112 protein-coding genes, 1 pseudogene and 1 other annotated feature (2 of these 114 cut by a window edge) are annotated in these 115,343 nt (G+C 49.6%); of the genes and pseudogenes, 29 read left to right on the top strand and 84 right to left on the bottom strand.

Going from position 1 to position 115,343, the window contains the following annotated elements; genetic code table 11:
* From OIN60_RS03675 to OIN60_RS03665, 3 genes are all read left to right on the top strand, one after another.
* Positions 1-836, top strand: the 3' portion of a protein-coding gene (locus OIN60_RS03675) for an extracellular solute-binding protein (RefSeq protein ID WP_305753522.1). Its footprint begins 499 nt before the window's first position; the window shows 836 of its 1,335 coding nt (coding positions 500-1,335); its start codon lies beyond the left edge, outside the window; the stop codon is at positions 834-836.
* A 129-nt stretch (positions 837-965) separates the two neighbouring features.
* Positions 966-1,850, top strand: a complete 885-nt coding sequence (locus OIN60_RS03670; RefSeq protein ID WP_305753521.1) for a carbohydrate ABC transporter permease — start codon at positions 966-968, stop codon at positions 1,848-1,850.
* 4 nt (positions 1,851-1,854) lie between these two features.
* Positions 1,855-2,736 carry a carbohydrate ABC transporter permease gene (locus OIN60_RS03665; protein WP_305753520.1) on the top strand — a complete coding sequence of 294 codons (882 nt, stop codon included), beginning with the start codon at positions 1,855-1,857 and terminating at the stop codon, positions 2,734-2,736.
* 287 nt (positions 2,737-3,023) lie between these two features.
* Here the strand turns inward: OIN60_RS03665 and OIN60_RS03660 are convergent, their stop codons facing one another.
* Entirely contained in the window at positions 3,024-4,022 is a 999-nt protein-coding gene (locus tag OIN60_RS03660; RefSeq protein WP_305753519.1) for a Gfo/Idh/MocA family protein, read from the bottom strand.
* Positions 4,023-4,193: 171 nt separating this feature from the next.
* Positions 4,194-4,868, bottom strand: coding sequence for a sulfite oxidase-like oxidoreductase (locus tag OIN60_RS03655; protein ID WP_305753518.1), 675 nt, complete (start codon positions 4,866-4,868; stop codon positions 4,194-4,196).
* Positions 4,869-5,216: 348 nt separating this feature from the next.
* Between OIN60_RS03655 and OIN60_RS03650 the strand changes: the two are divergent.
* Both OIN60_RS03650 and OIN60_RS03645 read left to right on the top strand, forming a co-directional pair.
* Positions 5,217-6,371 (top strand): annotated as a pseudogene (locus OIN60_RS03650) (family 8 glycosyl hydrolase); the annotation flags it as partial.
* Complete coding sequence (locus OIN60_RS03645; protein ID WP_305753545.1) at positions 6,348-6,809, top strand: discoidin domain-containing protein; 462 nt, start codon at positions 6,348-6,350, stop codon at positions 6,807-6,809. The pseudogene OIN60_RS03650 and the gene OIN60_RS03645, both read left to right, overlap by 24 nt.
* A gap of 134 nt (positions 6,810-6,943) precedes the next feature.
* On the opposite strand, the gene OIN60_RS03640 is transcribed toward OIN60_RS03645, so the two are convergent.
* From OIN60_RS03640 to OIN60_RS03605, 8 genes are all read right to left on the bottom strand, one after another.
* Positions 6,944-8,956 carry an iron ABC transporter permease gene (locus OIN60_RS03640; RefSeq protein WP_305753517.1) on the bottom strand — a complete coding sequence of 671 codons (2,013 nt, stop codon included), beginning with the start codon at positions 8,954-8,956 and terminating at the stop codon, positions 6,944-6,946.
* Positions 8,953-9,975 (bottom strand): ABC transporter substrate-binding protein, encoded by a 1,023-nt coding sequence (locus OIN60_RS03635; RefSeq protein ID WP_305753516.1) that lies wholly within the window; start codon positions 9,973-9,975, stop codon positions 8,953-8,955. The genes OIN60_RS03640 and OIN60_RS03635 overlap by 4 nt, the downstream gene beginning before the upstream one ends.
* 98 nt (positions 9,976-10,073) lie before the next feature.
* A complete protein-coding gene (locus OIN60_RS03630) occupies positions 10,074-11,906 on the bottom strand; it encodes a helix-turn-helix domain-containing protein (protein WP_305753515.1) in 1,833 nt (610 codons plus the stop codon).
* A gap of 147 nt (positions 11,907-12,053) precedes the next feature.
* On the bottom strand, positions 12,054-13,358 hold the full coding sequence (locus OIN60_RS03625; protein WP_305753514.1) for an MFS transporter: 1,305 nt from the start codon (positions 13,356-13,358) through the stop codon (positions 12,054-12,056).
* 115 nt (positions 13,359-13,473) lie between these two features.
* Positions 13,474-14,136, bottom strand: coding sequence for a TetR/AcrR family transcriptional regulator (locus OIN60_RS03620; RefSeq protein WP_305753513.1), 663 nt, complete (start codon positions 14,134-14,136; stop codon positions 13,474-13,476).
* 186 nt (positions 14,137-14,322) lie between these two features.
* Entirely contained in the window at positions 14,323-15,300 is a 978-nt protein-coding gene (locus OIN60_RS03615) for an aldo/keto reductase (protein WP_305753512.1), read from the bottom strand.
* Positions 15,301-15,407: 107 nt separating this feature from the next.
* Entirely contained in the window at positions 15,408-16,328 is a 921-nt protein-coding gene (gene cysK, locus OIN60_RS03610) for a cysteine synthase A (RefSeq protein WP_305753511.1), read from the bottom strand.
* The gene (locus OIN60_RS03605; protein WP_305753510.1) at positions 16,318-17,094 is read right to left on the bottom strand and encodes a GTP pyrophosphokinase; all 777 of its coding nucleotides are present in this window, start codon (positions 17,092-17,094) and stop codon (positions 16,318-16,320) included. The genes cysK and OIN60_RS03605 overlap by 11 nt, the downstream gene beginning before the upstream one ends.
* A 218-nt stretch (positions 17,095-17,312) precedes the next feature.
* On the opposite strand from OIN60_RS03605, the gene OIN60_RS03600 reads away from it, so the two are divergent.
* The 3 genes from OIN60_RS03600 (at position 17,313) to OIN60_RS03590 (ending at position 20,329) form a co-directional block, all read left to right on the top strand.
* Positions 17,313-18,533 carry an MFS transporter gene (locus tag OIN60_RS03600; protein WP_305753509.1) on the top strand — a complete coding sequence of 407 codons (1,221 nt, stop codon included), beginning with the start codon at positions 17,313-17,315 and terminating at the stop codon, positions 18,531-18,533.
* Positions 18,534-18,643: 110 nt separating this feature from the next.
* Positions 18,644-19,510, top strand: coding sequence for a DUF421 domain-containing protein (locus tag OIN60_RS03595; RefSeq protein WP_305753508.1), 867 nt, complete (start codon positions 18,644-18,646; stop codon positions 19,508-19,510).
* Between the two features lie 102 nt (positions 19,511-19,612).
* Positions 19,613-20,329 (top strand): protein-glutamine gamma-glutamyltransferase, encoded by a 717-nt coding sequence (locus OIN60_RS03590; RefSeq protein WP_305753507.1) that lies wholly within the window; start codon positions 19,613-19,615, stop codon positions 20,327-20,329.
* A 71-nt stretch (positions 20,330-20,400) separates the two neighbouring features.
* On the opposite strand, the gene OIN60_RS03585 is transcribed toward OIN60_RS03590, so the two are convergent.
* The 13 genes from OIN60_RS03585 to OIN60_RS03525 all read right to left on the bottom strand — a co-directional run bounded on the left by OIN60_RS03585 (position 20,401) and on the right by OIN60_RS03525 (position 34,916).
* Positions 20,401-21,144 carry a nucleoside phosphorylase gene (locus tag OIN60_RS03585; protein ID WP_305753506.1) on the bottom strand — a complete coding sequence of 248 codons (744 nt, stop codon included), beginning with the start codon at positions 21,142-21,144 and terminating at the stop codon, positions 20,401-20,403.
* A gap of 1 nt (position 21,145) precedes the next feature.
* Positions 21,146-21,820: a sulfite oxidase-like oxidoreductase gene (locus tag OIN60_RS03580; RefSeq protein WP_305753505.1), complete on the bottom strand. Its 675-nt coding sequence runs from the start codon at positions 21,818-21,820 to the stop codon at positions 21,146-21,148.
* A gap of 18 nt (positions 21,821-21,838) precedes the next feature.
* Positions 21,839-22,762 (bottom strand): ABC transporter permease, encoded by a 924-nt coding sequence (locus OIN60_RS03575; protein WP_305753504.1) that lies wholly within the window; start codon positions 22,760-22,762, stop codon positions 21,839-21,841.
* Positions 22,746-23,813, bottom strand: coding sequence for an ABC transporter permease (locus OIN60_RS03570; protein ID WP_305753503.1), 1,068 nt, complete (start codon positions 23,811-23,813; stop codon positions 22,746-22,748). Before OIN60_RS03570 ends, OIN60_RS03575 begins: the two co-directional genes overlap by 17 nt.
* Positions 23,810-25,312 (bottom strand): ABC transporter ATP-binding protein, encoded by a 1,503-nt coding sequence (locus tag OIN60_RS03565; protein WP_305753502.1) that lies wholly within the window; start codon positions 25,310-25,312, stop codon positions 23,810-23,812. The genes OIN60_RS03570 and OIN60_RS03565 overlap by 4 nt, the downstream gene beginning before the upstream one ends.
* A gap of 123 nt (positions 25,313-25,435) precedes the next feature.
* Complete coding sequence (locus OIN60_RS03560) at positions 25,436-26,470, bottom strand: BMP family lipoprotein (RefSeq protein ID WP_305753501.1); 1,035 nt, start codon at positions 26,468-26,470, stop codon at positions 25,436-25,438.
* A gap of 400 nt (positions 26,471-26,870) precedes the next feature.
* Positions 26,871-27,644, bottom strand: a complete 774-nt coding sequence (gene aroD, locus OIN60_RS03555; RefSeq protein WP_305753500.1) for a type I 3-dehydroquinate dehydratase — start codon at positions 27,642-27,644, stop codon at positions 26,871-26,873.
* 113 nt (positions 27,645-27,757) lie between these two features.
* Complete coding sequence (locus OIN60_RS03550) at positions 27,758-28,741, bottom strand: Gfo/Idh/MocA family protein (protein WP_305753544.1); 984 nt, start codon at positions 28,739-28,741, stop codon at positions 27,758-27,760.
* A 231-nt stretch (positions 28,742-28,972) separates the two neighbouring features.
* Complete coding sequence (garR, locus tag OIN60_RS03545) at positions 28,973-29,854, bottom strand: 2-hydroxy-3-oxopropionate reductase (RefSeq protein ID WP_305753499.1); 882 nt, start codon at positions 29,852-29,854, stop codon at positions 28,973-28,975.
* Positions 29,855-29,887: 33 nt separating this feature from the next.
* Positions 29,888-30,778, bottom strand: a complete 891-nt coding sequence (dapA, locus tag OIN60_RS03540) for a 4-hydroxy-tetrahydrodipicolinate synthase (RefSeq protein ID WP_305753498.1) — start codon at positions 30,776-30,778, stop codon at positions 29,888-29,890.
* A gap of 89 nt (positions 30,779-30,867) precedes the next feature.
* The gene (gene garD, locus OIN60_RS03535) at positions 30,868-32,403 is read right to left on the bottom strand and encodes a galactarate dehydratase (RefSeq protein WP_305753497.1); all 1,536 of its coding nucleotides are present in this window, start codon (positions 32,401-32,403) and stop codon (positions 30,868-30,870) included.
* A complete protein-coding gene (locus OIN60_RS03530) occupies positions 32,400-33,767 on the bottom strand; it encodes an MFS transporter (protein WP_305753496.1) in 1,368 nt (455 codons plus the stop codon). The genes garD and OIN60_RS03530 overlap by 4 nt, the downstream gene beginning before the upstream one ends.
* 6 nt (positions 33,768-33,773) lie before the next feature.
* Positions 33,774-34,916, bottom strand: coding sequence for a glycerate kinase (locus tag OIN60_RS03525; RefSeq protein ID WP_305753495.1), 1,143 nt, complete (start codon positions 34,914-34,916; stop codon positions 33,774-33,776).
* Between the two features lie 162 nt (positions 34,917-35,078).
* Between OIN60_RS03525 and OIN60_RS03520 the strand changes: the two genes are divergently transcribed.
* The 4 genes from OIN60_RS03520 (at position 35,079) to OIN60_RS03505 (ending at position 37,348) form a co-directional block, all read left to right on the top strand.
* Positions 35,079-35,990, top strand: coding sequence for a LysR family transcriptional regulator (locus OIN60_RS03520; protein WP_305753494.1), 912 nt, complete (start codon positions 35,079-35,081; stop codon positions 35,988-35,990).
* 287 nt (positions 35,991-36,277) lie between these two features.
* A complete protein-coding gene (locus tag OIN60_RS03515; RefSeq protein ID WP_305753493.1) occupies positions 36,278-36,391 on the top strand; it encodes a putative holin-like toxin in 114 nt (37 codons plus the stop codon).
* A gap of 292 nt (positions 36,392-36,683) precedes the next feature.
* Positions 36,684-37,034 (top strand): DMT family transporter, encoded by a 351-nt coding sequence (locus OIN60_RS03510; protein WP_305753492.1) that lies wholly within the window; start codon positions 36,684-36,686, stop codon positions 37,032-37,034.
* Entirely contained in the window at positions 37,034-37,348 is a 315-nt protein-coding gene (locus OIN60_RS03505; RefSeq protein ID WP_305753491.1) for a DMT family transporter, read from the top strand. The genes OIN60_RS03510 and OIN60_RS03505 overlap by 1 nt, the downstream gene beginning before the upstream one ends.
* On the opposite strand, the gene OIN60_RS03500 is transcribed toward OIN60_RS03505, so the two are convergent.
* A complete protein-coding gene (locus OIN60_RS03500) occupies positions 37,345-37,932 on the bottom strand; it encodes an NAD(P)H-dependent oxidoreductase (RefSeq protein WP_305753490.1) in 588 nt (195 codons plus the stop codon). The two genes, OIN60_RS03505 and OIN60_RS03500, sit on opposite strands and share 4 nt — an antisense overlap.
* A gap of 118 nt (positions 37,933-38,050) precedes the next feature.
* Between OIN60_RS03500 and OIN60_RS03495 the strand changes: the two genes are divergently transcribed.
* Positions 38,051-38,479: a MarR family winged helix-turn-helix transcriptional regulator gene (locus tag OIN60_RS03495; RefSeq protein ID WP_305753489.1), complete on the top strand. Its 429-nt coding sequence runs from the start codon at positions 38,051-38,053 to the stop codon at positions 38,477-38,479.
* Between the two features lie 266 nt (positions 38,480-38,745).
* On the opposite strand, the gene OIN60_RS03490 is transcribed toward OIN60_RS03495, so the two are convergent.
* From OIN60_RS03490 to OIN60_RS03415, 16 genes are all read right to left on the bottom strand, one after another.
* A complete protein-coding gene (locus tag OIN60_RS03490; RefSeq protein WP_305753543.1) occupies positions 38,746-39,345 on the bottom strand; it encodes a response regulator transcription factor in 600 nt (199 codons plus the stop codon).
* Positions 39,345-40,478: a sensor histidine kinase gene (locus OIN60_RS03485; protein WP_305753488.1), complete on the bottom strand. Its 1,134-nt coding sequence runs from the start codon at positions 40,476-40,478 to the stop codon at positions 39,345-39,347. Before OIN60_RS03485 ends, OIN60_RS03490 begins: the two co-directional genes overlap by 1 nt.
* Before the next feature lie 56 nt (positions 40,479-40,534).
* Complete coding sequence (gene desA, locus OIN60_RS03480; protein ID WP_305753487.1) at positions 40,535-41,590, bottom strand: Delta(5) desaturase DesA; 1,056 nt, start codon at positions 41,588-41,590, stop codon at positions 40,535-40,537.
* A gap of 205 nt (positions 41,591-41,795) precedes the next feature.
* Complete coding sequence (locus tag OIN60_RS03475; RefSeq protein WP_305753486.1) at positions 41,796-42,980, bottom strand: ABC transporter permease; 1,185 nt, start codon at positions 42,978-42,980, stop codon at positions 41,796-41,798.
* On the bottom strand, positions 42,964-44,313 hold the full coding sequence (locus tag OIN60_RS03470) for an HlyD family secretion protein (RefSeq protein ID WP_305753485.1): 1,350 nt from the start codon (positions 44,311-44,313) through the stop codon (positions 42,964-42,966). Before OIN60_RS03470 ends, OIN60_RS03475 begins: the two co-directional genes overlap by 17 nt.
* Positions 44,314-44,387: 74 nt before the next feature.
* Entirely contained in the window at positions 44,388-44,891 is a 504-nt protein-coding gene (locus tag OIN60_RS03465) for a MarR family winged helix-turn-helix transcriptional regulator (protein ID WP_305753484.1), read from the bottom strand.
* Between the two features lie 147 nt (positions 44,892-45,038).
* The gene (locus OIN60_RS03460; RefSeq protein WP_370872367.1) at positions 45,039-46,268 is read right to left on the bottom strand and encodes a serine hydrolase domain-containing protein; all 1,230 of its coding nucleotides are present in this window, start codon (positions 46,266-46,268) and stop codon (positions 45,039-45,041) included.
* 74 nt (positions 46,269-46,342) lie between these two features.
* The gene (locus OIN60_RS03455) at positions 46,343-47,092 is read right to left on the bottom strand and encodes an ABC transporter permease (RefSeq protein ID WP_305753482.1); all 750 of its coding nucleotides are present in this window, start codon (positions 47,090-47,092) and stop codon (positions 46,343-46,345) included.
* Positions 47,093-47,854, bottom strand: coding sequence for an ABC transporter ATP-binding protein (locus tag OIN60_RS03450; RefSeq protein WP_305753481.1), 762 nt, complete (start codon positions 47,852-47,854; stop codon positions 47,093-47,095).
* A 236-nt stretch (positions 47,855-48,090) separates the two neighbouring features.
* Entirely contained in the window at positions 48,091-48,432 is a 342-nt protein-coding gene (locus OIN60_RS03445; RefSeq protein ID WP_028402823.1) for a DUF1048 domain-containing protein, read from the bottom strand.
* Positions 48,433-48,503: 71 nt separating this feature from the next.
* Complete coding sequence (locus OIN60_RS03440; RefSeq protein ID WP_305753480.1) at positions 48,504-48,824, bottom strand: PadR family transcriptional regulator; 321 nt, start codon at positions 48,822-48,824, stop codon at positions 48,504-48,506.
* A gap of 260 nt (positions 48,825-49,084) precedes the next feature.
* Positions 49,085-49,972: a carbohydrate ABC transporter permease gene (locus tag OIN60_RS03435; RefSeq protein WP_370872362.1), complete on the bottom strand. Its 888-nt coding sequence runs from the start codon at positions 49,970-49,972 to the stop codon at positions 49,085-49,087.
* A 31-nt stretch (positions 49,973-50,003) separates the two neighbouring features.
* Positions 50,004-50,885: a carbohydrate ABC transporter permease gene (locus OIN60_RS03430; RefSeq protein ID WP_305753479.1), complete on the bottom strand. Its 882-nt coding sequence runs from the start codon at positions 50,883-50,885 to the stop codon at positions 50,004-50,006.
* Positions 50,886-50,916: 31 nt separating this feature from the next.
* Positions 50,917-52,245, bottom strand: coding sequence for an extracellular solute-binding protein (locus OIN60_RS03425; protein ID WP_305753478.1), 1,329 nt, complete (start codon positions 52,243-52,245; stop codon positions 50,917-50,919).
* Positions 52,246-52,359: 114 nt separating this feature from the next.
* Positions 52,360-53,160: a response regulator transcription factor gene (locus OIN60_RS03420; RefSeq protein WP_305753477.1), complete on the bottom strand. Its 801-nt coding sequence runs from the start codon at positions 53,158-53,160 to the stop codon at positions 52,360-52,362.
* Position 53,161: 1 nt separating this feature from the next.
* Positions 53,162-54,919: a sensor histidine kinase gene (locus tag OIN60_RS03415; protein ID WP_305753476.1), complete on the bottom strand. Its 1,758-nt coding sequence runs from the start codon at positions 54,917-54,919 to the stop codon at positions 53,162-53,164.
* 213 nt (positions 54,920-55,132) lie between these two features.
* On the opposite strand from OIN60_RS03415, the gene OIN60_RS03410 reads away from it, so the two are divergent.
* A complete protein-coding gene (locus OIN60_RS03410; protein ID WP_305753475.1) occupies positions 55,133-55,462 on the top strand; it encodes a hypothetical protein in 330 nt (109 codons plus the stop codon).
* A 48-nt stretch (positions 55,463-55,510) separates the two neighbouring features.
* On the opposite strand, the gene OIN60_RS03405 is transcribed toward OIN60_RS03410, so the two are convergent.
* The 7 genes from OIN60_RS03405 to OIN60_RS03375 form a co-directional block, all read right to left on the bottom strand.
* Complete coding sequence (locus tag OIN60_RS03405; RefSeq protein WP_305753474.1) at positions 55,511-55,897, bottom strand: VOC family protein; 387 nt, start codon at positions 55,895-55,897, stop codon at positions 55,511-55,513.
* Positions 55,898-56,056: 159 nt separating this feature from the next.
* A complete protein-coding gene (locus OIN60_RS03400) occupies positions 56,057-56,560 on the bottom strand; it encodes a WapI family immunity protein (protein WP_305753473.1) in 504 nt (167 codons plus the stop codon).
* Positions 56,561-56,773: 213 nt separating this feature from the next.
* Positions 56,774-57,349, bottom strand: a complete 576-nt coding sequence (locus tag OIN60_RS03395) for a TetR/AcrR family transcriptional regulator (RefSeq protein WP_305753472.1) — start codon at positions 57,347-57,349, stop codon at positions 56,774-56,776.
* Positions 57,350-57,381: 32 nt separating this feature from the next.
* Positions 57,382-58,083: a deoxynucleoside kinase gene (locus OIN60_RS03390; RefSeq protein ID WP_305753471.1), complete on the bottom strand. Its 702-nt coding sequence runs from the start codon at positions 58,081-58,083 to the stop codon at positions 57,382-57,384.
* On the bottom strand, positions 58,080-58,703 hold the full coding sequence (locus tag OIN60_RS03385; protein WP_305753470.1) for a deoxynucleoside kinase: 624 nt from the start codon (positions 58,701-58,703) through the stop codon (positions 58,080-58,082). The genes OIN60_RS03390 and OIN60_RS03385 overlap by 4 nt, the downstream gene beginning before the upstream one ends.
* A gap of 491 nt (positions 58,704-59,194) precedes the next feature.
* Entirely contained in the window at positions 59,195-59,566 is a 372-nt protein-coding gene (locus OIN60_RS03380; RefSeq protein WP_305753469.1) for a hypothetical protein, read from the bottom strand.
* Between the two features lie 337 nt (positions 59,567-59,903).
* Positions 59,904-60,167: an AbrB/MazE/SpoVT family DNA-binding domain-containing protein gene (locus tag OIN60_RS03375; RefSeq protein WP_305753468.1), complete on the bottom strand. Its 264-nt coding sequence runs from the start codon at positions 60,165-60,167 to the stop codon at positions 59,904-59,906.
* Positions 60,168-60,335: 168 nt separating this feature from the next.
* Between OIN60_RS03375 and OIN60_RS03370 the strand changes: the two genes are divergently transcribed.
* Both OIN60_RS03370 and OIN60_RS03365 read left to right on the top strand, forming a co-directional pair.
* Positions 60,336-61,154: a MerR family transcriptional regulator gene (locus tag OIN60_RS03370; protein ID WP_305753467.1), complete on the top strand. Its 819-nt coding sequence runs from the start codon at positions 60,336-60,338 to the stop codon at positions 61,152-61,154.
* 3 nt (positions 61,155-61,157) lie between these two features.
* Positions 61,158-62,384 (top strand): MFS transporter, encoded by a 1,227-nt coding sequence (locus OIN60_RS03365; protein ID WP_305753466.1) that lies wholly within the window; start codon positions 61,158-61,160, stop codon positions 62,382-62,384.
* Positions 62,385-62,750: 366 nt separating this feature from the next.
* Here OIN60_RS03365 and OIN60_RS03360 read toward each other — a convergent pair whose 3' ends face one another.
* From OIN60_RS03360 to cls, 9 genes are all read right to left on the bottom strand, one after another.
* Positions 62,751-63,425 carry an RHS repeat-associated core domain-containing protein gene (locus OIN60_RS03360; protein ID WP_305753465.1) on the bottom strand — a complete coding sequence of 225 codons (675 nt, stop codon included), beginning with the start codon at positions 63,423-63,425 and terminating at the stop codon, positions 62,751-62,753.
* 354 nt (positions 63,426-63,779) lie between these two features.
* Positions 63,780-64,106: a hypothetical protein gene (locus OIN60_RS03355; RefSeq protein WP_305753464.1), complete on the bottom strand. Its 327-nt coding sequence runs from the start codon at positions 64,104-64,106 to the stop codon at positions 63,780-63,782.
* Positions 64,107-64,469: 363 nt separating this feature from the next.
* Positions 64,470-64,937 (bottom strand): hypothetical protein, encoded by a 468-nt coding sequence (locus OIN60_RS03350; protein WP_305753463.1) that lies wholly within the window; start codon positions 64,935-64,937, stop codon positions 64,470-64,472.
* Between the two features lie 52 nt (positions 64,938-64,989).
* Positions 64,990-66,159, bottom strand: coding sequence for an RHS repeat-associated core domain-containing protein (locus OIN60_RS03345; RefSeq protein ID WP_305753462.1), 1,170 nt, complete (start codon positions 66,157-66,159; stop codon positions 64,990-64,992).
* A 299-nt stretch (positions 66,160-66,458) separates the two neighbouring features.
* Positions 66,459-66,839 carry an Imm50 family immunity protein gene (locus OIN60_RS03340; RefSeq protein WP_305753461.1) on the bottom strand — a complete coding sequence of 127 codons (381 nt, stop codon included), beginning with the start codon at positions 66,837-66,839 and terminating at the stop codon, positions 66,459-66,461.
* 13 nt (positions 66,840-66,852) lie between these two features.
* Positions 66,853-74,619, bottom strand: coding sequence for an HNH/endonuclease VII fold putative polymorphic toxin (locus OIN60_RS03335; RefSeq protein ID WP_305753460.1), 7,767 nt, complete (start codon positions 74,617-74,619; stop codon positions 66,853-66,855).
* Positions 74,579-75,508 (bottom strand): hypothetical protein, encoded by a 930-nt coding sequence (locus OIN60_RS03330; RefSeq protein ID WP_305753459.1) that lies wholly within the window; start codon positions 75,506-75,508, stop codon positions 74,579-74,581. Before OIN60_RS03330 ends, OIN60_RS03335 begins: the two co-directional genes overlap by 41 nt.
* A gap of 15 nt (positions 75,509-75,523) precedes the next feature.
* Positions 75,524-76,300, bottom strand: a complete 777-nt coding sequence (locus OIN60_RS03325; protein ID WP_442417845.1) for an RHS repeat domain-containing protein — start codon at positions 76,298-76,300, stop codon at positions 75,524-75,526.
* A gap of 275 nt (positions 76,301-76,575) precedes the next feature.
* Positions 76,576-78,024, bottom strand: coding sequence for a cardiolipin synthase (gene cls, locus OIN60_RS03320; protein ID WP_305753458.1), 1,449 nt, complete (start codon positions 78,022-78,024; stop codon positions 76,576-76,578).
* A 227-nt stretch (positions 78,025-78,251) separates the two neighbouring features.
* Positions 78,252-78,527: a binding site (T-box leader), on the top strand.
* Between the two features lie 81 nt (positions 78,528-78,608).
* Here cls and asd point away from each other — a divergent pair.
* The gene (gene asd, locus OIN60_RS03315; RefSeq protein WP_305753457.1) at positions 78,609-79,694 is read left to right on the top strand and encodes an aspartate-semialdehyde dehydrogenase; all 1,086 of its coding nucleotides are present in this window, start codon (positions 78,609-78,611) and stop codon (positions 79,692-79,694) included.
* Positions 79,695-80,009: 315 nt separating this feature from the next.
* Here asd and OIN60_RS03310 read toward each other — a convergent pair whose 3' ends face one another.
* The 4 genes from OIN60_RS03310 to OIN60_RS03295 form a co-directional block, all read right to left on the bottom strand.
* Positions 80,010-80,699 carry an ABC transporter permease gene (locus tag OIN60_RS03310; RefSeq protein WP_305753456.1) on the bottom strand — a complete coding sequence of 230 codons (690 nt, stop codon included), beginning with the start codon at positions 80,697-80,699 and terminating at the stop codon, positions 80,010-80,012.
* The gene (locus OIN60_RS03305) at positions 80,683-81,606 is read right to left on the bottom strand and encodes an ATP-binding cassette domain-containing protein (RefSeq protein WP_305753455.1); all 924 of its coding nucleotides are present in this window, start codon (positions 81,604-81,606) and stop codon (positions 80,683-80,685) included. Before OIN60_RS03305 ends, OIN60_RS03310 begins: the two co-directional genes overlap by 17 nt.
* An 89-nt stretch (positions 81,607-81,695) precedes the next feature.
* Complete coding sequence (locus OIN60_RS03300) at positions 81,696-82,637, bottom strand: sensor histidine kinase (protein ID WP_305753454.1); 942 nt, start codon at positions 82,635-82,637, stop codon at positions 81,696-81,698.
* A gap of 1 nt (position 82,638) precedes the next feature.
* Positions 82,639-83,346, bottom strand: a complete 708-nt coding sequence (locus tag OIN60_RS03295) for a response regulator transcription factor (RefSeq protein ID WP_305753453.1) — start codon at positions 83,344-83,346, stop codon at positions 82,639-82,641.
* A 191-nt stretch (positions 83,347-83,537) separates the two neighbouring features.
* Between OIN60_RS03295 and OIN60_RS03290 the strand changes: the two genes are divergently transcribed.
* Both OIN60_RS03290 and OIN60_RS03285 read left to right on the top strand, forming a co-directional pair.
* Positions 83,538-83,813, top strand: coding sequence for a type II toxin-antitoxin system Phd/YefM family antitoxin (locus OIN60_RS03290; RefSeq protein WP_305753452.1), 276 nt, complete (start codon positions 83,538-83,540; stop codon positions 83,811-83,813).
* Positions 83,794-84,114, top strand: a complete 321-nt coding sequence (locus tag OIN60_RS03285; protein ID WP_305753451.1) for a type II toxin-antitoxin system RelE/ParE family toxin — start codon at positions 83,794-83,796, stop codon at positions 84,112-84,114. The genes OIN60_RS03290 and OIN60_RS03285 overlap by 20 nt, the downstream gene beginning before the upstream one ends.
* Positions 84,115-84,351: 237 nt before the next feature.
* On the opposite strand, the gene htpG is transcribed toward OIN60_RS03285, so the two are convergent.
* The 7 genes from htpG to OIN60_RS03250 form a co-directional block, all read right to left on the bottom strand.
* Positions 84,352-86,232, bottom strand: a complete 1,881-nt coding sequence (gene htpG, locus OIN60_RS03280) for a molecular chaperone HtpG (protein WP_305753450.1) — start codon at positions 86,230-86,232, stop codon at positions 84,352-84,354.
* Between the two features lie 142 nt (positions 86,233-86,374).
* A complete protein-coding gene (locus OIN60_RS03275) occupies positions 86,375-86,686 on the bottom strand; it encodes a DMT family transporter (RefSeq protein WP_305753449.1) in 312 nt (103 codons plus the stop codon).
* Positions 86,687-86,692: 6 nt separating this feature from the next.
* The gene (locus OIN60_RS03270) at positions 86,693-87,487 is read right to left on the bottom strand and encodes an HAD family hydrolase (protein ID WP_305753448.1); all 795 of its coding nucleotides are present in this window, start codon (positions 87,485-87,487) and stop codon (positions 86,693-86,695) included.
* Positions 87,488-87,512: 25 nt separating this feature from the next.
* The gene (locus OIN60_RS03265; protein WP_305753447.1) at positions 87,513-89,027 is read right to left on the bottom strand and encodes a CehA/McbA family metallohydrolase; all 1,515 of its coding nucleotides are present in this window, start codon (positions 89,025-89,027) and stop codon (positions 87,513-87,515) included.
* 6 nt (positions 89,028-89,033) lie between these two features.
* Positions 89,034-90,359 (bottom strand): ABC transporter substrate-binding protein, encoded by a 1,326-nt coding sequence (locus OIN60_RS03260; RefSeq protein WP_305753446.1) that lies wholly within the window; start codon positions 90,357-90,359, stop codon positions 89,034-89,036.
* An 83-nt stretch (positions 90,360-90,442) separates the two neighbouring features.
* The gene (locus OIN60_RS03255; RefSeq protein WP_305753445.1) at positions 90,443-91,285 is read right to left on the bottom strand and encodes a carbohydrate ABC transporter permease; all 843 of its coding nucleotides are present in this window, start codon (positions 91,283-91,285) and stop codon (positions 90,443-90,445) included.
* A 12-nt stretch (positions 91,286-91,297) separates the two neighbouring features.
* On the bottom strand, positions 91,298-92,125 hold the full coding sequence (locus OIN60_RS03250) for a carbohydrate ABC transporter permease (RefSeq protein ID WP_370872366.1): 828 nt from the start codon (positions 92,123-92,125) through the stop codon (positions 91,298-91,300).
* A 340-nt stretch (positions 92,126-92,465) separates the two neighbouring features.
* On the opposite strand from OIN60_RS03250, the gene OIN60_RS03245 reads away from it, so the two are divergent.
* The gene (locus tag OIN60_RS03245) at positions 92,466-93,056 is read left to right on the top strand and encodes a GbsR/MarR family transcriptional regulator (RefSeq protein ID WP_305753443.1); all 591 of its coding nucleotides are present in this window, start codon (positions 92,466-92,468) and stop codon (positions 93,054-93,056) included.
* 30 nt (positions 93,057-93,086) lie between these two features.
* Here the strand turns inward: OIN60_RS03245 and OIN60_RS03240 are convergent, their stop codons facing one another.
* Positions 93,087-93,965, bottom strand: coding sequence for a putative RNA methyltransferase (locus OIN60_RS03240; protein ID WP_305753442.1), 879 nt, complete (start codon positions 93,963-93,965; stop codon positions 93,087-93,089).
* 295 nt (positions 93,966-94,260) lie between these two features.
* A complete protein-coding gene (locus OIN60_RS03235; protein ID WP_305753441.1) occupies positions 94,261-95,001 on the bottom strand; it encodes a spermidine synthase in 741 nt (246 codons plus the stop codon).
* A gap of 132 nt (positions 95,002-95,133) precedes the next feature.
* Here OIN60_RS03235 and OIN60_RS03230 point away from each other — a divergent pair, with 132 nt between their 5' ends.
* The 3 genes from OIN60_RS03230 (at position 95,134) to OIN60_RS03220 (ending at position 97,736) form a co-directional block, all read left to right on the top strand.
* Positions 95,134-96,024, top strand: a complete 891-nt coding sequence (locus tag OIN60_RS03230; protein ID WP_305753440.1) for a LysR family transcriptional regulator — start codon at positions 95,134-95,136, stop codon at positions 96,022-96,024.
* Between the two features lie 110 nt (positions 96,025-96,134).
* On the top strand, positions 96,135-96,797 hold the full coding sequence (locus tag OIN60_RS03225) for a type 1 glutamine amidotransferase domain-containing protein (protein WP_305753439.1): 663 nt from the start codon (positions 96,135-96,137) through the stop codon (positions 96,795-96,797).
* A gap of 237 nt (positions 96,798-97,034) precedes the next feature.
* Complete coding sequence (locus OIN60_RS03220; RefSeq protein WP_305753438.1) at positions 97,035-97,736, top strand: hypothetical protein; 702 nt, start codon at positions 97,035-97,037, stop codon at positions 97,734-97,736.
* Positions 97,737-97,887: 151 nt separating this feature from the next.
* On the opposite strand, the gene OIN60_RS03215 is transcribed toward OIN60_RS03220, so the two are convergent.
* From OIN60_RS03215 to OIN60_RS03195, 5 genes are all read right to left on the bottom strand, one after another.
* Positions 97,888-98,595 carry a stalk domain-containing protein gene (locus tag OIN60_RS03215; protein WP_305753437.1) on the bottom strand — a complete coding sequence of 236 codons (708 nt, stop codon included), beginning with the start codon at positions 98,593-98,595 and terminating at the stop codon, positions 97,888-97,890.
* A 38-nt stretch (positions 98,596-98,633) separates the two neighbouring features.
* Positions 98,634-99,851, bottom strand: a complete 1,218-nt coding sequence (locus OIN60_RS03210; protein WP_305753436.1) for a WD40 repeat domain-containing protein — start codon at positions 99,849-99,851, stop codon at positions 98,634-98,636.
* Positions 99,852-100,039: 188 nt separating this feature from the next.
* Positions 100,040-101,578, bottom strand: a complete 1,539-nt coding sequence (locus tag OIN60_RS03205) for a sensor histidine kinase (RefSeq protein WP_305753435.1) — start codon at positions 101,576-101,578, stop codon at positions 100,040-100,042.
* On the bottom strand, positions 101,575-102,258 hold the full coding sequence (locus OIN60_RS03200) for a response regulator transcription factor (protein WP_305753434.1): 684 nt from the start codon (positions 102,256-102,258) through the stop codon (positions 101,575-101,577). Before OIN60_RS03200 ends, OIN60_RS03205 begins: the two co-directional genes overlap by 4 nt.
* Before the next feature lie 213 nt (positions 102,259-102,471).
* The gene (locus OIN60_RS03195; protein ID WP_305753433.1) at positions 102,472-102,840 is read right to left on the bottom strand and encodes a DUF1304 domain-containing protein; all 369 of its coding nucleotides are present in this window, start codon (positions 102,838-102,840) and stop codon (positions 102,472-102,474) included.
* 199 nt (positions 102,841-103,039) lie between these two features.
* On the opposite strand from OIN60_RS03195, the gene OIN60_RS03190 reads away from it, so the two are divergent.
* From OIN60_RS03190 to OIN60_RS03175, 4 genes are all read left to right on the top strand, one after another.
* Complete coding sequence (locus OIN60_RS03190) at positions 103,040-103,534, top strand: RNA polymerase sigma factor (protein WP_305753432.1); 495 nt, start codon at positions 103,040-103,042, stop codon at positions 103,532-103,534.
* Complete coding sequence (locus OIN60_RS03185; RefSeq protein ID WP_305753431.1) at positions 103,531-104,517, top strand: hypothetical protein; 987 nt, start codon at positions 103,531-103,533, stop codon at positions 104,515-104,517. Before OIN60_RS03190 ends, OIN60_RS03185 begins: the two co-directional genes overlap by 4 nt.
* 261 nt (positions 104,518-104,778) lie before the next feature.
* Positions 104,779-105,012 (top strand): helix-turn-helix transcriptional regulator, encoded by a 234-nt coding sequence (locus tag OIN60_RS03180; RefSeq protein ID WP_305753430.1) that lies wholly within the window; start codon positions 104,779-104,781, stop codon positions 105,010-105,012.
* Complete coding sequence (locus OIN60_RS03175; RefSeq protein WP_305753429.1) at positions 105,009-105,305, top strand: DUF2178 domain-containing protein; 297 nt, start codon at positions 105,009-105,011, stop codon at positions 105,303-105,305. The genes OIN60_RS03180 and OIN60_RS03175 overlap by 4 nt, the downstream gene beginning before the upstream one ends.
* Before the next feature lie 471 nt (positions 105,306-105,776).
* Here OIN60_RS03175 and OIN60_RS03170 read toward each other — a convergent pair whose 3' ends face one another.
* The 6 genes from OIN60_RS03170 to OIN60_RS03145 form a co-directional block, all read right to left on the bottom strand.
* Complete coding sequence (locus OIN60_RS03170) at positions 105,777-106,064, bottom strand: Fic family protein (RefSeq protein WP_305753428.1); 288 nt, start codon at positions 106,062-106,064, stop codon at positions 105,777-105,779.
* 228 nt (positions 106,065-106,292) lie between these two features.
* Entirely contained in the window at positions 106,293-107,105 is an 813-nt protein-coding gene (locus OIN60_RS03165; RefSeq protein ID WP_305753427.1) for a YfjC family protein, read from the bottom strand.
* A gap of 24 nt (positions 107,106-107,129) precedes the next feature.
* Complete coding sequence (locus tag OIN60_RS03160) at positions 107,130-107,603, bottom strand: DUF5381 family protein (protein WP_305753426.1); 474 nt, start codon at positions 107,601-107,603, stop codon at positions 107,130-107,132.
* 334 nt (positions 107,604-107,937) lie between these two features.
* Positions 107,938-108,660, bottom strand: a complete 723-nt coding sequence (locus tag OIN60_RS03155; protein WP_305753425.1) for a WXG100 family type VII secretion target — start codon at positions 108,658-108,660, stop codon at positions 107,938-107,940.
* A gap of 311 nt (positions 108,661-108,971) precedes the next feature.
* Positions 108,972-109,274 (bottom strand): hypothetical protein, encoded by a 303-nt coding sequence (locus OIN60_RS03150; protein ID WP_305753424.1) that lies wholly within the window; start codon positions 109,272-109,274, stop codon positions 108,972-108,974.
* Positions 109,252-109,476: a hypothetical protein gene (locus tag OIN60_RS03145; RefSeq protein ID WP_305753423.1), complete on the bottom strand. Its 225-nt coding sequence runs from the start codon at positions 109,474-109,476 to the stop codon at positions 109,252-109,254. Before OIN60_RS03145 ends, OIN60_RS03150 begins: the two co-directional genes overlap by 23 nt.
* 151 nt (positions 109,477-109,627) lie before the next feature.
* Here OIN60_RS03145 and OIN60_RS03140 point away from each other — a divergent pair, with 151 nt between their 5' ends.
* Positions 109,628-109,870, top strand: a complete 243-nt coding sequence (locus OIN60_RS03140; protein ID WP_305753422.1) for a helix-turn-helix domain-containing protein — start codon at positions 109,628-109,630, stop codon at positions 109,868-109,870.
* 394 nt (positions 109,871-110,264) lie between these two features.
* Positions 110,265-110,444, top strand: coding sequence for a hypothetical protein (locus tag OIN60_RS03135; protein WP_305753421.1), 180 nt, complete (start codon positions 110,265-110,267; stop codon positions 110,442-110,444).
* A gap of 253 nt (positions 110,445-110,697) precedes the next feature.
* On the opposite strand, the gene OIN60_RS03130 is transcribed toward OIN60_RS03135, so the two are convergent.
* The 4 genes in view from OIN60_RS03130 to OIN60_RS03115 are tightly spaced (at most 18 nt apart) and all read right to left on the bottom strand, a layout consistent with a single transcriptional unit that may run on beyond the window.
* Positions 110,698-111,000 carry a hypothetical protein gene (locus OIN60_RS03130; RefSeq protein WP_305753420.1) on the bottom strand — a complete coding sequence of 101 codons (303 nt, stop codon included), beginning with the start codon at positions 110,998-111,000 and terminating at the stop codon, positions 110,698-110,700.
* Entirely contained in the window at positions 110,993-111,973 is a 981-nt protein-coding gene (locus OIN60_RS03125; protein ID WP_305753419.1) for a PD-(D/E)XK motif protein, read from the bottom strand. The genes OIN60_RS03130 and OIN60_RS03125 overlap by 8 nt, the downstream gene beginning before the upstream one ends.
* 18 nt (positions 111,974-111,991) lie before the next feature.
* Positions 111,992-114,154: a Z1 domain-containing protein gene (locus OIN60_RS03120; protein ID WP_305753418.1), complete on the bottom strand. Its 2,163-nt coding sequence runs from the start codon at positions 114,152-114,154 to the stop codon at positions 111,992-111,994.
* 15 nt (positions 114,155-114,169) lie between these two features.
* Positions 114,170-115,343 carry the 3' portion of an ATP-binding protein gene (locus tag OIN60_RS03115; RefSeq protein ID WP_305753417.1) on the bottom strand. Its footprint extends 422 nt past the window's final position, so the window shows 1,174 of its 1,596 coding nt (coding positions 423-1,596); its start codon lies beyond the right edge, outside the window — the gene reads right to left on this strand; the stop codon is at positions 114,170-114,172.

The following is a 115,343-nucleotide window of genomic DNA, read 5'->3' as shown; positions in this document are numbered from 1 at the left end:
TCTATAATAAAGAACTCTTTGAACAAAACGGCGTAAAGGTCCCTACCACCTGGGAAGAACTGCTGGCCGCCATTGAAAAATTCAAAGCCGCCGGCATTACGCCAATCGCCCTCGGCAACCAGGCACCATGGGTAGCTCAATCGACCCTGTTCGGCGTCATGGCAGACCGTGTAACCGGCAGTGACTGGTTCATGAACGCCAAGGACGGCAATGGAGCTTCTTTTGCAGATCCGCAGTTCCTGCAATCTTTAACTTACTTCAAACAGCTTGTTGACGTAGGAGCATTCCCAGAAGGCGCCAACAGCTTGGATAATACGCAGGCCGAGCAGCAGTTCATTCAAGGCAATGCCGCCATGATCATGAACGGAGCATGGTCTATCAGCAACTGGGCCGCTGCCGCATCCGAAGAACAGATTAACAAGGTGGGCATTACAGTATTCCCAACCATGCCGAACGGCCTTGGAGAAGCCAACACCATTACCGGTGGTCCAGGCGGCGGCTTCGTGCTTAACGCCAATCTCGAAGGAGAGAAGCTTGAGCTGGCAAAGCAGCTCTTCTACAAACTGAGCAGCGCAGAGGCGCAGAAGGCCATCGCAGAAAGCAACTCCATGGTCATGTATAACGTCGAAATCGATGAATCGAAGGTAACCCCTTTGTTCTACGAAGCGTTCAATCTGGTCAAAACACTGCAATTCAGTCCCGTGTATGACCTGTACCTGTCCGCCGCTGGCGGCGAGGCCGTCAATAACGGACTGCAGGAAATGATGCTGGGCGGAGATCCCGCCGCTGTCGCAGAGAAGCTGCAAACGACCCAAGCGGCCGCCACTGGCAAGTAATTTTATTAAAGAGCTATGCCGCTTCGCAGCACCACCGATAAATGAAATTCGGACCGCACCCTCGGGTGCGGCTTCCGTATAACAGGCCAAGTGCTGGAACTTTAGTGAAGAAAAAAGGAGGGGGAGGTTATGAGCACTGCTGCACGGTTAAGAGGTTTTCTTTTCCTTTGTCTGGTGCCTTCTATCGTTCTTTATGGTTTTTTTGTCATCGTGCCTATCATATGGTCGGCCTATTACGGTTTTTTTGACTGGAGCGGAATCGGTACGGCCAAATTTACCGGCTGGGATAACTACATTTCAGTCATCCAGGACCCTCTGTTCTGGCGCTCGTTCAAGAACAACATTATCATTGTCTGCGCATCGGTGTTCGGTCAGGTCCCGATCGCCCTTGTGCTGTCGCTGCTGCTGACCCGCAACCGCTGGTTCTACCGTGTCATCCGCTCTGCCGTATTTATGCCAATGGTTCTCTCTACCGTCGTCATCGGACTGATCTGGAAGTACATCTATCATCCGCAGATCGGCATATTAAATTTGCTGCTGAATGCGGTAGGACTAGAATCCTGGGCCCAGCCCTGGCTGTCTGATCCGGATATCAATATGTATGCGCTCTCGATACCGATCATCTGGAGTAATATCGGTCCTTATCTGATTATTTTCATTGCAGCCATACAGAATTTGCCCTCCGAGGTGGAGGAAGCCGCGATGCTCGAAGGGGCCGTTGGGCCGAAGAAGCTCTTCTACATTACGCTGCCGATGATCTGGAACACGATCAAGGTAACCGTCATGATGTGTATCGCGGGCAGCCTTAAAGCGTTCGACCAGGTATTCGTCATGACACACGGCGGCCCGGCGCATACGACCGAGCTGCTTGCAACCTACATGTACAACAGCACGTTCGCCGTTTACCGGTATGGCTACGGTTCAGCGATTTCAACATGGATCGTAGTGATCAGCGCTCTTCTGATCCTGCTCAGCCAGATGCTTATGAATCGCAAAAAGCTGGAAGGGAGCTGAGCTGATGAAACAACCCGATCTCACCTCCGGTCTGCCGCTTGCCCGGCAGGGAGGCAACAAGAAGCGACTGCCGATATCACGTTGGATACGGAATGCCCTGCTCACATTCTATGCACTGTTGACCTTATACCCTTTATATTGGCTTTTTATCAGTGCCTTCAAGACCAATGAAGAATTTTTCAGCAGCCCGTTCTCGCTGCCGCAGGCACCGTCCTTCGACAACATGATCCGGGCGTGGAAGCTCGCGGGCATGGGGCAAGCCATGATCAATTCCGCCGTCGTTACCGTATTAGCCATGCTCCTGACGCTGTTACTCGGCGCGATGAGCGCGTTCGTCCTGTCACGGTTCCAATTCCGTTGGCGTGGTGCCATTATGGCCTTTTTCCTGCTAGGGATGCTCATTCCGATCCACAGCACGCTTGTCCCGCTATTTATCATGCTTAAAAACATCAACATGCTGGATACGTATTGGGCCTTAATTCTGCCTTACACGGCGTTCGAGCTGTCGCTTGCTATTTTCCTGATTGCGGCTTACATGACGTCCATTCCGAAAGAGGTTGAAGAAGCCGCGCTAATTGACGGCATGGGCTACTGGGGGCTGTTCATCCGCATCATTCTTCCATTGTCGGTGCCCGGCATGGCGACGGTGGCCATTCTGGCTTTCCTCCGCTACTGGAATGATTTTGCCTTTGCGCTCGTGTTCATCAACTCGCAGGCGCTCAAGACACTCCCGCTGAGCCTGTCCATCTTCTCCGACGGATTCGGGACCGATTACGGGCTGACCATGGCCGCCATGGCGATTGCAGTGGTCCCTACCATCGTGATTTATCTGATCTTTCAGGAGCAGATTATGAAAGGGATGGTTGCGGGGGCTGTGAAAGGGTGACGGGAGCGCAACGAGACGCTCTGAGACGCTCCGAGAACGAAGCATTCCTACAATCGCTGTTGCCCCTTTGGGGCAAAGGCGAACGCTTCGCTTTTCCGGGATTGCTTCGTTCTCTCCGCTGCTGCGTGCGTCTCCCCTCTGCTTAATAATATTAAAAAGATAAAGATCAAGAACAGGTGACAACAGCCCCTGCTCTTGATCTTTTGTATTCTGAGCTGACTCTCTACTACGGACAAAGGTAATAAGAGAAGCTGGATATCAGCAAGGCGATCCCCTGGATCACCGGTTCAGTTCTCTCCCGGATAACGTAATCCCCATTGGTTGCGGCATGCATCCAGCAGTCTCATAATACCGAGGGATTCGTCCAGCGTAATAGACGGACTCTCGATAAGGCCTTCGCTCAGGCAGCGGCCTACTTCTTCCGCCTCAAAGACATATCCGGCCGAAGCCCGGTCATCAGTGAAGGTCTCTGCCTCTTTGCCCCCGATATGTAATACCGCCGTCTTGGAATTCAGAAAGGATGGAATATGAATATAACCCTCGGTTCCATGGATATAGGCGTCATTGGTCAGGCCAAGACGCACTGCTCCGTTCAGCATCGCCGTCCGGCCTCCGCTGTAAGACAGCATAATCGAGAATTCTTCATCGACACCGGTTTCGCCGATATGCGCCTTGCTGTAAATATCCTCCGGCTCGTAGCCGAAGATCCAAGATGCGAAGGATACTGGGTAAATCCCTGCATCCAGCAGTGCTCCGCCCCCCAGCTCAAGGTTCAGCAGCCGGCCCTCCGGCTTCCAATCCGAACGAAAGCCGAACTCGGCCTTCACCAAGCGCACTTCCCCGATCTTCCCGGCGTCTATCCATTCCCGCACCTTGCGGATTGTCGGCAGGAAACGGGTCCACATCGCCTCCATCAGGAACAGGTTTTTCTCTCTGGCGAGGGTAATCATTTCCTCCAGCTCACCGCTGTTCAGGGTAAAAGGCTTCTCACACAGCACTGCCTTGCCTGCACGCAGCGCGTCCAGCACATTTTCCTTGTGGAAAGGATGCGGCGTACCGATATACACGGCATCCACCTCAGGATCGCTTAACAGCTCCTCATAACTTCCATAGGCGTGAGGAATTTGATATTTATCCGCAAACTCACTGGCGCTTTCGAGGGTCCGGGAACCGACCGCGTACAGCTCTCCGTTCTCCACATGGACAAAATCAGCCGTAAATTTCCCGGCAATCCAGCCGGTGCTGATAATGCCCCATTTCACTTTTTTCCCATCGTTCTGTCCCATTCAATCCGCCTCCTCAAAGTGTTGATGCACACCTGCCGCAAGCTGCCGTAAAAGATATGTAATCGATTTCTTTTCTATTTTAGCAAATCCGCGCATGCAAAAAAAGGCGATGCCTTAACGTATAAAGCATCCCCTTTCTTGCACCTGCTTGCTCCACCTATAGCGCGGGGGTTAATCCGCCTCCATATACTTCCATTCATCTTCAGGCATGTAATATTCATCTGACGAGAAACGCTGCTCCTTGAACGGGTCGGCTGTATTATGAAACCCGTTGCTCTCCCAGTACCCCGGCCGGTCTTGCTTCATGAACTCAATGCCTCGAATCCACTTGGCGCTTTTCCAGAAGTAGAATTCGGGCACAACCAGACGCAGCGGCCAGCCATGCTTGGCGGTCAGCGGCTTGCCGTCATAGCTCCAGGCCAGCAGCACGTCATCCTTCAGCAAATCCGCAAGCTTCAGGTTGGTCTCGTAATCCGGATCGGCATGGATCATGACGTATTCGGCACCAGGCTTTACCCCGATCTCCTTCATCAGGTCAGAGAAACGCACACCCTCCCAGGGCGTGTCGAACTTGGACCAGCGGGTCACACAATGGATGTCGCTGACCGTCCGGGTTACAGGCAGCTCTTGCAGCTCTGTAAACGTAAACGTCCGCTCCTCCTCCACTTCGCCGAAAATACGCAAATCCCAGGTGGCCAGATCGTATTCGGGAACCCTCCCTTCATGCAGGATGGGAAAGCTCTCAGTGAGCGTCTGTCCGGGCGGCAGGCGGCGCTGCCGCTCCGCATCCAGCTCGGGACGTTCCGGCACCCGCGCCGCCTTGAGGCGGTCGGCTTTGTTTTGCATATGTTTCTCCTCCACAACAGGGAATTTCAGGAGCACAATTCGCCCCAGTTATATATATTATCCGCTGCACATCAGCATTTGAACCTCCGACTTGCTTTACCATTGTACAATAATTCACTTAACAAAGAAATAATGAGCCTAAACTCCCATAGACGAATGTGATCAATTCTGTTAAAAATAGGTAAATGGGTGCCCAGAAATTCCATACCATTCTGAAAGGCAGGAATAGAAATGTCCAAACTCAGCCTCCGTTCATTTACAAGTGCCCGCCGCATGTGGTGTACGCCGCTCCTTTGCCTGACGCTTATCCTATCTGCATTCGGCTTGACGGGACCCGCTCCAACGGCCAGCGCAGCCGGCGAACAAAAGCCTTTTCCGCAGCAGGTTAGTTACCCCGGAGTGATCAAGCCCAATCATGTCAGCCAGGCTGCCATGAACCAGTCCGTCGCCTCTTATTATAATTATTGGAAATCCGCTTACCTCCGCAATGATCTGTCCTCCCTTCCCGGAGGATACTATGTAAAAGGCGATATTACCGGTGACGCGGAAGGCTTTGAGCCGCTTGGCACCTCCGAAGGCCAGGGGTACGGCATGGTCATAACAGCACTTATGGCCGGTCATGATGCGAATGCCCAGACGATTTATAACGGCTTGTTCAAAACTGCGCGTGCCTACAAAAGCTCCGGCAATCCTGGTCTGATGGGATGGGTTGTGGCGGATGATCCTGCCGCTCAGGGGCATTTCGGCTCGGCGACAGACGGAGACCTGGACATTGCCTATTCACTCGTTCTTGCTCATGATCAGTGGGGCTCCAGCGGCTCGGTAAACTATTTGCAGGAAGCCACCCATATGATCAATGCCATTAAAACCAGCTACGTCACCACCAACAACGGACTGAATTTGGGAGACTGGGACTCCAAAACCACCTATGACACACGTCCTTCCGACTGGATGCTCAGCCATCTGCGGGCTTTCTATGCTGTCACGAACGACCAGACCTGGCTGAACGTTATCAATAACCTGTACAGCAAATATGCGCAGCTCAGCAGCACCCACTCACCGGTTACCGGACTGATTTCCGATTTTGTCGTCGGCAATCCCGCCCAGCCTGCCGGGCCTTGGTTCCTTGATGAATCCCAATACACAGGCGCCTATTACTACAATGCAGCCCGCGTTCCCCTACGCATCGTTATGGATTACGCGTTGTACGGAGACCAGAGAGGCAAAACGATCTCCACCAAAATCGCAGGCTGGATCAAAGGCAAAACCGGCGGCAATCCGGCTAATGTCCGGGATGGCTACCAGTTGAACGGAACGGCCTTCGGCGGATATGCTACTGCTGTATTTGTGGCCCCGTTCGTTGCGGCCGGTGTATCCGACAGCAGTCACCAGGCATGGGTCAATTCAGGCTGGGACTGGATGATCAACCAACGGGAAAACTATTTTAGCGACTCCTATAACCTGCTCAGCATGCTGTTCATTTCAGGCAACTGGTGGAAGCCAGGCTCCTCCGGCGGAACTACTCCTCCTCCTACAGGCACGAACCTGGCCGCAGGTAAAAGCGCCCAAGCCAGCTCGACAGAGGCAGCTGGTTTCGAACCTTCACGCGCCTTCGACGGAAATACCACAACCCGCTGGGCCAGCGCGGAAGGCATTGATCCGCAATGGCTGTACGTGGATCTCGGGAGCACACGAAGCATCAACAAAGTCATCCTGAACTGGGAATCCGCTTATGCAACCAGCTACCAGATCCAGATATCGACGGACAGCGGATCTCCGGTCAATTGGACCCAGGTATATTCCAAGACCAACGGACAAGGCGGCACAGAGACGATTAACTTCCAGACGACCAATGCCCGCTATGTCCGGATGCTGGGAACAGGCAGAGGCACGCCGTACGGATATTCCCTCTATGAATTCGGCGTGTATGGGCCGAGCTGATACAGTATCCAAGCTATAGAACTTGGCATAAAACAGCCCTCCAGTGCAAAAAACACTGAAGGGCTGCTGTTCGTCAATCCTAGGATCATTTCAACGTTCCTGCTGCTTCGTAACCTATCCGGTCACTTTTCCGGTCACTTTCGCCCCATGCTCCTGTACATCAGGAACAGAAAATATGGCGAGCCGATCAGAGAGATCATCAGCCCTGAAGGGATTTCCTTTGGTGCCAGCAGGATGCGGCCGATCGTGTCGGCCAGCACAAGCAGCACCGCCCCAAGCAGGCCGGAAAGGATAAGCAGGTGCCGCGTGCGATGACCGATTAGGAGCCGGGCGGCATGCGGTGCCATCAAGCCGACAAAACCAATCGTGCCGACGCTTGACACGGCTCCGGCCGCAAGCAGCACACCGGCGGCCATAGCCAGCAGTCGGGTGCGCCGCACCTGCAAGCCGAGGCCGGTCGAGCTCTCATCGCTGAAGGCCAGCACATCGAACTTGCGGCCAAGCGTCCAGGACACGGGCAACAATACCGCGATAAAACAGACGATGACGAGCAAATCCTGCCAGCCACGCGCATAGGTGCTGCCATTAATCCAGATCAGCGCCTTGTTCCCGGAAAAGCTTCCCCTCACCAGCAACGCCTGGATGCCAGCCGAAGCGGCGGCGGATACGGCAATGCCAAGCAAAATCAGAACAGACGGCTGCAGCGATTTACGCCAGGCCAGCAGGAGAACAATCGAAGCAGCCGTCACGGCTCCGGCTATGGCCGCAACCGGAAGAAAGCCAAACGGAACCTGCGGCCAGACGACGATCAGCAGCAGTGCTCCCAGCCCTGCGCCGGGTGCTGCGCCAATAATCCAGGAGTCAGCCAGCGGGTTGCGGATGGCACTTTGAATCAGCACACCGCTGACCGCAAGCGCAAAACCGGCCACGGCAGCTACGAGTATACGCGGCATGCGCAAGTTCAGCAGGATCGAATAAGACGAGGTGCTGTCCGCTCCGATAAGACTGCCCCACAGCTCGTTCAGTGGGATGCGGGTGCTTCCCAGCGTAAAGCTCACGAGAATGAACGTAAGCAGCAGTACCAGCAGCACCAGAGCAAGCGGAACGAACCGCATACGAGCGGCTGAACCACCGACCATGACGGACGGCTGCGCCGACCCGGTGGTGATCCCCTTCAGCTTGCGCAGCACCAGCCCAATCAGCCACGGCGCACCCACCGCCGCCATGACCGCGCCGACCGGCAATTCTCCTACCTCGCTGCGAAGCATACGTGCGATGATATCCGCGGCAATAAGCAGCACCGCTCCCCATAATGCACTGGCCGGAATCACCAGACGATGGGCGCGAAGCCCCGCCATGCGCACCAGATGGGGTGCCAGCAGGCCGATAAAACCGATCGGTCCGGCCACGCTGACAACAATAGCCGCAAGCAGCACGGACAGCCCAACTCCGGCAAAACGAATCCAGCCTCCCCGCTGTCCCAGCGACTGCGCCGTCGATTCGTCCAACTCGAGCACATCGAATTGTCTTCCCAGCAAAAAGGCCACCAGCAGTCCCGTGATGACCCAAGGCCAGGCGTATTCCGCACCGCTCCAGTTGATCTGCTCCAGCGATCCCGCTCCCCATAGAAACAGTGAACGCGTCTGCAGCGGGTTCAAAATGTGTAGCGCCGCCGTAAACGATCCGAGAACCATCGATACGATGATGCCGGAGAGAGCCAGCCGGACCGGCGCCGCGGCGCGGCCGCCGCCCAGCAAATAAGCGGCGAGGGCCGCCAGCGCCCCGCCCGCTGCAGCAAATACAAAAGGAGAATGGTGGAGCTGCAGCGGAAACGCAACCGTGCCCAGCACCACCATAAAATAAGCGCCGGCGTTAATGCCCAGCGTATCGGCCGCGGCCAACGGATTGCGCGTAATCGTCTGCAGCAGCACACCTGCGACCGCAAATGCCGCGCCTGCCAGCAGGCCGATGACGGCGCGTGGCATACGGATATCCCAGATCGAATGATGGTAGGGGTCGTCCTGCGGCATCAGCAGCGCTTCGAAGATGTCCGAGGGAGGAATAGGCGCGTCACCCACATACAAGCTGAGCAGGAATAAGGCAAGAAGAGCGACAACCCCTCCCCCGAATATGCCGGCCAGCCTCATGGCTGCAACGATTTAACAACTTCGTCGACAAGCACCTTGGCCGATATCGGTCCGCCGAATAACCAGGTGCTTCCATCCAGCGCATAGTGCCGATTTTCTTTAACAAAAGCAAGGTCGTTCCATACCGAATTGGTCGTCAATTGCTGGTTGAACACATCATCCGTCTGCTGCGCCACAGACAGCAAAGTGGCATCCTGCACAGGAATGAGCTGCTCGACGCCCGTATCGGTGTATCCGTATTGCTCGAATTTGCCGGGTTTCCAGACGTTCTGCAGGCCGATACGATCCAGCGTTTGGATGGCCATCGACGTTTCTGTCATAGTCCACAAGGCGGCGGCATTCTGATCGCTGCGGCCCTGAATCAGAAGATAAGGCAAGTCCGCCTGATCGGCGGCGGCAAGCTTGGCTTTGGCCTCCTCGTAATGCTGGTTCAACCCGGCCACATACTGCTCCGCTTCCTCCGTCTTGCCCACTGCGGCCGCTATCTCGTTGAAAATGTCCATCATTCTCGTATATTGATCACCGTCTGCCGGATATTGAGTGAACATAATCGTTGGAGCAATAGCGTTAAGCTGATCATAAATCGCTTCCTGATAGGCGGTACCCGCGATAATCAGGTCCGGCTTCAGCGCAACGATCGCCTCCAGATCCGGCTCATCCTTTATGCCGAGCTCCATGACATCATCCGCTACTGCGGCCTCGGAAGGCATCCAATTTTTATACTCTTCGTTCTCCGCGTTGCCCACCGGCTGCATACCAAGCGCAACCAACGACTCGGTGAACAGCCAATCAAGCGATACGACACGGACAGCCGGCTTGTCCAGCTTCAGCTCGCCCTTGTCGTGTTTTATCGTTATCGGTCCTGTACCAGCGCCCTCAGTTCCTGCATCCGCCTGCTGCCTCTCTCCCGCTGTACCACCGTCAGAGCTCGCGTTGTTTGTCCCCGCACTTCCACAGGCCGTCAGAAAAATGATCAGCAGCGTTAATACCAGACCCGAAATTCCTTTGCGTTGTTTCATTCTTACGACTTCCTCTCGGCAATATTGATAATCATTATCATTGAGAATGTTAGCAACGTTCCTTTCACCCGTCAATGGACAAAGATGATACATAATTATTACATTTGTGATGACAATAGCTCGACTGCCTTATCGAGCTGCAGATCCATGGACAGCGGGTCATAGCCGTAAAAAACATTGTAATCCGGTGTATAAATACGCTTGCGGCAAGCCTGCTCCAATTGACGCCATTGGTCGGTCTCCAGCACAGACGACATCTCCGCATACCAATTCGAGTGATAGTGAAACAAAAAAATATGATCGGCGGCATAATTCGTAAGGGCCTCCGGCGCTACCGGTATATTGAGCAGCCCTTTGTCGATAATGTCCCGCTTGACCGCTGCCGGCGGCTTTAGCTGCAGCGCGTCGTAAATGACATTGCCGCCCATACTTGTCAAATTTCCATAGACATACAATTTTCCCGAGACGATTTTGACAATAAGCACGGTATCCCCCCGGCTTAGGAGCGGAGCCAGCCTGTCCCTTGACGCAGACGCTTTCCGGTCGAACATGGCCAGCCAATTGGCCGCCTGCTGCTCCCGGGCGACTGCAGCGGCCAGACAGAGTAATTCGCTGCGCCATGACGTGCATTCGCTCGGTAGCAGCAGCGCTGGAACACAATCACTCAATCGCTCCGCCCCTTCTTCATCGGAATACGCGATCGCCAGGTCAATGCCGAGCTCATCAAGTTTCTGTATAACGCTCTCGTTGTACCACTGCGTCTCCCGGAACGAAGACAAATCGCCCTGCCTCTTGTAATACGCGAGCATCCATGGTTTCATCCATTCACCAACGACGCCGAGCTTTGGCACGATGCCGAACGCTAGCAGGCATGAAGTTGCATGCGGATTAAGTGCCGCATAATTTTTTGGCCTCTTTCTGTATTCCGTCGGATACACGCCGGTCAACTGCTTAAATTTGCGGCTGAAATAATACCCGCTCCCAAAGCCTGTCGCTACTCCTATATCATGGACGCTTTGCCGTGTAAGCTGCAGCAGCTCGCGTCCTTTCCGAATACGCGCTCTGTTCAAATAGTCGATGAAGCTGCGGCCTGTTTCTTTCATGAATATTCTGGAAAAATGCTCAGGACTGATGCCAACCATCGCCGCCAATTGATCGCGTGTAACATGATCCTGATAATGCTCTCTGATATATCGAACAGAACGTTCGATCCATCGCTCCGGCCCGCCAGCTTCCCTTGAAAAGGAGGAACGAAAAACGCTGTCGAGCAACTGTGTAAATATCGATTGTACTTTCAACGAATCACGTTCCCTGTCAGGCTGCGCCGCAGCATGCAGCTCCTTGCACAGATGCAGCACCCGCTTAGGATAAGAAAGACGAATTTCTCCCGCCGGCAACGGGCTGGCTGCGGCCTGTTCGTATGCACCGCCGCCCGGGAAGCTCTCCGCAAAAACAAGGGTATCGAAAACAATGCGGTCGACCAGCAATTTCCGGGGCTCGTCGTTGATGATATACAGCCCCGTACCGGCTGGGCAAAATACGGCAATGCCTGGGGCGAGCATAATTTTTTTGCCAGCCATGTGCAATTCACCCATTCCTTCGCGTACAAACAAAAGCATATCGTACTCCGTCAAATTCCACTCTTTATCAGTAGGTTCATGGTAAGCCAGCAGTTGAATCGCTCTCGGGATAAAAGCCGTCGCATCCAACCGGTTTCCGGGCGGCCCGGCCGCAGACATATCCGGCTTAGGCCGATGCCTTCCGGAGCGCAGCTCTTGCCTGAGCTGCTCCGCTTCTTCTTCCGTCAATGAGCCTACATGCTTCACCAGGCGGTGCTTTCTCCGACCGGCGTCGTCTTTGTAGGCGGCCACGATCCGGTAATAACAATAAGTTTTGCCGTTTCGCGTTACGGTATGTTTTTTCAGGAACATGTTCGACAGCTCCCTTCTTGTCTATGTATCCGAAGCAATTGGGGACTATTTTGGGGACGACTTTGATTCTTTCAAAATTGTAACCTCCCGGATTGAAAGATGGAAGGGTCTGCACCGAAATGTTCGGTGCAGACCCTTCCGCGAATGTTATTTCTGGATGGCCGAAGCTGCCGTTTCTTCGCGAATCCCGCTGAAAGCGCGCTTGGAGAATACGGCAATGAGGCAGGCCACTGTCGCGCCCCCAAGCCATATCGCCCACGAGAATTCGGCGAAGCGCTCGAACAGCAAGCCGTATATGGCCTGCCCGATCGGTTGGGCGCTCAGGGTCAAACCCATCAGACAAGAAATGACTTTGCCCAGCAGTTCAGGTGGCGTCTGCACTTGCACAAACGCGAACATCTGCACCGTGAATATCGTGGCGGCAATCATGAGCAGAAAGCTCATGGCAGTGATGACGATATAGCAGGTAAATGCAGGCAAGCCGAGCAAAATGACGAGCCCCATGGGAATGCTTCCTGCGGCACATAGCAAAAGCAACAGATAGGCATGCCGCAAAGTCAATTTTTTGCCCAGTACGCCGGCCAGAATACCACCGGTCAATCCGCCTGCGGCAAGCGCAGCTTCCGCAACTCCATAATGAAGGATGCTCAACCCCAACGTTTGGGTAATCAGCACGGGCAGCCCAATGATGAGCATGGCGCTCATAAACAGATTGAACAAGAATACGATGCCGATCACTTTAGCCATAATCGGGTTTTCTTTCATAATATAGCGCATGCTCCGCTTCATATCGTCTTTCGCGATGGCCAGCATACTGCCTGAAGCCTGCTGTTTCTTATGCGCGATACGGATGAACAGTCCCAGGACAGCAGCGATCAGGAAGCTCACACCGCCTCCCGCCAGAATAGGCGTAAGCCCATAAGCGCTGTACAACATCCCGCCGATAATTGGCCCGAGAAGCGACGAAAGCGAATTGACTAAATTGATGACAGCACTAGCCGATACCATCTGCTCCTGCTTCGCCAGCAAAGGCAGACTCGCCTGCACCGCCGGCGTGTAGGCACCATGGATTCCATACAGCAACACCAAAACAACGATAACCAGGGGGATCAGCGAGACCTGGCCGTTGACCAGCATAAATCCGAGAACCAGCGCGGCTGACAAGAAATCAAGCGTTACCATCATTCGCTGCTTGTTGACCCGGTCCGCGATCATACCGCCGATCGGCGACAGGATAATCATCGGCAGGAACGCACTGGCCGAGACGAGTCCGAAGAGGGCGGCATTGCCGCTCTGCTCCAGAATGTACAGCGGCAGCGCGAAGCGCAGCATGGCATTGCCGAACAACGTAATGATTTGGCAGATCACGAGGAACGTGAAATCCTTGGTGAACAGACTTGTTTTGCTTGATGTAACGGTCGTATTTTCATTGGTTTCGCTTGCGGTTTGCATCGTTATTTCCCTCCATATGTGATTACTTAATTGAAAAACGTTATTTACATACCAACTAGCGGTATGTAAAATCGTAAAAATAATCTGCCTTTCCGGCAGTTATTTAGTAATACAGCTATTTCTTCTCTCTCTTCTCGTTGTACATCCGATAAAACTCCTCATACTGATGAAGCATTTGCTCATCGAACAGGTCCAGTCCGATACCTTTGAATAGCTCATGAAAAAGCCGGCATCTGCGAATCATATTCTCAGGCGCTTCCGCGATGACCATCGGATTCAACCACAGATTGCCAAGCATCATCAACACCTCGCTCAATTCTTTGGCATATTCCGTCCGGATCGACCCGTCTGTTATGCCTTGCTCGATGATGGGCTGGATATAAACGGGCACCGCTTCTTCGATAATGTTCTGAATTTGGGCGGCCAGCATCTTCGGATTGTTCAACAGATTCGGAGCCGTCGCGGCCATCTCAAGCTGTGCAGGGTTGGATAGAGCAACACGAAAAATTTTACGAAGCTTCTCCAGACCATTCAGCGCCGGGTCATCCCGCACAGCGGTCAGCGTTTCGTCTACGCCCTTGAACAATTGGTCGATCACGGCCAGCATAATGTCTTCCTTCGACTTGAAATGGTGATAAATCGCACCCTTCGTCAGTCCGCCAAGCTCGTTAATGATGTCTTGAATGGACGTTTGCTCATAGCCTTTCTGCATAAACAACGTTAGCGATACGCTTAAAATCTGATTTATCGTCTCTTCAGGGTATTTATTCCTTGCCACACCCTCACCTCTTTCATACATTCGGTTGGTATGTAAATAATATATTCGATCCTCACCCTGCTGTCAATAGGTCGTTGCCCTGATTTTTTTTCATACATGTAGGTTTCCTGTGCACGATAAAGGGGCTGCCCTAAGCCACTTGCATGACTTTGGGGACACCCCCTCCATACCACGCAATCCCGCCGTTTAAGGCAAGGCATTACCTCTTGCACTGACGTACAACGTGTACCATTCTTCCCGGGTCATCCGTTCCGCCTGACGCTCTGCATCCTGACAGGCTGTGATGCGCTCAGGGTTCGCCGTGCCAATGACTGGCTGAATCTTGGCCGGATGTTTCATCAGCCAGGCAAGCACAATCGATTCCCGTGTCGTTTCTTTTTCCTCCGCCAGACGTTTGACCAACTCGGCCGTGCGCACGATATGCTCAGGCTCATCCTTAAGCGCCTTGCCGGAGAAACGTCCCTGCGCGAGCGGCCCCCAGGCCTGAAGCTGAATATCCTTCATTTGACAAAATTCCATCAGACCTTCCGCAAATCGTACGGCCGTACCTGCCTGTTGGTTGACATGCACCGTTTCATCAAGGAAGTGCAGATGCGCCAGACTCATCTCCAACTGATTCACCACAAGCGGCTCGGACAGGCTGCGCTCCAAAAACTGGATCTGTCCCACGCTCATATTGGAAACCCCGAAATGGCGGACTTTGCCGAACTGCTTCAGCTTGGTGAAGGCCACCGCCACCTCCTCGGGCTCTACCAGCGGATCAGGCCGATGGAGGAGCAGCACGTCCAAATAGTCGGTACCCAATCGTTTCAGGGAGGCGTCTACCGATTCAAGAATATGCGAATAAGAGAAATCGAACATGCCCGGCAGATCGCCCTCTGCGAGACGGATTCCGCACTTGGATTGAATAACAATCTGCTCTCGCAGTCCAGGCTGTGCTTTCAGGACCTGACCGAACGTTTCCTCAGCTTTGCCTTTGGTGTAAATGTTGGCATGATCGAACATCGTAATACCGATGGAGCGTGCGGCTTCCACCGCTTTTTCAGCTTCCGTTATATGCTCCCGGGTGACAGGCTCATAGTCCCAGCCTCCGCCGAATGGCATACATCCCAGCACCAGGCGGCTGTCCGAAATCCCCCGCTTCTCAATGGGCATAATTCTCATAGTGCATCTGTTCCTCCTCCGGTAAATGGATTCACAATCTACTCTATCTTACTCCAACCAATGATAACTGTCATGGACAAAAAAAGCGTTTACATCGAATGCATCTTTTAGAAAATACCCATAGTTAAATATCGCTCACCTGTATCCGGGGCTATACAGAGGACACGCTTGCCTCGGCCCAAACGCCTCGCTTCCTGCAGCGCAGTCCATACGGTCGCTCCACTGGAGGGGCCGAGCAGCAGAGCTTCCCTGGCGGCCAGCGCGCGGGTTGTGGTCAGAGCATCCTCATCTGACACTTGCACAATATCGTCATACACTGCCGTATTGAGCGTTGCCGGAATAAACCCCGGCGAGGTCCCCACCACTTTGTGCGGGCCGGGTTGCCCACCTGAAAGTACCGGAGATCCCTTGGGTTCTACCACAAGAATACGCAAATCCGGCAGATGCACACGCAGCACCTCACCGGTCCCGGTAATGGTCCCCCCGGTTCCTGATGATGCCACGAACGAATCCAGCCTGCCTTCCATCTGTTCCAATATTTCGAGGGCAGTGGTAGTACGGTGGATATCGGGGTTGGCCGGATTTTCAAATTGCTGCGGAATGAAGCTGCCCTCAATCTCCCTTCCCAGTTCAATCGCTTTACGGATCGCCCCTGGCATTCTCTCCTCTGCAGGCGTCAAAACAACTTCTGCACCGTAAGCCTTCAAAATATGAATACGCTCCTTCGTCATGTTCGAAGGCATCACAAAAATGGCTTTATAACCTTTGGCAGCCGCGTTCATCGCGAGCCCGATGCCTGTATTACCGCTGGTTGGCTCGATAATGGTGCCGCCAGGACGCAGTCGGCCGTCCAACTCAGCCTGGAGAATCAGATTATATGCGGCACGGTCCTTCACACTGCCGCTCGGATTGAAACATTCCAGCTTGACGTACACTTCGGCATCTTCCGGACCCGTAAGCCTGTTGAGCCGTACACAGGGGGTGTTCCCTATTAATTCAGTAATATGATGAACTACTTTAATTGTCATTTGATCTCCCGCCCCCGAAAGTATTCTCCCCCTCACCGATCAGGTCCAGAAAGGCTGACGGCAGCCTGAACTGCCGGTCGCTGACGAGAATGCTGCTAAGCTCGTCCCCCATGTCCAACACCTGGCTTTCCTTGATCTCCTTGATGTCGGTGTGCAGACGCTCCATTTTGTGGTCCAGTTCATCCGCAGCGTCAGCGGCGTCTTTCAGCTCCTGCAGCAACTGCTCTGGAACGGACTGATTATATTTATAAAATATTTTGTGCTCAAGACTCGCCCAGAAATCCATCGCAATGGTACGAATTTGGATTTCAACGCAAACCCGCTCCTGACGGTCTGACATAAATACCGGAACCTCGACCAGCATATGCAGACTTTTATAGCCATTCGGTTTGGGGCTTCGGATATAATCCTTGATCTCCAGAATCGTGAGGTCGTCCTGATTTTCAAGCATGCTTTGGACCTTGTAAATGTCCGAGATGAAAGAACAAGTAATTCTAAGACCGGCGATGTCTTTGATGTTCTCTTTAATATCAGGAAGTGATATATTGATATTTTTCCGGTACAGCTTTTTCATGATGCTTTCCGGGGACTTCAATCTGGATTTGGTATGCTCAATCGGACTGTAATCATGGAGCGCCTGAAACTCTTCTTTGAGAATCTCCACTTTGGTTTCAATTTCATCCAGTGCAAATTTATACATCATCAGAAAACGGGTAATTTCGGTTTTTAATTTTTTCAACTGCTCCAGCTGTGCTTGTGTACCCATGCGTAGTCTCCTTTATTTATACAGTACGTGGCCATGCCGGATATCTCTATATTAAAGTCCTATCCGTGCTGATTAGGCGGCGAACGATTATACAAATATCATATCATTGATCCGCTTATCTTTCGAATTTTACAATTCCATCATCCGCGTCAGGGCTCCTGATGCTATACTGAACACTGAATATATACAAATTATAGGGATAGGAGAATGAACGCTTCATGAATACAAGCCATCAAGCTACCAGGGGAAAAGACCGTTTTCCCTTGTCTTTGCTATGCCTGACGCTGGGGGCCTTCGCCATCGGGATGACTGAATTCGTCATTATGGGCCTGCTTCCTAATGTGGCTCACGATCTGGGGGTTACGATTCCCCAAGCCGGGCAACTGATCACCAGCTATGCCATCGGTGTTGCTGTCGGAGCGCCCGTGCTGACGATCCTCACTCACAAGGTTCCACAGAAAAAACTGTTATGTCTGCTAATGATCATTTTTATACTTGGCAATGCCTTGTCCGTGATCGCACCCAATTACGGTTTCCTGATCGCCGCTCGTATAGGGGCCGCCTTTGCCCACGGCACCTTCCTCGGGGTCGGCTCCCTGATGGCCGCTCGCCTCGTCCGCCCGGAGAAACGGGCCGGGGCTGTGTCCCTCGTTCTGTCCGGTCTGACCGTAGCCAACATTGTCGGGGTGCCGTTTGGCACATTTATCGGGCAGCAGCTGGGCTGGCGCGCATCCTTCGCCGCCATCGTCATCATGGGCCTGATCTCCCTGATCGGTATTGCACGCTTCATTCCAGTCATGCGCCAGGAACATGCCACAAGCATCGCCCAGGAGATCCGCAGCCTTGTGAATCCCCAAGTGCTGCTCATGCTGCTTACAGGAGCGTTTGCCTGTGCCAGCCTGTTCTCAGTGTTCACGTACATTACACCACTGCTGATGGACATTAGCGGTTTTGCCGAGGCAAGCATCACGTGGATTCTCGTCCTGTTCGGGGTCGGCGTCACGATCGGCAATATCGTTGGAGGACGGCTGGCCGACTGGAAGCTGATGCCGTCCATGATTGTCAATTTCGGTGTACTGGCCATCATTTTAGCCGTGCTGACCTTTGCTCTCCAGAATAAAGTGTTGGCCATCATCACCGTCTTTATTTGGGGAATCGCCGCATTTGGCATGATGCCGGGTCTGCAGGTGCGCATCATGAACCTGGCATCCGAAGCTCCTTTGCTTGCCTCGACCAGCAGTCATTCCGTACTCAATCTTGGCAACGCCAGCGGCGCATTTCTCGGCGGTGCGGTCATTACGTACATGGGGTTGTCCCATCTGCCATGGATATCCGCAGTCATCGCACTGGCCGGAATGGCGGGAGCCATTGCCAGCCTGATGCTTGAGCGCCGGCTGAATTCTGCGGGCAAGCAGACCGTGAAGCTTGGCAGCTTGTAGGACTCGCATTTGTGGGAATGTTTGTAATCGATACAACGGACGTTTAGACCCCTCCCTCCATGGAAATCCTTAAAGTTGACATCGGTATATCAAAGGAGGGCGTTATGTATATGCCGCAATGGTTTTTAGTTATCCTACATACGCTTGTTGCTATCTTGGTACTGTTCGTAATCACTAAGCTGCTCGGAAAGAGGCAGGTGTCACAGCTCTCGTTGTTTGAATACATCACGGGAATTACGATCGGCAGCCTTGCGGCATATATACCGCTTGAAAGCCGGGAAACATGGTACCTAGGTGTCATTTCTCTGGTTGTATGGACCGTCGTGTCCCTCGTGATTGAATACTTCCAAATCAAAAGCAAAAAAATTAGAGATCTCGTGGACGGTACGGGAAGGGTACTCATTAAAAACGGAAAAGTGCTGGAAGACAATCTGCGAAAAGAACGTGTTTCCATGGATGAGCTGATGAGTCAACTACGCAGCAAAGGAGCATTCAAAGTAGCGGATGTGGAATTTGCGGTGATGGAGAACAGCGGTGAAATCAATTTTCTGCTTACGAAGGAAAATCAGCCCCTTACCCCTAAAATGCTTGGATTGGACGTTTCGCCCGAAAAGGAGCCGCAGAGCGTAGTGGTGGATGGTCAGATTCAGGAGAAGGAGCTGGCCGAAGCCCATAGAGATCAGCGCTGGCTGCACTCCGAGCTGGGCAAGCACGGTGTGGAGCTAAGCAACGTATTCCTGGCCCAGGTAGAGTCGAACGGCCGCATGCACCTTGATCTGTATGAAGATCAGCTTCAGGCGGACCAGCCTACAGACCTGAACCCGCTGCTGGCCGCGCTGGAAACGTGTCAGGAGGAGTTCAAGAAGCAGGCTGCGAATGCCCAGGGTAAGCGCAGTAAGCAGCTCTATGAAACAGGCTACGCCCAATTGACAAAACTTGTACTGGATACACAAAAGCAGCTCAAATCAAAAAAATGAATGCTCCATCCCTGTCCAAAAGCATCCTTCGCTCACATCCCGGCATACGCCTACATAAGATGTACAGAAGGATATTTATGGGATCGGGGGCAGGTCAAACGGATGACAAGATTATCATTTGAAACGTCCTTGCGCAGTGCAATCGTTGCGGCGGCGCAAGCGTTGAACCACGGCGATACCTCTTTCTCCACCTTTGAGCGCGCTTACTGCAACGAACGATTCTGGATACGCACTCCCCAAGGCGGATTTCAGATCAGACCGGACGTTACCCCTGCTGAAGGGATAAGCAACATATTTATAGAAGGCAGAAAATACGGGTTCGAGTGCGCCACCGCCATGGTCATTGTCCTCTATAAAGCCGTACTGGATTCCATCGATGAGAACGAGTTTAACCGCTTGTTTGCCAATATACTGCTGTATGACTGGCATTATGACAGCGACTTACGGCTTATTGAAGCCCAGGGCAGCAAGCAGTCGGTGCCGGGTGACATCATGTATTTCAAAAATCCGGAGGTGTCGCCCCTAACGCCTGAATGGAAAGGCGAAAACGTCGTCAAGCTTGATGAGGACTTCTATTTCGGTCACGGGGTGGGCATCGGCTCTTCAGAATATGTCATTCGCACGCTGAACAGCCGCCGCTGGCCAGGCAGCATCGTCTCGGCTTATTTGACGGATCAGGTCATACACCCGGATTTCAATTACCTGTCCCGTTTCGCTTATGGGTACAACCTGAATGCGGATACAGTGCCACAGCAGATAGAGACGCACGAGAGAGCGGTGATGGCTGCAGTCGGCAGACGCCAATATATCCGGTACTGAGCGCGGAATAATACGCAAAAAAGAGCATTCCGTTGGATTTTCATCTGGAATGCTCTTCATCTTGTTTGGGCTCATGGTGCGACGGATTCATCCTTGGCCGCTAAGTTCACCATGGCCTCCAGTGCGGCGGCAATCTCTCTTTCCACCGCCGCCCCGACAGCATCGGTATGCGGATCGTACACCTCCGCAAGGTCCGCATCCGCATAACCGTCAATGGCGACAATCGCCCCGGCACGCACGCCGCGCAGGGTGCTGACCACATACAGCGCCGCGATTTCCATTTCCACGGCAAGGGCACCGGCCTGCTTGTATTTCTTGTGCGGAATCTCCTCCACACCCGTAAAGAAAGCGTCGAGAGTCACCGTAATGCCTTTCGCCGTCACCCCGTCCATAACGCTTGCCGCGTCATACAGCGCCGTGATCACTTCACTGTCTCCGACTGCAGGAAAGCCCTCCGGCACCAACTGGCGTGTCAACCCATCCGCCCGCACGGCGGCCGTGCTGACGACGAGGCTTCCTGCCGGATGCTCAGCCGAGTAGGAGCCGGCCGTTCCCACACGGATCAGTGTCTTGACGCCAGCACGAACCAGCTCCTCGAAGCAGACCGCCGCGCCGGGCGAACCGACGCCGTGGCTGACCACCGCCAGCTTCAGACCTTTGTAGGTACCGGTAAAGGTCCGGTACTCCCGGCTGAATGCCAGCTCGCGGGCATCTTCCAGCCGTTCCGCGATGTGGCCCGCCCGCTTCGGATCTCCGCAAACGATGGCATAGGGAGGCATATCCTCCGAGTGAATCTGCAGAATAGGCAGAAGCATGTTAATCAAACTCCTTCCGCGTCCACTCATCCTCGGGGATCGGCAGAGCTTCACCCGAGAAGCGCTGCTCCCGGAACGGGTCGGCATAGTTATGAAAGCCGTTGCGCTCCCAGAAGCCCGGACGATCTTCGGACATAAATTCAATACCGCGAATCCATTTGGCGCTCTTCCAGAAATACAAATGCGGCACCACGAGCCGCAGCGGCCAGCCATGCTTGGGAGTGAGTGGCTTGCCGTCATACAAGAAAGCGAGCAATACATCATCCCGCAGCACATCATCCAGGGGCAGATTCGTTTCGTAGTCCTGATCGGCATGAATCATCACATATTTGGCCTCAGGCTTCACTTTGATCTGCTGCAGCAGATCGCTGAATTTCACGCCTTCCCACGCTGTATCAAATTTGGACCAGCGCGTTACACAGTGAATATCGCTGACCGTGTTCGTCTGCGGCATGGATTTCAACTCGTCCAAAGTAAAGGTACGCTCCTCTTCCACCTCACCGAATACGCGCAGATCCCAAAGAGCAGGGTCATACGCTGGCACCCCTCCTTCGTGCAGAATCGGAAACTTCTCTGTCACCGTCTGCCCCGGCGGCAGGCGGTGCAGCAGCTCAGGGGCAATACCCACCTGCTGCGGTGCTTTCGCCGCCTTCAGGCGGTCTGCTTTACCATGCATCGTTCATCCTCCTGTTCATCAGCGCGAGCTTCCGCCCGCTTTATGCGCATCCTGTAAATAACTCCGGTCTTTGAAAAAGAACATCGCTGCAAGCGTTACGATATAAGGCAGCATCTGTGTAAAATGGGACGGCAGGTTAAAGCCCTGCAACCGAATCCCCATCGCATCCATAAAGCCGAACAGCAGACTGGACGCCATCACCCCTACCGGGTTGGATTGTCCAAGCATGGTTGCGACGAGTGCGATAAATCCGCGTCCGGCGGTCATGCCCTCCGTGAACATCGTCACCTGACCGAGGGACAGCTGCGCTCCCGCTAGCCCGCACAGCACGCCGCAGGCCAGCACAGCTCCGTACTGATGTCTGCGCACCTTGATGCCAAGACTCTGCGCCGCCACCGGATTTTCCCCAACCGAACGGAGACGGAACCCGATGACCGTGCGGAACAGGAAAAATTGCAGCACAGCGATCAGCACAAACGCGGCATAGACAAGCGGACTTTGACCTGAAATGACGGCCCCCAGCCAGGGAATATCCTTAATCACAGGAATGTCCCATTTCGGCAGTCCGACCATGTTCTGATCATAATACGCACCTTTAACGTTGAAAATAGCCCGCAGGAGAAAGGTTGTGAGGCCTGTCGCCAGGAAGTTCAGCGAGATCCCGACGATGATGACATTGGCGCGCAGATGGATGCTGATATAACCGAAGATCATGGAAAACAGCAGTACACACAGCACCGCGAACAAAACGGCCAGCCAGACATTGCCCAGCATATAGTTGCCGACAATCGCCGAAAACGCGCCGACCAGCACAAACCCTTCCAACGCCACGTTGAACAGGCCGACCCTCGCGCATAACGCTCCGCCAAGGGCGGCAAGCAGGATCGGAGTGACGACGCGCAGCGTCGAGCTGAGCAGGGCCGCATCAAGCAGTTGTTCCATTGTTTTTCTTCTCCTTTCTGCGCTTCCAGATCGCATAACCGATTCTTGCGGATACGAAGAGCGTCAACACCGCCTGAATGACACTCGCCACCTCCAGCGGAACCTCGGTGTTACGTTCTACGCCCATGGCTCCCGTCTGCAGGGCGGACAGCAGAATCGCCGCCACCGCCGTGCCCAGCGGATGTGAGTTGGCGAGAAGTGTCGCCATAATCCCGCTCCAAGCGTAGCCTGCCGAGGAGAGAGAGCCGTCCAGAAAGCGGTATTGTGTACCCAGCACTTCTCCTGCTCCCGCGAGACCGGCCAGCGCACCGCTTGCCAGCATGGCGGCAATCATCATGCGGCCGCGTTTAACGCCGCCGTAGGAGGCAAAGAACGGATTGCTGCCGAGCATCCTGATTTCATAACCGGCGACCGTTTTTTTCATAAATCCATACAACAGCAGCGCTGCCGCCACCGCCAGCACGAAGCCCGCATGCAGTCCCATGCCTTGAAAAAGCTTAGGCAGCCATATGTTCTGGTCGATCATGGCCGTCTGCGCCATCGCAGCCGAACCAGTCGTATCCTTGAACGGATAAGACACCATATATCCCGCAAACAGGGAAGCGATATAGTTCAGCAGCAAGGTGGTAATCAGCAGGTTCATGCCGAACCGTGCGTCCAGCCAGCCTGCCAGCACCGACCAAATTCCGCCGGCTGCGATTCCCGCCAGCAGGGAGATGATCAACACAAGCCAGCCCGGCCCCGGAAGGTAAAGAGCCGTCAGGGCGGCGGATAACCCGCCCAAAATCATCTGCCCCTCGGCACCCATATTGAAGAATCCGGCCCGGAAGGCCAGTGCCACGCCTAACCCAGCCAGAATGATCGGCGTAGCCCGCGCCAACGTATTCGTGACGAAATAAAAGCTGCCGAACGCCCCGTTCCACATTTCCGTGTACGTCTCTATGACAGAGCCTCCCACGATCAGGATGGCAGCGGCCCCCGCAAGCAAGCCGATCAGCACCGCCAGCAGCGGCTGAATGAGCGCTTTTACATTTTGTTTAACAACGTTCATGCCTGTAAGCTCCCCCCTGCCATCAGCAGACTGATTTTTTCTTCCGTTGCGTCGGCCGCGGCCAGTTCTCCGGCAATCGCACCCTCATACATCACAACGATGCGATCGGACAACTGCAAAATCTCGGTCAGCTCTGAGGACACAAGCAAAATCGCCGTTCCTGCATCCCGCTTGCGGATCAGCTCCGTATGAATCGTCTCCATCGCTCCAATGTCCACCCCTCGCGTTGGCTCAGCGACGATCAGGAAAGGCGCGTCCTGCGCGAATTCCCGCGCGGCAATCAGCTTCTGAAGATTACCGCCTGATAAATTCTGAACCTGATTATCCAGGGAGCCTGCTTTGATGCCGAATCGGGTAATCCATTCCGATACCATAACCCTTGCGCTTTTGCTATTCACCATTCCGCCGCGCTTCAGCTTGTGCTGGTAGCCCATAATTCCGTTATCCAATACCGTAGCATCCTTGGCCGCACCCCACAGATATCGGTCCTCCGGAATATGGGCCAGTCCGCGCTCCCTGATTCTGCGTACCGGCATACCGGCAATATCAGTACCGGCAAGCCGCACGGTTCCTTCATCCGCCTTGCGCAGGCCAGCAACAGCCTGAATCAGCTCGGATTGCCCGTTGCCGGATATTCCGGCCACACCTACAATCTCCCCTGCGCGCACCTGCAGATCAATCCGGTTCAGCAGCAGCTTGTCTCGTGTTCCTCTGACCACAAGCTTCTCCACCTGCAAAATGGGCTCACCCGGTATCGAGGGCTGCTTGCGTAGCTGCACGAGCTCCCGGCCAACCATCATTCTCGAAAGCTGCTCCACATCGGTATCGGCAACAGCCACCGTTCCGGTCACCTGACCATCGCGCAGCACCGTGACCCGGTCTGCAGCTTCCATCACCTCATGCAGCTTATGTGTAATCAGAATAAAGCTCTTCCCCTGGCCCGCCAGCGCCTGGATGTTCGTCAGCAGCTCTTTGACCTCCAAGGGTGTCAATGCGCCTGTCGGCTCATCCAGAATGATCATGTCCGCCCCCTGGTATAGCACTTTCAATATTTCGACACGCTGCTGCATGCCCATAGGACAATCGGACACTCTGGCCGAGGGATCAACAGGCATGCCATAACGACGGCCAAGCTCTTCTACGCTCGCAGCCGCCGCCTTCCTGTTGAAGCGTCCGCCCGCAGACGACGGCTCACGGCCAATCACGATATTTTCGGCGACCGTAAACGAAGGAAACAGCATAAAATGCTGATGCACCATCCCAATTCCACTTGCAATCGCACGTGAAGGGTCAGTGAAGGAGACCTCTTGTCCGCGTACACGAATCGTTCCGGACGTAGGCTGCTCCATACCGTACAGCATTCTCATAAGCGTGGTCTTACCGGCACCGTTCTCACCAACCAGCGCATGCACCTCACCGGCTCTAAGGTCAAAATTCACATCCCTGTTCGCGGTCACTTCACCGTAACGCTTGGTGATATGTTCCATTTGCAGCAGCATAACTTTCTTGCTCCTTTCATTCTCCCATCCTGTGAACACGGGTCTACAGCATTGAATAGAAGTGAGGCCGACTGCTCTACCGGCAGCCGGCCTATATAGGTATTGGATCTTTGGTTTAAAGGATTACTGCTGCAGCGGGTCTTTGATCTGAATCGTTCCCGCCACCACATCGTCACGAATCTTCTTCAGCTTGTCAACCACTTCCTGACCGACGAACGGGCTAAGTGGGGAGGCACTGTCACGTGTGACAAACGTCAGGCCGACACCGTCCTCCTTCAATCCGTAGTTCACCGCTCCGTATTCAAAGCTTCCTTCGGTAAACGCCTTAACCGTTTCATACGTTACTGTATCGGTGGATTTCAACTGGGACAATACGATATGCTCAGGATCAAGCTCCGTGCGGTCCACGTCCTGTCCGGAGGTGTACATGCCTTTCTCCTTGGCAGCCTCAAATACGCCCAGGTCGCCTGTTGCCGAAGCTCCGGCCACAAAATCAGCTCCCTGATCGTACTGCACCAGGGCCATTTCCTTGGCTTTCGCCGGATCATTGAAGCTTCCCACATAGCTTACAAGATACTCTGCATCCGGGTTGGTCGATTCCAGACCCTGACGGAAGCCTTCCGTATACTTCTTGATCAGCGGGATGTCCATCGCGGCAATCATACCCACTTTGTCAGTCTTGGTCATCAATCCGGCAGCGGCCCCGAGCAGGTACGCTCCTTCGTGCTCGCGGAAGCCGACGCTTCGTACGTTAGGCATATCAACAACAGTGTCAATAATAGCAAAAGGTTTGTCGGGATTTTCAGCCGCAACCTTCTTCAATGCATCCTCCGCCTGGAAGGTAGCCGTAATAATCAAATCATAGTTCTCAGCGACCGTGGCGCGCAGATTTTGTTCAAAAGCAGCCGGGTCTGTGGACTCGATCGTTTTCACTTCCACGCCGAACTCCTCGCCGGCCTTCTTAAAGCCTTCGTCCATTTGAACGAAGAACGGGTTCACACCAATTTTCTCAGGCAGAACAAGCGCTACTCTCTTCTTCGCTTCAGCTCCACTGCTGGCACCAGCAGATTGTTCGTCTTTTCCAGTTCCTGAACCGCATGCAGCGAGCAAAATCGCCAGCATCACGATCGATAAGACGAACGAAAGACTTCTTTTCATGTTGTAAGCTTCCCCTTTTCGTTTGTGTTTAACTGAATCCTAATAGAAAGCCTGGACCCTTGTCAATAAAAAGTGTGTCCCACAAGGTCTATTGACCGGAGGCACTCTTTTCGTGCGTTTGTGAGACGCTCCGAGAACGAAGCATTCCTACAATCGCTGTTGACCCTTCGGGCCAAAGGCGAGCGCTCCGCTTTTCCGGAATGGCTTCGTTCTCTCCGCTGCTTTTGTGCATCCCCCAACTTAACAAGAACAACCGGAAATCGCAATCTTCTGGTTTAACAAAATTGAAAACGGGGCTGCCCTAAGCCATTTCATGACTTTTGGAACAGCCCTTATGTCAATCTTCTATATTAATGGGGATTTATTGGGTCGTCCCGGAGAGTCTGCTGCTCAGTGGTCGTTATCCCTTGGTTAGCTCACTATGGAGCAGCGACAATATGCCCCGCAGCTCGCCGACCGGAACTTGCCCCGGAGCGGACGAACGGCCGGCCGAGCCGAAGGTGAGGGCTGAACCGAACAGCTCGCCGGCCAGGCGGCTGACCACCCCTCTGCCGGTCATGGACATCGTGATGAGCGGACGATCGGCATACTGCTCCTTCATACGGTTTGTTGCCTCCAGCAGTATCAGGACATCAGCCATGCTGTTAGGCATCACCGCGATTTTCACAATATCTCCGCCCAGCTCCTGGGCTCTGCACAGTCTCGATACAATCTCCTCTGCCGGAGGGGTTTTATCAAAATCATGATTGGACAAAATCACGCGTACCCCCGCGGCTTGAGCCGCTTCAGCCAGCTCACGCACATGCTGCTCCTTGTTGAACCACTCCACATCAATCAGATCAACCTGTCCCGTAGCTGCGACCGCTTGATTCAGAGCCACATAGTCAGCAGGCATTATCTCCCGCTGGCCACCCTCCTCGGAGGTCCGAAAGGTGAAGAGCAACGGCATATCCCCCAGCGCCGCGCGCAGCTCGCCCAGCGTTTTCTTCACCATCTCTATATCATCCGCATGCTCGTAAAAATCCACACGCCACTCCACCAGATCAAGGTCGAGCGTGCGCACCTGCTCAGCCTCCGCGATCAATCGGGGCAGGGTTTCTCCCGTGATCGGCACACAGATCTTCGGTGCACCTTCCCCGATGATGATATCTTTCACCTGGACTGTTTTGTACATTGCTTTCCGCTCCTTTGGGGTACGTCTTCATCTGTTCTTAATCTACAACGACCACACAGCAAGAAAGCAGGCCTCTGCGGCCTGCTTGTTCTACATTTCCCCTCATTATATCCTTAAGCCTCATCTGCCGCAAAGCGGAGCCCGATCTGCTGTCTGGCTTCCTCCATGACCTCGGCCACCGCTAGCGAGCTAGCATGAGAGTTTACCTTGCTATCCCGTTCTCCATGCTTGATCATTTCTATAAACTCAAGGGCTTCGTAATACATTGGCTCGTGAATTTGCGGTTTCGTCAGGTCTTCGACATTGCCGTCCCGGTAATGGATTTTCACATCGTATGGCTGGTTGATCTTGTCAATGACCATCGTGCCAAGCTCCCCCTGGATCTCCGCCGGAAGATAGGAGTTGGAAATTTTGGAATGCACCACAACGCCCTCCATTTCCGGGTAGCGCATAACCAGGCTTCCTTCCCCGTCTACACCGGACGGCAGCATGACACCCACCGCCTTCACCAGGTCAGGCTTTCCGAACAATGTAACCATCGGATAAAGACAATAAATCCCCAGGTCCATCAACGAACCGTTGGAAAATTGCGGATTAAACGTATTCGGCATTTTCCCTTCCTTATACGCATCATAACGAGAGGAATACTGACAATAGCAGGCAAAATAACGGCGGATCGGACCTAGCTTGAAAAGATTGTCCTGTATGACTTTAAAATTCGGCATAAGCGTAGATTTGAGGGCTTCCATTAGCACCACGTTGTTCTTCTCCGCTGCGGCGACCATCTCCCGCATCTCGCGCGCATTTGAAGCCATCGGCTTCTCGCACAGCACATGCTTGCCATGATTCATACACAGAATCGCCTGCTCCGCATGGAGCGAGTTCGGACTCGCAATATAAACAGCATCGATACTGCCCTTCTCCAGCATTTCCTGCAAATCCGTGAACACCTCTGCTTGATGGTATTGCGCAGCAAAGGATCTGCCTTTCTCTTCAGTACGGGAGTACACTGCCGTCAAAGCAAACTGCTCGGTTTCAATCGCCCCTTGAATGAAGCGCTCCGTTATCCAGTTAGTTCCGATGATGCCGAATCGTATCAAAACATCTCATTCCTTTCACGAATAGTTATCATGATGGTATTTTCTCACTTGAACATGTGCCTGTCTATATAAATCCTGTATATGGCATTATCTTGGCACATCAGACGACCGCATGCTCTGGGCATACGGCCTCGACTTTGACCAGCAGGGCTCTCAAAAGCATAGAGACCCGGAGCGCACCAGTATATAGTACATACTGATTGCGAGCCGGGTCTTCCTGGTAGACATCTACTTTCTTACTTCAACCTTGGCCAGCTTTTCATAATATTGCACCAAGCTGCCGTGGTCGCGGTCTCCTAATCCTTCCACCTTCAATGCCTGCATCATTTCCATTACACTGGCTGTCAGCGGTAAGGGCACACCTACCTCATGAGAGGTTTCCAGAACATTACTTAAATCCTTGATATGCAGATCAATCCGAAAACCGGGATCAAATTTGCGTTCCAGCACAAGTGGCGCTTTGGCATCCAGTACCGTGCTGCCTGCAAGCCCCTCGCGAATGGCCTGATAGACCAGCTCCGGTTGAACACCGGCTTTACTGGCCAGCACAAGAGCCTCCGACATCGCCGCAATATTAATCGCCACGATGATCTGATTCGCAAGCTTGGTCACGTTACCCGCACCGATCTCACCTGTACGAACGACCGAAGCGGCCATGGCCTTCATCACATCAACACATCGATCAAAGATTTCCTGTTTGCCTCCGACCATGACGGAAAGCGTACCTTCAATCGCCTTTGGCTCTCCTCCGCTAACTGGAGCATCCAGCATTTCAATGCCTTTTTCCGCCAGCGCTGCCGCAATTTCTTGACTGGTCAAAGGAGCAATGGAGCTCATATCGATCACCACCGTGCCTGGCCTGGCTCCTTCGATGATGCCGTCCGGGCCAAGCACGACTTCTTTCACCTGCGGTGAATTCGGCAGCATGGTAATCACGATATCCGTCAGCTCCGCTATGCGCTTGGGTGTAGCTGCGGCCGTGGCACCTGCCGCCACCAGCTCTGCCGCCGCTTTATTGGTCTCGAGCACGACCAGCTCATAACCTGCTTTGATTACATTTTCGCTCATCGGTTTACCCATAATGCCCAGTCCAATAAAACCAATTTTCATCCTCTATCCCTCCAAAGTTTTACAATATGACGATTAGAGTGCACCCATGTCCTGCAGAATGTTCTTCAGTTTATTTCGATTGGCCTCAGAAGCCGCCGTGTTGGGAAGGATCGAGGCACCTACAGGCACACCGATCAGATTCATGGCCTCTTTGGTAACCACAGGGAAGCTGGCCAGATTGAATGCCATCCTGAGCGGTGCCAGCTTGAACTGTGCTTCAAGAGCTCCTTGCACATCTCCATTGAGATACTTTTCATAGATTTCCACTACGAGAGCCGGCACAATGTTAGCGGTGGATGCCACACAGCCCACAGCTCCATAAACCAGAGAAGCTAAAATCATGACATCTCTGCCAGCCATCACTTTAAAATCTTTGCTTCGGGTCCTGCGTATATATTCTGCCGTTAAGGTCATATCGCCGCTGCTGTCTTTCATTCCAACGATGTTCGGAATATCGACCAGCCTTTCAAGAAGGTTCGCGGAAATATTATTTCCTACCCGATCCGGATTGTTATACAGAAGAACAGGGAGAGATGCTGCTTCTGCTATTTTGCGAAAATGCTGGTACAATTCTTCCTCCGTCGGGGTGAGAAACATAGGCGGCAGGATCGTCAACGCCTGGGCCCCGAGGGCTTCCCCCATTCTTGCAAGCGTCACACATTCTTTCGTCGTAATTGCACCAATGCCCATGTATACAGGAACTCTCCCATCGACCTGATCAATGGTGGCACGAACGGCGATTTCCTGCTGCTCACGATCCAGTCCATAGAACTCTCCATTACTGCCAAGTGATAAAATCCCATGTACTCCTCCGCCGAGAACGTGCTCCACCACAGCTCGCAGTCCTTGCTCATCTACCAGTTCATTTTCATCCACCGGGGTAACCATAGGCGGGATGACCCCCCGAATCCAGGTTGTGTCCATCTGCGCTCTCCCTCTCCATTTTTATTTGCTAACGTTTTCAAATCATAAAGGCTCCGTCTTCATTTCACAGGCTCTGTCAGTCCGTTTTCTCAGGTTACAGGAGCAGGATTAAATAGTGCCAAATCGTTGTGGATTCCCCAATGATCCGCCCATGTCTTCTTGCGTCCACTGGCGACATCCAGGATGAAGTGGAATAATTCCCAGCCTACGTCTTCTATCGTTGCTTCTCCTGTCGCAATTCTGCCCGCATTGAGGTCGATGAGATCATGCCATTGTTCCGCCAAAGAATTTCTCGTGGAGACCTTAATCACAGGAGCTACGGCCAAGCCGTAAGGTGTGCCTCTGCCTGTAGTGAATACCTGTAAATTCATACCAGAGGCTAATTGCAAGGTTCCGCATACAAAATCACTGGCAGGTGTGGCTGCAAAAATCAAACCCTTGTCGGTAGCCCTTTCGCCAGGAGATAAAACGGCAACAATGGGGCTGGTGCCTGACTTCACAATAGACCCCAGCGATTTTTCCACCACGTTGGCAAGCCCGCCCTTTTTATTCCCGGGTGAGGGATTGGCGCTTCGGTCCGCCTGCCCCCGCTGTAAATAATCGTCATACCATTGCATCTCCCGAATCAAGGCCTGGCCGACTTCCTCATTTACTGCACGGGGAGTTAATAAATGAACAGCATCCCTAACTTCCGTAACCTCTGAAAACATGACGGCAGCCCCAACGCGTACTAATAAATCAGCGGCAAAACCTACGGCCGGATTCGCCGTAACTCCGGAAAAGGCATCACTACCGCCGCACTGCAGACCCACCACCAGATCGGAAGCGGGACAGGTAACACGCTGACGCCGATTTAACTTATCCAGCCGGGCTTCGGCCATCTCCATAATCGACTTGACCATGGGAATAAATCCGGCATGCTGCTGTAGGGACACAATCTTGCCCATGTCTCCGTCTGGCACCAATCTTTCTGGAATCAGCTTCTCACAGCCTAACCCGACCACCATAAGCTCCCCGCCGAAGTTCGGGTTTTGCGCCAGGTTTTGCAAGGTCCGAATCGGAATCACAGCATCCGGTGCGTTAATCGCCACCCCACAGCCATAACTATGGGTTAAAGCTACGACATCTTCGACGTTGGGGTATTGGGGCAGCAGCTCTTCTTTTATTTTGTTCACGGCATATTCCAGCACACCAGCCACACATTGCACACTGGTCGTAATGCCCAGTATATTTTTCGTTCCAACACTGCCATCGTCATTGCGATATCCTTCAAACGTATAACCTTCCAATGGAGGAAGACGCTTCGGCACATGGGTTGCGATCGACAGCTCCTCCAAACGGGGCGGGCTCGGCATCTGAACAAAAGTTTCCTCAAGCCAGCTTCCTTTTGCAATCGTTTTCAATGCAAAGCCGATCACTTCTCCGTAACGAATAATGGCTTCACCTTCGACGATATCCTCCAGTGCCACTTTATGTCCTTGGGGAACCTTACTGATCAGCTCGAGTCCACAAGGAAATTTCGTCCCTTTAGGCAGTCCGCCGGTATTGACGATGATGGCAATGTTATCTTTCGGATGCACTTTAATATAAAGGGGATCTTCCCTTTGAGTTTGCTTTAAAGTCATGTTGGTTCTCTCCTTAATTCAAAACGTTTAATCTCTCCAACAATCAGCAAATAACATATAATGACCATAAAAGCATTCGCGCCGACAAAAATGAGCGCTCCGTTAAAGGACCCAGTTGCCTGCAGAATGTACCCAATTACAATCGGAGTCGTAATGCCGGCAAGATTGCCAAACGTATTGAACAATCCCCCACTCAGTCCCCCCATCTCTTTTGGAGACGTATCCGATACAACCGCCCAGCCTAATGCACCGATGCCTTTCCCAAAGAAAGCCAACGCCATAATGGAAACAACCAGCCAGTCCACCTCCACATAATTACAGATCACCATGGACGTTGACAGCAGCATGCCTATGACGATGGGGGTTTTTCTGGCTACTGATAAGGATTTTCCTTTCCTCAGCAAGAAATCGGAAATGATGCCTCCCAGAATACCGCCGGCAAATCCGCAAAGGGCTGGCAGTGAAGCCACAAATCCGGCTTTAAGAATAGACATCCCGCGGTCTGTAACAAGATAGACAGGAAACCATGTCAGGAAGAAATAAGTAAGCGTATTCAAACAATATTGCGCAATGTAGATGCCTAGTGTCATCCGGTTGGTAAGCAGTTGCTTTAAGTACCCCCATTTGGGAGTGTTTTGCCCGTTGCCCGCCTTCGCCTGATCCAGATGAACTAAAGCTCCGCCTTCTTCAATATATTCCAATTCCGCTTGATTTACTTTGGGATGGTCTTTGGGACCATACACCGTCTTTACCCATATGCCACACATGGCCATACCGACAAGCCCCATAATGATAAATACAAATTCCCAGCCAAAAGAGCTTGTAAGCCAGGCCATAATGGGAGCAAAGATGACTGTTGCAAAATATTGGGCTGAATTAAAAATGGCCGATGCCATACCGCGTTCCTTGGTTGGAAACCAGGCCGAGACGATTCTGCTGTTGGCTGGAAACGACGGAGCTTCCGCCAAGCCCACCATAAAACGAAGTATAAATAACATCATAATCGTAATCCCTACGCTAAAAAATCCCACAAAGCCCTGCATTAACGTAAATAAAGACCAGAAAAAAATGCTGAAGGTATAAATCTTCTTCGAGCCAAAACGGTCAAGGAACCAGCCTCCGGGAAGCTGGCCTAATACGTATGCCCATGAAAATGCCGAAAACACATAGCCCATGAGAATTGGATCCAAGCCAAGCTCCTTCGACATCGGGGTCCCGGCTATAGATATCGTTGCTCGATCTGCATAGTTAATCGTAGTGATAACAAACAAAATAAATAATATCGTGTAGCGAACACGCGTTTTCTTTCCATACTCTGTACCAGGAGAAACTTGGTTTGTAACCTTCGGACTGTTGATATCCATGTTTCATTAGCCTCCCTTCACCGGAATCAGCAAAATACGCATAACAGAAGCCGTCGTTTGGCGGATTAAAGAAGGTGCATTTCTCATCGCATCCTCCAGCGTCATTGGACTTTGAGTAATGGCTACAATCGCATCTATCCCTAATTCATAGAGGGAATCTACATCCGTTGAGATCGAACCAGAAATACATATCACAGGTTTTTTATACTTTTTGGCTATTTTCGCTATTCCTGCGGCTGTTTTTCCCTGGGCAGTCTGTGAGTCTGTTCTTCCTTCACCCGTGAAAACGATTTCAACCTGCTGTATGATTTCCTCAAATTCCGTGGTTTCCAAGACCATATCAATACCACGTCCTATTTTGGCGGACAGAAATGCTATTAATCCGCCACCTAGTCCTCCAGCAGCACCAGCGCCAGGAACAGTTTCGATTTCTATGCCCAACTGCTCACGAATTAATCGGCTTAAATGAACCATGCCATGCTCCAATTGCTTGATCATCTCTGATGTTGCGCCTTTTTGCGGTCCATAAATGGCGGCTGCCCCATGAGGGCCACAAAAAGGATTGGTCACATCGCTGGCCACCCTTATTTCACAATCCTTGACTCTTGGATCGATATTTGAGATATCAATCCTGCGTATTTTACTTAATTCTCCTCCACCAAAGGAGATCTCCGTACCCTGCTCATTCAGGAAACGAACGCCAAGCGCTTGTGCCATCCCGACTCCACCGTCGTTCGTGGCGCTGCCGCCAATACCTATAACTATCTTTCGACATCCATAGTCAAGTGCGTGCTTAATGAGCTGACCTGTTCCATAGGTTGTGGCTATCATCGGATTTAAGCGTCCAGCCGGAACCAGAGTCAACCCGGAGGCTGCCGCCATCTCTATCACCGCAGTCTGGTCATCTCTCAATACGCCAAAAAACGATTTCACCGTGTCTCCTATCGGCCCAACAACCTCTACCTCATGCAGCGTACCATGGGCAGCACTTACAATAGCATCAACAGTCCCTTCCCCGCCGTCAGCTACAGGGATGATCGTTACCTCTGCATGTGGCAGCACATCCCGAATACCTTGCTCCATATAGATCGCTGCTTCTTTTGCACTAAGACTTCCTTTATAAGAATCCGGTGCCACCAATATTTTCATGCAACTCACCTCGGGTTGTTTTGTAAAACGCTTTCAAAACACCTCCTCAGCACCTTGTTCTTTTCACAAAACCATCGTAATCTGAAACCATAAAAGAAGTAAAAGTTATAATTTTTGGATTTCTCTAAGTAAATTTAAGAATAAGGGGGAGAAATTCTGAGTATGGATTTAAAACAGTTGGAATATATGATCAAAATTGCAGAGGAGAACAATATCACCAAGGCTTCGGAAAAGCTCTTCATTACTCAATCCGCTTTAAACCAACAGCTACTAAAGCTGGAGAAAGAGCTGGGCACACAGCTTTTTGTTCGTTCGAGGAACAATTGGCACCTGACACAAGCCGGCAAAATTTATGTAGAAAGTGCTAAAAATATGCTCCGAATCAAGAAAGATACGTATAACCAGATCCATGACATTATTGAAATCAAGGAAGGCCATTTGGTGATCGGGTTAACTCCTGAACGTGGCATTGAAATGTTTGCGGCGATATACCCGATCTTCTATAAAAAATATCCTAAAGTAAAAATAGATCTGGTCGAATTGCCCGTCAAAAAACAACAGGTTGAAATATTACAGGGGAATATTGATATTGGTTTTTTAACCCTTCAGGAGTTTCAGAAAACCAATGATAAATATATTCATTTATGTAATGAAAACATAATTTTAGGTGTTCCCTATACTCATCCTCTTGCCCATTTGGGAGGTAGATTTGGTGATCCCCTTCCGGAAATAAGTCTGAAATTGTTGGAAAATGATTCTTTTGCTGTCATGCAGAAGGGATCGACTCTTCGAGATATTTTTAATCATTTGATCATCGAAGAAAATGTAAGCCCCCATATTTTATTGGAAACCAGAAGCTGTCATACCTTATTTGAAATGGTTGCTCAAGGTATTTGCTGCGCAGTATTCCCCATCACTTATGCTAAGCCAGACTCTGCGGTGTCCTATTTTTCCATCAATCAGCATCCCGTGTGGGAAGTAGCTGCCAGCTATAAAAAAGATAGCTATTTGAGTCATGCGGCAAAATATCTGATTTCTGTTGCTACGGATTATTGGTTGGAGAAGGTTCGGTGAAGTTGGGCGTGCTTCTTTGGGCTGTTGGGAGACGCTCCGAGAACGAAGCATTCCTACAATCGCTGTTGACCCTCCGGGCCAAAGGCGATCGCTCCGCTTTTCCGGAATTGCTTCGTTCTCTCCGCTACTCCGTGTATACGCCTACTTTTAAAGGACAGGAAAGAAATCGCCAATCTGCGGTGCCTACTATCATCTATCAACCAACTTGAGCAGATGGTATAATATGCCTAACAACAGAATGGCTTGGATGGGTGGTCGGCTAGTCTCCCGGAAGGGAGGTGAGGCCCGTGGAGGTTTATCAGGCAGTATCATTGATGATTGCATTTGGAGCGTTAATTGTAGCGCTTATTGGTGTGATCGTTACGATAGTGATTGCTCTGAACCAAAGCACAAAGAAATAGACCATCCCAGTGGAAGGGGTGACGGTCTATTTCTCCGACCTAAACTTTGAACACACAGCCGACCGCTCTTCAAAGCGGCTGTTGCCAAGAGTGGGGATGTTACCAGCATCCTTCACTCTTTTTTAGTATATACACCTTGAATAAATAGTATCACACCTCGGACTGATTGTTAATCCTATTTTCTATAAGAAGAGCCATCAGGAATTCAGATGGAAAGCTTATCTGGAATTCGAGCTTGAAGCTATAGCCAAGCAGAAGGCCCTTCAAAATGTACAGGAGGAGGAATACGTTAATGGACAAGAAAGTCAACAAAACGATTAGCACCACAAGAGCCTGGCTTTATGTCATTGCAGGCGGTTTGCTTGAAATTGTATGGGCAAGCGGCTTTAAATACGAGAGCATCCCCAGCATTGTTGTGCTCGCATCCCTCATCGCCAGCTTCGAGCTGATCATTACGGCCGCTAAGGTTCTGCCAGTAGGTACGGTGTACGCCGTCTTTGCAGGTATGGGGACACTTGGCACAACCCTGGTGGAGATCGTTTTATCCGGCAAAGCCGTCAGTCCGCTGAAGATCGGATTCATCTTGCTGCTGCTCGTCTGTATTATCGGTCTGAAACTGACGGCTAAAGGAGGCAAAGTCTGATGGATTGGCTGCTGCTTATCGGAGCGGGATTGCTGGAGGTCATAGGTGTAATCGGGATCCAGCGTGTTGCCCATAAAAATAACTGGACCAATAACCTCATCCTGATCGCCGGTTTTATACTCAGCTTCATGCTGCTTTCCAACGCCATGGCGACTATCCCATTAGCCACGGCTTATGCTGTGTGGACCGGTATTGGCACCGTCGGGGCTGCAATCGTCGGCATGTTCTTTTTCCATGAGTCCAAAAGCTGGCTGCGGATCCTGTGCATACTTGGTATCATTATATCTATTGTCGGTTTAAAGTACTTCGGTTAATGGTTTATGGCTTTAAAATAGCGGTAGACCTTTTCCAGCTTCTCCTTGTGTTTTCCTTTCGGGCTCTCCATGCTGCCGAACTCAAAGAACTTCACCTTCTTGATGCCTACAAAATTGAGCAGAGCCCTTTTCATGAGAATCTTGTGGGCATTGTTCAACCATAGCAAAGGGTAGCCAGCCGGGCCTTTCATCACTGAGATACAAACCGCCGACTTCCCTTGCAACAGCCCCTCCGGAAAAAGCCCGCCTGTATCCCTGTATGCAAAGCCTGATGCAAACATTCTGTCTATATACCCGAGCAGCATGGCCGGAGGCCGCCCCCACCAGATCGGATACACCATCACGATTTTATCGGCCCATATCAGTTGTTCCCTATACCTGGTCAATTCCGGGTCGGCGTGCATATCCCTTCTGCGCTTGGTATCATTGAACACTAGCACCGGATTAAACAGCTCCTCATACAAATCCAGCACCTGGATCTCTTCAATATGGGTGTTATCTTCACCGCCCCGAATGACCTCCTGCAAAAAAGCATAACTCAAGCTCTGATGATTCGGATGCGTATAAATAACCAACAGCTTCATTTTTAACCCCCATTTACTTATCATACGATAAGTAAAATATATCACCTCTGCCACTTTGTTGTCAATTGATAATTGTTTTTTGATAATATTTTTGTTATTGTCACCAAGAGGTGATTTTATGGATAAAAGCTCTCTGTTTCAAAAATTTGTGGCCTTCACGACCGCTGTTCATGAAGTAACGCTAGAGCTAACCAAAGATGTGAAATCCGAGACCATTACGCCTGTTCAATATAAAATTCTGGAATACCTTACCGTAAGCCAGCCTGTGACACTCAGTGAAATCAGTGAATGTACGCAAATGTCCATGCCAAATACAAGCCGCGAGCTGCGAAAGTTAAGCGAAAAGCAGCTATGCGAGAAGCATACCGATGCGGAAGACCGGCGCAAGCAGGTAATCCGCCTCTCCGAAAAAGGGGAAGCGATGATGCGCAGGAGCTTCGATCAAATTGAATCCCGATTTGCGGAGCGAATAAAAGAGGTTTCGGAGGAGGAACTGAAGGAGATTCAACGTGCGCTTGATCTCCTTCATCATAAGGTGTTTTATTGAAAAGGTACGAAAAAAGCCATGCCCCCACATCATAATGAGAGGGACATAGCTTCTTTTTCAAGATTTTTCGTGTTCTCTAATGTCTCGCAAGAGACTTTTTCGGTAGGGAAATGCACGCAATAGCGGAGAGAACGAAGCAATTCCGTAAAAGCGCAGCGTTCGCCTTTGGCCCGGAGGGTCAACAGCGATTGCAGGAATGCTTCGTTCTCGGAGCGTCTCCCAGCATCCCTGATCGATCCATGGATCTTGGGAGACATTCCCGTTTTTTATTTAAACCAGCCATTCTCCTTAAAGCGGGTAATGGCTTCAATGCGGTTGCTGACATTAAGCTTGTCGAGAATGACGGAAATATAATTGCGGACCGTGCCTGCCGTCAGAAACAACTCGCCGGCAATTTCTTTAGTTGTCTTGCCCTCGGCAATCAGCAGCAGTACTTCCTTCTCCCTTTCGGTTAACGGGTTCTCTTCGCCAAATGCCCCGTCCACCAGCTCGGGGGCGTATATTCTTCGTCCGGCCATAATGCTGCGGATCGAGGAAGCCAGCTCCTCGCTGGGGCTGTCCTTCAACAGGTAGCCGTGTGCGCCTGCCTTCAAGGCCCGTTCAAAGTAACCGGGGCGTGCAAAGGTTGTCAGAATCAGTACCTTACAGCCAAACCCCTTCAGTTCCTCGGCAGCCTCCAGACCGCTTTTGAGCGGCATCTCGATATCCATAATGCACACATCCGGCTGGTGAAGACGCACCAGCTGTACGGCTTCTTCACCGTTTCCTGCTTGGCCGACAACCTTCATATCCTCTTCCAAGTCCAGCAGGGAAGCCAGGGCCCCTAGCAGCATTCGCTGGTCTTCGGCGATTACAATCGTGATCATCATTCAGTCTCCTTTACCGGCTGCACCAGAACATTGGGAACCCGTATCGTCAGCCTTGTGCCGTTGTCTGAACGGATATCCAAACTCCCGTTTACAAACTCAAGGCGCTCTCTCATCCCGCGCAGACCATTTCCCCGGAAATAAGCCGTCTCCTTCGGGATGCCTGTTCCGTTGTCTTCCACCGTTAATGTCAGTTCGGTTCTGGACGGCTCGATTTTGACGTAACAAGTGCTCGCACTGCTGTGCTTGACTATATTCGTCACCGCTTCCCTGACACACATGCTCAGCACATTCTCATTCAAAAGGGATACATTTTCCAGATGAGGATCCCCCTCTACAATAAGAGTAATATGAGCCGCCATCAGTATTGGACGGATGCGGAATATTTCATCCTCCAGCCTGGTTCCCCGCATCTCGGTAACCATTTCTCGCACTTCCTTCAATACACTTCTGGCCGTCTGACGCACATCCTCGATTTCAGCCCTGGCACGTTCCGCATCCTGAGTGATCAGCTTGCCCGCCAGGTCGCTCTTGAGCCCGATCAAAGACAGCTTCTGGCCAATCGTATCATGCAAATCCCTGGCAATTCGCTGACGCTCCTCCAGCTTAACAAGCTCGGAAATTTTTTTGTTCGCGTTATTCAGCTCTCCCAGCAGGAGGTCGCTTTTATTGCGGTTATACGTGGTGACCGGCAGCAGAATCACGCCAAGGGTACTGACCAGAACGAAGGGCAACTGTGAAATGAATACCGGATTCTGTGAGACAAATCCGTAATTGATCGTGGCAATGGTCGTGACAAGATGAATCGTGTATAACGTGACAAAACCGGCTCTATTGCGGATATTTCCGATAAAAAACGCCAGAAAGAGTGAAAAATATACATATCCGAACAACAGCGTCATCGTAATGGAAATCAGAAGCTGCATGCTTGTCCAGAAGTACACGAGCCAGCCCTTGGACAGAAAAGACAGAACATAGAAAGCTAAGAAAGCGATGATCATAATACAGCCCAGTATGACCTGATACGTAGAGGACGAACGAAAGATAAAATAGAAAGGGAGAATGTACAGGACAACCCATATATAAGGGCTGAGCCCCGTGCTGCGGTGAAAAATTTGGTACCATTTTTGCATCGCTGTATCTCCCTATTTAACATTGCCTTCATTTTAGCACAATAAAAGCGGCAACGTTATTTTCCCTGAACGTTGGGTTTGGTGATTAACCGGTTGGCGGCGGCATCGGGAAGGCGTACTTTCCGCTTCACACTGCTGTAGCCTACAAAGGCCTTCCGCTCCTCATCCCATAGCCGGAACCGAAGTGATTTCAGACTTGTCCCAATGGTGATGGTCGTCGCTTTCTGCAGCGGGGGCGTGGCATTATGGGCCTTTTCCAGGTTGTAATTCGGCACTTTCGGACTCAAATGGTGAACATGATGGAAGCCGATATTGCCCGTGATCCACTGCAGAGGCTTCGGCAGCTTATAGTAAGAGCTTCCTTCCACTGCCGCGTTCACATAGCTCCATTCTTCATCATGCTCAAAATACGATTCCTCAAACTGATGCTGCACGTAAAACAGCCAAATGCCCAGCATGCCGGAGACAAAAAAGATCGGTGCCTGTATCAGCACGAAGGCCTGCCAACCGACAGCCCAGCATAACAGGGCGTATAAAGTAACAATAGAAATATTAGTAAGGTAGGTGTTCAATTTCTCTTTGCGTTTAGCCCCTTTTCGGTTAAACCGGTATGAAAACAGAAACACATAGATTGGCCCGGCGACGAACATGGTAAACGGATTCCGGTACACACGGTATGCCGCACGTGTCCAGAAGGAAGCCTGCGCATATTCCTCCACCGTGAGAACCCACATGTCTCCCGTTCCTCTCTTATCCAGGTTGCTGCTCGTCGCATGATGAATCGCATGCGTGTTCTTCCATTGTATATATGGACAAAGTGTAATAACACCTGTTATGGTACCTAAAATGTCATTGGCACGCCGGCTTTTGAAGAAGGACTGATGACCGCAGTCGTGAAATATGATGAACGTACGTACAACAAAACCGGATGCGAGAATTGTAATGGGAAGTGTGAGCCAGTAGGATACGGCAAGGCTTAAATAAGCCGCGTACCAAAGTGCAATCAACGGTACCAGGGTGTTGACAAGCTGGAATAAACTCGACTTTTCATTAATTTGTTCATACGGCGCAACTTTCTTTTTCAGACTGGACAGGATGTCATTTCGGCTCATATGTTGTTCCTCCTCCATATTGACGCAAGTGCTGCCGTTTCAAACAATCGGATGCACTCTATGCTCTCTGTAACCATCATAGATAAAAGCATCCGGCAGGGGTAGTCGCAAACGTCAATACAGGAGTATGACAAATGTCATATGATGAACGGTTATACAAACCAAAACGGCAGGCAAGGAATCTCTCCTTGACCTGCCGTCTTCTTCACGAATGAGCCAACGTCTGCTGCTGAGGTACAGGTACCTCTGCCTCTTTCGCTTCCATTTTGCTCAGCTTTCTTTTTTCGATAACCATTAATATGAAGATGATTGCCGCAAAGACGCTCATTAATATGAGGATGCCCCCCAGCTCCGGAATAAAGTAGCGCAGCTCGCCGCCTCTGAATCCCATACCACGCAGAAACTTGAAATGCCAGGTCAAGGGCAGAATGTGGCCGACAACCTGCAGCGGGCCAGGAAGCATGGCGACCGGCAGTTGGGCACCGCTCAGCAGGAAGGAAGGCATCATCAGCAGCATGATTCTGCCGGAAGCTTTATCCGGATTGGGAGCCGTCCAGCCGATCACCATAGCGAACAAACTAAGCGTTGTCGTATACAGCATAAATGGAATTAACATTTGCAGCATCCCTGCTTCAAACCTGAGTCCGCCAACCTGCTTAAGCAGTCCGATGGACAGAAAGAAAGAGATGCATCCGACCAAAGCATACGGCAGTACTCGCAGCAGAATTCCCATGGGATTCTGCATTTCCTCTTGCAGCCGTCCTTCAACCCGAAGACGGGGAATGATAGACAACGCGGCACCAGCGATCAGGGACAACATGACCGTATTCACAAATCCCAAGACAGAGCTCATCATGGTGCTATTAGTCGGATTATACAACAGTCGTTGCTGGACCACCATATTGGAGGTCATGCCCGAGATCTGACCGTCGGTCAGGCCAGATGCTTTCAGACTCCCAGCGGCTAACGTGGCATTTTCAGCCGTGATCACTTCCGTAACGCCGGTCCGCAAATTTCCTGTAGCTTGTGAAACCGTATTATCCACATAGAAACCGATATTGCTTTGTTTCCCCTGCATTCTGTTTGCTTCCATGCCGGAAGGAAGATAGATCACTGCGAAATATTTTTCATTATACAGCAGCATATTCGGATCAACGTTATTCTCGTATACGCTTTTTACATTCACATATTGAGAGGCGTCCAACTTGTTAATCAACTGGCTGCTATAGGAGCTGTGATCTTGATCGATAATCGCCACCGGCGCTTCATTGATTTGGTTGTTCTTAAAGACATAACCGAAGACCACTGAAACGATAATCGGTGCAAGCAGCAGGATAAAAACGGTCTTGCCGCTGATCATATGCTTCCATTCATCAATCAGTGCTTTCATCCGTTTGTACCTCCACCGTCATTCCAGGAAGCAGCCCTTCTGTGCGCGGCACCCGGACACGGACTTGAAATGAGCTGATATCCGATTGTCCTTTATCACGGCTCATTCTCATATTGGTATATTGCGGGGCGGAAGTTACGTACTCTACTTCACCCTCAACATCCCGGTTCAAGGCCACAATACGGGAATTTACCTTGGACCCAGCCAGGAACTTGGCAACAGCCTCTTCCCCCACATACAGATCATAGTACAAATCGTCCGTTTCGATCATAATGACCGTAGCACCTGCGGATACATTTTCCCCAAGCTTGGGAACAACGCGTGTCACCTTGCCGTCTACAGGGGACTTCAATACGGTGCGGTCACGCTGCAACTGCAATGCTTTAAGTTGAACCTGCAGGGCCTCCTTCTGTTTGGTCAGCAGATTAACATTGTATTCGCCGTTCTCAACCTCTTCTCTGGATTGGGACGTCTGGGTCAACGCTTCCTTCGCTTTTTCGGTCTGAACGCGGGCTTGCTCACGTTCTTCGGCTGTAGCCCCGGCCAGCATTTTCTCCAAAGCCGTCTGCTGCTGTGCAACCGCATTTCTGGCGATGTCCGCTTGGTTGGAAGCCGTAATCACCGACTGTTTTGCGATATCGACTTGATCCTGCGCCGTTTCAAAAGCAATTTCTGCGGAATCAAGATCATTTTGTGCTTTATCCAGCTCGGCTTGAGTGGAAATACCGCTGTCCTTCAAGGCTTTAATTCGGGTGTAATTTTCACGGGCCAATTCGAGTGCCTTCTGACGCGTAGTTACCGCCTTCTTGGCAATTCCCACGTTTTGCTTGGCTGTCTCAACAGCCGTCAAAGCGTTCTCTGCGGATTGCTTTGCAGAAGCAATCGCCAGTTGCTGCTGCTGAATATCCTCAGCCCGTGCCCCTTTCTTTACCTTGCTTTCGGCAGTCTGCGCAGCCTGAATATCGAGCTGCGCCTGCTTTTCCGACTCTGTGATCTTATCTGCCTGGATGTCCAGCGAATCCTTGGCTTGAGCAATTTGCACGTCCATCTGGGCAATTTGCGATTTCAGTTTCTCAATTTCAAGATCCTTATCCACAGGATCCAGGGTCATGAGCACGTCTCCCTTTTTGACCTGCTGCTCTTCCTTGACGTTGATGGAGCTAACCTTGCCTCCGACGCCCTGAAAAGAAGCGTTCACCGTATCTGCGGCGAGCAGCGTGTCTTTCTCCCGTGCAGCCATAGATACTGCATCCTTGCCGCTCATAGCCATTAATATTCCGCCGGTGCCCAGGGCAATAACCAGCAGAAGATAAGGGATAACCTTCTTCAACATATCAATTCTCCTTTTAAAATGGTTGTACGCCCACATATAGTACGACGTCGAACTATTGGAAGGAAAGAAGCCGTTCAACTATCTTTGAACCGCTCTAATCCGCTGGTAAGCTTTTGCAAAAGTCCAATGAACAGCTCATGATCTTCCGCTGTAAAGTCCCGCATCATATCTGAAATAGACACAGCATACTCAGGCAGCGTGGCATTCATGATCTCTCTGCCTTTCTCGGTCAGGTGAATGGCTGTCATTCTGCGGTCATCCAGGCTTGCACGTTTTATGATCCCGTCACGCTCAAGACCGTCAATCATGCTGGTCATAGTGGAACGCGTCACTCCCGAGTAATGAGCCAGCTCAGATGGGGTCAAGGAGCAGGCATGCACGAACAAAGGCATCACAATCTTCAACTTCCCAACCGAAAGGCCGTACCCGGACAATTTGCCGCTTATGGCATTATACACTTCATGAGACGTGTGCAGGAAAGTAATCAAGGTTCGAAGAGAATCCAGTTCTAATTGCGGAAAAAGCTCCGAAAGCTTCCGCATTCGCACCTTCCTTTCATCCTCGCTGAAAAAGCCCATTTCCACACTCCCTCCAAAAATATTCGCCATCTTATAATACGACCTCGAACTATTTCTGGTCAAGATAAATTTCTCATACAAAAACAGACCGATATCTATTTCGAATCGGTCTGTTTTGTACACAGGAAAGGAAGAAATCACACGGTGTCAGTCTTCGATTGCTTGGTAAACCGTGGTCCAGAAGTCGTGGATCACTCGCGCCGAATCCGCAGTGGACATCCCGACCTGGGTGAGCAGGATTCCGATGAGCTGTTTGTCCGGGTCGGCGTAGGTCGAGGTGCCGGCTCCACCGTCCCAGCCGAACTGGCCGATGGGCGCGTAGTCACCACGATAAGTACGCACCGCCATCCCGAAGCCCCAGCCGCCGTGCTGCCCAGTGCCGTACGCCAAATGGACGATGTTGCGGGCCCAAGCGTCTCGGGCGGCTTGTTGCCCGGGCGTAAGGCGGTTGGTGGTCATCAGTTCGACGGCGGCCCGGGACAGGATTCGCTCAGTCCCATGCATTCCGTGATTCAGCAGCATCCGGAAGTAAGCGTGGTAGTCGTCGACGGTGGAGGAAAGTCCGCCGCCGCCTGACTGGAACGCCGGAGGTTCGCTGTGCCGTCCGCTTGCGGCCTCATCCCACACGTTGAACTCCCCGGTCTGTGGATCGGGGGCGTAGAGGGGCGGCAGCCGATCGATCTTGGCGGCGGGCACGTGGAAGCCAGTGTCCTTCATGCCCAGCGGATCGAAGATGCGTTCCCGCAGAAACGTCTCGAACGACTTGCCGGTGACCCTGGCGACGAGCACGCCAAGCACGTCGTCGCCGATGTTGTACAGCCACCGCTCTCCAGGCTGGTACATCAGGGGGAGAGTACCCAGGCGGCGCATCCACTCATCCGGATTTGGCGCCGCCAGCTCTCCCTGGGCGTAGAGCCCCTGCTCGAAGATCTTTTGCATCATCGGCGAACCTGGTGCCGTCGTGTCCAGTCCGAGCCCGAGCGTGGAGGTCAGCAGGTCCCGCACAGTGATCGGCCGCCGCGCCGGCACGGTATCGTCCAGCGGGCCGTCGGCCTGTCTCAGCACCTGCCGGTCGGCGAGTTCGGGCAACCACTCCTGCACCGGGTCATCCAGCCGGAGCCTACATTCGTCGAGCAGGACCATCGCCGCCGCGACCGCGACCGGCTTGGACGTCGAGGCCATCCGAAAGATCGTGTCCCGGCGCATCGGCTCGCCACCGTCATGGCGCATCGTGCCGATCGCTTCGACGTGTGTCTCACCGTGCCGGCTGACTAGGGCGACGAGCCCAGGAATCCTCCCGGACTCGACATGCCGTGTCAGCACCTCACGCAGTTTGCGCAGTCCTGCTTCGGAGAAGCCGCTGTTGCTTTGTTCCATCATCTTTTTCATTTGTTTTCCCTCTCTTCACTTTTTTTATCAGCCTCATTGTTTCAAACTACAAGATAGTGTACTTACCCTAGCTGGCGTTTAAATTGTTTATTGGCGAAGAAGTAAGCGATGACCATGATACCGACACACCAGGCAAGCGCGATCCAGATCTCGTTGCCAACAGACCCTTCATACAAGAGAGCACGAATCGCATTCACGATGGAAGTTACGGGCTGGTTTTCAGCGAACGCACGGACAATTTTAGGCATGGTTTCCGTGGGGACAAAGGCCGAGCTGATAAACGGCAGGAAAATCAGCGGGTACGAGTAGGCTGTCGCCCCTTCCATAGACCCGGCTGTCAAGCCGGGAATGACCGCCAGCCATGTCAGCGCCAGTGTAAACAGCCCGAGTATCCCAGCTACCGCGAGCCAATCCAGGAGACCAGCACTGGAACGGAAGCCGATCAAGAGCGCGACGAGGACAACCACCACGAGAGTAAGCGCATTGGAAACAAGCGAGGTCAGCACGTGAGCCCACAATACCGACGAGCGCTTGATGGGCATGGTAATGAAACGTGCCATCAGCCCGCTCTTTACATCCGTAAACAACCGCACGGAAGTGTATGCGACGCCGGATGCGATAGCCATCAGCAAGATTCCCGGCAATAAATAATTGACATAGTTGTCCGTGCCTGTCTCTATGGCTCCGCCAAATACGTAGACAAACAGCAGCATCATCATAATCGGCGTAATCGCCACCGTGATAATCGTATCCGGGCTGCGCATAATGTTGCGCATTAAACGCCCTAGCAATACTCCTGTTTTGCTTTTCATTTACATCTCCTCCTTTTTGCCGATGATCGCGAGGAAAATTTCCTCCAATGTCGGCTGCTTCTCGATGTACTCCACTTTCGCTGGCGGGAACATCTCTTTGAGCTCGGTAAGGGTACCGGTCGTGATGATTTTTCCGCCATGCAGGATGGCGATACGGTCCGCCAGTTGTTCGGCCTCCTCCAGATACTGAGTCGTCAGCAAGATGGTCGTGCCTCCGCCGGCAAGCTCCTTGACGGTATCCCAGACTTCAAGCCGCGCTTCAGGGTCAAGCCCTGTCGTCGGTTCGTCGAGAAAAATGACTGCTGGTGTCCCGATCAGGCTCATGGCGATGTCAAGCCGGCGCTTCATCCCGCCGGAATACTTATCCGCCCGGCGGTTGGCCGCATCGGTCAGGCTGAATCTTGCAAGCAGATTATCAGCAACTTGAGCGGGATTGGAAACTCCCCGCAGCTTGGCGATCATGATCAGGTTTTCCCGCCCGGTGAGCATCCCGTCTAATGCTGCGAACTGCCCTGTCAGGCTGATGTTCTGGCGAACATGATCCGGTTGGCGCTGGACGTCAAAGCCGCAAATACTCACTTCGCCGCCATCGGGCTTCATCAGCGTCGAGAGGATATTGACCGTCGTCGTCTTGCCCGCTCCATTGGAGCCCAGCAGTGCGAAAATTTCGCCACGCCGCACCTCAAAATCCACCCCTTTTAAGACTTCCTTGTCTTTAAAAGATTTTTTCAACCCTTTTACAGAAATCGCTGCATTGCTCATACTTTTTTTTCCTCCTTTATAAGAAAAACGTCTATTGACGTACATTCACAGAAGCCAGACCGCGTTTAGCGGAAGTTTTTCTTGCGAGACGCCTTGCGAAGCTAGATTGCCTATACTCCTCTATTGAGTCTGACTGATAATACGTATGACTTATTACTAGGCTGAAAATAAACTGAATAGCGACGGTGGTCATTCACATTTGTAACCAGCTATTCAGTCGGTATGATCTTTTGAATTTATTTTTTTCCCAGTCGCTTCATGATACTCTGATTCAAATCTTCACGGTACTTGGCGACATAGGTTTTAGCGTTTGCCACTAGCTCGTCGGCAAAGGACGCCACATCGTCCCCAGTGATTTCCAGCACTTGCCTGCCTTCCGCCGCACCGGCCTCGAACAACTCGATTAATTCATACTGTATGTGCAGCATATCCATCCCGCCACCCGCTGAGAAATTCCACATGTAGTTTTGAATTTTCTTAAATACAAACTGGTAGTCCTCTGGCAGAGCTTCAACCCGTGCCATCATCATCTTGTATTCTTTTTTATCACCAATCATTTTTTTGAACATTTCCATCATGTTATTCTTCCTCCTTTTTTATAAAGCCGAACAAGACACTACGAAAATATCGGACAGAATATCTTATGAAGCTAGACCGACTTCAAGACGTTGATTTTTGATGATACAAAATCCCACTTTTTCCAAAACAATTCAAGTTCCTGGCGGCCAGCCTCATTCAGTGAGTAGAACTTGCGGGGCGGCCCCATATCTGACGGTTTCTTTTCTATGTTCACAAGGTTTTTCTTCTCTAATCGCACGAGAATAGTGTAGACCGTCCCTTCCACAACTTCCGTAAACCCAAGCTCGTTCAGGCGGCGGGTAATCTCGTAGCCATAGGTTTCATGGCGGCTGATAATCTCCAGCACGCAGCCTTCCAGCGAACCCTTCAGCATTTCAGTTAAATTTTCCATGTTCAGAGCCTCATTTCGGTTAACTTTTCCACGTTCAGAGCCTCCCCTATTTTGTCTGATTTATATTCAGTACAACCTAGTACTAAGGGGGATTTTTACTGAATAGCATTGGGGAATCACACTATTCAGTATTGCTTATTACATGTACATTGTAACACCGAGTAGCAGGGCTGTCAAGCGCTTCTTATTAAGTTGGGCCCTGTTAACAGCAAGGAGCTCTGCCAGCTATGTACCGGCAGAGCTCTGCATGACTTTTTAGATTAACCTTTAACCGAACCAGCAGCAATTCCTTCTACAATCCGATCACTCAGGATCAGGAACACCAGCAGAATGGGCAGGATGCTGATCATCAGCGTGGCGCCGATGGCCCCCCAGTCTGTCGTGTATTGGCCGATAAAATTTTGCACGCCAACCGTCAGCGTTTTGTACTGATCCGAGCTGATGAAGGTATTCACAAAAATAAATTCGTTCCAATTATAGATCATGTTGATGATCGCCGTCGTTGCCAGCACCGAGGACGTCATCGGCAGCACGATCCGGAAAAACATCCGGTTCACCGAACACCCATCCATCACCGCCGCCTCCTCCACTTCTCCTGGCAAGGCGTAATAAAACCCGAGCAGAATCATGATCGTTGTTGGCAAATTGAAGGCTACGTAAGAAAGGATCACGGATAGCGGATTATCTGTTAAATTCAGCTTCTGGAACATGCTGAACAATGGAATCAGTGTAGAATGGACCGGAATCATAAGCCCGACCATAAACAGCCCCAGCACGAAGGAGCTGCCCTTCCATCTCATACGCGTCACCGCAAAGGTGACAAAGCTGGCCAGCAGCACCGTGAGCACAAGCGATACCACCGTAATCCAGACACTGTTCATGAAATAAGTGCCGATGTTGCCATTCGACCATACCTTGGCATAATTATTCCAATGCGGCTGTGCAGGCACAGCGAACGGTGGCATATTAAATACTTCCTGGTTGTTTTTCAGCGAAAAGATCAGCAGCCATATTAACGGAAGCAATTGCAGAACAGCGGCGGCGATGAGAAGCAAGTACAATAGTGCCGTTCCTGTCCGGCCCCATCGTCCGCGGCTGCTCCCCAGCCGCCGATGCAGCGTATACGGAGCCATCGTTCCTGATTTCATAAACGGCCCCTCCCTCCTTTCCAGCTTCGTGTTAAGAATACTGAATTGTATCCTTGGATGCAGTCGCCTTGCGGATCACATAGGTCGCGACAAGGCAGATGACTAGCAGAAAGAATGCAACTGCACTGCCGTAACCGAAATCAAAGCCGCGGAACGCCTGATGATACATATAGGACGCCATCACTTCGCTGGCCCCATTCGGTCCGCCATCTGTCATGACATAAATCAGATCAAAATATTTTAGAGACCCGACAAAGGATAAAACAATGGTCACCTTGATGACCTCGCTAACGAGCGGAAGCTTGATGCGCAGCGCAATTTGCAGCGGGGTAGCCCCGTCAATTCGCGCCGCCTCAATCAGCGTTTCCGGGATGTTTTTGAGTCCAGCATAATAAATCAGGATATAAAAGCCCGCGTACTGCCAGATAATCGGAATGAACAGTGCGAACAGTACAATCGAGGGCTCCGCCAGCCAAGCCGGCGGATTTTGAATGCCTACAGACATCAGCACCGTGTTCAGCACCCCGTTGGTAGGGTGGTAAATTTTCATCCATAGCTGTGCGATAGCCACCGAAGACAGCAGCATCGGAATCAGGTATATTTTACGCAGCAGATTGGCACCCTTAATTTTCCCTGACAGCACCAGAGCGACCAGCAGATATCCGATCAGGCTAATGCCGGAAAACAACGCCAGCAACAATGAATGATATGCACTCTGCCAGAAGGTGCTATCTGTCAGCAAATCCTTGTAATTATCCAGCCCAACAAAAGTCATAGGCGCAATACCATCCCACTCGTTCAGTCCGTAGTAACCTGTCAGCACGATCGGAACATAGATCACAGCCAGCAGCAAAATCAGGGACGGCAGCACGTACAAGGTGATGATGAATTTATTGGACATGACTTTATTCACAGCTTATGTCCTCCTCTCTTTACGGCTGCCGTCAATTTCCTTTCTCCACCGCCTGCTTGTGCTCCGCCGCAAACTCCGGTGGTGTTACCGCTTTGCCAAACAGAGCCTGAATCATGTTAAGATGCACCTGGGCCGCGTTCGGCTTCATCTGCACATCGGCGAATAGCGTAATGCTGCTGGCATTGTTCAGCTCGTTCAGCAGCTCCACGTACAGCTGCGGCAGATTCCCTTTAGAAGTGTCCACTTTGGTCGCCGGGATGACACCCGCATCCGTAACCGATTGCTCGCCCCATTTTGCCACAAAATATTCCACGAACGCTTTAGCTTCTTCCTTTACCTTGGAGTTTTCAGCCACGAACAGTCCCACGCCCGGACCGCCGACCCAACTGTTGACATCCCCTTTGCCGCCGTTCACCGTTGGAAATTTGAAGAAACCGACAGAGTCCTTAAATTCCTGTGGAATATCCGGGTTGGTTGTAAAATTCGGCAGCTCCCACGTACCCATCAGGTACATGGCCGCCTTGCCGTTCATAAACTCCGACTTGCCCTCATCATTGGACAATCCGTTAAAGCCTTTGTTAAATGCATTCATATCCACCAGGCTTTGAATTTCGGCTGCTGCCTGAATCAGACCCGGATCGTCGAACGAGCCGGAGCCGTCGATCGCTTTTCCCAGCGCTTCATTCCCCGCAATACGGTCAGCCAAATACATGTACCACAGCGATCCGGTCCACCGGTCTTTATTGCCCAGCGCTATCGGTGCGACCCCATTGCTGGAGAGCGTTTGCACAACCTGCTTGAATTCATCGTAGGTGGCGGGTACCTGAAGGTTGTATTTTTCAAAAATCGTCTTGTTATAATAAATCGGAGAGATGTTCAGTTCGATAGGCAGTGCATAGGTTTTGCCATCCATAGCATAAGCTTCTGTTGTTCCTGCCACAAACTTGTCTTTGAGCTGTTCCCCGCCAAGCAGGTCATCGAGCGGTGTGAACAAACCACCTTTCACATAAGGCTCCATGAATCCTGCTGCCCAGGTAATGCCGATATCCGGCAGTTCGTTGGAGGCGGACAGCACCTTCAGCTTATTTTTGTACTGCTCGTTTTCAAGAACTTCCTGCTTGATGACCACGTTCGGATGCTCCTGCTGATACTGTTCGATAATCTGGTTGACCAGCTTATTCTGCTGTGCTGAGCTGCCGGCTGGCCATAGATGCATCATGTTGAGTGTAATTTGCCCGCTGCCGCTTCCCTGCTGCGATTCGCCACCATCGGCATTTCCTCCCGCTCCGCCACACCCGGACAATACCAGTATCAGTGCAAGCATGACGAGAAACCCTGCAGTCACTTTGTTTTTGGACATCGCCAAATCCTCCCCAGTGTATGTTCACAAGTTTTATGTAACCGCTATCAAAAATCATTGTAGCACCGCGCTGCTGCCGCTTACAGATCACAGCTATTGGCAATAACTCCACTATTATTGGATTTCTTCCAAACTGTCCGCCATCTGCTGTCTGTACCGGCTTGGACTGACCGCTTCCAGATCCTTGAACACCTTGATAAAATATTTATCCGTCCGGTAGCCCACCCGGTCTGCAATTTCCGCAACCGAAAGCCGGGTCTGCAGCAGCAGCTCCTTGGCCCGCTGAATCCGCAGCCGGCATATATACTCACTGAAGGCCATCCCTGTCTGTTCCTTGAAAAGCACGCTGAAATAGCTGGCGTTCAGATGGAGCCGCCCCGCCATATCCGCCATGGTTACCGGTTCATGCATATGCTTATTCAGATAATCCAGCGCTTCCTTAACCGGCTGACTCAGGGCTGCTTGCCTACTGTCAACCTTCAGCAGCGCAGGATCCACGAATTTCTCCAGCTTTTCATGAAGCTGACGTTCTTCTTCCAGCCTTAACGCTTCACTTACAGCCTTCAGCAGTTCTTGCTTATCAATCGGCTTCAACAGATAATTGACGGCTCCCAAACGCAAGGCCTGCTGCACATAATCGAACTCCGCATAACCTGAAATGACCACAATGACCGGCCTACGGGCATAGCCCTCCATGGACCGGATCAGATCCAAGCCGCTGATTTCGGGAAGCCGGACATCCGTGATCAGCAGATGAAACGACTGCTGCTGCAGCTTATCCAAGGCCTCTACCCCGTTCTCTGCCGTCTCGACCCAGTAGTTCCCGGAACCCGACGCCTCAAGCGCCTGCTTAATGCCCTGCCGCGTTCGCGGCTCGTCATCCACGACCAATATCGTCTTGACCGCAAGCTCCATGTCAATCGCCTCCCTTTGTATCAGGAATCTCAAATGAAACAGCAGTGCCCTCACCGGACCTGCTGACGATATGCAGACCCTCGACTTTTTCGTCCGCTTCTGCATAATACAGCTTCAGCCGCTGCTGGACATTCGCCAGGCCCATGCCTGTTCCTTTTCCAGAGACAGCCGGTCCTCCCTGTAGGGCTTTATATAATGCCTCACAACGTTCTTGGTCCATCCCCGGACCATTATCCGCTACGGTAACTCTTGCCCAGCCCTGCCGCACAGAATGGACGATGCGAACCTCCACCACTCCATCTCCTCTGCGGCTCTCCACCCCATGCAGGATTGCATTTTCCACAACAGGTTGAATGAGCAGCTTGGGAACAGGCACCACAGCCAATTCAGGAGGCAGCTCAATACGCCATGACAGCCGGTCCCCCAGCCTCATCTCCATAATCTGAAAATAGCGCCTGATGTGCTCCGTTTCCTCACGCAGGGTCACCCATTCATCCCTGCCTTGATTATCAATCGTATAACGGAACAGTCTGGACAGGGATACCATCAGCCCAGCCAGTTCCTCCTCCCCTTTCTCCTGCAGTGACCAATTGAAGGCTTCCAGCGTATTGAACAGGAAATGCGGATGGATTTGCGCTTGCAAAGCCTTCAGCTCTATCCGGCTCCGCAGCACCTCTTTCTCGTATACCACCCGGATCAGCTCATTAATATCGGTGATCATTCGGTTGTAGGTATGGTTCAGTTCCTTCAGTTCTACAGCAGCAGGAGATTCCGGCTGCAGCCCGGGCGCACCGGGACGGAACTTGCGCATAGCCCGGATCAGGCGGCTGATCGGACGGGTAATCATGGTGGACAGAAAAAAGGACATCATCAGAAACAGCAGCGTGCCGATGACACCGGATATCCACATAATGGTCTTCAGAATTGAAAGCCCTTCCGTTACAAAACCCACGGGTGTGAGAACCAGCAGCATCCAATTTGTCCTGTCCGAATATTGCTCCACCTTGACATACTCTTGGCCCATAAATTCCACGGTCTGGCCCTTGCTATGCAGCAGGCTCAGGAGGTCCCCGGCAGGAAAACGGCCGCTGCCTACAAGCTGCCCTTCTTTGTCCACAAGCAATATCGACTCTCTGCCACTGCTTCCGGACACCGGTTCATTGAATTGGAAGTAGCTGCGCTGCACACGGGCAATCAGATATCCGCCGCGTGAAAACCAGCGATCCAGCAAGCTGACCTGACGGATAGCAAGCAGCGACTGCGGGTCATCCGGATCGACGCCGATCCAGACCAAGCGGCCTTTTTGCCTGTTGGCTTCCGCGATATGGCTGCTAGCAATGCGGCTGTCCAAGGTCCCCTCCCGCAGCGGAAACAGCAGCCCTCCATCCGCAGCGTACAGCTCTAACGATCCAACGCTGGGCATATATGCCTGATAGCTGAACATAATCTGCAAAAGCGACTGACGCTGATTGAACGTGACCTTACGGCCGTTTAGCTCCTCCAGCAGCAGCTGCTGCACAGCCTGCTGATTAGCCACCTGCTCCGTCAGGCTGTCAATTTGCCCGATCAGAGCATCCAGGCGCCCGTTGGCCTGCACCGCAGTCTGCTGGATATGCCCTTCGGCATTATTTTTCAATACATAGGATACTCTATTGTAAATGAATGCCCCGGTCACACCGATCATGATCACCATCACGAAGAAAAACCCGATAAAAATTTGATTACGCAATGTATTCAAGCTTTTCCATCTCTCCCGCATCGGCTTCGCCCTCTCAAGTCTGTTATCACACAAAACAAATATACACGAGAATCAGTGATAGCGTTTACAAAATATTGTCTCCCGACTTTGCCCGTTGTTTAAGCTGAAGGTGTAGCACTAAACGACTAAGAAACTGCTTCATAATGAAGCGAGATTCCAGCTTCCTCCCTCAAGCAACGACTGCTATAATATATTGAAGGGAGTGATTCGACTATGGAAGCAGAGCAAATTCTCAAAATGCTGGAGACCGTTTTAGACGATAAACTCAAGCCTCTCAAACAAGAAATGACGGATATGAAGCAAGACATAACAGATATGAAGCTGGAAATAACAAGTATACGGCAGGACATGACGGACATGAAGCAAGATATCAGTGGTTTGCATACTAAGTTGGATTCACTCGCCCCCAAGCAACCGGATGATACCTTAGCTTTGCTGCAAATCATCAACACCAAACTGGATAGCATTCAGAAGGATGTTGAGTTTACGTTTTTAAAAACCTCGAAAAATGAGCTGGAGATCAATCGTTTAAAGACACAATAAAAGGTAGTCATGACCTGCAATCGCGGGTCATGACTACCTTTGCTGCTGTTAGCTGTTATACGGTGCACCAAACTCGATAATATTATGATCCGGGTCCAAGATGAAAATCTGGGCAAAACCGGCCACACTTTCAGGTCGTGCCTCATAGTTTATGCCCTTGCTCTCCAGCCATGCAGCGGTCTCCCGGTGGCTCTTCACCCACACGGCAAAATGGCCATCGGTCGTATCGATGCCTTTGGTGCGTAGCGTCTCCCCAGGTGGATGCTCCAATAGATGAAGCTGTTGATCCGCGCCTACGGCATACCAGATTCCTTTGGACCGAAACGGCGGCCGTTCGATCTCCGGGAAGCCCAGCACCTCCGAATAAAACCTTCTCGCTCTTTCCAAATCCCTTACGGCCAAGCTTACGTGATGCAGACGTTCAAACTCTATCATTTCAGCGCCTCCCATTTTTCTTGGTCCCATTACAAATTCGATCGATTAGGATATTATACCACCAGCACAAGGCTGCTGGCTGGCCTTCGCTTTCTCGATTGACGGAAAACCGGTATTTTCTGGGAATCCACTGTGTAGCGGGTAATCGCTATCCTGGGTTTACGGGGAGGAGGTTGGGTGGTTTCGCGCTGGAAATGACACGCAGAGTCTCTCCAATCCTTCGACAAAATTACGCAAACACCGGACATCGGTAAGAAATTCATAACTAAGAACAGCGCTTCGCTCCCTTCTCCCTGTGGTAAGATGACCGGAAACCTTGAATTGCTGACTGTTTAATTCGTCTCTTTCCAGCTTAAATTCAAGCTCAGGTTCAATGGCACTAAACCAGCCTGTTGCTTGGTATGTATTGCATAACACTTCAGCCTCGGCCTGCCAGCGCAGGATGCTGCCGCTCTCCAGATAAGGACCGTCCACCTCCCCTGCAAAATCCAGGCATTCAACCCTCAGCCTGCATATCAGCCAGTCGATAGCCGCCGCATTCAATGCTGCTTGAGACACTTCATAGTTGTAAACGCATACAATAATCCGGCTCTTTCCGTCACTGGATACCAGTTCGGCAGATGGATAGCTTTCCAGCATGGCTCCCCATTCTTTCCCTAGCATTATAACCCTCCCCTCTCTACGTCAAAAGCTTACCAGATAACGGTTTTGAAAAACAACATCAACAAGCGGCACCAGGAACTTTTTCCGGTAATTCCGGTGTTTCAACCCATTTCGCTGTGTAGTAACCGCTTTTCCGCTGTGATATCGATAGAGTAGTTTGATGCTCAGCAGCACAATTATTGACTATATAGTCAATAATGAAACAAAAAAAGATCAAGGCAAAATCATCGTAAAAGATGTGTTTAAGGCTGCCTCGATCTGTTCTGGAGATGCACCTGATTTCCCCAGGGTTCTCGCTCCCAGAATAGCGTTGTTCAGATAAGTTGCCAGCTCCTGGCTGGTAAAACGTGTCGTGATCAACTGCTGCTCTTGGGCACTGCGGATAATTCTCTCTAGTATACGCTCCGTTTCCGCGAACATCAGTTCTATTTCGCGGGTAATCGGTTCATCCTCTGTTCCAAATTCCATGGCCGAATTGACCATCAGACATCCCCGTGACATGATTTCATCGCGCAGAATAGAGAGGCGCAAAGATTCCAGCTTGTTCAGAGGAGACGTATCCTGCGCCTCAAGCTCTTCGAGTGCTGCAATATTTTGCTCACGATAGTGTGCCAGCGCCTTCAGGAATAGGCTGCGCTTATCATTAAACACACAATACAAGCTTTGCTTCTTAACCCCTGTTGTACGAGTTAGATCCTCATAGGAGGTTGATTTAAAGCCTTTGGTCCAGAACACTTCCATACACTGGTGCAACGTATGATCAACATCAAATTCTCTTGGTCTGCTCATGGACCTATTTTATCATTTATTTGACTGCATAGTCAATAATTGATTGTCGGTTTCTTTTTCAGCTTGTTATTCAATCCGTTCAGCCTGGCGGCCTGGATGACCCTGCTCACCTCGGTAATAATCCCGTCCAGCGAAGCCGGGTTATTCACATCGTATTCATCAATGTTCAAGCGCAGCACCGGGCATGCCTTCAACTGCGTGAACTCGTCGATCCACGCGGAATATCTGGCGTGCATGTGCTCCCAATACGAGATGTCCGTCTGGATTTCCATCTCACGGCCACGCTCCTGAATACGCCCCAGAATGGACGGCAGGCTTCCTTCCAGATAGATCAGCACGTCCGGATGCGGAAAATACGGCGTCATAACCATAGCCTCAAACAAGCTGCTGTAGGTCTCGTAATCCGTCTTGGACATGGTGCCTTGATCCGCATGCATTTTGGCAAAAATGCCCGTATCCTCATATATCGAACGGTCCTGCACATAACCGCCGCCGGCTTCGAAAATATTCTTCTGCTCCTTAAAGCGCTCAGCCAGAAAATAAATCTGCAGATGAAAGCTCCAGCGCTCAAAATCATGGTAGAACTTCTCCAGGTAAGGGTTATGCTCCACCTTCTCCAGGGAGGTTTTGAATCCAAGGCGATTCGCCAGGGCAGCGGTTAAGGTGGACTTTCCAACTCCGACAGTGCCGGCTACCGTAATAATCGCGTCGGACGGGATATTGTAATCATTCATTGTATAAGCTCCTTTACTTGTGCAGCAATCTGGGCAAATTGCTCCGGATACTCGACAAAATCAACCTCGCTGCCGTTAATCGTGACAATGACGGTAGAAGGCTCACGGACGGCCAGAGAAGCCATCGCCGTATCGTAATCCTCGATCAGTTGCTGCAGATAGGCTGGGTCGATTTGCCCCTCGAAGGCTCGTCCGCGTTTGCTGATGCGGTACAGCAGCGTATCCAGATCGGCCCGGATATACAAAATGATATTCGGCTTGGGCAGATCGTCGGTTAGAATGTGATAAATCTGGCGGTACTTCTCTCGCTTGATCCCCTTGAGCGTGCGCTCGGCGAAGATCAGGTTTTTATAAATATGATAATCCGAAATGACCGGCTTATCCTGTGCAATGTACTGCAGATCCGTATCTTCAAGCTGCTTGTAACGGTTGCAGAGAAAGAACATTTCCAGTTGAAAGCTCCACTCGTCTATATTTTGATAAAACTTGTCCAGAAATGGGTTCTCTTCTACGATTTCTTTCAGAATGGGGATGTGCAGTTCGTTTGACAGCATGGAAGCAAGCGTAGTTTTTCCGGCTCCGATCGGTCCCTCCACTGCAATAAACGGGCCTCGTTTCATAAGTTCCTCCTCGTGCGGGCATTGCTCGTAACAGCTTTAATCCTTGCAAAATAAAAAGACTCAAACATTGTACCACACGAGACGGGATTAGCAGATATGTAAATTGTTCTTTTGTTGTGAGGCGCTCCGAGAACGAAGCATTCCTGCAATCGCTGTCGACCCTCCGGGCCGAAGGCGAACGCTTCGCTTTTCCGGAATTGCTTCGTTCTCTCCGCTGCTGCGTGCGTCTCCAAACTTAAAATAAGCAGAAATCGCTAGTCTCTTGCGAATTCTTATTTAGAACAAAAGTCGAGAATAGGAGCGAGTTTCCCCTGTTCTCGACTTTTTGACTGCTGCGTGTCTGATTCTGCTTATTTAGCCGCATACGTCCATTCATTTTAGCTCACGGGCTGTGCGCTTTTTGATCGGACCTTCGACAAGGCCGAACATCAAGGCCAGCACATGTACGGCCAGGTTTGGTGCCGCCAGCCTTGGAGGTGGCTTGATTTATCCTAATCCATTAAAACTTTAGATTCAGTTCTAAATTTTTCATAATCAGTTTCTTTCAATAACAATTTTTCCGAATCAAATAAAAAATAAGTTGGGTAATTCTTCACATCATATTCCTCTATAAGGTTTTTCACTTCGGATGAGGAAGCCTTAAGTGCACCCAGCACAGAGATTTTTAGCACATTATCATTATAAAACTCACTAAGTCTACGAGTCTCAGCAAGCCAGTCTTCATCTTTCACTACAGAAATTATTGAAAATGTCTCTGGCCCCAAGGAGTAGAATTCTCTGATTTCTACTACTCTTTGATTTTGGCATCCAGTCAGTAGAATAAGACAAATAAATAGATACTTTACCCAATAAATAATTTTCATTATATCAGTCCCCTATTGAAAGTATATCTGACCTCTACCCTGTTTCTATTTGCGAAGACTCGTCTCCTCGCCTTTAATAAAGCAGAAAAAAGCGACCACACTCGATCGCTTTTTGCTCGTATTTTTAAGTTTCAGTTTTTTCTATACAATATGTTTGAATAATCGCAGCCAATTCTTGAAATTCGTATGTATGATTTACCCTATCTACAGTGAAGTCTTCAGCTTTTTGAGGATCCATCTTAAAGTAGAAGCTGTTGTAACGCAGAAATATAACAAGTGCTGTAAAAGCAGTCCGTAATGGCTATGACTTCTGGGATGGGTACATACCGAAGCGGTGTCATCTATCTTTGAGGCCGTGCAAAGTTTGATCATACTCACGAATTACCTCAGCCAAAGAATCCATGAAGTCCTCACTAATCCCATTAGGGAGCGACGCTTTTGTTGATTTTCTGATAATGATTTCTTGAGTAGACTTGTCTACATCAATACTGACGATGTCGCCTTGATCCAACCCTATTTGTTTCAGAGCATCGGTCATTGTTATACCCAAACTATTACCAAATTTCGTCACTTTCCGCTCCATTTCAACCACCCTATTCATCCAACTCCTCCATATCATCTTATTCAACAGTTATAACAATGATACAATGCAGGATTAGATGTGTATATTCATTTGTTCTTAGAGACGGGAGTTGACCTTCCCCTTGTATGGAAAGTTTATAATAAGTCCAACGTCACGCGTGATAATTCAGTAAGAAAGGAAAGTGCCATGTTTAAGATCAGTGATTTTTCCAAGCTTAGTCAAGTACCCGTCAAAACACTTCGCTTCTATGACCAGCTTGAACTGTTTAAGCCTGCATATACGGACAAACATAACGGTTACCGTTACTATACCAGCGACCAGCTTCTTCTATTACACCGCATTCTGGCGTTTAAAGATCTTGGATTTACGCTTGAGCAGATTAAACAGCTTCTTCATGATAACGTGACCCCAGCAGAGATGCGCGGGATGTTCCGGCTCAGACAGGCGGAGGTGCAGTCCTTGATACAGTCCGAGATCGAGCGGCTGAAGCGAATTGAGTTGAGGCTGGAGTTGATCGAGCGCGGAGGTCTCCCCCACCATGAAGTGCTAGTTAAAAAGATCGATTCGTTCATGGTGGCATCGATGAAGGAGACAACGAGCCGCGCTTGCATACCAGGCTTGTTCGAAGAAATCGATTGGTATTTAAGGCGGAACGGGGTGCCGATATATGTACCCCATATGGTCGTATGGCATAATTGTCCGGAATGTGAGAGCAGCATCAATCTGGAGGTTGCCTGTCCGATTCCTCAACCACTTCCGGATACGGACCGGTTTAAAACCAGGATGCTCTCGGAAATAACCGTTGCATCGGTTACTCACATCAGCCGTCCCGACAAGGACACGCCTGTAAGCATCGATCTCGGTTCCTGGATCGAAAAAAAAGGATACCGGATTAGTACGGACTTGCCGAGCAGGGAACTGTATTTGGCGCCGCAAGAGGGTAGTGAATCGCAATACGTAACCGAAAGCCAGATGCCGATTATGTTCGGCTGTCAGGAGGGGTAAGTAATGGGGAATTTTGAAAACCAATTGAGCACTCACCCAAACGGTAATACCAGACCAGGAAGAAAAGCTGTTTTATGGCTGTTAACGATAGCTGTTTTTGTGATTGGCACAGCCGAGCTTCTTCCTATGGGACTTTTGCTGCCGATCGCCAACGAAACAGGCACGTCAATTGCAGCTACAGGAATGCTGGTTACAGGATACGCACTTGGCGTCGTATTTGGCGGTCCGCTGTTGTCAGCGATGACCGGAAGGCTCCCACGGAAAACCTTGATAATCGTATTTATGAGCGTATTCATAATTGGCGGCATCGTCTGCACGGCTTCTACTTCCTATGAGATGCTGATGTTGGGGAGAATCATCAGCTCCTTGGCGCACGGGACGCTATTCGGCGCGATCGTCGTCACGGCCAAGGATTTGGCTTTGCCGGGGAAGGAAGGACAAAGTGTCGCCATGGTTGGCTCGGGACTGACCGTAGCGGTCATACTCGGCGCTCCGATCGGCACTTTTCTCGGACAGCAATTTGGCTGGCGCTTTCCTTTTCTTGCTATCACTTTGCTGTCGGGGGCAGTCCTGCTGGGGATGATAAAGCAAATTCCTTCATTGCCGCGCGCGGAAAGCAGTTCATTGCCGGGTCAGCTGCGTACCGTCAGCCGTCCAGCCTTCCTGCTGGTCCTTCTTATCATCGTATTCGGGACCGGAGGAACCTTTGCCGTATTCACTTATATTACGCCCATTCTGGAACGAATATCGGGTTTCTCCGGTGGTTCGGTGACCATCATTTTGCTTATTTTCGGTGCGGGGGCGCTGATAGGCAACGTGATCGGAGGCTGGCTGGCCGACCGGAAGCTCTTGCCTACGTTGTTTGGGGGGATGCTGCTGCTTGCCACTTCAATGGTATCACTCACCTGGACGAGTCAATATAAAGCCGCCGCCATCATCACCATCTTCATCTGGGGAGTCGCCGCATACAGCATTATTGCGCCGCTTAACATTCGCTCTCTTCAGAAGGCCGGTGATGCTCAGGAGCTGGCGTCAACCCTTAATATTTCTGCGTTTAATATGGGCAATGCAATCGGAGCGTTCGTCGGAGGGATGGTGATTGATGGCATACTGGGACTGGCTGCCGTACCGTGGACCGCTTCGCTCATTACATTGGTTGGAATCGTATTGACCGTATGGAGCGCTATGCTGGATCAGCAGGGGGGAAGCGCAAAGCCATTATCCCAATAAGCAAAAAGTTTCGCGCCGTAATAACACTTTACTCGAAAGGGATATAGAGGATCGCATAATGCACGCTCATTTGTAAGGAGGCGATTCGTCCCTCCAGTTTCGGACGCGTTCCCGGCATGCCTTATTATCCTCAGGAGATATATTTCAGACTATATTTCTTTATTATTGCATTTGTCGCCGTAGGTTTAGCCAATAAAGGGACTGTTCAAGATAAACACATTTAAAGCCCCCCCTCCCGAGAGGCCACTGAAAAACATAGTTTTTCTGAGCTCCAGAAGAGGATTCATCAAAAAAAGACGGCATTTCATTCAGAAATACGTGAATGAGTGCCGTCTTTTCGCTTGCTGTCATGGGATTAAAAGAGGATTATTCCTCCATCAGCTTCAATACTCGTTTTAGGTTCACTGCAAATATGCCTTTACTAAACAATCCCTTAATCGCGTTCCCTGCAGCGATAGCGCCTTCCGTGCCGTACTTCCCGGCCTGCTTCATGCCCGGAATCGGTACGAAGCTTAGCGAGGCTCCGATCCCTTCCGCCCAGCGCTCGGAGACGGACAGCTGCTCTCCTGTCACCAGATTCACTCCGGTAAACGCCTGCTGGAAGCCTTTCACAGTGCCTACTCCTGGGATCATGTCCACCAGGAAGTCTCCTCCCCTAAGCATCCAGGAGTCCGCATCCCGGCTTAAACCGAACGGATCGACGTAAGAGATCGGGTTGCCGTTTACATAAGCATAACGGTTAAGCGTCGGCGTATCCGTAACCGTGCCTGTCACAACGTCCCGGTTGATGAACCGTTTGATTTCCGGGTTATAGTAGCGTGCACGCATATGGTACAAACCGTTCGCATCCGTCATGACGCCATCACGGCCGTTGTATAGGAATGGCTGTGTTGAATTGCCTTCATGGGAAAACAATTCACCATACGCTCCATATTCATACGTATCCGTCACTTCACCTGCTGCATCGGTCAGCGCCACGGTGCTGCCGCGGCGGTCGTAGTGGTACGTCTGGTAGGCACCGGACATATCTTCACGGCCCAACAAGCCAACTCCATATACATAGTACCCGAGTACATTGCCGTTTTCCGCTGATTTCTCATAAAACACCTGAATAAGGTTCGTACAATGACTACAGCTAAAATCCTAGAATGATATTAGGCAATTTCATAAATGAGTGAAAATTAGTTGCTTGGAACATCAAATTTGTATAGTTAGATTATGATTACCAGCTGATCCTCAACAAAAAAGAAACCTTGAAGGGCACGAAGCCATCAAGGTTTAGAGTAGTTATTCTTCTTTAACTCATTTCAAAAAAACAATGTACCAATACTTCAAATAGTTTTGCTCATTTTTTTCATTTTTTAGGAAATGATTCAAAACTATTGGCTAGTATGATTAGAGATTCAAGTCAAGCATGAAGCTAGGTAATATCATAATTTGAAATACTGGTTCGTTGGTATCTTGCCTAAAGAAACTTAGCTTCTCCTTGTCTGCTTTTATTTCTTGGACATTATTTAATTCAACTTCAAATATCGGTCTATCTTTTCCTTTATACTCCAACCTTGCAGTTGCAAATTGGTCGTACACCGAGAAATAGAGGGTTAATTCAAAACCAATTTTGTCCTTAATCCTGTAAGAGTATATCTCCGCATCAGCATCAATTATTATCGGTTCACTACAAAACAACTCAAGCAGTAAATATTCATCGTATTTTATTGCCATGCGCTACCCTCCTCATTTCGGAATTTCGGTACGAAGCTTAGCAAGGCTCCTATCCCTTCCGCCCTCATGGTTGGGATTGGATTCATATTGCAGGCAGCGCCTTACGGCCCTTAACTTTATTTTAGATGAAATTGGGCTTCATTTGGACATTACAAAAACTCCCATCATGATAGAAGTAGAGTTTTGTTTTTTTCTACTGTCTACTATGATGGGAGCATATCAGCCCTCAAGGTCTTTCTTTCATTTATGTCTGCTCTCGAAATATAACATTCAGACTTCTTTATACGGGTATTACATGGGTTACGTGTGCTATCGGTTGAATGAAGGGTTTATTCGGCACTGGGTAGACCCTCCATTAAAATGTTAAGATTTTCCCAACCTTATCACCACAATATTCCCTGAGTTACCAAAACAAGATGCATGATACAACCCATCATAAATGTCCTCTACTCGATAATCACCTACAAATATATTATCAGCCGCCTTTTCATCATAAGCATACCGGACAAGTATTATTGCAAGCTGTTCAATGGATTTTTTTTCCATAAACTCCTTGATATTTTGACCAAACTGTTTGATTGGTTGAGGTATTTCATTAAATTCAAACCATTCATCAAATTCACCTATAAATTCTTGATTAACAAGTTCGACAGTAAATTTATTTAGAAATTCATTCAGATGGGACAACTTTCTTCCGGAAATCTCTCTTTCTTGAAGCAACTTAAAATCATCACTTTTACCAAAAGATGGTAGTAGGAATGATAAAACATCTCCGCACTCATTCGCTTCAAACGACAAAAATTGAGTACAATCGAAAAGTACATCAGCCATCACTTCACCCCTAAAGGAAGGATGGCATAAAGACTGCCATCCCAATATAATATTATCTACTATACTTACCATTATTCAGGTAATCGTAAAGCTGACTAACATCCTTCTTACCTGGTGTAGTCACCCCGCCACCCTGAGTTTTAGAACCCTGTCCACCAAAAATCTCACCATTTTTGTTCACATTCCTTGTTGGTTGATGTACGTGTGGCGATAAACCTGCATGGGAATCTGAACCAAACCTTTTGAATTGCCCGTCGGAGTTAGAACCACGTGAATTGTTATTAAAGCCTTTTGAATTAGTGTGTAGTGTTGTTTCTTTATCAGCCGGGACATTTTTCTTCACAAACCCATCAAAAGTTCTTTCACCAGGTAGCGGCTTATACCCTCTAGTTTCGAGACCTTTTCCCATCCCCTCAGCAAACATCTGCAAATCCAGCTTGTATCTCAGTGGGGTTGGGGGTGCTTCTTTTGTACCCTTACTAAACAATCCCTTAATCGCGTTCCCCGCAGCGATAGCGCCTTCCGTGCCGTACTTCCCGGCCTGCTTCATGCCCGGAATCGGTACGAAGCTTAGCGAGGCTCCGATCCCTTCCGCCCAGCGCTCGGAGACGGACAGCTGCTCTCCTGTCACCAGATTCACTCCGGTAAAGGCCTGCTGGAAGCCTTTCACAGTGCCTACTCCTGGGATCATGTCCACCAGGAAGTCTCCTCCCCTAAGCATCCAGGAGTCCGCATCCCGGCTTAAACCGAACGGATCGACGTAAGAGATCGGGTTGCCGTTTACGTAGGCGTAACGGTTAAGCGTTGGCGTATCCGTGATCGTGCCTGTCACAACGTCCCGGTTGATGAACCGTTTGATTTCCGGGTTATAGTAGCGTGCACGCATATGGTACAGGCCGTTCGCATCCGTCATGACGCCATCACGGCCATTGTACAGGAATGGCTGCGCTGTATTGCCTTCATGGGAAAGCAATTCACCGTAAGGACCATATTCATACGTATCCGTCACTTCACCTGCTGCATCGGTCAGCGCCACGGTGCTGCCTCGGCGATCGTAATGGTACGTCTGGTAGGCGCCGGACACATCTTCACGGCCCAGCAAGCCAAGTCCATATACATAGTACCCGAGTACGTTGCCGTTTGCATCCTTTTCCATCAGAACCTGAGACAGGTTGGCATGCGGGTTGATCACATACTTGGTGGTCACTCCATCTATCGTCACCGAAGTACGCACATTCTCACTGTTATAACCGTAGTTTACGCCCCAAATGAGGGTAAAGCTACTTTAGTATAGCCGTCGATTCATTCGTCACTGGGGTGAAAAATAAAGACCTTGAGGACTGCCGCCCTCAAGGTCTTTATTTCATTTATGTCTGCCCTCGAAATATAACATCCAGACTTCTTTATACGGGTATTACATGGGTTATATGTGTTATTGATTGACTGATGAGTTTATTCGGCACTGGGTAGCCCCCACCAGAAATAAGCCCTGAAAGGCATGTAGCCATTCAGGGCAATTATTTAATTACAATAGCCAGTAACAGATTGAATAAATCCTGATTCAGCCTTAATTAGGGCATTAACCGTTCCAGTAATTTTAACTACAATTAAATCGACTTCATCCTTGAAGATTTCAATATTTGCGTTGTAGTCAAATGAACCAGAACTTAGTGTGATTTCTTGAATAGCCGACAAGTCAATTCTAACAGCAACAGTATTGTCCCCTAGTTCCACCCACTTCTTGGGTGGTCTTTCGGCATAATAAGGCATATCAAATTTAACTGCAACAACACGTCCTTCATCATGGATGTTTACTTCAGCAATACGAACGTCCTTAAGTTCAGGTACTTGTTCATACAAACTTACTAAAAAGTTGTTTCTTTCCAAAACTTCAAACCACACGTCTTAACCACCTCTATTTATTAAATGGATAATGCTCCATCGTACCTGGAACTTTACCTGTCCGGGTATTATCGGCAGGTCTTACATTGAAATGTGGACCTTGCCCACCTTTTTGGTGTCCTGCACTATGGTCTTGAATTACAATCTTTTTACCGTCCTTATTAGTGTAAACATACTCTCTAGTGCTAATAACTTTTCCATTTGAATCTTTTATTACATGTCCGCCCTCATGTTGTGCTGAACGCATATCTACTCGTTTTACCGCTTCAGGTTGTTGACTTCTCGGTATGCCTGCGTCTCTTTTGGCTTGATTTAGAGCACCGTTACGGCTAACTTCTCCCGTCCCCCCACCAAATATCTGCAAATCCAGCTTGTATCTCAGTGGGGTCGAGGCAGCTTCTTGTGTCGCTTCTTTTTTAAACAATCCCTTAATCGCGTTCCCTGCAGCGATAGCGCCTTCCGTGCCGTACTTCCCGGCCTGCTTCATGCCCGGAATCGGTACGAAGCTTAGCGAGGCTCCGATCCCTTCCGCCCAGCGCTCGGAGACGGACAACTGCTCCCCTGTCACCAGATTCACTCCGGTAAACGCCTGCTGGAAGCCTTTCACAGTGCCTACTCCTGGGATCATGTCCACCAGGAAGTCTCCTCCCCTAAGCATCCAGGAGTCCGCATCCCGGCTTAAGCCGAACGGATCGACGTAGGAGATCGGGTTGCCGTTTACGTAGGCGTAACGGTTAAGCGTTGGCGTATCCGTGATCGTGCCTGTCACAACGTCCCGGTTGATGAACCGTTTGATTTCCGGGTTATAGTAGCGTGCACGCATATGGTACAGGCCGTTCGCATCCGTCATGACGCCGTCACGGCCGTTGTATAGGAATGGCTGCGCTGTACTGCCTTCATGGGAAAGCAATTCACCATACGCTCCATATTCATACGTATCCGTCACTTCACCTGCTGCATCGGTCAGCGCCACGGTGCTGCCGCGGCGGTCGTAGTGGTACGTCTGGTAGGCACCGGACATATCTTCACGGCCCAGCAAACCAACTCCATATACATAGTACCCGAGTACGTTGCCGTTTGCATCCTTTTCCATCAGGACCTGAGACAGGTTGGCATGCGGGTTGATCACATACTTGGTGGTCACTCCATCTATCGTCACCGAAGTACGCACATTCTCACTGTTATAACCGTAACGCACGCCCCCTGCTTCAAGCAGGCGGTTGCGGGAATCATACGTGTAGGCCTGCGTCGTGCCCTGCAGCGGACCGGAGATCATATTACCGTCCACATCATACAGCACCGGTTCCCCATTCATGGTAGCGATCCGGTTATCCGCTGTATATGTCAGATTAAGGTCAGTCAGCGGAGTATTCGGACTGTACACATCTTCGCTGACGCTGCTGTCTGCTTCTGCTTCTGCTTCCGGTGCCGGAGACAGCCCAGGACCATATACATCAAAGGTCACAGAATCCAGCTCTGCCGCTTGAACCCCACCGGTTTCGGAAATGACATTGCCTGCAGCGTCATAGGTAAATACATAATCCGTAATGCTTGTGCCATCCGCTTTGGTATCGGACAAGGTCAACAGACGTCCATTCGCATCATACGTGCGGAACTCTGTGCTTCCATCCGGACGACGGGTCGAGGTCAGGCGTCCGTTCTTGTCATAAGCATAGCTTGTAGTACGGCCCGCCCAATCCGTGACCGTGCGCATTCTGCCTGCACCGTCATAGGTGTAAGACACCGTCTTGCCATCCGGATAGGTCAGCGCGGTTAACTGGCCTGCCGCATCATAAGTATACTTGATCGTATTGCCGTCCTGATCCGTGTACGCTGTCACCCGGTTCAGAGCATCGAACTTGCGGGTAATAGCCTGTCCTTCGCCGCTGACGGTCGTTACATTGCCATTAGCATCATAATCATAGGCTACACTGCCGTCAGGATCGGTGAATTTCGTGAGCTGGCCTGCAGCGTCATATTGATACGCTACGTTCTGGCCGCGCTTGTTCGTTTCGCCTTCCATCAAGCCGATGGCATTGTATCTGTACGTATGCACGCCTCCGGCGGCATCCGTCTCACTGACAACCCGTCCGACCGGATCATATTTGTACATCGTCGTATTTTGGTTAGGATCTGTCACTTCGGTCAGTCTGCTCAAAGCATCAAAGCTTTGGCTGGCTGTTCCCTGCATCGGGTCGGTTACCGAGGCCAGGCGGTTAAGATCATCGTAGGTGAACACAGTCTTGCGGTTCAGCGGATCGATGCTCTCCGTCAGCCTGTTCAGCATATCGTAAGAGCCGCCGTAGGCCAGCTCCAGTCCATCCTTGATCGTAACCGGGTTGCCCGTGCTGTCGTAGGATGCCTGATATACAAGCTGATCAAGGGCATCATACGCCTTAACCAGTCTGTTCAGTTCATCATACACATAACGAACCTGTTCGCCTTCGGCATTCGTCTCCTTTAACACATTGCCTGCGGCGTCATAGGTGTAGCTCATGCGCCTTCCAAGCGGATCAACCGCCCCGGTCAAACGTCCTTCCGCGTCATATTCAAGCGTGATCGTTTCATTCAGTGCATTCGTGACCTTCGTAAGATTGCCGTTGCCGTCATACCGATACTTCGTGGTATTTCCGCGTGCGTCCGTTTCCTCGCTCAGCATTCCTTGGCCGTCATACACATATTTCAAGGTGCGCTTCAATGGATCGGTATAGGAAACCAGCGAATCATTGTCACTGTAGACCGATTTGGCCTGATTGCCTTCTTCGTCGATCTGGCTGGCAAGGCGCCCTGCTTGATCGTAGCCGAATGTCAACGTTTCGTCGGCGGCCGTCGTCACCTGGTTCAGGCGTCCTTCGGCATAACCGTAGGTTGTTTTATTGCCAAGCGCATCCGTAGCGGCAAGCAGAAGACCGTTTTCGTCATATTTGTATGAAGTTTTATTGCCTTGGGGATCGGTTGTTGTCAATAAACGGCCTTTGTCATCATACACATAAGCGACCTTTTTGCCGTCTGGACCGGTTACCCCTGTCAGATTGTTGTTCTCGTCATACGTCATGTTCACAGTCTGGCCCGTATGATCTTTGGCGCCTGTCAAATTACCGTAAGCGTCATAAGTATACTGCACAGTTTGACCCCGTGAGTTCGTAACCTGTGTTCTGTTGCCGTTATTATCGTACACATACTCCGTACTGCGGCCCAATGAATCAATCGACTGAAGCAGTTCATACCGGGCATTATGTGTCCGCTTCAGAGAATGGCCATTACGATCGGTAATGGTCGTGACGAGCTTATTATCCTTTTCTTCATAGCTAAAAGATGTGGAAGCTGAGTTGGCGTCACTTTGCTTGATGATCCGGCCTTCCGTGTCGAACGTATTTTCGAACAGTTGAAGGCCTTCCGTAACCGCAGATACGATTTGATTGTCGGCATTATACGTATATTGTGTCTTATGACCGTCGGCATCCGTAATTTTGGCGAGTCTGCCTTCCGTATCATAAGCGAAGCTTACCTTTCTGCCGGACTGTTCTTCAACAGTCACAATATCGCCTGCTGTGTTATAAGTAAAGCTTAATCCGTCTCCGGTCAGCGGCTCCGTTACCGAAACGAGCTTGTGCGAGTCTGAATACGTAAAAACAAGCTTCATTCCGCCGCGTTCTGCCACAGAACTCAACGTTCCGTCTGCTGCAAACGTATAGACGGTTCCGTCATTCCGCTTCAGCACATAACCGTCGTCACCCGTTTGAGTCAAACGGTCATGCTGCACGGATTTGTCGCTGGAAGTATACGTTCCGTCCGCGCCCTTCACAAACGAATTGAACCGGAAGGCATTCCAGTATACCGCTGCCGCTTTCCCATCTGCAGCCGGTACCACCCGCATTTCATAGTTATGGCTCCAGCCAATGCCCAAAGCACCATCACCCGTAAGCAATGAGTAGTATTGAGCCTGGAAAGGAACGGGTACCGCAGCGTAGGATGTAAGCAGCGTACGGTTCATGATCTGCGCCCCGGTTGCCGTATCAATCGGATCAGCATGAAGCGTCAGCGGATCGTAGCCGCTAGGATCAGCCTTGCGGATGTTGTCAGCCGCTTTTTTGCCTGAAATGGCATCCGACTCTTCCTGGCGTGCGTCTTCATACTTGAAGAATCCATACGGACTGTATACCTGATAGGCTTCCGAGCCCGGGTTGCGAATAATGACCGCTTGAGCTGCAGGTACAGTAAATGGACTTTGTCCTGATTTCTCTTCTTCATCCCCAAACCGGTACATAAAGACCTCTTGGGCTTTAAATGTACGGTCTGCTGAAGTTAAATTGGTTACCTTCAATGCGCTGTTTCCGTTCAAACGCACGTTAACCAGCGCAGGCTCTTCCAATTCCTCTACCTTCATGGCATCGAAGGGACCCCATAGCTCCAATGTCGGTGCAGACGAGCTTGCCTTCAGCGACTGGGACGGCTCCATCGCATAGGAGGTATGACTGCTGCCTTGCTCATAATCCAGAGCTGCTCCGGAAGCATCATAACGAACCCAGTCCGCTGCTCCTTGTGCCGACAGCTTCCAGCTTGCCGTACTTTCGTTGGTGATCTTAACGCTTCCTGTCTCAGTCGGCTTGACGACTCGGAGAGCAGGATTCGCGTGCTCGGAGAATACGAAAGCTGCCGGACTTCCAGTGATCACGGTCGGCTCCGAGCGTTGTCCAGTCAATACAGCATAATAACCCGCCGGCAGCGACAAATCTGCAGCGGAGGTTTTTCTGAAGTAGCTTACAGGCTGCTTCGCTGAATTATACACAGCAACGTCGTAGGTTCCCCGCAAAGATAGTCGCTCCGCCGTACCAGACACATTGGTGACTTTGAGAGTCTTGTCCATCGCCAACGACTTCACAATAAGCTCCTCACCATTCGTTTCCACTACAGCTTCCGTAGGAACTGTCACAGTAACGTTCTCCGTGCCTGTGTTGATGATGACTAGTCTATACGAATCCTGAATATTGCGGGTTGAGCCTGTGCTGTTGTCGTATGAGCTTCGCAGCGTACCCTCTGCGTCATAAATACGATAGCTGTAGGTACCGCTGAGTTTTGCGCTGAATCCGGCAGGCGAAACGTTCACTATGGAATAGCTTTCACCAGGATTCAGTGTCTTGATGGTCACGGGTTGGATTGCCGAATTTTTAATTGTAAAACCATCAAACGGACCCCGTACCGTTAAACTCGAACCGTCGGCCGGAGAAACGACAATCCTATTATCCCGGGGAACACTGGCTGACGCAGCCGTTTCGGAAGCGGCAAATCCATTTACTTCCCCGTCATTTTTATACTGCGCGTAATCGTATGCTCCATCCAGTTTCAAAGGTGTGTACAACCGATTCGTTTTGGGTACAAACTCCAGAATATTTCCAGTAGAGAGGGTACGCTCAAAAGTAACCGGGTTGTCTCTTCTCTGGAACGTAAAGTCTTCAAACGCAGCGTACATCACCATATTGGCAGCATCGACGTTTTGCACAGCCACTTTAACGCCCGGTTCATAAGTGCGGGTCGTTGCGTTGGTAGCATTCGTGTCGTACACATCGAGCATACCGGAGGAATCATACGTTGCCAGATCGTAGGTTCCTGTCGATTTCAATCTGGCTTTCGTCGTTCCGGTGTTGACAGCCTCCATACTTTGTCCTGGAGACAGCTCAAGCTTGGCCAAGGCCGGATTAGCTCTCGATGTAATAGCAAATGCATCGTAGGAGCCTTCAATCGTCACCGGGCCGTTCCCGGAGGCGGATATTGCGGCTTTCTCTCCCTTGGAAGTAGACTGCATCAAATCCTCAATCGCATAGTTCAGATCAAGCAGTTCTCCGTCACTGTTGCGTAATACATTGTCATAGACCCCGTTAAAATACAGATTGAACGATTTGGTTGCATGCTTGTTGACGATATCCACATGCTGTCCAGTATCCAGGTTCTTACGGAAAGTAACCGGATTGACCCGTCCGGCAACCGAGAACACATCAAATGCCCCGTAAGCCGTGATAGGCTGATCTTCAGCATTCATTACAGCCAGCCTTTCCCCTGGACTCACTGATCTTGACAGGGACTGGTTGCGGAAGTAGGTGTTCAGAACGCCATTCGTAAACATGGCATAATCATATTCGCCAGTAAAGTAGACATTTCCATTCCCCGGTCCGGTGTACACCGCCTCCATGCTTTCCCTTGGCTGCAGAACACGCTCGAACAGTGCCGGATGCGTTCTGTCGCTTATTTTGATGGCATCATATGGCCCCTTGATGATCATAGATGAGGAAGAAGCATTGGTCATAGCCAGACGTTCCGCTTCTCTGATGATCTTCAGCTCGGATTCGGTATCCCGGTCAACATCGTCTGCGTCACCTTCTGCATTGTATAACGCAAAGTCATATGTCCCCCCAGGATAAATATAGAAGGATCTTGCCGTTACATTTTTGAAATCCGCACTGCTGCCGGCCGCCAATGTCTTGCTGAAGGTTACCGGATGGCTGCGTTCCTTCATTTCAAATATTTCATAAGCACCATAAACTTCGATCGTTTCGATATCGGTGTTCATGAATGCCGTCTTCTGTCCAGCCGAAATAGATTTAAACCCGGTCAACCGGTCGCGGTTGTACAAGTATGGGCTTCCGTCTTCCGCGTAATCCATCAGGTCATGGATGCCGGAAATCCGAACCTGTTCGGAAAGAGCCGATTTATTCACAAACTCCACACTGCTGCCCATCAAAAGTGTTTTTACAGCAAGCGCCGGTGTTGCACTTGTCTGTGCGGTGGTGACATCATAAGGCGAGAGAACGACCAGCAACGTATTTCCTGTATTGGTTACCGTTGCACGCTCATTGGCCATTAACGCCAGATCACCCGTTGCTTTCCGTCCGATAGAACTCAGACTATCATCCGCGTTGTAGCTGGCCTGATCATAGGTTCCATCCAAATAGACATCAAAACGGTATGGACTTGAGCTTTTCAGTTTCACACTCTGACCCGATTCAAGATACCCTTTATACAAAGCAGGCTCTGTACGGGATGAAATATTAAACGCATCGTAAGCGCCCGTTACTTCCATGTCGGAAAGTCCGCTATTGGTCACAACCATCCATTCTGATGCGGCAATCGAATGACGATCTCCCGTAACCGGATTTCCAAAGCCGCGAACTCTTTTATCCTCATCATACGTCGCGTAGTGATGCTGCCCGTCCACGTTTACATTAAAGGAATAAGCTGCCTTGTTGTCCAGCTTGAGAGATTGGCCGGGGGATAACACCCGGTGGAAAGTAACCTCTGCAGTTCTATCCATAAATCTGAATATCTCATACGGAGCGTAAACCTCTCTGGTCTCTGTTCCGATATTCGTAAATGCCGCGCGTTCCCCAGCCCGAAGATTAAGAAGATCTATGAATGAATCCTCATAGTGGGCGGAAATACCTGTGGCGTTATAGAGAGCATAATCGTATCTGCCTTCCATCTCCAAATGAGCATTGCCGCTGCTGGTATTAAGTGCTTCCATGCTTTCTCCGGGAGAAAGAGAGGAAATAGACAGTGCAGGGTTTATGCTCTTTTCGATTTTGAAGGCTCCTTTTGCCAATGTAACCGTAACCGGAGAGAGATTCCGGTTGGTGACAACTACATAATCATTTTCAAAAATACTGTTACGGGAGTAATCCCCTGTCCAGTCATGCCCGAAATCAAGCACTGCTCCCGTTGAATCATATTCTGCAAAATCGTATGTACTATTGTATTTTTTGCTCGATGTAGGCGGTGTTATTTTCATTCGTAACTCTAAATGCGTCGAAGGCACCAATTACAACGAGGGGAGCATTCCCGCGATTTGTAACAACCAGCCGTTTTCCGGTACCAATCAAGTCAGATGGACTTTTGGCGCTAGTGGAGGACGAATCGACCGTTCCATCCGCCTTATAGACTACGTATTCGTAGGATAAGGTCCCTTCGCTTTCGTAATACACATAAAAGGATTTGCTTGTTATGTTCTCTGCTTCAAGTGTCTCGCCTGTTTTCAGTGTTTCCCGAAACGAAGCAGGAGTTGAGTCTGTGAACGTAAATATCTCGCTGGCTCCGATGAGCTGGACTGTTTGTTGATCTCTGTTGGTTATTACTGTTCCGCCGTTGGCGGGAACCGAGGCAGCTCCACCTCTGTCGTTACGCGCAAAGGAGGTGAGAACCCCGTCTTCGTCGTACTTTGCGTAATCGTTCAACCCGTCGAATGTTACACTTTCGGCAACACTGCTGGAATTATGAACCAATACACTGGATCCGGGGGCGACATTCCTTTTTTGCATAGCCGGTGTTGAGCTGGTTACAAAATTGACAGGCCTTGTCTTGGCAGTAATCGTCACTTCGGATGAGGAAGTGTTGGTTAACACGGCCTTTTGCCCTGAATACAAAGTTACAGTATAGGTTCTCGTGTACTGCCCGCTTGCGGACAGCTTGCCATCCTCCGTATACTTGGCATAATCAAAAGAATCACCTTTCACCGTAAAACTGGTTGTACTGCTGGAAGCTAAGGTTACCGAAACACTCTGACCGCTGTATAGCGTATAAGACTCCGCTTCTGCCGCAAATACCGGGTAATCCTTCAGCCCAATCATCACAAAGAAGGAAATAAGGATCAGCGAAATCAAGCGCATGCTTGTACGAATCATATCTGCTCTCCTTCCTTATCCATCATTACGCTTCGACTGAAAGGAGACATTGGCAAAACCGGCTTCGCCAGACCCACTCTTCTGCAAAATCGTAATTTGTAAATGAACTCTTGCTTTTACCGCATTTCGGGGCGAAGTCGTTTCAGAGTAGAAGCTCTCCCAGCCGCTTGCTTGCGGCAGAATCACTGCATTATGATGCGTGATCAATTTCCCCTTGGCATCGTAATAATTAATGACCACCTTCACTACCGACTGTTCGATGAGCGGTGCCTTGATTAAACCTTTGGTACTGTAGGTCTGTCCGCCCGAAATTTCCAAATCGCGGTACATATTAACCCCACCGGCCCGGTTTGAGCTGGCGCTGATCTTTTGAACGGTCATTTCCGACTGAGGCTGATATACCGATTCTGTAACCGAATACACATCCTGGGCAACAGAACTGTTGCCATCTTCCGCTGCTGATCCGGATTGTGTCTGTTCCTGGTAGACCGCTTCAGTAACTAAAGCAAACTCGGCGTCAACCCCGCTGGTAGCATACGATGTCCATCCGGAAGCAATGTTCGTTGTTGCTCGAAAAGAAGCATTTTCAGTTGGCGTATGAACAGCACTTAACAAATTACCACCTGCATCGTAAGTATAGGTGGTCCTGCCCTTTTCAGACTCTACGGCTGTGAGACGGTTCAGGTCATCATACTCGTACTGCTTGGCCGACACCTCCTGACTGAACGCCCCCAATCCGGATGCTCCAATGAACAAACTGGCAGCAATAAGCGACCTCATCATTTTCTTCAAACGACTCTATCTCCCTTCGAGAAAATAAAAATTTCTTCTTCAGAATGTTTCTGATAAATCTGCACTCTAACCCCCTTTAATAGTAATAAACACCATGTAAAACAAGGACATATTTCCCATGGTAAATAAATCCTCATACCTAGTCAATAGATTTTACAAATCCATATAGCCAGGCTGAATTTATTTTACATCTTGTACTCCTAACCATTGACCCAGGTTAATGGCCCTATATCAAGCCAAAAAAATAACCCCCAATGAATGGGAGTTAGCAAGCACTATAAAATCGGCGACAGCAGCCTGGAGACGGATTCTTTAATTTTAATCCAATTGGGCCGCTTCAAATATTCCTCATAGGTAAGCTGATGGGATACGGCGATGTCCTTTTCGAAAATACGCGCCATATGGCGGGCCATGCCTTCATCGTACAAAAATGCGTTCACTTCAAAATTCAGCCTGAAGCTGCGCACATCAATGTTAGCCGTGCCGACAGAGGCGATTTCCTCGTCCACGACGATGGTTTTCGCATGAATGAAGCCGTTGGTATAGATATAGGCATGGGCACCGATTTTCAGCATCTCGCCAACATGCGATAGGGTCGCCCAGTATACGAACATATGGTCAGGTTTGTCGGGAACCATAATATGAACCTCAACCCCGGACAGAATCGCAATCCGCAGTGCATCCAGCAGACTGGCATCAGGGATGAAATAAGGCGTCTGGATCAGGATCGATTTCTTGGCGGACGAGATCATTTTGATCAGACCGTATTTAATCTGCTCCGATTCCGAATCCGGACCGCTGGTCACAATCTGCATCCCGACGCAGCCCTCCGTGACCACTTCCGGGAACAGGTCCAGCTCATAGCTGATATCATGGTCGCGCGACGCCTGATTCCAGTCCAGAATGAACCGGGTCTGCAGCGCGTACACAGCCTGACCTTGAATCCTTAAGTGAGTATCCCGCCAATAGCCGAATTTAGGATTCAGACCCAGGTACTCGTCTCCGACATTGAAGCCGCCGATATAGCCAATTTTGCCGTCAATAATGACGATTTTACGGTGATTGCGGTAATTCAGCCGCATATTAATCAGATGGAGCTTGGATGGAAAGAAAACCTCCACTTCACCGCCTGCTTCACGGAAGCTGCGGAAGAAGCCTCGGGTTAACGAGCGGGAGCCCAGTTCATCATACAGGACACGTACCTTAACACCCTGCTTCGCCTTTTCCGTCAAGGCCTGCAGCAGCCTTTTGCCCAGAGCATCTCTTCTTATAATATAGTACTGCAAATGGATATAATCCTGCGCATTCTCAATATCCTCAAACAACTGGCCGAATTTATCCCTTCCGTCCGTAAACAGCAGGACTGAATTGTCCTCCGTGTACACCGCCTGGTTGTTGACAAGGTGCATATGAATCAGCTCTCTATAGTCTCTCGTGGCCGGATTGTGGAAGTGAAATTCATCCGAGCTGAGACTGCCCAACTGCCTTTGCAGCACCTTGTCTGTCCCCACCTTATTCAGGTCAGCCCATTGAAACAGATGCCTGCGGGTCAGATTCTGCGCAAACAGCAGATACAGCACAAAGCCGAGGACCGGTATAAAGCTGAGCACCAGCAGCCAGGCCCAGGTCGTGCCCGCATCTCTTCGTTCCTGGAACACAATGAACAGCGAAAAAATAATATTTAATACAATGACAAGGCCAAGCAAAATGGAAGTGATATGCATGCTGCCTCCTCTTACCCTCTTTTCTGTACTTTACACACTCTTTACCGCTTCTGTTCCGTGGTGTGCCGTATCCCGTAACCATTTTATCATGATTGCCACAGAATTCTATTCTGAAGCGTAAGTATTCTACTTTAATCGACCCGGATGTTCAAGTCCTGTACTATCAATATTTTAAAAAAATATATGTTTACCTTCCTGCGGTTATTTGATATTATAATCGCAATAATTCAACTGCGATGAAGAGAAGAGTAAATAAATGCATTCTTTTGCAGAGAGCTCCGTCCGGTGAAAAGGAGTAAAGAATAATTTATTGAAAAAAGACTCAGAGCAATGCACAGGAACCTGCATATATTATAAAGGGGATGGTGCGTCAGGAGCTCCTGTTACAGAGCTAGAGTATAAGCATTTCATTTCATGTTCAATGCCGTACTCGAAGAGGCTGATATGGTGACATATTGGCGAATTTGGGGTGGTACCGCGAGTATACATATCTCGTCCCTAAGACTAATACTGAGTCTTGGGGGTGAGTTTTTTTTATTTATACAAGATAATGCCAATTTAAATGGAAAGGATCTGAACATCGTATGACTGCAAAATTGAAGGTAGGTATCGTCGGAGGTACAGGCATGGTGGGCCAGCGGTTTGTGCAGCTGCTCGATCAGCATCCATGGTTCCAAGTCACAGCCATCGCAGCAAGTGCAAACTCTGCGGGGAAAACATATGAAGAATCCGTGCAAAACAGATGGAAGGTTCCGGGCTCCATTCCGGAAGAAGTGAAAAACCTCGTCGTTCAGGACGCCTCGAAAGTGGAAGAAGTGGCTGGCCAGGTTGATTTTGTTTTTTGTGCGGTAGACATGAAAAAAGAGGAGATCAAGGCGCTGGAAGAGGCCTACGCAAAAACAGGCACACCTGTCATCTCCAACAACTCGGCTCACCGCTGGACACCTGACGTGCCGATGGTCATTCCGGAAATTAACTCGGGGCATATCGAAGTCATTGCCGCCCAGAGAAAACGGCTCGGAACCTCCACCGGATTTATTGCGGTGAAGCCGAACTGCTCTATTCAGAGCTATGTGCCTGCACTTCACGCGCTGCTGGACTACAAACCGACCCAAGTGGTAGCATCGACCTACCAGGCGATCTCCGGGGCGGGCAAAAACTTCACCGATTGGCCGGATATGCTGGATAATGTTATCCCTTACATTGGCGGCGAAGAAGAGAAAAGCGAGCAGGAGCCGCTGCGCATCTGGGGCAGCGTTGCAGGCGGTGAAATTGTTAAAGCCAGTGCGCCTTTAATTACAACACAATGTATCCGTGTACCGGTAACGGACGGACATTTGGCCACAGTATTTGTATCGTTCGAGAAGAAACCTTCGAAGGAAGAAATTCTTGAGCGCTGGCAGCAGTTTACAGGACGGCCACAAGAGCTGGGGTTGCCGAGCGCGCCGAAGCAGTTCATCACATATTTCGAAGAAGAGAACCGACCGCAAACCAAGCTGGACCGCGACCTTGAGCACGGAATGGGCATTTCCACGGGCAGACTGCGCGAGGATACGCTCTATGATTACAAATTTGTGGGACTGTCGCATAACACCCTGCGTGGCGCGGCAGGCGGCGGCGTGCTGATCGCCGAGCTGCTGAAAGCGGAAGGTTACATTCAGGCGAAATGAAACAATTAACTGCGGAAAGACAAAACAGCAAGCATCCCGGTGAACGGGGGCTTGCTGTTTTTTTTATTGAGGCCATCAGATGTTACGCTACGATGTTAATGAGTGCTGGCCTGCAGATCATATTCATTTACCGTTGCTCCGTTGCGTGCGTATAACCAAGTGCTGCGTTTATCATGGCAGTATCAAAATAGTATGGAAATGCTTCGATAACCAAATCATCCTTAATTTTTAAAATTTGAGCGAAAGGTAGTCGGACTTCTATTTCAGTTTGCCTTGCCGTAGCCACTAAAGTCACTTCCATCCGAAAAGCAACATTCAGGGAATATCGGCATGATCGATGTTGCGGAAAGAAAGATAAGCCACCAGTACCCCCAACAGGGCTAAGGTCAACGGGATCGCAATAATCGAGCTAAGGCTGAAGCCCATATTATTGGACGAAATCACCGCAACAATAATAATTGACGAAACAATCGTCGCCGCCTCCGATTTCCGGCGCATCCCAAACGCCAGCGGCAGCAGGCTCATGCCGGCAGCAGCCAAAGCCTGAACCGCCGACCCCAGGTAATGCTGAAACAGGCTTCCCGACGTCATCACCATAGGAATGTCCCCAGCCATCCGGTTAACAAACAGCATAACCGTGCTGATCAGCAGGTTGGAAATGACAATGTTGATAAATGTCCATACGGCCACAATGATCAGCTTCGCAAAAATAATCTTTTTACGGCTTACCGGGTACGTAAACAGCAGTTCCATCGTTCTGTCCTTATATTCCCGGATAATCAGTCTGGATAGAAGCACAGAAGCATAGACAACAAAGGTGATACGGGTCAGAACATCGATTATTTTCAGCATCTCCGCATCGTTGGGAAAGACCTGTTCCAGGGTATCGTCCACAAACAAGACAAGCAGCATTAAACCTGCAATAATGGCATAGGCGATAAGCGCTCCCCATACATAGCCGCTCTTCCGTCCCTTCATCAACTCAAGCTTAATGAGATGCAGCATGTTCTTCACCTCCTCGTACAGCTTCCAAAAAGTACTCCTCCAACGTGCGGCTGCGGCGGTTAATGGCTTCAATCGGCACGTCACGGGTGATGAGTTGCCTGGAAAGCTCGCTCTGTGAGAGTGTCATATCATATATTTTCAACTGCTTATCTCCGGATATCTTGAAATTATGGATATTCAGATCATGCTCCAGCACGTAGGCTGCCCTGTTGACATTAAGCGTGATAATCTCCACATACTCTGTCTGGGTGCTGCGAATCCGCTCCATGGACACTTCCTCGATGAGGCGGCCGCTGTTGATCACACCAATCGTATCCGCGATCTGTTCAATTTCCCCTAGAATATGGCTGGATATGAGCAGGGTGATCCTGTACTCATCGCGCAATCGCTTAAACATGCTTCTCATTTCCAGGATTCCGTTCGGGTCCAGACCATTGATCGGCTCATCCAGAATGAGCAGCTCCGGCTTGGTCGACACCGCGCGTGCGATGCCCAGACGCTGCTTCATGCCAAGTGAATATTGATTCACAGGCTTGTGACGCGCGTTGCTTAATTGGACCAGGTCCAGCGCCTCTTGTATCATTTTGGGATTATGCATTCCCATGTATTCACAGTGCAGCTCTAGATTACGCTGTCCTGTCAGGTTTCCGTAAAAGACCGGGGTCTCAATGATATGGCCAATGCGTTTGAACGGTTCCGTTGCTCCGGGAGTCAGTCGTTCGCCGAACAGCTCTATCTCACCATCTGTTGGTTTAATCAAATTCAACAGCATTCGCATCACTGTTGTTTTGCCTGCACCGTTCGAGCCAAGGAATCCGTAAATCTCCCGCTCCTTCACGGTCATGCTCACACCTGAAATGACGGTACTGCCGCCAAATTGCTTCGTTAAATTACGTGTCCTGATCATGTGCTCATTCGCCTCATTCCTCATTTTGTCCTTGAAATGATCATACTGCGGCAAATGTTCTTTTTTATTAACCGATCCTTACGAATTTCTTACTTTGTTTCCTTAGCAGTCTTGAGCTTCACTGTAAAAGTGGTATGTATGCCCGGATGGCTTTCCAGCTCGATGACGCCTCCCAGACGCTCCACCAAACGCTTGGTGATCGTCAAGCCTAGGCCACTGCCCTGCACCTCCCGGTTGCGAGAATCCTCCAGCGTATACAAGCGCTCAAATACACGGCTCTGCTCCGTTTCCTGTATGCCCTTGCCGCGGTCCGTGACCTCCATCCGGATAGTTTCTCCTTCTGTTCGCACCGTCAACCCCAGGAATAAACCGTCCGCCCCATAACGTATTGCGTTCGAGATCAGATTATCCAGAATACGCCGCAGCGCTTCGGCATTCGCATAAACCCAGACTGGCTTGTCCGGAATATTAATAGCCACCTCAAAGCCCCGATGTGTCAGGATATCATAATAGGCCAGTATGGTTTGGCGGCAAAGGTCCGCCACGTCCAGCCGTTCGAAGAAAAGCTGATAATCCCCCGCTTCCAGCTTGGCCAAATCAAAAAATTTGTTCATCAGCTCCAGAACGTCCAAAGACTTTTGATGAATCTTGCCTAGTAGCCGCTCCCGCTCTGCTGCCGGCATATCACTGTCCCTTGAGAGCGCTTCAGCATATCCGAGCACTACGGTCAGCGGTGTTTTCAGATCATGTGAAATATTCGCCAGCATTTTGCGCATGGCCAGCTCGGTTCTGACATAATCATCCGCCGACCTGCGCGCGTAATCCAGCAGCTCATTCGTCCCTTGCAGCACACTTCGCAGCTCGGGAGAGCTGGTTACGACTTGGATATGCCCGCGATCCGCCTCATGAACAAGCTGTTCCAGGCGATTGGCCAAATAAATCAGCTCCCTGCGTTGAGTACGGTTCTTCAAGTGATTCATCAGGAGCAGCACCAGTAATAGACAAATGAGCATCAGCAAAATCCAGCTCACGTTACAGCTCTCCCAGCTTGTAGCCGATTCCCCACAAGGTGCGAATGATTTTCGGATTGGACGGATCATCCTCGATCTTCTCGCGAAGTCGCCGCATATGAACATTGATGACATTCTCGTCGCCATAGTACTCCTCGCCCCACACCGATTGGTAGATCTGGGCTTTCGTGTACACCCGTTTCGGATGCTGAACGAACAGCTTGAGAATTTGAAACTCCTTCGCTGTCAGCTTCACCGGTTCACCGGATTTGGTCACGATAAAGTTGTCCGGGTCTACACCCAAAGACCCCACTGTGATGACTCCCTGCTCCTGCCCGGCTGCGCCCGGGGCCGAATCTGCATATTCTGTAGCCCGGCGAATAGCGGCCTGCACCCGCGCAGACAGCTCCATCAGGGAGAACGGCTTCGCGATATAGTCGTCAGCACCGAATCTCAAGCCTAGCGCTTTATCCACCTCCCCATCCTTCGCGGACAGCATCACAATCGGCACCCGGCTCACGGAACGAAACTTTTGCAATAAATCAAGCCCGTTGCCTCCCGGCAGCATAATATCCAGCAGGATCAAATCAAATCGGCCCGAATCAAACCGCGCCGCCGCTTCTCCCGCATCCTTGGCGGTTTCAACCCGGTAGCCTTCCTTCGTCAAATAATCCACAACCATTTCGCTGATCGAGGCATCATCCTCAACCAGCAGCAACTCGCCAAGCATTCTGTCGGCCTCCTCTGGAGAAACACCTTATTTTTTCGAAAATATATTGAATAGTTTACATTTCCACAGGTTCAAGTATACTGAGCCCCTGTGATCGAGGCAATGCAGTACACAATATAGTGATGGATATGTTGTATATAATAATGATAAAATAAAGTCAAAAAAAAGCTATATAAAGGGAGTGTGTGGCAATGCAAATCAAACCCTCCAGTACGATACGTCAGGACTACAACGGTTTTTCGAAATTTTGCCATGAAATAGATGAACCTGTTGTTTTAACCCGTAACGGAGAAGCAGATCTAGTTGTCATGAGTCACGATGCTTATCGGCGCATGGAGGCGCGAATTAAATTACAATCGAAGCTTCTTGTTGCTGAAAAGCAAATTGCCGATGGCGAGGAATTATTAGACCATGACGAGGTCATGGCACGAATGCGGAGGAAAATAAATGCCGCAGAAGAAATTTAAAATAAAATACACTCCAGCAGCGGTCGATGATATGGATGAAATTTTTTCGTATATTGCTCAAGAGAATCTGGCTTGGGCTGAAAAAATGCTATCAAAGTTAAGTAGTAAAATCGGCGGACTTGCGGAGTTTCCCAACATGGGTTCAGTTTTATCTGAGGATGACTTTGTCTTAATTCAGCGTGGTTATCGCTTTATCGTTGTCTCCCCCTATCTGGTTTTTTACAGAATAATAGATGATACAGTTGTTATTCATCGTATTCTCCATGGTCGGAGAGATTATCTGCGGAACTTATTTTCATAACACTTAAAAAAGGTTGGGAACAGATGAACTTACTCCTGTTCCCAACCTATTGGACGATCAGAGGTCGCAGCTAAATTAAGCCGCGACCCTTTTTACTTTCCCCAAGTAGGCATAAGCACGCAGCAGCGGAGAGAACGAAGCAATTCCGGAAAAGCGGAGCGGTCGCCTTTGGCCCGAAGGGTCAACAGCGATTGCAGGAATGCTTCGTTCTCGGAGCGGACAACCGTCGCTCTATGCCTACACCATCACCTTACAGATATCATTCGTAAATTCAACAGGGTCCTGAATCGGCAATCCCTCGATCAGCAATGCCTGATTGTACAGCAGGCTGGTATACAGACCCAGCTTCGTCTTGTCATGCTCATAGGCATCCTTCAAGGACTTGAACACATCATGGTTGACGTTGATTTCCAGCACCTTGTCAGCTTGGACATTCTGGCTGTCAGGCATCGCCTGCAGAATTTTCTCCATTTCGATGGACAGCTCACCATCCGCCGTCAAGCAAACCGGATGGCTTTTCAGGCGTTTGGAAGCACGGACACCCGTCACTTTACCGTCCAGCAGCTTTTTCATTTCCTCGAACAGCTCTTTATGCCCGTTCTCTTCCGTTTCAGATGCCTTGTCTTCCGTATCGGCCTCAATGCCCAGATCTCCACTGGATACCGACTTGAAGGCTTTCTCCTTGTAGGTGCCGATTACCTTGATGGCGAATTCGTCAATATCGTCGGTGAAATACAGAATCTCATAACCTTTGTCAGCCACAAGCTCGGTCTGCGGCAGCTTCTCAATCCGCTCAACGGAAGTTCCGGCAGCGTAATAGATATACTTCTGATCTTCAGGCATTCTGGAAATATATTCGTCCAGGCTAACCATCTTCTTCTCTGTAGAGGAATAGAACATCAGCAGGTCCTGCAGCACATCCTTGTTCATGCCATAATCGTTATAGACACCAAATTTAAGCTGTCTACCGAAGGAAGTATAGAACTTCTCGTACTTCTCCCGCTCATCCTTCAATAGGCTAAGCAGTTGGCTTTTAATTTTGTTCTTGATATTTTTGGAAATCAGACTGAGTTGGCGGTCATGCTGCAGCATTTCCCGAGAAATATTCAAGGATAGGTCCTCGGAATCAACCATGCCTTTCACAAAGCTGAAATAGTCAGGTAGCAGGTCTGCACATTTGTCCATAATCAGGACGCCGTTGGAATACAGCTCCAGCCCTTTTTCGTATTCCTTGGTGTAATAATCGAACGGCGTATTCTCCGGAATAAACAGAATGGCGTTATAGACGACCGCACCATCCGCGCTGATATGGATATGCTTAATCGGCTTGTCAAAGCCATAACGCTTCTCGGCATAAAAGTTCTCGTAATCCTCATCTGTCAGCTCGCTTTTGTTCTTCCGCCAGATCGGAACCATGCTGTTCACCGTTTGCTCTTCAACAGCTTCCTCAAATTCCGTCTCGCTACCTTCAACCGGCTTGCTGACCTTCACGTCCATTTTGATCGGATAACGGATGAAATCGGAATATTTCTTGATAATCGCCTTCAGACGGTATTCTTCAAGAAACTCATCATAGCTGTCCTCTTCCGTGTTGCTCTTGATTTTCAAAATAATATCCGTGCCTACCGTTTCTTTCTCACTCGACACAATGGTGTAGCCGTCCGCCCCCTTGGACTCCCACTTGAACGCTTCATCACTACCCAAGGCTTTGGTCATCACGGTTACTTCATCTGCTACCATAAAGGCAGAATAGAAGCCGACCCCGAATTGGCCGATGATATTGTGACCGTCCTTCAGCTCATTTTCATTCTTAAAGGCAAAGGAGCCGCTCTTCGCGATCACGCCCAAATTGTTCTCTAGCTCTTCCTTGCTCATGCCAATCCCGGTATCGGAAATGGTCAATGTCCGGCTCGTCTTGTCTGCCGTAATTTTGATATAATAATCCGCTTGGTTGAAAATAAGCTGGTCGTCCGTCAGTGCCTTATAATAAATTTTGTCAATCGCATCACTGGCATTGGAAATCAGCTCACGCAGAAAAATTTCACGCTGTGTATAGATCGAGTTAATCATCATTTCCAGCAGGCGCTTGGACTCTGCTTTGAATTGCTTTTTGGCCATTAGTGGAACCCCTCTCCCAATCAAGATATTTAGCACTCATCACACATGAGTGCTAATCCTTCTTCTTATATAACATATACTAATTTTGGATGTCAATTGAATTTGGAATTGGGGTTGGCCGACTCCTGCCGCAAATAGTGAGCTAATTTATTTTAAGCCCGATCACGCCAATCACAATAATGGCAATACAAATCCACTGCCGCAGCGTGATGACCTCGTGAAACAAATAATATCCCGCCAATGTGATCAACAGTGTGCCTAAGCCGGACCAGATGGCATAAGCAAGACTCAGATTCAGCGTGCGCACCGCCAAATTGAGCGAAGTGAAGCTGAGTCCGTAAAAGATAAACATCAGCACAGACGGGAGCAGCTTTGTAAAACCTGCTGAATACTTCATAATAATGGTTCCTGTCAGTTCCAAAGCGATCGCTATGGATAAATAGATCCAGCCCACATATTTTCATCCTTTTTGCCGGACAGATTGTTGTTCGTGCACGGATTGTCCAATCCGCAGCTCATCATATGAACGGATCATCACATCCGCTTGCGCCAGCGTCTCACCGGCACCGATACCCATGGTTAGACTAACGCCTGCCAGCCGCCCGGTCTGCATGTCTCCCGCAGTATCTCCAATAAGCACCGTTCTTGCCGGCAGAACACCCAGCAGCTCACAGGTTTTGAATACGATTTCGGGTGAAGGCTTTCCGTTGATCACCTGGTCTCTGCCCATAATCACCCCGAAGCGGTCTGCAACGCCAAGCCATTCCAGATGCTTGACCGCTTCCGCTGTCTGATCCGCCGTAACAACCGCCAGCGGAATGTCCGCTTCCATACAGCGGGACAAGAAGGCCATCAGACCGGGGAGTGGGACGACTGGGCGTTCCCGCTCCACCTCTGCATCAGCCGCTGCCCGGATTTCCCTTACCCGCTGCACCGCCTGATTCCAGGACATGCCGCGGGTATATAGTTGCCATGCCAGGGCCCCCTCGATTTCCGGGATGGAAGCAATTGCTAAAGGCCCCTGCAGATCATAACCAGTAACCCGCGACATCCCGTCAAGCTCAACACCGAGCAGTGACTCTGGCGTAAAATCCACGCCCTTCCCCAACGCTTGAATAGAACCCACCATGAGCGAGGTCATGACTCCAGCCCACGTTCCCCACAAGGGCAGAAATTGCAGCAAAGTGCCGTCCTTGTCAAAAAGAATCGCATCGACCTCAACCTCGTAGCTATTCAACTGCAGTACTGCCGTCATTCTCCCATTCTCCTCACCTTACAGGTCAGTTCGCCACCCCTGCAGCAGCAGGCTCCAGCTTGCTCTTCAGCTCATTCCAGGTCGCAAGCGCTGGCACAGGCTGCCCTTTGTACACCGGGTTCGTGAAGGCGAGCAGTCCTCCCTCAGCATCCCGAACCTCGGCGCGCACCCAGTGCAGTCCCTCATTCGGCCAGTTGACGTCATAGCTGAACCGGAGGAAATCCTCCGAGCCACCCTTGCCACCGCCCACCCTGGACTCGGACACGGTTACACCGTCCACCATCCAGCGGACAGAAGCATCGGCCGCAATACCACGAATGCCCAAATGGCAGACAACAGGCTCCTCCGACTCTATTTCAGACGGGATACACTCACCCGGACGGAACACACGCTCACCCACCGCAACAAAGGGATCGAGCTCGGGTCCGCGTGTCACATAGACATGCCCCTGTCTGATGGCACTCATCATTCCCTGCACCGAAAGCTCATCGCTCCAGACGCATGTCCTCGGATCACCAACGACCGAAGGTGGTCCGCCCGGCTCATAGCTTTCATGAGGCAGGTTGTGGGTGTCGCTGCCTCCGATACCCCAGAGAATGACCCCATGGGCCCAAAGGACGTCCCACAGTTGCAAGGCTTTTTCCGTTGCGTCCGTATTATCCGGATACGTCGGATCATTCCAGATTTCAATCGTATCGAAGGCGTCCAGACGCACATCAAGCTGCCATTCCCATGGGACCAGCTCTGGATGATTCATGCTGCAAACCGCTCCCTGCTCCCTTGCCGCCTGCAAGATGGATACCATGCCTTCCACGGTTTCAAACACCGGCTGGCTGCCGTCACCGAACGGCTCAATCCATTCGCGGATACCCAGAATGTTGAAGTGTCCTTTGGATGAAGTCACTTCCGTGCCCGGAATGACCAGCAGCTCCGTCTCCGGCCAACCTGTCGTCAGAAAGTTATGCTCCGTAATGACCATGAAATCCAAGCCCTGACCTGCCGCTTGGGCCGTCAGCTCTGCAGGGGTCTGCTTTCCATCCGTCAGACGGGTATGCATGTGAAAGTCGCCTTTATACCAGCGGGGTTCAGTGCTTACGACACGTTCCCACGGATATTCCTTGTAGGACATCGCCATCCCTGGGTCAGCGGGCCCTGTCCACAGATTCCTGCCGATGGGCGGCAACGTTCCCTCCGTGTCAGGAGCTCCCGTCCCGGTTCTCATGCTCAGCCTGTAAGAAGCGGTCACTTCGGGCTTCATCCCGTATACCTGGACCGTCCACTCTCCCTGCGGAAGCAGCCCCGGGACCGTGCCGCAAGTGGAACGTCCAGGATCGGCGCATAGGACCAGCGTCTGCTCCAAGCCTTTAGTCAGGTACTGCATCCGCACCCGGCCCTCCGCATCCCTGACTACCATCTGCAGCCAGACGTTCTCCGGATGCTCTACGTGCAGGGTCAGCCATTCGGCCGGATGCTTCATTTCAAAAGAATGCCAAGCAAGTGAATGCCCCGGTTGAAAGCCTGTCGATATTATGTTCATCATAGGTTCTTAGCCTCCCGTTACCTGATCCAATGCGCGCTGCGCAGCTTCCTTGGCTTCCTTAAGCGCCTGCTCGGCAGGCATGTTGGAGATTTGTACTTTATCGGCCGCAATTTCGAGCGCATCCGTAATTTTACCGCCTGTCGGATCAATAAATGGCTCCGAAGCGTGCTGTGCCTGCAGCAGCGGTTGTCTGCTGTGCGGGTTTTCCTCACTATAGGCTTTGAATTCCGGCACCTCCAGCGCGGATTGGCGCACAGCGATATACCCCGTATTCATCGACCATTTTGCAGTATTCTCCGCCTTCATAAAGAAGGTAAGCCATTTATAAGCCGCTTCCTGCTGCTCAGGGGATGCTTTCGCCAGAATGCCGGCCTGAACGGCCGATGCGACCGGTGCCGGATCATGACCCTCCCAGCCTGGCTGTGGTGCGGCTGCAACCTTAGTAAAGTCGAGGTCACCCTGGTCCCCGCTGGAGCCCGTATACCCTGCCGCCCTATCCTGCAGCACATCATCAATCGTCTTATACCAGTACTCCCAGCCCTGTCCGCCGGAATGAATCGCCATAATCTGATCCTCGTGGAGCCATTTGCGGAAAGCATCCCATGTTTCAATCCATTCGGGACTGTCAATCATGACGGTCTTGCCGTCTTCGCTCAGAATATGACCGCCACGGCTCAATGTCGCGTCAATCATGTTACCTGAGCCCCACATTGGCTCCCAGCCGTATACAGTTGTTTTCCCGTTTTCCTTGACCGTAAGCTTCTCTGCCGCAGCAGCCAGCCCTTCCCACGTCTTGATATCCTCTTCCGTGATTCCGGCCTTCGCGAACATGTCCTTGTTGTAATACAGCAGTTGGGTCGTTCCGTACATCGGCAGGAAATACTGCTTACCATCTACTTTACCCTGATTCAGAAAAGCCGGAATAAAGTCTTCGGCCTTGAAAGCCTCATCGGCGGCAATCAGCTCATCCATGGAAGCAAAATATCCGTCCCGCGCCCAAGCCACATCAGAGGCGAGCGCAACGGCCGGCACCTTGCCGGACGCAATGGCAGCCTGCAGCTTCTGCTTAGTCTCATCATAATTGCCCTGCACCACCGGCTTGACAATCACTTCATTCTGGGAAGCGTTGAATTCGTCAATCAGGCTTTTCATCTCATCGCCAAGCTTCCCGCCCAATCCGTACCAGAACTCGATTTCAACAGGTTTTCCGTTGGATTCGCCCTGATGCTCCGTTGAGGCTCCCGCCCCTGTACTCTGATTGCCGCCGCACGCGGTCAGAAGGATAAAGGACAGAATGAGAAGTCCTGACAAAATGCTTTTCATTTTCAACATGTTCAGAGAACCCTCCACTTTTTGTAAAATTGTTAGAACGATACGTTATGTATGCCACCTGCCTTGCTGTGCTTCCCGGCATACTATCCCTTGTTCACGCTGAACGCGTTGTTCACCCCCTTAATAATCCATTTCTGGGCAATAACGAACAGCACCAGCAGCGGCACAATCGTGAACGTGCTGCCTGCCATGATCAGCGGCCATTTCATCCCGTAGCCCCCGCCTTCCACGAAGAAGGAGCGCAGACCCGCTGATACCAGATTGAGCTCCGGCGACTTGGTGATGAGCATCGGCCAGAAATAATTGTTATAGTTCGAGATGAAGCTGAGCAGCGCAAGCACGATAAAGGAAGAGCGTGCTAGCGGAAACAGCAGCGTAAACAGAATGCGCAAATGGCCCGCCCCGTCGATCTTTCCTGCTTCGACCAGCTCCTTGGGAAGCTGCATGAAGGCCTGACGGATCAGGAAGATGGAGAATATGCTGACCGCATTCGAGATAATCAGTCCGGTATACGTGTCAATCAAATTCAGCTTCGACAGAATGATATAGCTCGGCAGATAGGTGGCGGAAACCGGCAGCATATACATCGTCAGAATCAGACCCAGCAGTACATTTTTGAAAGGAAAATGCATATGGGTCAATGCGTAAGCCATCAAGGAGGACAAGATGATCTGACAAATGACAATCAAACCTGCCACAAAAACGCTATTTAGCAGATATTGCCCGAACGGAGCGGCATTCCATGTCTCCACGAAATTGCTCCACAGCGGCACCTCCGGCAGCAGGACAGGCGGAAAGGCCCTGATCTCGTCGTTGGATTTCAGCGAGCTTGTGACCATCCACAGGAAAGGGAAAGCCATACCGAAGCTGATCAGCAGCAGCGCTACGTGCCTGATGATCTGAACGGGAATGGATGTACGGAACATGACGTGCCTCCTCTAAGAGAGATAGTGTACATTTTTGCGTGACGCCAGGAATGAGACCACGGCGAACAGTCCGATGAATACGACCAGCAGCAGCGCGACTGCCGATGCTTGGCCAACATTGAACTGGTCAAAAGCCGCCTGATAGTACATATAGAGCATCGTACGCGTAGAGCCCGCAGGCCCTCCCTGGGTCAAAATATTGATCTGGTCATACGCCTGAAATGCGTCGATCATCTGGATAATGAACAGGAAAAAGGTCGTCGGTGAAATAAGCGGCAGCGTCACTGTGAAAAAAATCCGCGTACGGCTAGCGCCGTCAATCGCCGCCGCTTCCTTCAGGCTTTCAGGCACCGATTGCAGAGCTACCAGATAGAAGACCATCACCCAGCCGAGCCCTTTCCAGATTGTAACAATCAGAATGGCTACCATGGCCCACCCTCCGTCCTGCAGCCACGGAATGGCGTCGAAGCCAAACACACCGAGCAGGGCATTCGCCAGGCCTGACCTCGCTTCGAAAATCCAGGCCCAGACGATGGATACCGCGACCGTCGGCGTCACCCAGGGAGAAAATATAATCGCCCGGTAGATCCCCGACCCGACAAGCTTGCCGTGCAGCAGCAAAGCGAGCAGCAGTCCGGCAACCAAGGTAGGAATGACGCTTCCCGCCGCAAAAATGAGCGTAGCCCGGACGGTGACGTAAAACTCAGGGTCCTGAAATAGGTACCTGTAGTTGTCCAATCCGACAAAAGTCTTTACCGGACTCATGAAATCCCAATTCGTGAAGCTCAAATAGGTAATGTACACCATCGGGATGATCCAGAATACGATCAGCGGAACCATCGCCGGGAGTATAAAAGCATACGCCTGCGGTTCACCCCATCTTTTTCTCCAGTTCAACACATGACAACTCCAATCTAATGTACAATTTTTTTTGAATTTTCATTTCCAACATCCAAAAACACGATTATTTCGGCTTTCGTATAGTTATTATTGTACTTTCATTTTTTCAAACTGGGTTATCTCTATGTAATTTCAAAGGTCTTTCTTCGTAAAATTTGCCGTACCGTCCTGCTTTTATTGGAATTCCACTTACATCCCTGTTACCAGCGCGGTATAATAATGAATATTCAAGAAATCTTGTATCTATTAAATACATATCTGTTTTGTGGAGGCTGCCATAGTGAATCAGACGGGAAAAGAGCCCCCTGCGCTTACCCAATGGGAGCAACTGCGGGAGAAGGTTGTTGAGGCCATCGGGGCCACGATGGATTTATACGGAGTCACACACTCGGCGGGACTGCTGTATGGAAGAATGTTTTTCGAGGACAGGCCGCTGACGCTTGAGGAAATGAAAGACAAGATGAAGATGAGTAAAAGCAATATGAGCTATGCGGCCAGGGCGCTGCTGGATGCTAATATGATTGAGAAGCTGGATACGAAGCAGGACCGCAAGGACCTGTATCAGGCCCAGGGCGATTTTTATACTTTTTTCCGCAGCTTCTTCTCCACCAAGCTGCAGCGCGAGCATGACGTCATGACGGCGTCGATCGCTCAGGTGATGCCTGATCTGAAAGAGCTGATTCTGCATCCGGATACCCCGGACGACGTTCGTCACGAGGCATTGAAGGACCTGCATAAGCTGTACCATGCGGTTGAATTTTACGAGTGGCTGCAGACCTTCGTGGATCTGCTCAAGGAAGGCGAGCTGGAGAAGGTCATCCATGACATTCAGCAGCGGAGGCGCACAGACGAAGACCCCGTCTCCGATTAACACCGGAGCGGGGTCTTTTGCTTGATTTTTTTATTTTAGCTTGCCGATCAGGACCGACAAATCCACCGTGATATCCATCTGCTCCTGCTGCAGGACACGTTGAACATCCTCCGCTGACGCTCTCCATGCCAACGGTGTCATCTGCAGCAAATGCTCCAGTAAGTACCTATCCAGGGAGAGCCTATCTTGAACCCGCTGCCTGTCGATAAGCTTAAAATGGCTTTGGAACAGCTCCAGCGTCGCATGATTCGAATAGCTGTGCGCCTCGGGGGCTCCGTGCAGCGCCTCTCTTAGCTCCTGCAAATATCCGCTTTCCGGCACAACCTTGATGACCATTCCCTCATCCGTCAGAAGCCGCTTGAACTCGGCATAGCTGGAGGGGGACAGGATATTCAGAATACAGTGGAACTGCCCGTCGGCAAAGGGGGCTCGAGTCAGGTCAGCGGCACACCAAATCGCCGTATCCGCCGCCTTGGCTGCCAAGCGAATGCCTTCTTTGGAGATGTCCACCCCGACGCCAAGCAGGTCATCCCCCGTCCCCTCCTTCATGCTGCGCTGGAGATCCAGCAGATGGGAACCTTCACCGCATCCTGCATCCATCACTTGGATCAGCTTTCCGGTTGTGAAATCCAGATGTCTGATCATGGCCTCGCGGACAGCCTCCGTCAAAGACGCAAATAAGCCATACTGATGCAGAACTCGGCGGGATTCGAACAATGGCTGATCATATTTCGTTTTGGGAGCATATGAAAGCCAGTTCACATACCCCTGTCTGGCGATATCGTAGCAATGCCCCTTCGCACACACCAGGCTCGTATGGTTGACGATCTGCAGCGGTGTTGCACAAAGCGGGCAGGCAAATAGTTTCACATGCTCAGTTAAGAGACGATATTCTTTATCATTGGACACAAAAAAACACCCTTTCATTCATAAATCGAGAATGAAAAAGGCACAGAAAAATAAACCCTGGCGTTCTACAAAAAAATAAATAGCCGGGCTTATAGGTCTGTACCTCCCATTAACGATAACGAATGAATTGGATGATCATAACGGTCCGTTCCTCCTGTCGCTGTGCAATGCTTGAGGAGCAGACTGCTCCTCAAGCCATTTTACCGGCACAGAGCATGCGGTGCAACTCCGAATTACTGCCACTCAGCTCTTAAACATCAGCCGGATCGCCACAATGATCAAGCATCTCTACCGTTTATCGATCCTTAATCACATGTCCCCTGCCAAGCCTGGTCTCCTGGAAGCCCGCCATATGGCGCTCCTGAAGCTGGATCGGCCGCCCTCCGCCCATAAGAATCACGTTCTGAGTGTCCGTCGCTTTTTCCGCAGGCAGAAAAAAGGCCTTTGTATAGGCAAGCTCTGTGCTGAGCGTCGTATGAATGGCCTGAATCAGCTTGTCCTTCGTCCCTCTTCCGATCAGATTCATGATCACAGCCCCATCAGGATGAAGCTTCTCCGCTGCCAGCCTGAAGAACTCGCGGGAGATCAAATGCCGCGGCGTCCCTTTTTCCGTAAAAGCGTCCACAATTACAAAATCATAACGGTCCGCCTCTTCCCCCTTCAGCAGCTCACGCCCGTCGCCAATCATGACCTGCTCCGTGCTGCTGCCGAAATAGGCACGACTCAGCTCCACCACCTGCCTGTCTAGCTCCGCAACTTTAAAGCGTCTATCCGCAAAATACCCTGCAATCGTCCCGATACCGTGCCCGATCAGGAACGCATCCTCAAAGTCCGGCCCATTGTACTCCATCAGATGAATGATGGCCCGCGGATATTCAAACAGAATACGCTGCGGATGATTCAAATCCAGCGCGCCCTGCATCGCCTGATTCGAGAACTCCAGCACCCGGAAGCTCCCCTTTTCGCCATATAATTCGGTCGTATCGTATACCTTAATTTCATGATTCTCACTTGTTTCGTGGAATAATAGCTGCAAAATCCGTGATCTCCTTCAGCGTTGTTGATCCGACATGGGTTATCCTGTATGGTTGAGCTATCTTATTTTACACCATCCGTGATAAGAAGGCGTCCCGGAATGCACAAGCCTTGAATGTGGAGGAGCGTTCGCATGATTGATTTTGAATGGTACAGAAGCTTTATCTATATATACAAATACAATTCGGTCTCCGAGGCAGCCAAAGCCAGAATGATGACACAGCCAGCCATGAGCCAGCATCTTGCTTATCTGGAGGCAGAGGCCGGGGAAACTTTATTCATCCGCACCGCGCGAAAAATGATCCCCACCGAAAGGGGCAAAGCATTATACTCACAGCTTGCGCCCCTGATTGAATCCCTGGAGGAGACGTCGCTAAATATCAAATCCGTGTCTTTACCCACATTTTCCATTCTCAGGATCGGCTCTGCCACCGAGTATTATACCGAGAACATCCTCCCCAGGCTGTCCGAATACAACACCAGCACCGTGACCCACTTTGGTACGGCTAATCAATTGGTGGAGCTGCTGAAGGAGGATAAGGTAGACATCATCTTTACTTCCCAGAAGTCGCAAACCCCAGGGATCGAATACGCCAAATTATGTGATGAGGAGTTTGTGATCGTCGCGCCGGCAGACATGGAGATCCCCTTAGATCACGATGGCAAGCTCGTTTCCAGGGAGCAATGGCTCTTGTCCCGCAAATGGATAAGCTATGGGCTGGATTTACCTATTATAAGAAGGCTGTGGAGGGAGCATTTCAAGAAACGGCCCGTTCTTAAGCCCACTCATGTCATTCCTAACCTGCATCTGATCCTTAGAGCCATTGAGGGCGGTGCCGGATTAAGCCTGATTCCAACGTATATTTTGAAGAATTCCATGAACAAAGAGAAAACCAAAATTATTTTTGAGGATTTGAAGGTAAAAAACGAATTGTACATCGCCTATAAAACGAAACATAAGCATCTGCCCGAGATCAACCACATTAGAAAAAACCTGCTTGGAAGCGGCAAGCCAGCAAAGTAATCTATAAATATATTTATGGATTCCTCGTAAAAACATAATTTGTTTTATATATTGCTCCTAATTAGAATGAGCAGTGTACAGAAAACAAATTTTTGAGGAGGTTATAACAGATGGCTAAGAAGATTTTGATCGTTGTAACAAACCATGCAGAAATCCAGGCCGGCAAGAAGACAGGAATATGGCTGTCCGAGTTCGCAGAAGCCTATATCGAATTTACGAAAAAAGGGTATGAGGTTACGGTGGCCAGTCCACTGGGCGGCAAAGCTCCCGTTGATCCCGGCAGTGTAGACGAAAGCACGCCGCAGGAGATCCTTGATGCAGAGAAATATTTGCAAAATACATTGAAGCTGGATGAAATAAACTCTCATGAAGGCTTTGACGCCATTTTCCTGCCAGGCGGGCATGGAACCATGTACGATCTGCCAGGCAGCCAGAAGCTGCAGGAGCTGCTGCGCGATTTCTATGAAGCCGACAAGCTCGTTGCCGCGGTGTGCCACGGTCCAGCAGGCTTGGTAGGGGCTACACTGTCCAATGGTCAGCCGCTTGTTGCCGGCAAACGGGTGAATGCATTTACAGACAGAGAAGAAGGCGATACAGGTCTGAGCCAGAAGCTTCCGTTCCTGCTTGAAAGCAAGCTTCGTGATCTGGGAGCCATCTTCGTGGCTGCTCCAAACTGGAATACCCATTATGAAGTGGACGGCAACCTGATCACTGGCCAAAACCCGCAGTCCACCTTGGCGGTAACGCAAGCGGTTATTGAAACATTGGGCTGATTGGAATCAGAACAGCTTGTTTGGATGGAGAAAGGCTATGTTTTGCTGCTTCATTGCAGCGAAACATGGCTTTTTTTCTTCAATTTTAATGGCACCACGACTTTAGTAGCACCACGACGTATGAGCTTGCTAAGTCAGTGGATATTCGTCCGCGCCCTCCGTTCAGTAACAAAAATGGGCGAATGCACATACAGTAAAATTGACTTCCACATTCGATTTTTTAAGGAGTTAAACATAATGAAAAATTATAAAACGAAGGCAAAGTCCCGGCAATTCCCTTCCAAAAGCCTGCCCCTCGTGAACGCTATAAAAGAGCTTCCCGTTGTGCGACTTCAAGATAAAGCCACTTCATCCCCCCCTGCAGCAACGAAAATCCAGGAATGCAGCGACCGTGCTTTTCGAATCCCTATATTTCTAAGTACAACAAGCACACTAAATAATGTGCAGCGACTATTTTTAAACCGTCTTATCCTGGAAATTGAGAATGCTTTGCTGTTCCCCCGCACCTTGCCCGAAACTGAACAATACCCGGAAACCATTCTCACGAATATCCGCCGATTGATTATTTCAAGCTATGGATTGCTGGCCATCAACTTCCACAGATTTTCCGTTCAAGTTGTCGAAACAAATGTAGGAGCACCATCAAGCAGCACACCTTCCTGGGAGGGCTCCGTTTTTTTACAAATCGAGCCTGCGATGGCATTTCAATTTGGTCTTCCTATCTTATTAGTAAGGGAAAAGGGTACAGATGTAAATGCCGGGATTTGGCAGGGCGGAATTACACCGCTTAATACATTTGTGGATTGGGATTCCGAGAATCAAAGCGTGGAGCAGTTCTTTAGAAGCGTTCAATGGAGAGAAGTCCTCGCCAATTGGGCGGCAGAGGTAAGAGCCGAATATTATCTTCGAACAGAGCCCCCATTCAGGACTCAGAGATAAATTATAACAGACGTTGCATTGTACAATGAATCCAAACGATTTACATAAGGGACCCTGATGGAAACCAAAAGCCCGCAAGAGCAGTACATGCTCCAACAGGCTTCTTGATTCCGCTCCCTGCGTTCCCGTTTTTATAGCTTTGAACTGTATATTATTTCAGCTTGGCTACGGTTACGGCCACTTGTTCGAGCTGCTTCTGGGTTAACTTATGGTCTGGCGAGCTCAGCGTGACAAAACGGTCGTTCAGCGCGAAGCTTAACATCGGCGTTGTATCCGGCGTGTACCATTTGGCTTGAACTCCGTTCGACAGCTTTACCGTCCTGCCATCGTACAGATAGGAGTAGTCTCGTGGTGATACGTTTACCGTCATATGCTTAAAGAGCAGATTTACGCCATCCTCTGAAGCGCCAACCTTATTGAAAGCATCTCCTTTGACCATTTGTACCGGAGCATAGGGCGTTTCAAAGGATTCGAACCTCGCATACGCCTTGGAGATCTCCTCCAATTGAGCTTTGGTAAAATTCACCGCGATCAAGCCCTCATTAGCGCCGTTTTCTCCGCCTTTTCCACTGCCGATCTGCACCTGCTGCTGCTTGCCATCATAGCTAACCTGCACATCCAGCACGTCGCCAAGCGCCCGAACCGGCAAATACACCGTATTGTTATAGGTGATCGGCGTTAATGGGTTACCTTGCCGGTCCACCAAGGAATAAGCCTCCCCGTCTACCTGAATGCCGATCTGATGATTGAGATAAGCGGTGATTTTTTGCAATTGTGTACCTGCATATACCCCGGCTGCGCCTGTTAAGGCCATACCGACTACAGTGATGGTGACGATCGATTTTTTCAGGTTTTTCATGTGAATTGTTCCTCTCTGTTCCATGGATTGGGATATGTTTATTTAAAATCAATAACCTGCGTGACGAGCAGCGACTTCGGGTCATCCAGCGTGATCCCCAGCCGGTTGCCGGATGGACTCCAACTGAATGGATACACCGGATGAGGCATCGGATCGCTGCTGGCATAATACTGTGCGAGCGGAATTACCCGGCCCGAGCGGGTGTCGAAAATGTATACCCCATTCATGCCACTCTTATCCTCGGTATAGACATCAAACGCCAGCTTCGCGGAATCCGGGGACCATGAGATGTAAGAAATCAGGTCCCCCTTGCCGATCAGCGAGCCCTGAAGGCTCCCGGCGGTATCGTAAATCAGCAGCTTGCTGCCCTTAGAATCACCGGATTGCGCGACCGTGGAAACCGCGATATATTGGCTGTCCGGCGAAATTTCGAAGCTCCAGACATCCTGAATCAGGCTGACCGGCTTCGATTGCCCCGGCTCGAACACCTTCAGGACTTTGTGATTGTCGGTATAATAAATCCGGCCGTGACTGACGCCGAATTGCCCGAACATCTCGGCCTCTGCATCCTCCAGCGTTACCGTCGTCACCTTCCCGTCCGCAGCCGAGATTTGGCGAATTTCTCCACGCCCGCTCATGGAGCCCGCAGCCAGAATATACGTGTCTGCGTTCAGCCAGCCGCCCCGCTCCAAATAGTTATCGCCCTTGATCTGAAGCATCTCGCCGGTATGGAGGTTTTTCACGAAATTGTCCGCGATATATTTGTCCTTCCATTTCTGAATGAAGCTGTATCCGCCATCCGGTGAGATTGTTTCTTTAACGAGCATATGTCCGTCCACTTGTTGTCCTCCCTCCCCGGTACTTTCCCTGCTCTGGCCAGTGCTGACATTCAAGATGGAAGACGTGTACTCGTACTTAGGCTCTTCCGTCGCGGTACCGGCCTTGACCAGCTTGGTCGTCTCAATGCTAACCTCATCCTCGGATAGCCAGGATTGAATGCTCGAAGCCGCGATTCGGTGCGTGCGGGCGACCGCGAGTCTCTGGTCAGCCTGCTGCGCCGGCGTCTTGACAACGGTCAGGTCCCGTTCACCACCCGGAGCAGGCTCCGGGCTCTGATTCTGCTGCTGCCCGGTTCGGCTGGCGTCTGAATCGACGACCGTGAGCCGATCCCCGGACGATTGGCAAGCCGTCACGGCCAATGACAATACCACGGCCGGCAAGAGCTTGATGCAGTATATTCCAGCATTTCGTTTCATAGCAGGGCACCTCCAGCGCTGCCACAGAGGCGTAGTCGCGAGCGGCCGCTTACTTTGGCATCGTCCGCTTCGGCATCCCCTGAACACTTATACTTTCTTTCATCTTAGAAAAGGAATATCGCGAAAACATATCCGACTTGTAACATTCGTGTAACAGCTACGCCTCCAAATACAAAAAAGCCCAGACCTTATTCCAAGTCTGGACTATTGCCGACGGAAATAGTCTCCAGGCGTTCCGGCTGCCGCAGAGGCAGCGTAATGACAAACACCGAGCCTTCCGGCCCCGAGGCTGTAAGCCCGACCGTTCCGCCCTGCTTCTCCGCCAGGCCTTTCACGAGCGGCAGCCCGAGACCCGTCCCGCCATGGGCTCTGGATCGGTCGCTGCTGACGGTATAAAAAGGATCGAAGATTTTAGCCCTCGCCTCCTCCGGAATACCGATGCCGGTATCCCGAACCGTGATTTTCATCCAGCCTTGTCCTTCCCGTTCCCGCATCGCCTCGTTGGATAGCAGCACCTTCCCGCCCGGCTTATTATATTTGATCCCGTTATCCAACAAATTCAGCACCATGTGCATGAGATTGTCCGGATCAGCCCAAACGGTACCTTCCTCCAGTGTCGTGTCGATCTCGATCCCATGCCTCTCCGCCTTTGCTTGCAGACGCGCCGCCGCCTCGTGAAGCAGCGGCATCAAGCTGACGGATTTCGCATGCGTCTCAAACTCGTACACGTCCATGGAGGAGAGTTTCAGCGCTTTCTCAACAAGCCCGTAAAGCCTTTCCGCCTCCTGACCGATTTGCTTGCCCGCCTCATCCAGGAGCGCCGGGTCATCCCGGTACATGTCCAGCAGGTCGGCATAGGCGAGAATCGATGTCAGCGGAGTCTTGAGCTCGTGACTGATATTTCCGATAAACTGTTTTTGCTGCTGCTCCAGCTCCTTCAGACGGGCAACGGCCTCCAGCAGCTTGCTTTTTTCTTCGGTTAACTGGGTGAGAGTCGAGGAGATTCGCCCGCTCATCTCATAAATGCCCTGCGCCAGCTCGCCCAGCTCATCGGCCCGGCGCACCGTGGGAGCGGAAAGATACTCCCCATCCCCGATGCGCCGGGCAGCCTGATTCAGCCGACCAATGACATGGGCCTGCCGCCATACATAAAGGAAGCCAAACAAGAATCCTGCCGTCAGCACCAGAACACCGGTAATCCAAAATAAGCGCTGTATCCGTTCATAAAAAGCATGCTGCTCGGCAAGCGAGACGTGAAACTGAATCGTGCCTACCTGCTTATCGGCATCATTGTAAAGCGGTGCCAAATACAACAGCCGGTCGCTTTCCGTAATATAAGCCGATTGTCCTTGTGCCGTATGGGTAAGCGCATCCTTCACATCCGCCTTCGGCTGAAACGGCAGCGAGGTGCCGGCAAGCGTTCCGTCCGGCTTATACAACGTGACGGGCAGACCACTTTGCGCGCCAAGATCAACGGCGAGCCGTTGGCCGCTTCTCTCCATGATATCATCTGGAGGAAGTGAGCCGCTCGTCAGCGCCTCCTGGCGAACCGTTAAATTGGCCGCCTCCGCCTCCCCGGCCAGCGTTTGCTCCAGCCGGACGCGCTGGTCGTCCCGAATGCCGGCAAGCACGAGGAAGCTGAGCATCGCGATCACGGCGGCCAACAGCAGAGCCAGCAGCACGGCAGCCTTCCACTTCAGGCCGAACCGCCAGACTCGCCGTCTCATGACGGCGACTCCGTGCTTTTATAGCCAATGCCGTACACGGTTTGAATCACGTCATGCCATTTGCCCAGCTTCTTGCGCAGCCGCTGTACATGGATGTCCACTGTTCGTGTCCCGCCAGCGAAATCCATGTCCCACACCTGCTCAAGCAGCGACTCCCGGGAGAAGACCCGTTCCGGGCTCCGCGCGAGCAACACCAGCAAATCAAACTCCTTAGGTGTCAGCTCGATCAGCGCTCCCTCCGCATGAACCGTGCGATTCGGCAGGTTGATCGACAAGCCGGCAAGCCGAACCAGCTCCTGAACCTCCACGGACGCTTGCGGTCTGCGGCGGGACAACGCTTTGACCCTGGCGATGATTTCCCGTATGTCAAACGGCTTCGTCATATAATCGTCTGCACCGAGCTCCAGGCCCAGCACCTTGTCAACGATGTCGTTTTTGACCGTCAACAGCAGAATCGCCGGCCTCTGCTGCTGCCCTTCCAGCTTGCGGCAGACGTCGTAACCGTTCATGCGCGGCATCATCACATCGAGCACCATGACCTCCGGCTTGAACGTTCCGACGCGGTCCAGCGCTTCCTGGCCGTCTGCTGCCGTCTCCACGATATAGCCCTCTCTTCGCAGCGCATAAGCCACCGCACCGGAAATGCTCGCTTCATCATCAACTACAAGTACCTTTGTCATGCAAGGACTCCTTTGCTCGTTACAGACTCAAAAAATAAAAATCCACAGGCGCTTCATAGACACGCGTTTCGATTTCTATTTTGCTATCCCCCAGAATGAAAAGCAACTGCTCCTCTCGCTCTCTCCTTTAGCCAGGTTCAACGGTTACAAATAGGGGCAAGTTCACCTCAAATGATGAACTTGCCCCTGCTTCATAATTACAATGCCTTGTCATTACAATACGTTCATAAGCACAAAAACAAACGCTATACATGCCGGGAGACCTTGTGTAATCAGGATGGACCTCTTCGCCGTCACACTGCCGTAAATCGCAGCAACGAGAACACAAACAAGGAAAAAAATCTGAATTTGCATACCGAACCCGCCATTAGGATGTACGAGTCCCCATATCAGACCTGCCGCTAAAAAACCATTGTACAGCCCCTGGTTCGCAGCGAGGGCTTTCGTGTCCTGCGCAAATTGTCGGCTTGTTCCAAATATCCTCATTGCTCTCGGCTGCGTCCACATGAACATCTCCAAAATCAGGATATAAATATGCTCAATTGCAACAATCGCTACAAGTATAGAGCTAATCCAAGTCAATGAACCTCCACTTCCTCTACATAAGATTTCTACAAACTTAATCGTAATAACTATAATAACCATTTCACGAAAAATTACCAATCCCCCATCCAAAAGAAAAAAACAGACCACATTTATCGGAAGTTTTCCTTATATCTTAACAAAATGTGACCGATCGCCGTCCATAACTGTGTTATTGGTAAAGGAGGGCAGAACGACCATGCAGCGATCCATGACCCGGCCGGGGAATCATGTGATGAAGAGCTATGAAACTTACGCAAGCATGCTGTTTCGGATTGCCATGGTTCATCTGGGCAACCGCGAGGATGCGGAAGAAGCCATTCAAGATACCTTCATCAAACTAATGGAAAAAGCACCTGAGTTCAAGGATGCCGAACATCAAAAGGCCTGGTTAATCCGGGTAATCACCAACCATTGCAAAACCATGCTGGGCAAAGGCTGGCGCAAGCGCGAGGTCAAGCTGGAAGGAGCTGAGCCGGTTACGGCTGACACTCCAGAAGATTGGGACCTGCTCCAGCTCGTGATGGCGCTGCCCATGAAGTATAAAACGGTCATTCATCTGTATTATTACGAGGACTATCAAGTTCAAGAGATCAGCAAAATCTTGCGGATCAGTGAGTCTGCCGTGAAGATGAGACTCCAACGGGGACGACAGCTTTTAAAACTGAATCTGGAAGGAGCAGACCCGTTATGAATGAAGAACAGTTCCAGACCAAATATAAGAAAGCGGTGGATACGATGACAACAAATGAAGAGATGAAAACAAGAATGGAAAACAGACTGCAGGAGCTGCAGCAAGAGCAAAAACAGAAGCGTCCGCGCAAGATGGTCTATATCGCCGCCAGTATTGTACTCGCTGCCGGTATCGGCGTGACCGCGTCCAGCTTCTGGAAGCAAGGGAATGCGCCGACATCGCCTGGCAACGAGGTGGCCAAGGTGAACCCGAACACGCCTGCCGCAAGCTCACCCGCCAGTGTCGTCATTCCCAAGGTAGAGCTGCCGGATACGAACTCTGGAGTCCAAGCCGATATGATACCCCTGGTCGTCTATCAAGGCAGTATCTATACCCAGGCGGCGACCCGTATCGACGCAGCCGATGCGACTAAGCTGCGTGGCGACAAGCTCGGACGGACAACAGCCGGCATTGATGAAATGAGCGGACAGGACGAGTATACCGAGCTGGCCGCCAACATCGGCGAAGCGGACATCTATGCAGTGAAGGGCTATGATTCCAAGTTCCGCATTATGTCCTATACCGAAACCGACGGCCAAGTCTATGCCGAGTTGTTCGAGCATACCAACGGCATTACCGTGAACAGCGGAGCCGATTTGCTCGGCAAGCTGAATCTGGAAGGCCGGATTGCCTCAGCCGAGTGGGAAAGCTTCGAGAGCTGGAACAACGGTCAGCAGCAACATACGCCGCTGGCTAATGACGAGTCGCTTGCCAGCTTTCTGACAGCCCTTCAGGATGCCAAGCCGCTGGCGGCAGAACCGTTGATCGATCAAGGCATCTACGATGACGAGAACCGCAAGATCCTCTACCTGAAGCTTGAGGACCATACGCGAGTGGAACTAACACTGTTCGGCCAGGGACTGGTACGCTATGGCGATGCGCCGGTATTTTTCGAGGTCGAGTCCGGTGCGTTCCAAGCGTTTTGGAAGAGTATGAGTTTGTAACGGCTTGTCTAGTATCAATCATGCAACACGAATTGACCTACGTCGTATGAAACGCATTCGACCTTCCCCATTGACGATTAAATAAGGACGCGATTCGCTCGCGTCCCCATCCCCTTCGCCTCCCTCCATTAATAATCGAAGAGCATTACAACAACCTTCTTAATAAAAAACCAAACATTTGAGTAAAATAAATTACATTTCGTTAAAAATACTTTACATAATGAATATAATTTATTACAATCCATTTCAAGGAGGAGAAAAATGGAGATAAATGGTGAGCTTCAAAATAACGTTTACTTATTAAGGGCAGCAAAAAGATGGTCACAACAGGAAGTTGCTGATCGGTTAAGTGTCAGCAGACAAACAATCGCCTCTATCGAAGCAAACAAATACAATCCTTCTCTGATTCTAGCCTTCAAGATCGCTAAATTATTCGAAGTTGAAATTACAGAAGTATTCCAATTTGAAGATTATGAAGAGGTGAAAACCGAATGAAATGGTTAGAAATAGGCGTTTGGCTCATTGCGGTGGTTGTCGTGATCTACAATTTGTTTTATGAATTAAAATTCTCCAAAGAAGAAGGCGAGGATGAACGAGGAAGCAAGATAAGGGGCGATTCAGCAAGACTTTCATTTGCAATCGTAAGTATGCTTATTAGCCTTTTGCTCTTAACTGATATTTTTTTACAATATTCATTCCAAGTCTACAAACTATTGGTTGCTCTAATCATGATTTCCTCGAACGCAATATCCTTTGTTACATTAAGCAGAATTCGTAAAGAATACTAGACAAACTGATCCTCAAAGATCAGTTTCAGCCGCTAACACTTGTCGAAAAGCCTAAATAAAAATGGCCGTAGACGTTTTTTATCTACGGCCGAGCTATCATAAAGTTGGGTATAGGCTATTCCAAGCCATCCAGGTCATCCACCCGTTCCATCCGTATAAGATCAGATTTGGGCGGCCCCAGATACCTCGTCTTAACCCGGCAATAATAACAGGAACAATGTACCTTTCCTTTAGCAAACATCCCTTCATACTTCGCACACCAGCCGAATTGTTTTGCAATCTTGCTCTTACGCTGGATTACCCTTCTTCGATGATGCCGATAATATGCACGAGTACGATTTTTAACTTTTTTCTTCATTCCATCACGCCCCTTGGGAAAAGACCCAGCCTGCAAGGGAGCCAAGGGGAGCTAATCATCCCTTACAGGCCGGGCGTGATGAAACTACACAAATGAATGCACATTATAATCACCTAAACATGATTGGAATATGGTTTATCATATCTGTCCTGTGCCGACAGACAGGTATCCATCAAATACCCTTTTTCCGAGCGGTATTCCTGAAGTCCACGGTAATAAAATAACTTATGCTCATGGTCAATGATAAATGGAAGTATATTATTTTTCAGACACTCTTTGAACATAATGATCCTGCCGACACGACCATTGCCATCCTGAAAAGGATGAATACTCTCAAACTCATGATGGAAGTCTACAATATCTCCCAGCGATATGCTTGGCTTCTGGTGATACGAGGCCAACAGTTTGGCATAGCTCTCGCCACTTTTCCCGGGGCAGTGGTTTTCATGTCTCCTACCACATTGGGCCTGGTCTTGCTCAAATTCCTCTGACTTGCTGTTATCATTATAGCATTCTCTATTGCAAAATATGCAAGAAACCGTTTGAGATAAACATAGATCCTCTCAAGAACAAAAGAGACCAAAGTTGCCCTTCTTTACGTTGCCGGAATCTTAGATAACAACACTGATTTACCTCAGTAGGTTTGCCGCAAAATATCCTAACGTCTCTCTACAAGCAGAGACAGATTGCAGCTCAATGCAAATCTGTGGCTCAGCATTCCGGTCCTCTTCCTGATTATGTATCACCCAGACACCTTCATCGGCAGGAAGAAAAAACATAATATGTTCAATAGCCGTCTGATCCCCGCTGCCTATTCTTATAATGCTTAAATTATCCATAGTGCCAGCGTTTGCTTGAAAAGCATGATGCCATTTTGCAATCAGATGCTGCTGGTCTGCCGGAAGCTCGGCATAGAGAGAGGGTGCGGGGGCTTCCGCAGCTGTTAACCGGCTCCATAATGCTTCAGTGATTACAGCCTTGAATTCGGATGAAATCGCACCTGTAGCTTCCGAAGGCCGCAATCCATAAAAACGTACAAGCTCTTCCTCCCAATCCACCGGCTCCGTCCAAGCAAGAAAATGAAGCGTATGATTGTCGGACAAGTGATACAAATATCGCTGCTGCAGCTCATGGATCGTCAGAGCTTTGGTCGAATTTCGATCCGTTACTCCTCTTAGCATGTAATTGCTGTGCAGCAAATGCTGAATCATTTGCGCAATTTCGGGAATAAACCTGACTTCTCCATTCTCTTCACTGATCGACTCTATAAAACCTTTAGCCATCAAGCTATGAGTGGCTGCCTGGAAAAGCAACTGCCAGCTTTCCTCGGGCAAATCCCCATAAAATGCCTTCATAAGCCCTGCAGCCATCTCTTCCCCTTGATGAACAGCCAAAGCGTATCCCAGCTCTTCCAATGAAAATGTATAGGTATGCTCGCTCATGTCAGCAAATCCTCCAGTGCAGATCTATTTCGATTCCTTTCCATTACGGCTGATCAGCCCACGCAGGAGCTTCATGACGGACTGGATTTCAGTGTCGGTTAACAAATAATAAGTATTCACCGTCCAGGTGTCTCTGTTCTTCAAGTGAAAAATCAGCTCAGGAAGCTGCGGAAGCAACCCTTTCCGAATGGAAGCACCGTTGTAGCTGATTTTCGAAATTTCCGACCACGCTACTGTGCGCGTACCATCTGAGATGGAATTTTGGTCGTAGGTAAGCAAATGTGTGTCTGATTTCAGTGCCCTTGGCAAACAGACCACCAAATATCCTCCAAAAAACGGAATCCCTATGATAGCTGCTGTGATACAAAAAAATTTGCGAACCATGGTCGTATCCATGAAAAAAGCTGCGTATAACAGAAACAGACAGGCCAGCACAAACAGTAAACTGCCAAGAGCTTTGCCCCAGGCCACGGATTTGCGATAAGATATCGTGTTCATCTTCTAGCGCCTTCCTGATTTTATTTAAACAGCCCGCTGATCCAACGAACTCCGCCTTCAACAACTTTAGCTGCACCATCACCAACAAAAGCGCCCACCGTACCTACCGCCTACATAGGAACCAACGGCAGCGCCGACCGGACCTGCGATCATTGCACCGAGAGCTCCTCCCGCAACGGCCCCGCCATAGGTCGCCGCTGTTTTCACCACAACGTTGGACGCTGCTACGCCACCTCTTTCCCGTTAAGCTTGCCTTCACGATACTTGCTAACCAGGCCGGAGGCTTCGCCAATCACATTAAAAGTTGCATTAATCGGGAATATCTTTTTGGCGATCATGCCGGGATTTTGTTGGTAGGGATCCCATACCTGCCCTTTTCCACACCGGCTATGACCTGTCTTGTCCATTGCGGAAAGTTCTTGGCCTGACTGAATCCCAAACCAAAATTGAGGCCAAATTTGCTGGCTGCCGCATCAAAACCCTTCACCCCTTTCATGATGAACCCTGGATGAACGATCTGGCGGTTGATGCTTCTTGCCAGGTTCTTTAGGAACGCAATGTTTCCTTTTCTATTACCCCATGGCGCATTATGAATTTTGGCCCGGCTCGGGTCCCTCGGATCTACCCTGAATCGTACCGTCCCGGATAACACCAATGAAGCGCCCACAGAGCTGTAAAGGAGCGTCCCCCATTTTTCCAAATTATCCCTAACACCAAGCGAGTGATTCAGTACGTTCTGAGACTGCTCCAACGGATCGGTGGACTTGGTTGACTGTGATCCAGCTTGATCACTGGCATCCGCCTCCTTAAAACGAGTGGCAATTGTATGTAACTGCGCACTTACCGAACCCATTGCAGCCGTAAAATGATCCATTTGCTGACGGGCCAGCATAAAATTTTGATAGAATCGTTGCTGAGTCGTACCCGCCCATCCGCTCTCAAGGAATTGAACCTGCCCAGTAAGCTGGCTGCAAATTTGCACACCTGTCTCCCTGGCTTGCGCGAACTGCCGTGATATCTCCATAAGTCTTTCCGGGGGCACCAAAATTTTGCCCACAGCATTCACCTCCACGATAGACAGATTAACTTGTATGTGTACTGTATTTATTGTAGTAAAGGTCTCCAATATTAGCAAAAGCAACAAGTAACAGAATAGCCGTAAAATCGTTAGGTCCCTGGGATCATTCATACTGGCAGTTAAAAAATAAAAGGACAAATCCATCGCAAGAATAGACTTGTCCCCATTCGTTTACCCAGTAAAATGATCATTGAATAGAAATAGCTTCCCACCTGCAAACAATGGCTCAAACGGCCAGATCGCTCCTTCGCTGCAGCACTCCTTTCCGCAAAGATTCCTCCATTAACACGTTACTCTTCTTGCTCTTTTTCATCATGAAGCATCATCTCTAATACGGTATAGGCAAGCTGCACACCGTCCTTCATCCCCTGCCAGTACAAATACTCATTCTCCAATGCTTGCTTGTGATGATGCTTATCCTCCCAGTCCGAAAACTCAGGTTTATTCGCCAGATCCATACCGGAAAATAGCCTCTGAAATACCAAATGCTCTTCCTCACGTAATGTACTAATCTCAGGCTGGCGTATGATGCGGGCTGAAACGTCATCAAGCCGATGTTGCATGACTCTTTCAAACCATGTTGGGTGCTTCAAAATCAACTCCTCCTCGCACATACTGCCTTTCTGTTTGTTTGAATTTGGCCTGATGCAACGTTATCATCAACTGATCAACCTTTTGGCTTAATGCCAGCAGCCCTTCATGCTCAGACAGAGGGATAGACTGCCCCATCAAAACTTGGCCGAGTTCATTCATTCTGCGCCTTTCTTGCTCCATCTCTTCATATAAACGGATCATTATTTAGCCTCCTGCGTGCTTCTTTGAGCACTCATAACCATCGCATTAATTTTAATGCGATAATCGGTTTATTTAATTTTACTCCGATATTCGCATTAAAACAACAACAACATCTCGTACAATTTGGGTAAAAATGAGAGGTACAACATTTATGAAGCATCGCAAGGAACCACCCGGCGACAAAAATATTATTGGTTCTCGCGTACTCGCCATTCGCAAAGCAAAGGGAATGAAGCAAAAAGAATTTTTAGCCAGGCTGCAAACCTTTGGATTGGATATCAGTCCAACCAGCCTATCACGCTTGGAAGGACAGTATCGGCTTGTTCAAGACTATGAGATCCTAATCATCGCCAAGGCCTTGGAAATTTCCGCTGGTGAGTTGTTAGGTGAATAATCTGAGTGAATACACCGCTACTACAACATCATCATTTCATGCATTACTCTGTCCGCCATCTTCACCATAACAATCAGTTCCACATAGTGAAAATCAATGAAATACATATGTGACGTCTAAGTCGGTCAGATAAAATAAACCGCCAGCATAAACTGGCGGTTTATTTTACGTCCACTTCAATATGAAGGCAAGCTGCTCTCAGGAAAAGTTGACAACCTCATTCCATTATAATTCAGGACGAAGGTTTAATAAACTTTTATTATTTTCCTTTCTTAACGAGTGAACTTCAGAAATTTACCTGCGCTTTTATAATTCAACCATCTTTTCGTCCAAAGGGTCGGTATAATTTGGTAATATTCACTTAAACAGAAAATGTACAAAGGATGTGATAGTAATGCAGTGGAAAGAGGTCAGTACGATTTATCCTGATCAATACGTTCTGCCCACAATCCTGGATCCGCATATTGAAGATAACATCCAATACGTAGACAAGGTTGCTCTTGTCCGAGCTATTCAGGACCCTTCTAAAGCTATCGAGGAGTTCTTAAAATGTAAAGGCAACAATATTGTCTAACACAGGCGCCAAGAAAATATTGCTATAAAACCGAGAAACCCCCAAATCCTTAGGAGCCATTTACATGCAAACTGAATATATTGAACATCTACTGCAAACCTCCATAATTATCTGCTATAAAAGATGCATCCCTGGCAATAGATCGTTTCCCCATTATACCTGAGCAGTACTTCCCTCTTTTAATACCAAATTTGATACTTATTTTTCGATATCATTCTGCTGTTTTCGGTATATGCTCTAAAAGATCACCAGATTACATGTATTTACTTCTCAAGAGTTTTGCAACTCCAATGTGTGCAATATTGGGACTTTTATACAATTCATCAACTACTTCAGGAATAGTTTTCCCTTTAAAAACACCTTTGTTTTCCCCTTCGGTGTCTATACTATAGTAGTTTAAGAATGTTTTGCTTAACCAGCCTTTGTAACTTTCTGTCTTAAATAGCTTTAATTCAATTTGAGTCAAGCTAAGACCTTGAAACAAGTAATAATACATAATTTCTGGAATTAAATCTTCCAGATTGCGATGATCAAATAAATCATACGTTTTAAACATTCACACCCTCCTCTCTTTCATTAAGCCATTTAAGTACTAAATGAGGTGAAAGGTACGAAGATACACTTAGATTTGAATTATACTCCGTTTGAGTCACCCCCTGCGGCTGAGCCTCATTAAATTTGGGGACGTTATGTGCAGGATAGAAACGAATATTATTTTCAAGATAAATTTCATCATACTTGTACTCACGTAGAACATCTTCCGGAATATTTTTAATTAATTGCTCAATATATAGGAGTGTTCTAAAATCCTGTGCTGCAATTGTTCTCACTTCTTGAATTAATTGATATAGTGATAACCCCGAATCATCCCTTCGAAGTAGACATGAAACGATTAAAATATCGTACAACTCTGATAGTAACTGTTCATGCTTAAAATGATGAATTCTAGTTTCTTGTGTTGTAGATTTAACTTCCATTCGCTTTTTACGAGTAATTGTAAAGTCAAAATTCATTTTAGTATTTTTTTGCCAAAATGAATTGATATTAATTCCAAGATTCATAAAATATTTTATAACATATAGCTCAGCATACATGCCTTGTAGTTCAAGATTAGCAGTCTTCTCTCTTTGAGCAAAAAGACTAACTAAAGCAGAGAAAAGTTCATTTAGCATATAAGGATTATTCGATACAAGATGTTTCGAAAAGGCCTCCGTTAAACGTATAAATGCTAATTGTTCCTCTGGCAGGCTGCTCAAACATGTAAGAAAATGCACTGTTTTTTCAAAAGTTGCTCCGCTAATTACCATTTCGCACTGGGTATTTGAACTAAAAAATAATTTTTGCGTACTCTGTATTTGAGACTTAACATGTGGATTGGAGGACTCCATTACAAAAACAGGATTATTACTATTATCAACGCCATAATATACAGATGACGAAATATCAGGTATACCAAACAAAATGAATTTGTCTTGTGGAGTTGAATTTTGGAGTATGTTTATTTGGCTTAAAATAAACTCGGTGTTCACTTTTTTCCCTCCTATCATTTATATTTGTCCTACAAGACGCTCCATTTTTTCGGAATATGTTGATGGCACATAAAGTGCAATCGCGGGACTATAGTATTCGACTTCTGGCCTATTTTTGGGTCTAATAAAGTGAATTTGCAACTGCATAACCCCACTCCTTGAAATTGATACCATACTACTATCACCTGGATAATAAGTCGGACTTCCTGGAGTTGAGTTTCTACCTTGAAATAACTGATTTATTTCTCCCGAACTGTTTATAGAGCGAGTTTCATGTTCTTTTTCTCTAATCCATAAAATGTCAATAACAGGGTTGATTTCGCTTTTTCTGATTGCCTCTTCTAATTTATTAAAAAAGGTGTTATCTAGCCTGCTTTCGTCTGGAAAAATTAAATTGTCCAATAAACTGTTTTTAACTTCGAAGAAATTCAATCCTTTTATCAGAACATGTTTATTTACTCCACTGTAGTCTAATATTTCAATTAAATCATGATTCTTTTTTCTAAAATCATTAATGTATGCGATATTACGCTCAACACTCGAACGTATTAAAAGGAGATAATCCTGCTTATTCCACTCAGAATAGCTGAAACGTTCAGTTTTTGCGACATTTCTTCGAGTCATGTTAAGCATTTTATTAGCTAAAACAAAGACCCTGGGAATCTCTTTGAAGGGTACTCCTCTAAGTTCCGCTCGTTCAATGGTCGCCCATAAATCATCATCGTGTTCCAATATAGATGAAAAATCATCTTTAATTGGCTGTGTTGTAAATACTCTGCAAACATCTAAAAAACTTCGCTTATACCCGAACCACCTTGCTCGTTGTTCTGTGTTATCGACATTTGATACTCCGCGTGCACGCCTTATTATATAGGTTACTGCTAGGCCTTTAATAGTTAATCCGCGTTCAACCAAATTACCCCCAACAAAAATATTAACTTTATAAAATCGTGAATTCTCACTTGCATCCTCATCTCCGTTACAAAGATGCGCATCGGGACACATCCTAATACATTTTAGTATATAATTTTCTAATTCATTGAAACTCGGAAGAATTACCCCATCATTTTTGAAATCAAGGTAGGCATTATGTAAATAGGTTAAGAGACTTTGATAAGATAAATCATTTATCCCACCGAGCTTCGTTCGGGCAATAACCTTCCAATCATTTACTACGCTATTCACTTTTCTCATTACAATTTGATGTTCAAATTTTCGCTGACTTGGATGTATCAACATAGCATGATTGTCAGTGTCTCCACGGTATATTCTAATAGCTCCACCCACGAAAAAGGTAGCAAGTGCCTTATAAAATGACATTGGTAAACCCATGTCTTCTAAAATACTTGGCTCATTATCAGGAATTAATTTAATGTAAGTATCTTGATTTTCTCCGTGAAACTCTTCAAGACCACAGTAATCATCTCCTGGGTAGACTAACGAGCCAAAATCGGGGGATAATTGGTCCCAGGTTTTAATTAATATATTTGCTTGTGGAGTTGCAGTAATCGATAAAAAACAGTGGCGTTTCAATCTTTCTTTTAAGGTAACAGCTGCTTCATACGTAGCACTCATGGAGTTACGAGATGATTGAGTATTAAGTGTAGCTTGATCACCTTCATCATCAATGACTAATGTGGGGACATTAGACAATATGGGATCTGCAAAAATTTTTGCAATTGTATTTATTCTTACCTTACCTTTTAAACCCACTATTACTACTTTTCTTTTCTCGTTAATAAATTGTTTAATTGCGGTTGGATTAAGAATAGATTCATTTTGGTTTGTAGCCAGAATAACCATTCTTTCCATAGGAATGTTGCTAAAGTATGAACTTATTCTCGTCACATTTTGCCCAAGAAGTATTTTTTTGGTCCCGCCCAAAACGACAATAATATCGTAGTTATTATCAAATGCAAGAGCCATCAATGAGATAAAATTTGAGGTTTTCCCACTCTGTACCTTCCCAATCACAATTCCTGTTTTTGAGTTAGGAGTCTCGTCCATTGGATTAGGACAATTCGAGAGAATATTTATAGAATTTTGAAAAATCTTATCTACAGCGTCTAATCGTATTCCATCCTTCACCAATTGATCAGTCATTTTCTTTCGAAAGTAACCATCTGAAACAATTGGCCAACTGTTACTATCTTTTATTTTCATTTCAATAATATTATCCATCCATGCGTCACCTTCCTAGGATTGTAATGCAAGATCCGACAAAATTTGATTCATTTTGTTTCTAATCGAGCTTGCTTCAATGCGGCCATCATGTGATATTTTAAGTGATTCAATCTCTGCTAATATAATTGCAATAACTAATTTTGTCATAATTACACTGAATTCTTTATTATCTATAAAAGGTTTAAAAAAAGCATGCTTCATATTTAACTTGATATTATATAATTCCTCTATTGATTTAGATAGAGTAACCCAAGGTGATAAAGGATTAGAAGTTTCAAACTCAACAAAAAAAGTATATTTTATTTTCATATATTCAAAATTAGTTTTATAAGTGGTTGGTCCACTGATGATGAGCCCAGCATCAACAGCACTTACATTAACTTCATCCACAATGCTATTTTCAGTATCTGAACTATCACTACTCATATCTGACCGTGACTTTGAGATACTTGGGGATGGTAATTCACTTCCCGCTCCAACGTAAGGTTCCACACTAACTTCCTTAATGACAGCTGCTTTTTGTAAGCCCTCGACTACTTTCCCAATAACATCGGAAGTCTGGACACGTTGGCGCACTCGGATTTGTTCTGCTTTCGCTCGAAAATCCTTTGAAAAATTCTGTAATTTTTCAATAAACTGCTCCTCAAGGCCGCCTGTATGCCAATCGAAGTCGTCTTTTGCCTGCGTGACAGGCCAATTATCCATATGGAGTTCACCAAAAAGCCGCTGGAAAGCATATGAATTTGATTCGCCAAAAAGTTCTATTGGTCTATAATTTTTCTCTGGTCCCCCAACAATAACTCGCCCTCTTCTAATGAGCGTAAATCCAGCATCCTTAACACTAGCAGGTATTCTTATTGCAATAAACCCTTTTACTGTGAGTTTCTTTCCCTCATGGTTCACAGTAAACTCAACATCTTTCTTCCAGCGTTCAATACTACCATCAGCTATTTCCTCTTCATAGATTGCGGGATCATTATAAGTTAACTCTGTTCCGTTATAAGTAATAACAACTTCACCACTTCTTAAATCCTGCCTATAAATATTACTTAATAATTCCTTTATTTTCCAAACTGTTCTAGAAGCTGTTAATTTCTTATTTAAACTTTCAATTTTAATTATTGTATAATGTTCATTCGGATTTGCTTCAAAAATATCTGCTTCTATTTCCTCAATCTTCTCATTT

It is taken from the genome of Paenibacillus zeirhizosphaerae, assembly GCF_030705605.1.
Taxonomy (GTDB): domain Bacteria; phylum Bacillota; class Bacilli; order Paenibacillales; family Paenibacillaceae; genus Paenibacillus; species Paenibacillus zeirhizosphaerae.
Note: the sequence above shows the minus strand (reverse complement) of the source record. Positions and strands in the feature narration are given on the sequence as shown.

Excerpts from the sequence above, each read along its gene's own strand:
- OIN60_RS03530 (WP_305753496.1), bottom strand. The coding sequence starts at position 33,767 with ATGGATATCAACAGTCCGAAGGTTACAAACCAAGTTTCTCCTGGTACA.
- OIN60_RS03460 (WP_370872367.1), bottom strand. The coding sequence starts at position 46,268 with ATGGAACAAAGCAACAGCGGCTTCTCCGAAGCAGGACTGCGCAAACTG.
- OIN60_RS03365 (WP_305753466.1), top strand. The coding sequence starts at position 61,158 with ATGGGGAATTTTGAAAACCAATTGAGCACTCACCCAAACGGTAATACC.
- desA (WP_305753487.1), bottom strand. The coding sequence starts at position 41,590 with ATGAGCCGAAATGACATCCTGTCCAGTCTGAAAAAGAAAGTTGCGCCG.
- OIN60_RS03220 (WP_305753438.1), top strand. The coding sequence starts at position 97,035 with ATGAAAAATTATAAAACGAAGGCAAAGTCCCGGCAATTCCCTTCCAAA.
- OIN60_RS03390 (WP_305753471.1), bottom strand. The coding sequence starts at position 58,083 with ATGAATGATTACAATATCCCGTCCGACGCGATTATTACGGTAGCCGGC.
- OIN60_RS03635 (WP_305753516.1), bottom strand. The coding sequence starts at position 9,975 with ATGAAACAACGCAAAGGAATTTCGGGTCTGGTATTAACGCTGCTGATC.
- OIN60_RS03655 (WP_305753518.1), bottom strand. The coding sequence starts at position 4,868 with ATGCAAAACAAAGCCGACCGCCTCAAGGCGGCGCGGGTGCCGGAACGT.
- OIN60_RS03395 (WP_305753472.1), bottom strand. The coding sequence starts at position 57,349 with ATGAGCAGACCAAGAGAATTTGATGTTGATCATACGTTGCACCAGTGT.
- OIN60_RS03490 (WP_305753543.1), bottom strand. The coding sequence starts at position 39,345 with ATGATCACGATTGTAATCGCCGAAGACCAGCGAATGCTGCTAGGGGCC.
- htpG (WP_305753450.1), bottom strand. The coding sequence starts at position 86,232 with ATGGCCAAAAAGCAATTCAAAGCAGAGTCCAAGCGCCTGCTGGAAATG.
- OIN60_RS03465 (WP_305753484.1), bottom strand. The coding sequence starts at position 44,891 with ATGGGCTTTTTCAGCGAGGATGAAAGGAAGGTGCGAATGCGGAAGCTT.
- OIN60_RS03580 (WP_305753505.1), bottom strand. The coding sequence starts at position 21,820 with ATGCATGGTAAAGCAGACCGCCTGAAGGCGGCGAAAGCACCGCAGCAG.
- OIN60_RS03400 (WP_305753473.1), bottom strand. The coding sequence starts at position 56,560 with ATGCTAGGGAAAGAATGGGGAGCCATGCTGGAAAGCTATCCATCTGCC.
- OIN60_RS03605 (WP_305753510.1), bottom strand. The coding sequence starts at position 17,094 with ATGGGTACACAAGCACAGCTGGAGCAGTTGAAAAAATTAAAAACCGAA.
- OIN60_RS03140 (WP_305753422.1), top strand. The coding sequence starts at position 109,628 with ATGAAGCATCGCAAGGAACCACCCGGCGACAAAAATATTATTGGTTCT.
- OIN60_RS03670 (WP_305753521.1), top strand. The coding sequence starts at position 966 with ATGAGCACTGCTGCACGGTTAAGAGGTTTTCTTTTCCTTTGTCTGGTG.
- OIN60_RS03375 (WP_305753468.1), bottom strand. The coding sequence starts at position 60,167 with ATGAATAGGGTGGTTGAAATGGAGCGGAAAGTGACGAAATTTGGTAAT.
- OIN60_RS03435 (WP_370872362.1), bottom strand. The coding sequence starts at position 49,972 with ATGAAATCAGGAACGATGGCTCCGTATACGCTGCATCGGCGGCTGGGG.
- OIN60_RS03500 (WP_305753490.1), bottom strand. The coding sequence starts at position 37,932 with ATGAAGCTGTTGGTTATTTATACGCATCCGAATCATCAGAGCTTGAGT.
- OIN60_RS03565 (WP_305753502.1), bottom strand. The coding sequence starts at position 25,312 with ATGCTGCTGCAAATGGAACATATCACCAAGCGTTACGGTGAAGTGACC.
- OIN60_RS03445 (WP_028402823.1), bottom strand. The coding sequence starts at position 48,432 with ATGATGGAAATGTTCAAAAAAATGATTGGTGATAAAAAAGAATACAAG.
- OIN60_RS03420 (WP_305753477.1), bottom strand. The coding sequence starts at position 53,160 with ATGGAGCTTGCGGTCAAGACGATATTGGTCGTGGATGACGAGCCGCGA.
- OIN60_RS03625 (WP_305753514.1), bottom strand. The coding sequence starts at position 13,358 with ATGCAAACCGCAAGCGAAACCAATGAAAATACGACCGTTACATCAAGC.
- OIN60_RS03200 (WP_305753434.1), bottom strand. The coding sequence starts at position 102,258 with ATGACAAAGGTACTTGTAGTTGATGATGAAGCGAGCATTTCCGGTGCG.
- OIN60_RS03425 (WP_305753478.1), bottom strand. The coding sequence starts at position 52,245 with ATGTCCAAAAACAAAGTGACTGCAGGGTTTCTCGTCATGCTTGCACTG.
- OIN60_RS03290 (WP_305753452.1), top strand. The coding sequence starts at position 83,538 with ATGCAAATCAAACCCTCCAGTACGATACGTCAGGACTACAACGGTTTT.
- OIN60_RS03410 (WP_305753475.1), top strand. The coding sequence starts at position 55,133 with ATGGAAGCAGAGCAAATTCTCAAAATGCTGGAGACCGTTTTAGACGAT.
- OIN60_RS03225 (WP_305753439.1), top strand. The coding sequence starts at position 96,135 with ATGGCTAAGAAGATTTTGATCGTTGTAACAAACCATGCAGAAATCCAG.
- garD (WP_305753497.1), bottom strand. The coding sequence starts at position 32,403 with ATGACTTTAAAGCAAACTCAAAGGGAAGATCCCCTTTATATTAAAGTG.
- OIN60_RS03525 (WP_305753495.1), bottom strand. The coding sequence starts at position 34,916 with ATGAAAATATTGGTGGCACCGGATTCTTATAAAGGAAGTCTTAGTGCA.
- OIN60_RS03190 (WP_305753432.1), top strand. The coding sequence starts at position 103,040 with ATGCAGCGATCCATGACCCGGCCGGGGAATCATGTGATGAAGAGCTAT.
- OIN60_RS03130 (WP_305753420.1), bottom strand. The coding sequence starts at position 111,000 with ATGTTTAAAACGTATGATTTATTTGATCATCGCAATCTGGAAGATTTA.
- dapA (WP_305753498.1), bottom strand. The coding sequence starts at position 30,778 with ATGGACACAACCTGGATTCGGGGGGTCATCCCGCCTATGGTTACCCCG.
- OIN60_RS03270 (WP_305753448.1), bottom strand. The coding sequence starts at position 87,487 with ATGACGGCAGTACTGCAGTTGAATAGCTACGAGGTTGAGGTCGATGCG.
- OIN60_RS03370 (WP_305753467.1), top strand. The coding sequence starts at position 60,336 with ATGTTTAAGATCAGTGATTTTTCCAAGCTTAGTCAAGTACCCGTCAAA.
- OIN60_RS03600 (WP_305753509.1), top strand. The coding sequence starts at position 17,313 with ATGAATACAAGCCATCAAGCTACCAGGGGAAAAGACCGTTTTCCCTTG.
- OIN60_RS03305 (WP_305753455.1), bottom strand. The coding sequence starts at position 81,606 with ATGATCAGGACACGTAATTTAACGAAGCAATTTGGCGGCAGTACCGTC.
- OIN60_RS03510 (WP_305753492.1), top strand. The coding sequence starts at position 36,684 with ATGGACAAGAAAGTCAACAAAACGATTAGCACCACAAGAGCCTGGCTT.
- garR (WP_305753499.1), bottom strand. The coding sequence starts at position 29,854 with ATGAAAATTGGTTTTATTGGACTGGGCATTATGGGTAAACCGATGAGC.
- OIN60_RS03470 (WP_305753485.1), bottom strand. The coding sequence starts at position 44,313 with ATGTTGAAGAAGGTTATCCCTTATCTTCTGCTGGTTATTGCCCTGGGC.
- OIN60_RS03560 (WP_305753501.1), bottom strand. The coding sequence starts at position 26,470 with ATGAAAAGAAGTCTTTCGTTCGTCTTATCGATCGTGATGCTGGCGATT.
- OIN60_RS03255 (WP_305753445.1), bottom strand. The coding sequence starts at position 91,285 with ATGTTCCGTACATCCATTCCCGTTCAGATCATCAGGCACGTAGCGCTG.
- OIN60_RS03595 (WP_305753508.1), top strand. The coding sequence starts at position 18,644 with ATGCCGCAATGGTTTTTAGTTATCCTACATACGCTTGTTGCTATCTTG.
- OIN60_RS03285 (WP_305753451.1), top strand. The coding sequence starts at position 83,794 with ATGCCGCAGAAGAAATTTAAAATAAAATACACTCCAGCAGCGGTCGAT.
- OIN60_RS03355 (WP_305753464.1), bottom strand. The coding sequence starts at position 64,106 with ATGGCAATAAAATACGATGAATATTTACTGCTTGAGTTGTTTTGTAGT.
- OIN60_RS03505 (WP_305753491.1), top strand. The coding sequence starts at position 37,034 with ATGGATTGGCTGCTGCTTATCGGAGCGGGATTGCTGGAGGTCATAGGT.
- OIN60_RS03415 (WP_305753476.1), bottom strand. The coding sequence starts at position 54,919 with ATGCGGGAGAGATGGAAAAGCTTGAATACATTGCGTAATCAAATTTTT.
- OIN60_RS03210 (WP_305753436.1), bottom strand. The coding sequence starts at position 99,851 with ATGAAACGAAATGCTGGAATATACTGCATCAAGCTCTTGCCGGCCGTG.
- OIN60_RS03485 (WP_305753488.1), bottom strand. The coding sequence starts at position 40,478 with ATGCAAAAATGGTACCAAATTTTTCACCGCAGCACGGGGCTCAGCCCT.
- OIN60_RS03475 (WP_305753486.1), bottom strand. The coding sequence starts at position 42,980 with ATGAAAGCACTGATTGATGAATGGAAGCATATGATCAGCGGCAAGACC.
- OIN60_RS03120 (WP_305753418.1), bottom strand. The coding sequence starts at position 114,154 with ATGGATAATATTATTGAAATGAAAATAAAAGATAGTAACAGTTGGCCA.
- aroD (WP_305753500.1), bottom strand. The coding sequence starts at position 27,644 with ATGTACAAAACAGTCCAGGTGAAAGATATCATCATCGGGGAAGGTGCA.
- OIN60_RS03590 (WP_305753507.1), top strand. The coding sequence starts at position 19,613 with ATGACAAGATTATCATTTGAAACGTCCTTGCGCAGTGCAATCGTTGCG.
- OIN60_RS03640 (WP_305753517.1), bottom strand. The coding sequence starts at position 8,956 with ATGAGGCTGGCCGGCATATTCGGGGGAGGGGTTGTCGCTCTTCTTGCC.
- OIN60_RS03630 (WP_305753515.1), bottom strand. The coding sequence starts at position 11,906 with ATGTTCCTGAAAAAACATACCGTAACGCGAAACGGCAAAACTTATTGT.
- OIN60_RS03665 (WP_305753520.1), top strand. The coding sequence starts at position 1,855 with ATGAAACAACCCGATCTCACCTCCGGTCTGCCGCTTGCCCGGCAGGGA.
- OIN60_RS03175 (WP_305753429.1), top strand. The coding sequence starts at position 105,009 with ATGAAATGGTTAGAAATAGGCGTTTGGCTCATTGCGGTGGTTGTCGTG.
- OIN60_RS03160 (WP_305753426.1), bottom strand. The coding sequence starts at position 107,603 with ATGAACACGATATCTTATCGCAAATCCGTGGCCTGGGGCAAAGCTCTT.
- OIN60_RS03250 (WP_370872366.1), bottom strand. The coding sequence starts at position 92,125 with ATGGTTCCGCTGATCGTATTCTGGATCATCCCGATGGTGTACATTACC.
- OIN60_RS03185 (WP_305753431.1), top strand. The coding sequence starts at position 103,531 with ATGAATGAAGAACAGTTCCAGACCAAATATAAGAAAGCGGTGGATACG.
- OIN60_RS03585 (WP_305753506.1), bottom strand. The coding sequence starts at position 21,144 with ATGCTTCTGCCTATTCTGCAGATTCACTCGGAGGATATGCCTCCCTAT.
- cysK (WP_305753511.1), bottom strand. The coding sequence starts at position 16,328 with ATGACAATTAAAGTAGTTCATCATATTACTGAATTAATAGGGAACACC.
- OIN60_RS03385 (WP_305753470.1), bottom strand. The coding sequence starts at position 58,703 with ATGAAACGAGGCCCGTTTATTGCAGTGGAGGGACCGATCGGAGCCGGA.
- OIN60_RS03405 (WP_305753474.1), bottom strand. The coding sequence starts at position 55,897 with ATGATAGAGTTTGAACGTCTGCATCACGTAAGCTTGGCCGTAAGGGAT.
- OIN60_RS03165 (WP_305753427.1), bottom strand. The coding sequence starts at position 107,105 with ATGAGCGAGCATACCTATACATTTTCATTGGAAGAGCTGGGATACGCT.
- OIN60_RS03450 (WP_305753481.1), bottom strand. The coding sequence starts at position 47,854 with ATGAGCAATGCAGCGATTTCTGTAAAAGGGTTGAAAAAATCTTTTAAA.
- OIN60_RS03265 (WP_305753447.1), bottom strand. The coding sequence starts at position 89,027 with ATGATGAACATAATATCGACAGGCTTTCAACCGGGGCATTCACTTGCT.
- OIN60_RS03350 (WP_305753463.1), bottom strand. The coding sequence starts at position 64,937 with ATGGCTGATGTACTTTTCGATTGTACTCAATTTTTGTCGTTTGAAGCG.
- OIN60_RS03615 (WP_305753512.1), bottom strand. The coding sequence starts at position 15,300 with ATGAGAATTATGCCCATTGAGAAGCGGGGGATTTCGGACAGCCGCCTG.
- OIN60_RS03310 (WP_305753456.1), bottom strand. The coding sequence starts at position 80,699 with ATGCTGCATCTCATTAAGCTTGAGTTGATGAAGGGACGGAAGAGCGGC.
- OIN60_RS03495 (WP_305753489.1), top strand. The coding sequence starts at position 38,051 with ATGGATAAAAGCTCTCTGTTTCAAAAATTTGTGGCCTTCACGACCGCT.
- OIN60_RS03230 (WP_305753440.1), top strand. The coding sequence starts at position 95,134 with ATGATTGATTTTGAATGGTACAGAAGCTTTATCTATATATACAAATAC.
- OIN60_RS03440 (WP_305753480.1), bottom strand. The coding sequence starts at position 48,824 with ATGGAAAATTTAACTGAAATGCTGAAGGGTTCGCTGGAAGGCTGCGTG.
- OIN60_RS03335 (WP_305753460.1), bottom strand. The coding sequence starts at position 74,619 with ATGAAAATAACACCGCCTACATCGAGCAAAAAATACAATAGTACATAC.
- OIN60_RS03520 (WP_305753494.1), top strand. The coding sequence starts at position 35,079 with ATGGATTTAAAACAGTTGGAATATATGATCAAAATTGCAGAGGAGAAC.
- asd (WP_305753457.1), top strand. The coding sequence starts at position 78,609 with ATGACTGCAAAATTGAAGGTAGGTATCGTCGGAGGTACAGGCATGGTG.
- OIN60_RS03180 (WP_305753430.1), top strand. The coding sequence starts at position 104,779 with ATGGAGATAAATGGTGAGCTTCAAAATAACGTTTACTTATTAAGGGCA.
- OIN60_RS03260 (WP_305753446.1), bottom strand. The coding sequence starts at position 90,359 with ATGTTGAAAATGAAAAGCATTTTGTCAGGACTTCTCATTCTGTCCTTT.
- OIN60_RS03380 (WP_305753469.1), bottom strand. The coding sequence starts at position 59,566 with ATGAAAATTATTTATTGGGTAAAGTATCTATTTATTTGTCTTATTCTA.
- OIN60_RS03660 (WP_305753519.1), bottom strand. The coding sequence starts at position 4,022 with ATGGGACAGAACGATGGGAAAAAAGTGAAATGGGGCATTATCAGCACC.
- OIN60_RS03455 (WP_305753482.1), bottom strand. The coding sequence starts at position 47,092 with ATGAAAAGCAAAACAGGAGTATTGCTAGGGCGTTTAATGCGCAACATT.
- cls (WP_305753458.1), bottom strand. The coding sequence starts at position 78,024 with ATGCATATCACTTCCATTTTGCTTGGCCTTGTCATTGTATTAAATATT.
- OIN60_RS03135 (WP_305753421.1), top strand. The coding sequence starts at position 110,265 with ATGCAGTGGAAAGAGGTCAGTACGATTTATCCTGATCAATACGTTCTG.
- OIN60_RS03570 (WP_305753503.1), bottom strand. The coding sequence starts at position 23,813 with ATGAACGTTGTTAAACAAAATGTAAAAGCGCTCATTCAGCCGCTGCTG.
- OIN60_RS03205 (WP_305753435.1), bottom strand. The coding sequence starts at position 101,578 with ATGAGACGGCGAGTCTGGCGGTTCGGCCTGAAGTGGAAGGCTGCCGTG.
- OIN60_RS03145 (WP_305753423.1), bottom strand. The coding sequence starts at position 109,476 with ATGATCCGTTTATATGAAGAGATGGAGCAAGAAAGGCGCAGAATGAAT.
- OIN60_RS03295 (WP_305753453.1), bottom strand. The coding sequence starts at position 83,346 with ATGCTTGGCGAGTTGCTGCTGGTTGAGGATGATGCCTCGATCAGCGAA.
- OIN60_RS03330 (WP_305753459.1), bottom strand. The coding sequence starts at position 75,508 with ATGATTCGTACAAGCATGCGCTTGATTTCGCTGATCCTTATTTCCTTC.
- OIN60_RS03575 (WP_305753504.1), bottom strand. The coding sequence starts at position 22,762 with ATGGAACAACTGCTTGATGCGGCCCTGCTCAGCTCGACGCTGCGCGTC.
- OIN60_RS03215 (WP_305753437.1), bottom strand. The coding sequence starts at position 98,595 with ATGAAAAACCTGAAAAAATCGATCGTCACCATCACTGTAGTCGGTATG.